Source organism: Cohaesibacter celericrescens (assembly GCF_002866925.1).
GTDB classification, from domain to species: domain Bacteria; phylum Pseudomonadota; class Alphaproteobacteria; order Rhizobiales; family Cohaesibacteraceae; genus Cohaesibacter; species Cohaesibacter celericrescens.
In genome coordinates this window covers 288358-403700 of record NZ_PKUQ01000055.1, presented here as the reverse complement: position 1 = coordinate 403700, position 115343 = coordinate 288358, and the positions used below count along the sequence as shown (strand labels likewise).

Annotated in this window: 103 protein-coding genes and 5 pseudogenes (2 of these 108 only partly in view); 53 read left to right on the top strand and 55 right to left on the bottom strand. The window is 51.1% G+C overall.

Annotation, left to right across the window (positions count from 1 at the left end):
• The 5 genes from aroC to C0081_RS22840 all read right to left on the bottom strand — a co-directional run.
• Window positions 1–303 carry the 5' end (the start) of a chorismate synthase gene (gene aroC / locus C0081_RS22860; RefSeq protein ID WP_101536081.1) on the bottom strand. It extends 792 nt beyond the left edge of the window, so the window shows 303 of its 1095 coding nt (coding positions 1–303); its start codon is at window positions 301–303; the stop codon falls past the left edge of the window.
• Window positions 304–479: 176 nt separating this feature from the next.
• Window positions 480–1010, bottom strand: coding sequence for a hypothetical protein (locus C0081_RS22855; protein ID WP_146006526.1), 531 nt, complete (start codon window positions 1008–1010; stop codon window positions 480–482).
• 264 nt (window positions 1011–1274) lie between these two features.
• Window positions 1275–1871: a histidine phosphatase family protein gene (locus tag C0081_RS22850; protein ID WP_180967028.1), complete on the bottom strand. Its 597-nt coding sequence runs from the start codon at window positions 1869–1871 to the stop codon at window positions 1275–1277.
• A 195-nt stretch (window positions 1872–2066) separates the two neighbouring features.
• Complete coding sequence (gene fabI / locus C0081_RS22845) at window positions 2067–2876, bottom strand: enoyl-ACP reductase FabI (RefSeq protein ID WP_101536022.1); 810 nt, start codon at window positions 2874–2876, stop codon at window positions 2067–2069.
• A 488-nt stretch (window positions 2877–3364) separates the two neighbouring features.
• Window positions 3365–4069, bottom strand: a complete 705-nt coding sequence (locus tag C0081_RS22840; RefSeq protein ID WP_101536021.1) for a TetR/AcrR family transcriptional regulator — start codon at window positions 4067–4069, stop codon at window positions 3365–3367.
• 504 nt (window positions 4070–4573) lie between these two features.
• Here C0081_RS22840 and C0081_RS22835 point away from each other — a divergent pair.
• Both C0081_RS22835 and C0081_RS22830 read left to right on the top strand, forming a co-directional pair.
• Window positions 4574–6058, top strand: coding sequence for an FAD-binding oxidoreductase (locus tag C0081_RS22835; protein WP_245418033.1), 1485 nt, complete (start codon window positions 4574–4576; stop codon window positions 6056–6058).
• Window positions 6055–6513 (top strand): GNAT family acetyltransferase, encoded by a 459-nt coding sequence (locus C0081_RS22830; RefSeq protein WP_101536020.1) that lies wholly within the window; start codon window positions 6055–6057, stop codon window positions 6511–6513. Before C0081_RS22835 ends, C0081_RS22830 begins: the two co-directional genes overlap by 4 nt.
• 23 nt (window positions 6514–6536) lie before the next feature.
• Here C0081_RS22830 and C0081_RS22825 read toward each other — a convergent pair whose 3' ends face one another.
• The 6 genes from C0081_RS22825 to C0081_RS22800 all read right to left on the bottom strand — a co-directional run bounded on the left by C0081_RS22825 (window position 6537) and on the right by C0081_RS22800 (window position 13608).
• Window positions 6537–6794 (bottom strand): hypothetical protein, encoded by a 258-nt coding sequence (locus C0081_RS22825; protein WP_101536019.1) that lies wholly within the window; start codon window positions 6792–6794, stop codon window positions 6537–6539.
• A 163-nt stretch (window positions 6795–6957) separates the two neighbouring features.
• Entirely contained in the window at window positions 6958–9150 is a 2193-nt protein-coding gene (locus C0081_RS22820; RefSeq protein ID WP_101536018.1) for an AsmA family protein, read from the bottom strand.
• A gap of 306 nt (window positions 9151–9456) precedes the next feature.
• Window positions 9457–9771: a hypothetical protein gene (locus C0081_RS22815; RefSeq protein WP_146006525.1), complete on the bottom strand. Its 315-nt coding sequence runs from the start codon at window positions 9769–9771 to the stop codon at window positions 9457–9459.
• Window positions 9772–9938: 167 nt separating this feature from the next.
• Window positions 9939–10580, bottom strand: a complete 642-nt coding sequence (locus tag C0081_RS22810) for a CoA transferase subunit B (RefSeq protein WP_101536016.1) — start codon at window positions 10578–10580, stop codon at window positions 9939–9941.
• A gap of 14 nt (window positions 10581–10594) precedes the next feature.
• The gene (locus C0081_RS22805) at window positions 10595–11290 is read right to left on the bottom strand and encodes a CoA transferase subunit A (protein ID WP_101536015.1); all 696 of its coding nucleotides are present in this window, start codon (window positions 11288–11290) and stop codon (window positions 10595–10597) included.
• A 578-nt stretch (window positions 11291–11868) separates the two neighbouring features.
• Window positions 11869–13608, bottom strand: a complete 1740-nt coding sequence (locus C0081_RS22800; RefSeq protein ID WP_245418032.1) for an ABC transporter permease — start codon at window positions 13606–13608, stop codon at window positions 11869–11871.
• Window positions 13609–13870: 262 nt separating this feature from the next.
• On the opposite strand from C0081_RS22800, the gene C0081_RS22795 reads away from it, so the two are divergent.
• Window positions 13871–15055 carry an MFS transporter gene (locus C0081_RS22795; RefSeq protein ID WP_101536014.1) on the top strand — a complete coding sequence of 395 codons (1185 nt, stop codon included), beginning with the start codon at window positions 13871–13873 and terminating at the stop codon, window positions 15053–15055.
• A 521-nt stretch (window positions 15056–15576) separates the two neighbouring features.
• Here the strand turns inward: C0081_RS22795 and C0081_RS22790 are convergent.
• On the bottom strand, window positions 15577–16611 hold the full coding sequence (locus tag C0081_RS22790) for a Fe(3+) ABC transporter substrate-binding protein (RefSeq protein WP_101536013.1): 1035 nt from the start codon (window positions 16609–16611) through the stop codon (window positions 15577–15579).
• A gap of 309 nt (window positions 16612–16920) precedes the next feature.
• Window positions 16921–17334, bottom strand: a complete 414-nt coding sequence (locus C0081_RS22785) for an Lrp/AsnC family transcriptional regulator (protein WP_101536012.1) — start codon at window positions 17332–17334, stop codon at window positions 16921–16923.
• Window positions 17335–17495: 161 nt separating this feature from the next.
• Here C0081_RS22785 and C0081_RS22780 point away from each other — a divergent pair, with 161 nt between their 5' ends.
• The 5 genes from C0081_RS22780 to C0081_RS22760 all read left to right on the top strand — a co-directional run bounded on the left by C0081_RS22780 (window position 17496) and on the right by C0081_RS22760 (window position 21419).
• Window positions 17496–17822 carry a cupin domain-containing protein gene (locus C0081_RS22780; RefSeq protein WP_101536011.1) on the top strand — a complete coding sequence of 109 codons (327 nt, stop codon included), beginning with the start codon at window positions 17496–17498 and terminating at the stop codon, window positions 17820–17822.
• A gap of 482 nt (window positions 17823–18304) precedes the next feature.
• Complete coding sequence (locus C0081_RS22775) at window positions 18305–18919, top strand: YfbR-like 5'-deoxynucleotidase (protein ID WP_101536010.1); 615 nt, start codon at window positions 18305–18307, stop codon at window positions 18917–18919.
• Window positions 18920–19047: 128 nt separating this feature from the next.
• Window positions 19048–19557: a tyrosine phosphatase family protein gene (locus tag C0081_RS22770; RefSeq protein ID WP_101536078.1), complete on the top strand. Its 510-nt coding sequence runs from the start codon at window positions 19048–19050 to the stop codon at window positions 19555–19557.
• Window positions 19558–19646: 89 nt separating this feature from the next.
• Window positions 19647–20729, top strand: a complete 1083-nt coding sequence (locus C0081_RS22765; protein WP_245418031.1) for an NUDIX hydrolase — start codon at window positions 19647–19649, stop codon at window positions 20727–20729.
• A 21-nt stretch (window positions 20730–20750) separates the two neighbouring features.
• The gene (locus C0081_RS22760; RefSeq protein WP_101536009.1) at window positions 20751–21419 is read left to right on the top strand and encodes a ribonuclease HII; all 669 of its coding nucleotides are present in this window, start codon (window positions 20751–20753) and stop codon (window positions 21417–21419) included.
• Between the two features lie 24 nt (window positions 21420–21443).
• Here C0081_RS22760 and C0081_RS22755 read toward each other — a convergent pair whose 3' ends face one another.
• Both C0081_RS22755 and C0081_RS22750 read right to left on the bottom strand, forming a co-directional pair.
• Window positions 21444–23444: a DUF2207 domain-containing protein gene (locus C0081_RS22755; protein ID WP_101536008.1), complete on the bottom strand. Its 2001-nt coding sequence runs from the start codon at window positions 23442–23444 to the stop codon at window positions 21444–21446.
• A 169-nt stretch (window positions 23445–23613) separates the two neighbouring features.
• Window positions 23614–24174, bottom strand: coding sequence for a LemA family protein (locus C0081_RS22750; protein ID WP_101536007.1), 561 nt, complete (start codon window positions 24172–24174; stop codon window positions 23614–23616).
• A gap of 259 nt (window positions 24175–24433) precedes the next feature.
• Here C0081_RS22750 and C0081_RS22740 point away from each other — a divergent pair, with 259 nt between their 5' ends.
• Window positions 24434–25510, top strand: coding sequence for a ChaN family lipoprotein (locus tag C0081_RS22740; RefSeq protein ID WP_101536005.1), 1077 nt, complete (start codon window positions 24434–24436; stop codon window positions 25508–25510).
• Window positions 25511–25600: 90 nt separating this feature from the next.
• The gene (locus C0081_RS22735; protein WP_210200597.1) at window positions 25601–26701 is read left to right on the top strand and encodes a FecR domain-containing protein; all 1101 of its coding nucleotides are present in this window, start codon (window positions 25601–25603) and stop codon (window positions 26699–26701) included.
• A 105-nt stretch (window positions 26702–26806) separates the two neighbouring features.
• On the opposite strand, the gene C0081_RS22730 is transcribed toward C0081_RS22735, so the two are convergent.
• Entirely contained in the window at window positions 26807–27718 is a 912-nt protein-coding gene (locus tag C0081_RS22730) for a glycine--tRNA ligase subunit alpha (RefSeq protein WP_101536076.1), read from the bottom strand.
• Between the two features lie 699 nt (window positions 27719–28417).
• Between C0081_RS22730 and C0081_RS22725 the strand changes: the two genes are divergently transcribed.
• Both C0081_RS22725 and moaB read left to right on the top strand, forming a co-directional pair.
• The gene (locus C0081_RS22725) at window positions 28418–29041 is read left to right on the top strand and encodes a YitT family protein (protein WP_101536003.1); all 624 of its coding nucleotides are present in this window, start codon (window positions 28418–28420) and stop codon (window positions 29039–29041) included.
• Window positions 29042–29170: 129 nt separating this feature from the next.
• Window positions 29171–29725, top strand: coding sequence for a molybdenum cofactor biosynthesis protein B (moaB, locus tag C0081_RS22720; protein WP_101536002.1), 555 nt, complete (start codon window positions 29171–29173; stop codon window positions 29723–29725).
• Window positions 29726–29742: 17 nt separating this feature from the next.
• Here the strand turns inward: moaB and C0081_RS22715 are convergent, their stop codons facing one another.
• The 5 genes from C0081_RS22715 to C0081_RS22690 form a co-directional block, all read right to left on the bottom strand.
• A complete protein-coding gene (locus tag C0081_RS22715) occupies window positions 29743–30078 on the bottom strand; it encodes a hypothetical protein (RefSeq protein ID WP_101536001.1) in 336 nt (111 codons plus the stop codon).
• A gap of 180 nt (window positions 30079–30258) precedes the next feature.
• Window positions 30259–31083, bottom strand: a complete 825-nt coding sequence (gene ygfZ, locus C0081_RS22710) for a CAF17-like 4Fe-4S cluster assembly/insertion protein YgfZ (RefSeq protein WP_101536000.1) — start codon at window positions 31081–31083, stop codon at window positions 30259–30261.
• A gap of 167 nt (window positions 31084–31250) precedes the next feature.
• Window positions 31251–32108: a TIGR01459 family HAD-type hydrolase gene (locus C0081_RS22705; protein WP_101536075.1), complete on the bottom strand. Its 858-nt coding sequence runs from the start codon at window positions 32106–32108 to the stop codon at window positions 31251–31253.
• A 184-nt stretch (window positions 32109–32292) separates the two neighbouring features.
• Window positions 32293–34209, bottom strand: coding sequence for an EAL domain-containing protein (locus C0081_RS22700; protein ID WP_101535999.1), 1917 nt, complete (start codon window positions 34207–34209; stop codon window positions 32293–32295).
• 606 nt (window positions 34210–34815) lie between these two features.
• A complete protein-coding gene (locus C0081_RS22690) occupies window positions 34816–35985 on the bottom strand; it encodes a PA0069 family radical SAM protein (protein WP_101535997.1) in 1170 nt (389 codons plus the stop codon).
• Window positions 35986–36219: 234 nt separating this feature from the next.
• Between C0081_RS22690 and C0081_RS22685 the strand changes: the two genes are divergently transcribed.
• A complete protein-coding gene (locus C0081_RS22685) occupies window positions 36220–36801 on the top strand; it encodes an ATP-dependent Clp protease proteolytic subunit (RefSeq protein ID WP_101535996.1) in 582 nt (193 codons plus the stop codon).
• Between the two features lie 106 nt (window positions 36802–36907).
• Here C0081_RS22685 and C0081_RS22680 read toward each other — a convergent pair whose 3' ends face one another.
• The 3 genes from C0081_RS22680 to C0081_RS22670 form a co-directional block, all read right to left on the bottom strand.
• Complete coding sequence (locus C0081_RS22680) at window positions 36908–37846, bottom strand: AEC family transporter (protein WP_101535995.1); 939 nt, start codon at window positions 37844–37846, stop codon at window positions 36908–36910.
• 122 nt (window positions 37847–37968) lie between these two features.
• Window positions 37969–38178: a hypothetical protein gene (locus C0081_RS22675; protein ID WP_101535994.1), complete on the bottom strand. Its 210-nt coding sequence runs from the start codon at window positions 38176–38178 to the stop codon at window positions 37969–37971.
• Window positions 38179–38405: 227 nt separating this feature from the next.
• Window positions 38406–39245, bottom strand: coding sequence for a S49 family peptidase (locus C0081_RS22670; protein ID WP_101536074.1), 840 nt, complete (start codon window positions 39243–39245; stop codon window positions 38406–38408).
• Window positions 39246–39623: 378 nt separating this feature from the next.
• On the opposite strand from C0081_RS22670, the gene C0081_RS22665 reads away from it, so the two are divergent.
• A complete protein-coding gene (locus C0081_RS22665; protein WP_101535993.1) occupies window positions 39624–40823 on the top strand; it encodes an amidohydrolase in 1200 nt (399 codons plus the stop codon).
• An 11-nt stretch (window positions 40824–40834) separates the two neighbouring features.
• On the opposite strand, the gene C0081_RS22660 is transcribed toward C0081_RS22665, so the two are convergent.
• The 3 genes from C0081_RS22660 to C0081_RS22650 all read right to left on the bottom strand — a co-directional run bounded on the left by C0081_RS22660 (window position 40835) and on the right by C0081_RS22650 (window position 42415).
• Window positions 40835–41221 carry a lysozyme inhibitor LprI family protein gene (locus C0081_RS22660; RefSeq protein ID WP_101535992.1) on the bottom strand — a complete coding sequence of 129 codons (387 nt, stop codon included), beginning with the start codon at window positions 41219–41221 and terminating at the stop codon, window positions 40835–40837.
• Between the two features lie 101 nt (window positions 41222–41322).
• Window positions 41323–42156, bottom strand: coding sequence for a tRNA1(Val) (adenine(37)-N6)-methyltransferase (locus C0081_RS22655; protein WP_101535991.1), 834 nt, complete (start codon window positions 42154–42156; stop codon window positions 41323–41325).
• Between the two features lie 25 nt (window positions 42157–42181).
• Complete coding sequence (locus tag C0081_RS22650) at window positions 42182–42415, bottom strand: putative signal transducing protein (protein WP_101535990.1); 234 nt, start codon at window positions 42413–42415, stop codon at window positions 42182–42184.
• A 339-nt stretch (window positions 42416–42754) separates the two neighbouring features.
• Here C0081_RS22650 and C0081_RS22645 point away from each other — a divergent pair, with 339 nt between their 5' ends.
• Complete coding sequence (locus tag C0081_RS22645) at window positions 42755–43783, top strand: polyprenyl synthetase family protein (protein WP_180967027.1); 1029 nt, start codon at window positions 42755–42757, stop codon at window positions 43781–43783.
• An 84-nt stretch (window positions 43784–43867) separates the two neighbouring features.
• Here the strand turns inward: C0081_RS22645 and C0081_RS22640 are convergent, their stop codons facing one another.
• On the bottom strand, window positions 43868–44191 hold the full coding sequence (locus C0081_RS22640; protein WP_101535989.1) for an antibiotic biosynthesis monooxygenase family protein: 324 nt from the start codon (window positions 44189–44191) through the stop codon (window positions 43868–43870).
• Window positions 44188–44544 carry an NIPSNAP family protein gene (locus C0081_RS22635; RefSeq protein ID WP_101535988.1) on the bottom strand — a complete coding sequence of 119 codons (357 nt, stop codon included), beginning with the start codon at window positions 44542–44544 and terminating at the stop codon, window positions 44188–44190. The genes C0081_RS22640 and C0081_RS22635 overlap by 4 nt, the downstream gene beginning before the upstream one ends.
• A gap of 81 nt (window positions 44545–44625) precedes the next feature.
• Between C0081_RS22635 and C0081_RS22630 the strand changes: the two genes are divergently transcribed.
• The 3 genes from C0081_RS22630 (at window position 44626) to C0081_RS22620 (ending at window position 48642) form a co-directional block, all read left to right on the top strand.
• On the top strand, window positions 44626–45306 hold the full coding sequence (locus C0081_RS22630; protein ID WP_101535987.1) for an ArsR/SmtB family transcription factor: 681 nt from the start codon (window positions 44626–44628) through the stop codon (window positions 45304–45306).
• A gap of 192 nt (window positions 45307–45498) precedes the next feature.
• Window positions 45499–47535: a tetratricopeptide repeat protein gene (locus tag C0081_RS22625; RefSeq protein ID WP_180967026.1), complete on the top strand. Its 2037-nt coding sequence runs from the start codon at window positions 45499–45501 to the stop codon at window positions 47533–47535.
• 222 nt (window positions 47536–47757) lie between these two features.
• Window positions 47758–48642, top strand: a complete 885-nt coding sequence (locus C0081_RS22620) for a 4-(cytidine 5'-diphospho)-2-C-methyl-D-erythritol kinase (RefSeq protein ID WP_101535985.1) — start codon at window positions 47758–47760, stop codon at window positions 48640–48642.
• Here C0081_RS22620 and C0081_RS22615 read toward each other — a convergent pair.
• Both C0081_RS22615 and C0081_RS22610 read right to left on the bottom strand, forming a co-directional pair.
• Window positions 48624–48809, bottom strand: coding sequence for a hypothetical protein (locus tag C0081_RS22615; RefSeq protein ID WP_146006523.1), 186 nt, complete (start codon window positions 48807–48809; stop codon window positions 48624–48626). The genes C0081_RS22620 and C0081_RS22615 overlap by 19 nt on opposite strands.
• A 45-nt stretch (window positions 48810–48854) precedes the next feature.
• Complete coding sequence (locus C0081_RS22610) at window positions 48855–49199, bottom strand: ArsR/SmtB family transcription factor (protein WP_101535983.1); 345 nt, start codon at window positions 49197–49199, stop codon at window positions 48855–48857.
• A 344-nt stretch (window positions 49200–49543) separates the two neighbouring features.
• Here C0081_RS22610 and ppdK point away from each other — a divergent pair, with 344 nt between their 5' ends.
• The 5 genes and pseudogenes from ppdK (at window position 49544) to C0081_RS22585 (ending at window position 58870) form a co-directional block, all read left to right on the top strand.
• Window positions 49544–52225 (top strand): pyruvate, phosphate dikinase, encoded by a 2682-nt coding sequence (gene ppdK, locus C0081_RS22605; protein ID WP_101535982.1) that lies wholly within the window; start codon window positions 49544–49546, stop codon window positions 52223–52225.
• A gap of 142 nt (window positions 52226–52367) precedes the next feature.
• Window positions 52368–52982: a LysE/ArgO family amino acid transporter gene (locus C0081_RS22600; RefSeq protein ID WP_101535981.1), complete on the top strand. Its 615-nt coding sequence runs from the start codon at window positions 52368–52370 to the stop codon at window positions 52980–52982.
• 137 nt (window positions 52983–53119) lie between these two features.
• Entirely contained in the window at window positions 53120–54091 is a 972-nt protein-coding gene (meaB, locus tag C0081_RS22595; RefSeq protein WP_101535980.1) for a methylmalonyl Co-A mutase-associated GTPase MeaB, read from the top strand.
• Between the two features lie 2079 nt (window positions 54092–56170).
• A pseudogene (locus C0081_RS23950) lies at window positions 56171–56632 on the top strand (cell wall hydrolase); the annotation flags it as partial.
• Between the two features lie 408 nt (window positions 56633–57040).
• Window positions 57041–58870, top strand: a complete 1830-nt coding sequence (locus tag C0081_RS22585) for a methyl-accepting chemotaxis protein (RefSeq protein WP_180967025.1) — start codon at window positions 57041–57043, stop codon at window positions 58868–58870.
• 240 nt (window positions 58871–59110) lie between these two features.
• Here C0081_RS22585 and C0081_RS22580 read toward each other — a convergent pair whose 3' ends face one another.
• The gene (locus C0081_RS22580) at window positions 59111–60055 is read right to left on the bottom strand and encodes a uracil-DNA glycosylase (RefSeq protein ID WP_245418030.1); all 945 of its coding nucleotides are present in this window, start codon (window positions 60053–60055) and stop codon (window positions 59111–59113) included.
• A 149-nt stretch (window positions 60056–60204) separates the two neighbouring features.
• On the opposite strand from C0081_RS22580, the gene C0081_RS22575 reads away from it, so the two are divergent.
• The 5 genes and pseudogenes from C0081_RS22575 to C0081_RS23930 form a co-directional block, all read left to right on the top strand.
• The gene (locus C0081_RS22575) at window positions 60205–61890 is read left to right on the top strand and encodes an electron transfer flavoprotein-ubiquinone oxidoreductase (protein WP_101535978.1); all 1686 of its coding nucleotides are present in this window, start codon (window positions 60205–60207) and stop codon (window positions 61888–61890) included.
• A gap of 49 nt (window positions 61891–61939) precedes the next feature.
• Window positions 61940–62032 (top strand): annotated as a pseudogene (locus tag C0081_RS23945) (4Fe-4S dicluster domain-containing protein); the annotation flags it as partial.
• Window positions 62033–62093: 61 nt separating this feature from the next.
• A pseudogene (locus C0081_RS23940) lies at window positions 62094–62174 on the top strand (4Fe-4S dicluster domain-containing protein); the annotation flags it as partial.
• A gap of 61 nt (window positions 62175–62235) precedes the next feature.
• Window positions 62236–62316 (top strand): annotated as a pseudogene (locus C0081_RS23935) (4Fe-4S dicluster domain-containing protein); the annotation flags it as partial.
• A gap of 61 nt (window positions 62317–62377) precedes the next feature.
• Window positions 62378–62458 (top strand): annotated as a pseudogene (locus C0081_RS23930) (4Fe-4S dicluster domain-containing protein); the annotation flags it as partial.
• A gap of 139 nt (window positions 62459–62597) precedes the next feature.
• Here the strand turns inward: C0081_RS23930 and C0081_RS22550 are convergent.
• On the bottom strand, window positions 62598–63317 hold the full coding sequence (locus C0081_RS22550) for a protein phosphatase CheZ (protein ID WP_101535977.1): 720 nt from the start codon (window positions 63315–63317) through the stop codon (window positions 62598–62600).
• Between the two features lie 371 nt (window positions 63318–63688).
• The gene (locus C0081_RS22545; protein ID WP_101535976.1) at window positions 63689–64072 is read right to left on the bottom strand and encodes a response regulator; all 384 of its coding nucleotides are present in this window, start codon (window positions 64070–64072) and stop codon (window positions 63689–63691) included.
• A gap of 532 nt (window positions 64073–64604) precedes the next feature.
• Between C0081_RS22545 and C0081_RS22540 the strand changes: the two genes are divergently transcribed.
• Entirely contained in the window at window positions 64605–65054 is a 450-nt protein-coding gene (locus C0081_RS22540) for a MaoC family dehydratase (RefSeq protein ID WP_101536069.1), read from the top strand.
• Between the two features lie 125 nt (window positions 65055–65179).
• On the opposite strand, the gene C0081_RS22535 is transcribed toward C0081_RS22540, so the two are convergent.
• Entirely contained in the window at window positions 65180–66628 is a 1449-nt protein-coding gene (locus C0081_RS22535; protein ID WP_245418029.1) for an MATE family efflux transporter, read from the bottom strand.
• Window positions 66629–66918: 290 nt separating this feature from the next.
• Between C0081_RS22535 and C0081_RS22530 the strand changes: the two genes are divergently transcribed.
• Entirely contained in the window at window positions 66919–67365 is a 447-nt protein-coding gene (locus C0081_RS22530; RefSeq protein WP_146006522.1) for a hypothetical protein, read from the top strand.
• Window positions 67366–67608: 243 nt separating this feature from the next.
• Window positions 67609–68616: a bifunctional riboflavin kinase/FAD synthetase gene (locus C0081_RS22525; RefSeq protein WP_101535974.1), complete on the top strand. Its 1008-nt coding sequence runs from the start codon at window positions 67609–67611 to the stop codon at window positions 68614–68616.
• 6 nt (window positions 68617–68622) lie between these two features.
• On the opposite strand, the gene C0081_RS22520 is transcribed toward C0081_RS22525, so the two are convergent.
• Entirely contained in the window at window positions 68623–69477 is an 855-nt protein-coding gene (locus C0081_RS22520; protein ID WP_101535973.1) for an N-acetylmuramoyl-L-alanine amidase, read from the bottom strand.
• Window positions 69478–69968: 491 nt separating this feature from the next.
• Between C0081_RS22520 and ileS the strand changes: the two genes are divergently transcribed.
• From ileS to C0081_RS22500, 4 genes are all read left to right on the top strand, one after another.
• Window positions 69969–72887 (top strand): isoleucine--tRNA ligase, encoded by a 2919-nt coding sequence (ileS, locus tag C0081_RS22515; protein WP_101535972.1) that lies wholly within the window; start codon window positions 69969–69971, stop codon window positions 72885–72887.
• A gap of 81 nt (window positions 72888–72968) precedes the next feature.
• Window positions 72969–73490, top strand: a complete 522-nt coding sequence (gene lspA, locus C0081_RS22510) for a signal peptidase II (RefSeq protein WP_245418028.1) — start codon at window positions 72969–72971, stop codon at window positions 73488–73490.
• Between the two features lie 218 nt (window positions 73491–73708).
• The gene (locus C0081_RS22505) at window positions 73709–74464 is read left to right on the top strand and encodes a hypothetical protein (RefSeq protein ID WP_101535970.1); all 756 of its coding nucleotides are present in this window, start codon (window positions 73709–73711) and stop codon (window positions 74462–74464) included.
• Between the two features lie 552 nt (window positions 74465–75016).
• Entirely contained in the window at window positions 75017–76111 is a 1095-nt protein-coding gene (locus C0081_RS22500) for a porin (RefSeq protein ID WP_180967024.1), read from the top strand.
• A 167-nt stretch (window positions 76112–76278) separates the two neighbouring features.
• Here the strand turns inward: C0081_RS22500 and C0081_RS22495 are convergent, their stop codons facing one another.
• Window positions 76279–77127 carry an SOS response-associated peptidase gene (locus C0081_RS22495; protein ID WP_101535968.1) on the bottom strand — a complete coding sequence of 283 codons (849 nt, stop codon included), beginning with the start codon at window positions 77125–77127 and terminating at the stop codon, window positions 76279–76281.
• A gap of 171 nt (window positions 77128–77298) precedes the next feature.
• On the opposite strand from C0081_RS22495, the gene C0081_RS22490 reads away from it, so the two are divergent.
• Entirely contained in the window at window positions 77299–77808 is a 510-nt protein-coding gene (locus C0081_RS22490) for a hypothetical protein (protein ID WP_101535967.1), read from the top strand.
• A gap of 22 nt (window positions 77809–77830) precedes the next feature.
• Window positions 77831–78298 (top strand): NUDIX hydrolase, encoded by a 468-nt coding sequence (locus C0081_RS22485; RefSeq protein ID WP_180967023.1) that lies wholly within the window; start codon window positions 77831–77833, stop codon window positions 78296–78298.
• Window positions 78299–78326: 28 nt separating this feature from the next.
• Here C0081_RS22485 and C0081_RS22480 read toward each other — a convergent pair whose 3' ends face one another.
• From C0081_RS22480 to C0081_RS22460, 5 genes are all read right to left on the bottom strand, one after another.
• Entirely contained in the window at window positions 78327–79001 is a 675-nt protein-coding gene (locus C0081_RS22480) for a glutathione S-transferase (RefSeq protein ID WP_101535965.1), read from the bottom strand.
• Between the two features lie 167 nt (window positions 79002–79168).
• Window positions 79169–82675: a chromosome segregation protein SMC gene (gene smc, locus C0081_RS22475; protein WP_101535964.1), complete on the bottom strand. Its 3507-nt coding sequence runs from the start codon at window positions 82673–82675 to the stop codon at window positions 79169–79171.
• A gap of 189 nt (window positions 82676–82864) precedes the next feature.
• Entirely contained in the window at window positions 82865–83521 is a 657-nt protein-coding gene (locus tag C0081_RS22470; protein ID WP_101535963.1) for a DsbA family protein, read from the bottom strand.
• A 260-nt stretch (window positions 83522–83781) separates the two neighbouring features.
• Entirely contained in the window at window positions 83782–84204 is a 423-nt protein-coding gene (locus C0081_RS22465) for an organic hydroperoxide resistance protein (protein ID WP_101535962.1), read from the bottom strand.
• A 173-nt stretch (window positions 84205–84377) separates the two neighbouring features.
• Window positions 84378–84815: a MarR family winged helix-turn-helix transcriptional regulator gene (locus C0081_RS22460; RefSeq protein ID WP_101535961.1), complete on the bottom strand. Its 438-nt coding sequence runs from the start codon at window positions 84813–84815 to the stop codon at window positions 84378–84380.
• Window positions 84816–85195: 380 nt separating this feature from the next.
• Between C0081_RS22460 and C0081_RS22455 the strand changes: the two genes are divergently transcribed.
• Both C0081_RS22455 and C0081_RS23925 read left to right on the top strand, forming a co-directional pair.
• Window positions 85196–85777: a hypothetical protein gene (locus C0081_RS22455; protein WP_146006521.1), complete on the top strand. Its 582-nt coding sequence runs from the start codon at window positions 85196–85198 to the stop codon at window positions 85775–85777.
• A gap of 235 nt (window positions 85778–86012) precedes the next feature.
• Complete coding sequence (locus C0081_RS23925) at window positions 86013–86324, top strand: DUF4189 domain-containing protein (RefSeq protein WP_101535959.1); 312 nt, start codon at window positions 86013–86015, stop codon at window positions 86322–86324.
• A 48-nt stretch (window positions 86325–86372) separates the two neighbouring features.
• On the opposite strand, the gene C0081_RS22445 is transcribed toward C0081_RS23925, so the two are convergent.
• Window positions 86373–86921, bottom strand: coding sequence for a DUF721 domain-containing protein (locus C0081_RS22445; protein WP_101535958.1), 549 nt, complete (start codon window positions 86919–86921; stop codon window positions 86373–86375).
• 590 nt (window positions 86922–87511) lie between these two features.
• Here C0081_RS22445 and C0081_RS22440 point away from each other — a divergent pair.
• The 3 genes from C0081_RS22440 to C0081_RS22430 all read left to right on the top strand — a co-directional run bounded on the left by C0081_RS22440 (window position 87512) and on the right by C0081_RS22430 (window position 90368).
• A complete protein-coding gene (locus tag C0081_RS22440; RefSeq protein ID WP_101535957.1) occupies window positions 87512–88636 on the top strand; it encodes a site-specific DNA-methyltransferase in 1125 nt (374 codons plus the stop codon).
• 369 nt (window positions 88637–89005) lie between these two features.
• Complete coding sequence (locus C0081_RS22435) at window positions 89006–89401, top strand: MerR family transcriptional regulator (protein WP_101535956.1); 396 nt, start codon at window positions 89006–89008, stop codon at window positions 89399–89401.
• The gene (locus C0081_RS22430) at window positions 89367–90368 is read left to right on the top strand and encodes an aldo/keto reductase (protein WP_180967022.1); all 1002 of its coding nucleotides are present in this window, start codon (window positions 89367–89369) and stop codon (window positions 90366–90368) included. Before C0081_RS22435 ends, C0081_RS22430 begins: the two co-directional genes overlap by 35 nt.
• Before the next feature lie 72 nt (window positions 90369–90440).
• Here C0081_RS22430 and mutY read toward each other — a convergent pair whose 3' ends face one another.
• Window positions 90441–91502, bottom strand: coding sequence for an A/G-specific adenine glycosylase (gene mutY, locus C0081_RS22425; RefSeq protein WP_101536067.1), 1062 nt, complete (start codon window positions 91500–91502; stop codon window positions 90441–90443).
• Window positions 91503–91638: 136 nt separating this feature from the next.
• Window positions 91639–92109, bottom strand: a complete 471-nt coding sequence (locus tag C0081_RS22420) for an EF-hand domain-containing protein (RefSeq protein ID WP_101535954.1) — start codon at window positions 92107–92109, stop codon at window positions 91639–91641.
• A 274-nt stretch (window positions 92110–92383) separates the two neighbouring features.
• On the opposite strand from C0081_RS22420, the gene tldD reads away from it, so the two are divergent.
• Window positions 92384–93862 carry a metalloprotease TldD gene (gene tldD / locus C0081_RS22415; protein WP_101535953.1) on the top strand — a complete coding sequence of 493 codons (1479 nt, stop codon included), beginning with the start codon at window positions 92384–92386 and terminating at the stop codon, window positions 93860–93862.
• Between the two features lie 53 nt (window positions 93863–93915).
• Here the strand turns inward: tldD and C0081_RS22410 are convergent, their stop codons facing one another.
• The 3 genes from C0081_RS22410 to C0081_RS22400 all read right to left on the bottom strand — a co-directional run bounded on the left by C0081_RS22410 (window position 93916) and on the right by C0081_RS22400 (window position 97709).
• Window positions 93916–95598: a methyl-accepting chemotaxis protein gene (locus C0081_RS22410; RefSeq protein WP_101535952.1), complete on the bottom strand. Its 1683-nt coding sequence runs from the start codon at window positions 95596–95598 to the stop codon at window positions 93916–93918.
• Window positions 95599–95869: 271 nt separating this feature from the next.
• A complete protein-coding gene (locus C0081_RS22405) occupies window positions 95870–96739 on the bottom strand; it encodes a DMT family transporter (RefSeq protein WP_245418026.1) in 870 nt (289 codons plus the stop codon).
• An 88-nt stretch (window positions 96740–96827) separates the two neighbouring features.
• Window positions 96828–97709 carry a MipA/OmpV family protein gene (locus C0081_RS22400; RefSeq protein ID WP_101535951.1) on the bottom strand — a complete coding sequence of 294 codons (882 nt, stop codon included), beginning with the start codon at window positions 97707–97709 and terminating at the stop codon, window positions 96828–96830.
• 380 nt (window positions 97710–98089) lie between these two features.
• Between C0081_RS22400 and C0081_RS22395 the strand changes: the two genes are divergently transcribed.
• The 3 genes from C0081_RS22395 (at window position 98090) to C0081_RS22380 (ending at window position 102337) form a co-directional block, all read left to right on the top strand.
• Window positions 98090–99892: a DEAD/DEAH box helicase gene (locus C0081_RS22395; RefSeq protein WP_101535950.1), complete on the top strand. Its 1803-nt coding sequence runs from the start codon at window positions 98090–98092 to the stop codon at window positions 99890–99892.
• 672 nt (window positions 99893–100564) lie between these two features.
• Entirely contained in the window at window positions 100565–102052 is a 1488-nt protein-coding gene (locus C0081_RS22385) for an MATE family efflux transporter (RefSeq protein ID WP_101535948.1), read from the top strand.
• 72 nt (window positions 102053–102124) lie between these two features.
• Entirely contained in the window at window positions 102125–102337 is a 213-nt protein-coding gene (locus C0081_RS22380) for a DUF2093 domain-containing protein (RefSeq protein WP_101535947.1), read from the top strand.
• Between the two features lie 133 nt (window positions 102338–102470).
• Here the strand turns inward: C0081_RS22380 and lpxK are convergent, their stop codons facing one another.
• The 6 genes from lpxK to C0081_RS22350 all read right to left on the bottom strand — a co-directional run bounded on the left by lpxK (window position 102471) and on the right by C0081_RS22350 (window position 108520).
• Entirely contained in the window at window positions 102471–103526 is a 1056-nt protein-coding gene (gene lpxK / locus C0081_RS22375; protein WP_180967021.1) for a tetraacyldisaccharide 4'-kinase, read from the bottom strand.
• Window positions 103507–104841: a 3-deoxy-D-manno-octulosonic acid transferase gene (locus C0081_RS22370; protein ID WP_101535945.1), complete on the bottom strand. Its 1335-nt coding sequence runs from the start codon at window positions 104839–104841 to the stop codon at window positions 103507–103509. The genes lpxK and C0081_RS22370 overlap by 20 nt, the downstream gene beginning before the upstream one ends.
• 196 nt (window positions 104842–105037) lie before the next feature.
• Window positions 105038–105742 (bottom strand): lysophospholipid acyltransferase family protein, encoded by a 705-nt coding sequence (locus C0081_RS22365; RefSeq protein ID WP_101535944.1) that lies wholly within the window; start codon window positions 105740–105742, stop codon window positions 105038–105040.
• A 195-nt stretch (window positions 105743–105937) separates the two neighbouring features.
• Window positions 105938–106174, bottom strand: a complete 237-nt coding sequence (locus C0081_RS22360; RefSeq protein ID WP_101535943.1) for a DUF4170 domain-containing protein — start codon at window positions 106172–106174, stop codon at window positions 105938–105940.
• A 137-nt stretch (window positions 106175–106311) separates the two neighbouring features.
• The gene (locus tag C0081_RS22355; RefSeq protein ID WP_210200596.1) at window positions 106312–107163 is read right to left on the bottom strand and encodes a 3'(2'),5'-bisphosphate nucleotidase CysQ; all 852 of its coding nucleotides are present in this window, start codon (window positions 107161–107163) and stop codon (window positions 106312–106314) included.
• Entirely contained in the window at window positions 107150–108520 is a 1371-nt protein-coding gene (locus C0081_RS22350) for a TldD/PmbA family protein (protein WP_101535942.1), read from the bottom strand. Before C0081_RS22350 ends, C0081_RS22355 begins: the two co-directional genes overlap by 14 nt.
• Before the next feature lie 293 nt (window positions 108521–108813).
• On the opposite strand from C0081_RS22350, the gene C0081_RS22345 reads away from it, so the two are divergent.
• Window positions 108814–109461: a DUF6101 family protein gene (locus C0081_RS22345; protein WP_101535941.1), complete on the top strand. Its 648-nt coding sequence runs from the start codon at window positions 108814–108816 to the stop codon at window positions 109459–109461.
• Between the two features lie 55 nt (window positions 109462–109516).
• Here C0081_RS22345 and C0081_RS22340 read toward each other — a convergent pair whose 3' ends face one another.
• Window positions 109517–110368: a patatin-like phospholipase family protein gene (locus tag C0081_RS22340; protein ID WP_101535940.1), complete on the bottom strand. Its 852-nt coding sequence runs from the start codon at window positions 110366–110368 to the stop codon at window positions 109517–109519.
• A 103-nt stretch (window positions 110369–110471) separates the two neighbouring features.
• Here C0081_RS22340 and C0081_RS22335 point away from each other — a divergent pair, with 103 nt between their 5' ends.
• The 6 genes from C0081_RS22335 to C0081_RS22310 all read left to right on the top strand — a co-directional run.
• The gene (locus C0081_RS22335) at window positions 110472–111746 is read left to right on the top strand and encodes an AMP-binding protein (RefSeq protein ID WP_101536064.1); all 1275 of its coding nucleotides are present in this window, start codon (window positions 110472–110474) and stop codon (window positions 111744–111746) included.
• Window positions 111743–112864, top strand: coding sequence for a thiolase family protein (locus C0081_RS22330; RefSeq protein ID WP_101535939.1), 1122 nt, complete (start codon window positions 111743–111745; stop codon window positions 112862–112864). Before C0081_RS22335 ends, C0081_RS22330 begins: the two co-directional genes overlap by 4 nt.
• Before the next feature lie 43 nt (window positions 112865–112907).
• The gene (locus tag C0081_RS22325; protein ID WP_101535938.1) at window positions 112908–113105 is read left to right on the top strand and encodes a heavy-metal-associated domain-containing protein; all 198 of its coding nucleotides are present in this window, start codon (window positions 112908–112910) and stop codon (window positions 113103–113105) included.
• A gap of 291 nt (window positions 113106–113396) precedes the next feature.
• On the top strand, window positions 113397–114887 hold the full coding sequence (locus C0081_RS22320; RefSeq protein WP_101535937.1) for a sigma-54-dependent transcriptional regulator: 1491 nt from the start codon (window positions 113397–113399) through the stop codon (window positions 114885–114887).
• Between the two features lie 116 nt (window positions 114888–115003).
• Entirely contained in the window at window positions 115004–115270 is a 267-nt protein-coding gene (locus tag C0081_RS22315; RefSeq protein WP_101535936.1) for a hypothetical protein, read from the top strand.
• Between the two features lie 29 nt (window positions 115271–115299).
• A protein-coding gene (locus tag C0081_RS22310) for a GNAT family N-acetyltransferase (protein ID WP_101535935.1) crosses the window boundary here: on the top strand, window positions 115300–115343 show its beginning. 439 nt of this gene lie beyond the right edge of the window; 44 of the gene's 483 nt are visible here — the first part of the coding sequence; it begins with the start codon at window positions 115300–115302; the stop codon falls past the right edge of the window.

Genomic DNA, 115343 nt, shown 5'->3' with positions numbered 1-115343 from the left:
ATAGTCTTTTGAGCGTTGATCCGTATTTTGAATGAGAAGGCCGATGGAGGTGCCCGTGGTCACCTGCTCTCCGGTTTGCGGATGAGCAAAGACGCCGGAAAGGATTTCCACTTGATCGGCTTCCTGTCGCTGTGTGGTAAACCGAGATTGACCGGGACGGCGACGATCCAGATCTTTCTGGATCTCTTCTTTGGTCAAACCAATCAGCGAAGGGCAACCATCCACGACACAGCCAATGGCAGGTCCGTGGCTTTCGCCCCAAGTGGTGATCCGAAAGAGATGTCCGAAACTATTATGCGACATAGGCGGTTTGTTTCCCGACTCGATAATGCGGCGGGATACGGTTTTATCACCGACGCGCATCTATGTGAAAATGTGCTGTCGGATGTATTAAAGAGCGCAGCCCAAAAGGTCAAACCGTCAAATGTCAATTCATACCCACTAGCATGTATCCGATAGTCAGCTCAGCGACACCTTGATCAATTCATGAAGGTAGTTGACCAAAAACTACGCCCCTTGCCCTGCACCACTTTGGAGCCTTGGAGATCGCCGCATTTGCGTGTGGTTTTTATGCGCCAATCCCGCGCGCCATTTACTCCATCATAGAGAATCATAAATATATGACCGCTTTGCGAGTACATTTCATAAGTGCGATAAATATGCTTGTTTTGAGATGGAGATCGCATCGACACGCGCTCGTATAGATGCATCCGGTTATTTTTTGCATCAGCAAGCGTTTCAAAACTCCAATTATCGTCTAAGGCACCTTTGCTGGCCCGCCCTAGTTGGAACAACACGCCTTTGTCAGGGAAGCGATGGTCAATGCGTTCAATAGACTTATCGCTGGCGCGGAAATAATAAGGTTTGCCCGCCGACTCGTTGCCTCCATTGCAATAGAAAGCACGATTTGCGAAGGGCGCCGCTATTCCTGCCGCCTGAACAGGTCCGATTCCAAGCGCAAATGAACCCAAGAGCAACGCAGCCACTGCTCCAATTTTCATCTTATTCATTGCATATTCCCCAGAGTGTAACCGACCCAATGAACAGATTGAATGCCGGCTTTAAAACTCAGTACTAATCCCGTATTTGCAGCAGGCTAACAAAAAACAGTTTCGTCTTTGACAGAGGAAAATGCGCAATTTAGTGCAGATTTGGTTCAAATTGTAATCATGTCCTATCTCCAAAAGCAGACCAGATCCTGCCCGTTTCAGAAGTAGAACAAATCATTGAAATTTATAACGTCTTAGGTCGACATTCATCTTGTGGCATTCGGGCTAAATCCAGCGTGCCTCATCCCCTGACCAGAAATAAATTTTGTCCTGTGGCGTTTTTAGCAAGGGTGCGTCCTGTTCTGGCACCTTCTCAAGGAAATATCGGACGATACGCAAGACACCGCCATGGGCAACAACCACGGTGGGTTTGTCCAGTTTGTAGAACCAGCTCCCAATGCGCTCGGCCAACATCTGATAGCTTTCGCCGTTGGGCATTTTGGTCGCCCATTTATCCTCTTCGCGCGCCCAATATTGTGTTGGTTCGCGTTCCTTGATTTCCTCAAGCGTCCAGCCTTCCCAGTCGCCAAAAGAAAACTCAATCAACTTGTCTTCAAAGACGACACTATTGGCCCATGGCGTATCGGTCCATCCTGCTTCCTGCATCATTAATGCAAAGGTTTGGCGGGTGCGCGTCATCGGGCTGCAATAGAGATCGGTGCCTTGCGGGTTGGGCAGAATCTCAGCCAGCTTTGCGCCATTGCGGCGCGCTTGCCCCTCCCCTTTGATATTCAGCGGGATATCGCGCTGACCTTGATAGCGCATTTCTGCATTCCAGTCGGTTTCACCGTGGCGAATGAAATATATTGGGGGGATAGGCATCGTCTCTCCTTGCACCATTGCTGGCGGATCATGTGCATTCCAAGAGAAGCGACAGAGCAAGAGGGCAGCCCCGTCTGCTGTTCATTGCCTTTAGGCCAAAAAAAAGATCCGTGGTCAACCGGCAATGCAGTCAGACCACGGATCATTCTTTAGCCATGCACGATAAACGTGCCAATTTCAGGTGATATTGCTGATCTATACAGAAATATCAGGAGCATCAACAGCCTTCATGCCCACCACATTATAGCCAGCATCAACATGATGAACCTCGCCAGTAACGCCGCGAGAATAGTCAGACAACAGGTAAACAGCAGAATCACCGACCTCTTCAATCGTCACAACACGGCGCAGCGGAGAATTATATTCATTCCATTTCAGAATATAGCGGAAGTCACCAATGCCAGAAGCGGCCAGTGTTTTGATTGGGCCTGCGGAGATGGCGTTCACACGGATATTCTGTTTGCCAAGATCTTCTGCCAGATAGCGAACCGACGTTTCCAGCGCCGATTTGGCCACGCCCATCACGTTGTAATGCGGCATGACTTTTTCGGCCCCATAATAGGTCAGGGTCAACATTGAGCCACCCTCAGTCATCAGCTTCTCGGCGCGCTGTGCAACGGCCGTGAAGGAGTAGCAGGAGATGAACATGGATTTGGAGAAATTCTCTGCCGTTGTATCAACATAACGGCCAGTTAACTCGTCTTTATCCGCGTAAGCAATACAGTGGACGACAAAATCCAGCTTGCCCCATTTTTCTTCGATCGCAGCAAAAACCGCATCCAAGGACTCCGCGTCAGTGACATCGCAATGCCCCGCTACAAAGGCATCCAACTGATCGGCCAGTGGCTCAACTCGTTTTTTCAACGCATCGCCCTGGTAGGTAAAGGCCAGTTCCGCGCCAGCATCCTTACAGGCTTTTGCGATGCCCCATGCAATGGACCGGTTGTTGGCAACACCCATAATCAGGCCGCGTTTGCCATTCATCATTTGCGGTTTTTCAGACATAGAAACCCTCATAAAATCCATAGCGATAGGTTCGCGTATTGTTTAGCGCTCCAGTCAATCATGGACTGAACACCCTACGCGGTTTGGTTCTCCAATGAGTATCAACACTCACTGGTTAGGCCCTTAAAAGGTGCAACTTAGCGCCTGTGAAAGAATCTGAAATCGCGGATCGTAGCCGTTTTGAGCTGTTCCGGCTGATTCCCCTGTGAACCATCTCGCTTTTCGTTCGGCCTTTATCCAACAAGTTGAGGCAAAAATGCAACGCTTAATTAGGAAGCAGGGCACGCGTAACGCTCAATCTTTGTTACAGTTTCTTAACCGCTCTGAGAATTCCTCGCAAAAAGCGACCTTTTGAGAGAGAATGAGACATTCAAGAGAATGCATGCGCTAAATATAACAATGCCGGGAGGACTGATGTGTCTCTCCCGGCTGTTGATTTTTCATTCTGTCTTGTTTGAGCCCCCTGCGCGGAGCCCCAATAAAGACAGCTATGCGCTGACAGACATAAGAACGGCGCCTGAAGATGTGTCCTGTTGCCCCTCGGCAAGACACCCTGCGACAATACTATGAACCGAGAATTTCACGCGTTCATGTAGATTGAAGTTGCGCTGGCTGTTCAGCCACAGTTGCCCCATGCCAAACAGAAGCGCAAGGTATGAGTGGCTGATATCGGATGGATTGACGGTGCTGCCCAACTGTTTGTGCTCCATTGCCGCACGGCACAGTCTCTCCAACGCAAAGGTCAATTGCGTAATAGCACATTTGTGCGCCATGACATGATCGACTGTGCCTGATAAGTCTGCTTCAGCAGCGATACTGCGTTGGCAAATCAGCGTCAACCAAATCCCGGGCGATCGCTCGAAACTATCAGCCATATGCGTAACGACCCCTTGGATCAGATCCAGAGGATTGTTCCAAAGTTCCGCATTCCCAATCAGCACCTTCAATTCTTCTATGACATGCTGGTTTGCTTCATCCAATATCGCCTGATGGAGCTGCTGTTTGGAGCGAAAATGCCTGAATATAGCCGGTTGAGAAATCCCCACCTTATAGGCCAATTCGGTTGTTGAAAGTGACAAGTGACCGGTTGATGCGATACAATCGAACGCAGCATTGACGATCTCAAGTTGACGATGGGCGCTGTTCATTCTGCGAACAGGCCTTTTGCGTGTTTGTATACCTAATGTAGGCATCCAGCTGTCCCCCTGCTGTGATGCGGATAATCATGCGGCGCATTCTATAGACAATGCCCATGAGGATACCATCCTTTCTAAACCCCTGCGTCCAAATATAGCGATAAATTGCATGTTTTATGGGCTGTGTTGACTCTCTCTGTGTGTAACTTGAGGTATTTTACTGGCTTTTTGATCATTTAAGCATCTTCTGGACATCGGAGACTGATTCGTTTTGGCTGTTTTGGACATCCGCCTGGTCATTTTGAGATCTCCGCATTTTTTGGAAGGAAATTTATCTAAAAATGCGATCAAATACGAAACCTCATTTTCCAATTAACAATAAGCAACAGCCAAATCGTGTTTTTTCTCGTCAAAACTTCTTATTGACGCGCTTTTACAATTCCACGCGTGTCGCGCAGACCAACGCGGATCTTTGCACCCAGTCAACCTTCTGCTAATCTGCATTACTCGCAAAAATCGTTTTTGCGCTCTAATTTCCCCAAACATCAAGTGTATGCGCTCGTGACATCATTAATTACCGAGACTTCCGGGCAATCCGGTTTAAGCGCCTCTGTCATCAATCAGTTCAAAACCTTGATCGGTGCGCATTTTTGTCTGACGACTCCCAGCGAGGTCGCTTCCTACTGTAAGGAAGCCCGCAATAAATTCTTTGGTAAATGCTCGCTGGTGCTCAAACCAGGCAGCACACGTGAGGTCAGCGATGTCGTTGCGCTGGCCAATGCGTTGAATATTGCGATTGTCCCGCAAGGGGGCAATACCGGGCTTGTTGGTGGACAGATTCCGGATTCTTCCGGTCGTCAAATCATTCTGTCGACCGAGCGTCTTAATCATATCCGCAGTCTTGATGCAGATAGCAATGTGGTGATTGTCGAGGCAGGGGTTATTCTCGAGACGTTACAGAATGCTGCTGATGAGGCAGGTCGGATGTTCCCTCTTGCATTGGGAGCACAGGGCTCTTGCCAGATTGGCGGCAATCTATCGACCAATGCAGGTGGAACTAGCGTTTTAGCCTATGGCAATACGCGCGATATGGTGCTTGGTCTGGAAGTGGTTCTGCCAGATGGGCGTATCTGGAATGGCCTTAGGTCCCTGCGAAAAGACAACACCGGTTATGATCTCAAACACCTGTTTATCGGGGCAGAAGGCACGTTGGGTGTCATTACGGCTGCCTCCCTTAAGCTGTATCCAAAACCGCGCGATCAGCAAGTTTCCTTTGCTGGCCTTGAGACACCTGACCAAGCCTTGGCGTTGTTCAACTTGGCCCGAGCACATGCCGGTTCGATGCTCACGGGGTTCGAGCTAATCCCACGGATCGGAATGGAATTTGCTTTCTCTCATCTTCCAGACACTAGAGATCCCATGGCTGAAACGCACCCTTGGTATTGCCTGATTGAGCTTTCCATCGGGTCTGATGCAGTCGATGGCCGCGCTTTGATAGAGACTATTCTGGAAGAAGCGTTCGAAGCAGGCCTGATCGGTGATGCAGTGTTGGCAGAAAACACCAGACAAGCCCAAGACTTCTGGCGTATCCGGCACGGGCTGAGTGAAGTGCAAAAGCACGAAGGCGGCTCCATCAAGCATGATATTTCAGTACCGGTCAGCGCGATTCCCCGCTTTCTGGAGCGCGCAATGGCAGCGTGTGAGGCTGCTATTCCTGGATGTCGATTGGTTCCCTTTGGTCATATGGGAGACGGAAATTTGCACTTCAATATTTCCCAACCCATCGGCGCAGACCAAACCGCCTATTTGGCGCGCTGGGAAGAAATTAATGCTTTGGTGCATGCTATCGTTGCCGACATGGGAGGCTCCATATCAGCGGAACACGGGATAGGCACCCTCAAACGCGACTTACTGCCCGATGTAAAAGATCTGGTGGAAATGGAGTTGATGGCACAAATCAAAACAACACTGGACCCCAAAGGCCTTATGAATCCAGGCAAAGTCCTGCAGATGGTGAAAGCAAATACGAAAGACACAAAACAATGACCGAGCTGGCAATTTGTAACATTCAGGAAGAGGATGTGGCGACAGTAATCGCTCTGTGGCAGGCATGTGGCCTGACCCGACCGTGGAACGATCCTCATAATGACATTGCATTTGCCCGCGCCAAGCCAACGTCTACTTTGCTTGTTGGCCGCAAAGGCCCCTCTGGCCCCATTGTTGCGAGCATAATGGTTGGGCATGACGGCCACCGTGGGTGGGTCTATTATCTCGCCGTGGCACCAGAGCATCAACGCATAGGCATCGGCCAAAGCATGATGAAAGCTGCCGAAGACTGGCTGTTGCGACAGGGCATCTGGAAAACACAACTCATGGTGCGAACCGGCAATGAAAAGGTTATCCGTTTTTACGAATCTCTAGGCTACAATGTCAGCCAGACGCAAGTGCTCGAACGCTGGATCGATCCCTCAAAACGAGGGGTTTCATCAAGCGAGGCCTAAATGTCAATCGCAAGCAGAATGGATCAGTTTTTAGGGCCAAACAGGACCAAAACCAGCCACACCGGGATGATCACCACCATGCCCACCAAGGTGTTTGGCACTGCCCAAATGACAATCCAGTTGATGGTCAGTTCCAGCGCGTCAGTCATTTGGTCTATGTAACTGGACATGCCTGGAAAAATGTCTTTTGTCGTGATGCCGACGAAAGTCAAGACTGTGCCAGTAATTAGGGACGCGAGCAGGGCCTTACCCAAACTGGACAGCATCGATGCAAAACGCATGGTCCTCTCCCCCTCGTTATATCAATGGAATTTGGTTGCGGTTGTAGGCTTTTCCGGTCGACCGACAAAGTGTCAGTCTCTAGCAAGTTACCATAGAAGCGGTAATCATTTGTTAATGACGAAACCGACAGGGCTATCTTTACCCTGACGCACAGTTGAAGCTTTACTCTCCAGCAGATGCCGGTAACAAAGATTGGCTCAAGTCCTGAGCAGGATCGTCTTTCTGGAACAGCTGTTCGACCGCTTCCCCAAAGGTTTTCAATGGCGTCAGGTCTGGCTCGCCTACAGACAGCGCAGTCATAGGATCGAAAAGCCGCCCCTTCCCAGATGGAGCTTCTTTTGGTATCGAGCCCCTTTGTTGATTGTTCTGGGAAAGACTTTCAACATCGCCGGACACTGGTTCGGTCAGATTGGGCTCGGTCTGATCGGGTTTGAGTTGTTCTGGAGCAGGTGCCTGAACAGGGTTTGGATTGTCGGTCTTTTCAATCGGGCCAAAATCGGTAGGCACGCCGGGGACCAGAATGTCCTTATTCTCAGATACCGGCACATCACCTATCTTATGCAGCGACAACAGCGGACGTTCAATCGGTCCGTTCAGATGAAATGTAAATTGTTCGATCGGCTCTTCGCTGGAATGGGTTGTTGGATCATTGCTTCGGTAAAGCGCCAGAGTACCGGGGAAATCCAACGCCATCTCCGAAAGTTTCAGCTCTGCTTTCCCCAGCAAAGCCCGTTTTCCGGATGTAACCCGAAGTCCGTCGATGAATATTGTTTTCTCTGCCATCCGGCCCCGTATAGACAGAACATCAAAGGCCGAGTCTCCATTGTAAAGCGCGTCTGGCTCCACTGTTCCGTTGGGCTCCAAAGCTTTTTGCATTGTGTCGAGGTTGAAGTTGTTTAATTCGCCGTCGGTCACGACAAGCGACAAATCACCATTTGCTGATTGGGCTATTTGGCCTAGATTCTCGCCCTCGCCCTGCAGGTCGATTTCTGCCAGCGCGGTGCCGGTTAAAAACGCGCGTCCAATCATCTCACGTGCAAGAGTGCCCGCCAGAATGCCGTTGGCCTTGGCGCGAAGATGCCCGCTCAATTCACCCTCTTCAGATTTGGAAGGTCGTATATCGAGGCTCGCTTCCATACGGCCGCCATAGGCATAGGCTTCGCTGATGGAAAATGACATTTGCCTGTCCCGCGTGACGAGCGTCGCGGCTGTTCGGCCAAGCTTTACCGGCCCCAGAGCGAGCTGATTAGCAGACAGTCGAACATCAAGATCAACAAGGCCAAGATCCTTTGCTGCCAAGCTTTGATCGAGCAGCGCTTTTGATCCGCTTTTGGGCATAAGATAAGCGTCGAGATCCAGTTTATCGCTTGCGAGGGTGCCTTGGATCAGCGGGCGATCACGACGAAAGTCAAGCTGCATCACGCCGTCAACACGGTTGTTGTCAATCGTCAGCGCCATGTCGGAAAAAGCGACCGATGCTCCAACCAGGTTGGAGCGCGCTTTCAACGAGGCCGCGCCCAGAGATTCACCGGATCTCACCGTTCCACCCAACCAAGATATCCAGTCACGCAGGGACTTTGTTTCAAAGGAAAAATCGCCTTCCAGCTGCAGGCTGGACATGGTTGCCGCCGTCCCCTCGATCTGGGCATCAAACAGCGGAGAACTGACTTGCAGTGACAGCGGAGACAGCCCCCCGCCAAACAACTCCATTGGCATATCCGAACGCGCAGACAGTTGAATAGGTTGATCGCGCCACTCAAACTCCCCATCGATTGCGGCGGTCTCGCCCGTGTTGGGCCAGTCAAACGCCAAATTGATGTCGGAGAGATATTCGTCTCTGCCGGTGGTCTCATCTACGTAATGAGCACTACCAGAGGAAATCTGGAAATTACCCAGCGATATATCGGACAGTGCCAACCGATTGTTGTGATCGTCCGGAGAGATCAAATCCCCTCCGGTCAAATCCCAAGAGGCTTTGCCATCGGCATTGCGCACAAGGTCGAAGACAGGGTTGTCCAAATGAAAACGCCGGACTTCGAATTTGCCCAAAATCAACGGCAGCCAATACATCTCGGCGCGCAGAACCTGCATGGAAACCAGCGGTGGTTTGTTAGAACCAAGATGGGAGGCGACTTGCACGTCTTTGAGCTTGATGGTCAAATAAGGAAAGACCGTTACAACAGGCTCTCCACGCACCAAGACCGGCAACCCCATCCAATCAGAAATCTGTTTGGAAATCTGTTTTTTAACAACGCGGGTGTTGATTAGAAAGGGTGACGCCGCAGCAAGCCCACCAAGAGCGACCATCAAGGCCACAACGGCCCATAGGACACGGATCCGCATGGTTGGTGTCATTATCCAGCTGTTCCTTTTATCCCGGTTTTGCGCTTACGGATCGCTCATTGAGGCAAGAACCACGTTACAACGGGCTTCAAGCTCATCTCAATTAGGTCATGTGTTGCCATAGCGCCTTTAAAACTAGCGCTAACCCAATTGCACCGATTCCGCAGACTGCCCATTTAGCAGGCATTCTTAAAGACAATGCCATATTAGACAGCTTGCTCCTGCTTGTACAAAGCAAAATGCGAGAGAAACAGGGTTAACAACAACATGGACAGGGTGAAAACATCCTGCCCCCCGCCCGAAGGCGCAATCGCTGCTTTATTTATCAGCGACCACCACAACCAGCGAGGTATTGTTCGGAGTCGGCACTAGAGATCCAATAATTTTCTGATAGCGGGCAATATGTCTCGAAGCCAAGAAAATCGCTAAAGCACGACGCCAGCAGTTCCCAACCCCGGACTGCTCCCAACGGCCGGGCGGATGGGTTTTAATCTCTTTCAAAAGCCTCGCGTGAGCCATTTCCAGTTCTTGGTCCAACAGCTTGCCAGTGCTTTCTCCAAGAATTTCAACCCAATCTCTTCCATATCGCCCCTTCTTCACACTATAGAAGTAGCGATCAAGAAGAGATTTCACGGCATTGGAGGCAGCCTCCACCGTGTCAATGATGTGCCCCTCGGGCGCTAGTTCGAGACTGTCATCCCACTCTGGCGTCGGCCGTCGGGCGACGTAAGCAGGGCATGTGGTTTCCCCAAGGGTCGAGCAATCAATCCTTGGGGAAACAGGTTTCGGCACTCTATCGCTTAGGCGGCCACATCGATCAACAGCGTTGCGTCGGTTTTGGCGACAACTTCATCGACCGTCACATCCGGCGCCAACTCAATGAGAGCCAATCCCTCTTTGCGGACTTCCATCACGCCCAGATCGGTGACGATCAAATCAACCACACCCTTGCCCGTCAGCGGCAGCGTGCAGGTCTTGAGCACTTTGCTCTCACCTTTTTTGTTGGTGTGATCCATGACGATAACGATGCGCTTGACACCAGAGACCAAGTCCATCGCGCCGCCCATGCCCTTGACCAGTTTTCCCGGGATCATCCAGTTGGCGAGATCGCCATTCTGGGCCACTTCCATCGCACCCAGAACCGACAGGTCAATGTGACCGCCGCGGATCATAGCGAAAGACTGTGACGAGGAGAAATAGGATGTACGAGGCAGCTCAGTGATGGTCTGCTTGCCAGCATTGATCAGGTCCGCGTCAACATTGTCATCGGTGGGGAAAGGCCCCATACCCAACATGCCATTCTCGGACTGGAGCGTGACTTCCATATCGGTGGGCACATAGTTGGCCACCAGTGTGGGGATGCCAATGCCCAGATTCACATAGAAGCCATCCTGCAATTCTTTCGAAGCACGTTCGGCCATTTGTTCGCGTGTCCATGCCATTATACTCGTCTCCCTTAGCCAGCACGCGTGGTGCGTTGTTCAATGCGCTTGACGTGCTCACCCTGAACGATGCGCTGGACATAGATTTCGGGCGTATGAATTGCCATTTTGTCCAGAGAACCCAGAGGCGCGATTTCTTCCACCTCGGCAATGGTGATCTTGCCTGCAGCAGCACATTCGGGATTAAAATTCATGGCTGTCATACGATAGGTGAGATTGCCTTTTTCATCGCCTTTGTAAGCTTTGACTATGGCTAGGTCTGTGCGGATACCACGTTCGAGAATATAGGTTTCGCCGTCGAAATCCTTATGTTCTTTGCCTTCGGCAATGATCGTTCCGACACCGGTTTTGGTATAAAAACCGGGAATGCCTGCGCCACCGGCACGCAGACGCTCGGCCAATGTGCCCTGCGGATTGAATTCGAGTTCCAACTCACCGGACAAATATTGGCGCATAAATTCGGCATTTTCCCCGACATAGGAAGACACCATTTTTTTGATTTGGCGGGTTTGCAGCAACAAGCCCATGCCAAAATCGTCAACGCCACAATTGTTGGAGACAACCGTGATGTCTTTCACGCCGGTCTCTCGCAGTGCCAGGATCAGGTTTTCAGGAATGCCGCAAAGGCCGAAGCCACCAACGGCGATGGTCATGCCATCAAACACGACATCTTCCAGCGCCTTGGCAGCGCTGGTGTACACTTTTTTCATATAGCTCTCCCACATTCGATCATGCGACCCACCCTATGGCCTTTACACGAACTAACATTTTGTTTTGGCACCATTTCTTGAAGCCCGAAGTTTATTGCTCATCGGTCAGAAACCCGCTCGGTCCGGATGATAGCCGGGCAATCCTCCATTGAATTGGTCCAAATTTTGGCGCTGCAAACACCAACATAGACCCAAGCCAATCGCAGAATAGAAATATGCCTCACCCTTGCAACTGAGCGCGGCTTTGACAAGCAGGAATGGCGCACATTCATCTAAAGGCCGATAAAGAGCAAATTAACACTACAACCTAGAATATGTTTTCTAATTAGTAATTTATAACATGTTGATGTATTATGCTGTAACTTACGCCATCACCGTCAGCTAGACGCTCGAAATGTCAAAACCTGCCTGTCCCCAAAGCGCCTTTCGCAGCTTGGCCGGTAAGCGTTTTGTCATAGATGCGGTCGAAACAAGACTGCGCTTTCCGCCACCTATACCCGGCTTTGCCGGGTTTTTTTTGTGCCACGCGTCAGTTTGACATGTTCCCTCAATTTGTTATCGGTCGAAGCTGGACCCTTTTAGGTGTCTTCATCCTGATGGGCGTTGCCGGATGTACGCGAAAGAACAATGACTGGCAAAATCCCGACCAACACGATTGTCAGCGCCGCCAATGATGCTTTTTCAAATGCTTCCAACGACGCTTGGCCATAAACCAGCGTCGCCAGAGTTTCGAAATTGAACGGGCGCAACAGAATAGTGGCAGGCAGCTCCTTCATCACATCGACAAACACCAGCAATGCACCAGAGATCAGCGCAGGCCGAATCATCGGCAAATCAATTTCGATGAGCGTGCGGAAAGGCGAGCGCCCCAATGTGCGGGCGGCGGCATCCAGATTGGGTGAAATCCTCTGCAAGCCGGTTTCTCCCGCTCCATAGGACATGGCCATGAAGCGCACACAATAGGCATAGAGCATCGCCGCACCAGAGCTGATGAGAATAAGGCCAGTGGCAATACCAAACCAATCGCGCATGGTGGAGGCGATTAAATTATCCAGGCTTGCAATGGGGATAAGGATTCCCACCGCCAGTACTGTGCCGGGCACGGCATAGCCGACAGACGAGATGCGGGTGATAGCAGCAACGAACATGCTGTTGTGCAAGCGGGCAAAATAAGCTAACGCGGTGCCGATCGCTGCCGTCAGGATGGCTGCACAAACGGCAAGGAGCAAAGAATTGCCCATTGCGACAAAAAAGTCTGTGTTCAGATTGTCTTGCCAATGCAGCATTACAGAACGAGCAAGCACCAGAGCAGGCAGGATAAACCCAAGAATTATGGGTGCCAAACATGCCAAAAACGCCGACAGCGCCCGAATGCCTGTGAGCTGATAGCTGGGCAGCGCTTGATAGCGACGAGATGTGACTGCGAAGCGCTGTTTGCTTCTCCCGCGCCTTTCCAACCACAGCAGCAACAGCACGACCAAAAGCATGACGGTTGAAATCTGAGCCGCCCCAGCCAGACTGGATCGATTGAGCCAGGTGTCATAAACACTGAAAGTGAGTGTTTTAACGCCAAAAAACTCCACGGCTCCAATATCATTGAGACATTCCATCATCGCCAAGGTCACGCCAACGACAATAGCTGGACGGGCCAGTGGCAAAGCAACAGCAAAAAACAGCCTAAGAGGCCCAGCCCCCAGTGTGCGCGAAACATCCAATGCGCAAGCGGACTGCAACAGAAACGTCGCGCGGCTGGTCAAATAGACATAGGGATAGAGAACCAAACTCATAACCAATATCGCACCGGGCAAGGAACGAATTTCGGGAAACCAATAATCCCGCGCATTTTTAAAGCCGAACAGCCAGCGAAGAGCGTTCTGAGCGGGGCCGGAATAGTCGAGCAGATCCACAGCAGCATAGGCGACAATATACGTCGGGATAGCAAGCGGCACCAGCAAAGCCCATTGAAAAATGCCGCGTCCGGGAAACCGGCACATGGTTACCAGCCACGCCGTCGAGACGCCGATCACAATTGTTAGGATCCCTACCCCAAGCATCAGCCACGCGGTTGTTACCACTGCACGAGGTAGCACCGTCGATATCAGGTGGGGCCAGACTTCGCCAGCGTCACCAAAGGCGATTACGATCAATGATATGATCGGAATCGTGATAAAAAACACCACAAGCGATAGCAACGCCCACCCCAAAAGCGCGCGACCGTTGCTCTGGCGAACGGAGCGCACCAAACGTCCCCAAAGAGGTTGGGCTCGCCTATGATCCGCTTTTGTGGGATGAGTAGATACATCGTTGCTATTGGACACGCGGCCTCTCAGATATGGATCGGCGATGGCGGGAAGAATTCTTGACTTTCATATCCATATTTACCCGTAGAATCAAGAATGCCTGACAGTTACAGATCTGCTCGGGCAAAATATCCCACCACCTTGCCCCTTTTGCACAACCGATATAACAATAGACTGTCTTTCCTTTGGTAAGAGCTTGAGTGACTTTTGTCAGCTTTGCCATTTTTACCTTTTCAAAACCATTCGCATTTTGCTTTTGGCTCCAAAGCAGCGTCCTGTCATGCCCAATCGTTATCTCATTCTTACTTTGATGTTTTTCGGAATGTTCAGTACCGCGGCAACCGTGCCCTATATGGGATATTTTATTGTTGAAGGGCTGGGAAAAGAGCCTTGGATGATCAGTATCTATGCGGTTTTGGTGACGTCGATGATTTTGGTTGTCAACCGGTTCTTGGGACGGCGCATAGATGAGGGTGGCGACATCCGAGCCTATATTTTCTGGGCCATCATAGCCTATATTGTTGCCCTGACGGCGCTGCTTGTATTTACCAGCTATTGGACATTGATCTCGATCTACGCGGCTGGCATTTCTGTTGCATCTGGATCGATGTCGGTGATGTTTAGTTTCGCCCGAATTTACGCTGATGCGAGCCACATTGATGCGATCAAGTTCAACGCACAGATCAGGGCAATGGCATCCCTCGCCTGGATGATTGCGCCCGCCGGCAGTTTTACCATGGCGGGGCTTTGGGGCCATATGATTGTCTTTCAAGTGGCGTTGGGACTGGGGTTTTTATGGCTGCTAGTCTGGCATCTGACACTGAAGTCCCCCTTCAGACGCACTTCCTCCCATTCGGGGGCCTCATTAAACCAGACGGCCTCCCTCCGTACAGACTTCAACTCTGCGATTTGGATTGCTGCAGCGGTGTGCTTGTTTCTGTCACTGGGGAACTCTCTGGTCCTCTCCGCCTCGCCACTATATTTGATTAAAGAAATACATCTACCGGCGTCCGCTCCAGGCTTGTCGCTCACGGTTAAATGCTTTTTTGAAGTGATTATCATTCTGGGAACGCCCAATCTGATCAAGAAGATTGGTTTGCGCAACGCCTTGATCGTGTCTTCGATGTTGGCCGTTGCCAGCTCTATCTATCTCGCACAAATCAAGACCATGACCGAGATGTTTATCGCGGCGGCCATTGAAGGAACCTATTTCGGCATATTTGCTGCGGTGGGCGTTTCATTTGTTCAGTCTTTTTCCAAGGGCCGCATTGGCCACGCCACATCCATTTTTTCTAACGGTTTGTTTATGGGCAGCATGATTGGCGGCTCGATGATGGGAATACTTGCCAACTTTACAGATTTTCGCACAGTGATCCTATGCGCGTCCCTTCCCGCAATACTGGCGGCCATAACGCTTGTATTCACACGTGGCTCAGACAGTGAAGCAGAAAAGCTCCCTGCCTAGAGATTCAAGATGTGAAAATGCCACAGCCAAGATGGCTGTGGCATTTTCCATAAAGGATACACCGGTTAGCGCCGAAAGGGACCAGCTCTCGAGGCCAGACACCGGTTGCTTTATGTTCGAATCCCATACAAAGTCTCGCCAAGGCGAGACTTATCTGCAATAATGCGGTTCATTCGGTGACGAAAGACTGCAAAAGGACCAACTTTGACCGTCTGCCTTCCGAATGTGGGATCCATCGTAAGGACGCATTGACCAGATCGACGATGCAAGAGGACCAGAAAAGCATCGTGTGTCAATCATGCGCTTTATTGGATGAAGGGCAGCTTTCCATCGATATAGCCGTAGGACCAGTACGGTGATATCATGTCGATACCTGACACAAGCGAAGAGCGAACCTTCATCCAATTCCTGCGATACCTTTTACCGGTATCTTATTGGTTTCTCCATCCACCACCATTTCATTGGGTAATGCGGGTTGAAATGAAACCGCGGGAATGGAGAAGCTGTGATCGAAACTGTGCCTATTCAGCACCAGCATCGAAATCGACGATATCAACCAGTTCGGACGCGGTTTGGCGCGCTTCAGCAATACGGTTTAACTGAAGGTCATCTGCTTTAAAACGCCCCCAGCTCTTGACCAATTCGGACGGTTCAACATCACTAAGAACCGGATATTCAAAATTGCCTTCAGCGTAAATCTGCTGTGCATTGGCAGATGACAGAAATTCCATCAACTTGATAGCATTGCCTTTGTTGGGAGCATATTTTGTCAGCAGCATGCCAGAAATATTGACGTGTGTGCCGCGATCATTGGTATTAGGGAACAGAATGCGGACAGAGTTTGCCCATTCTTTTTGTTCGACCTCTTTGTCGTTGGTTTGCATTTTGCCCATGTAATAGGTGTTACCAAGAGCAATGTCGCATTCTCCAGCGAAGATCGCCTTGACCTGCGCCCGATCATTGCCGGTTGGGCGTCGTGCCAGATTGGCTTTGACCCCTTCAAGCCAAACCTTTGCTTCCTCTTTGCCTTTATGGGCAACGATAGAAGAAAACAGACCGATTGAATAATCATGCTGGCCGGATCTGGTGCAAAGGCGACCTTTCCACTTGGGATCGGCCAACTCTTCATAGGTAATACTATCCTGAGCAACACGCTCTTTAGAGGCATAGATGACGCGGGCACGGGTGGTGAGGCCAAACCATTCATTGCCTTCATCGCGGAAATGGGCCGGGATGTTTTTACTAAGAGTGTCTGAGACCACTGGTTGCGTAATGCCCTGTTGCTTGGCCGATTCCAAGCGGCCGACATTGGTACTGAGCAGCAAGTCGGCCGGAGTATTCTCCCCTTCCGCTTTGATGCGCGCCTCTAGGCCTTTTGAGGCAAAGATAACATTTGCCTTGATACCGGTTTCTTTGGTGAAGGCCTCAAGGAGCGGCTCAATCAAAAACGGCTGACGATAGGAGTAGATATTGACTTCGTCAGCGGCCAAGCTCGGGGTTGCTAGAGTCGACGCCATGGCAACAGCGGCAAAAGTGGCAAGCACGGAATTCTTCATGTTTCACTCCAATGGTTGGGTTCAAGGCCCAAGATCGGTGACCTGAGTGGCATTCAATGTGAGCGCCACGGCTCAGAGCCGGATGATTTTGTTGTCGTCAAACTGCTGCGAACCATTCTCAAAGTCAACATTGAAGACCTAACAAAACAGTAAGTTAATCAACAGAAGCCGCCGCCCTTCTTAGAATATTTCCAAACATGAGCGGTAAGCCCTTTTATTTCTTGCATTTCACTCTCAAGTTTACTGGAGGCGCCGTCTTGAATTTAATTGTTGAAAATGTAACTCACCTTTTAGGAAGAGCCGTTAATCCTAACGCTGCCAGTGCAGTTTCAACATGGGCGCTGTCACAATGGTACAGATTTCGGGCCAATCAGCTAATTCTTCCCGGATCATATTGAGACGCTCTGGACGATCAGTTTCAATCTCAAGCATGATATCGATCTCACCGGCTAGCGATCGCATGGACCGGATCTCTCTGATCGCATGAATCCGCGCCGACAACTGTTCACAAGACGGCACATGAGTGGACACAAAAAGCCAGGTTCGGGATTCCTTTACCGGACGCTGAATGGTGTACGAAACAATATCCCCTCGATCCTCCAAGCGGCGAATGCGCTGGCTGGTGGCTGTTCGCGACAAGTCAACCGAGGCAGCAAGCTGTTTAAGACTAGCTCGGCTATTGCTTTCCAAAAGCAGTAAAAGCTTTTCGTCAATTGCATCCATGGTTTTCTTCCACCAAAGGCCTTACCCGCCCCCTTTGCCTGCCCTGTCATAATGCCTGTTCAAACGGACATATTGCCAATCGCGCCAACTCTTCAATTCTGATCTGTTTATCACATCAGCAGAAACCCGCCTACAAGAGCAAATGATCAGGATATTAGACAATGAACTTTTTCAAATCAGCAGACTTCACTGGACAGCGCCCTTGGGATGCCTTGCCGATCGCCACGATTGAGGGCGCTAGTGTTAAATTACACTGGAGTGATCAACCCTATATATGGCATGAGAATGACGGCGCCGAGGTCTTTGTCGTGATGGCAGGAGAGGTTGTTATGAAGTCTCGTGTTGCCAAAGCTTCAGGCGATTGGGATGTCCGCGAACAACTTATGAAAGCTGGTGATATATGCCATGCCGCCTCTGGAGATCATCACGTTGCCCATCCTCTCGGGCCGGCTCGTATGCTGGTGATTGAAAAAGTAGGCAGCGTCTGAACACCAGAATATTTGGGTTCCTAACTATTTGGGTGCTTAACAGGTATTGAGATTGGTGTGAATGCCAACCATTCCAAATAGCGAAAGAATCAGCGAAATAAAAAAGGAGCGCGAAATTTTCGCGCTCCTTTTCTTGGAATTTAGGTCCCCACACAAATTCCCGAACCGGGCTGCTGATATTTAGCGCACTACGGTTCCATGGCCAACAATTAGCCAATGAATGTGAATTTAGCCTGAATCATTAATTTCAACAAGCAAATTCAGCAAAATCAGTATAATTCGATGATATTAACATGAATCCTTCCCTTCAAGACCGCAAGATTTGCACAGTCACGTCCATAATCAACCTATTTCAACGCAGTCATTGGGTTGTTGCAAATTTTTCTATGATTTTTTCCGAATTTTAGCTCGCAACGTACAATCTTGATTTCATTGGGGCGCCTGTTGCGCTAAAGGATCAAGCATAAATAATGGAGATGGTTATGCCCCCAAGCCTAGAGACGCCACGTGCCTGGCAACGAATGCTGTCTGGACGGCGACTGGATTTGCTGGACCCTTCACCGTTCGATATTGAAATTGAAGATATTGCACATGGGTTGGCAAGAGTCGCGCGGTGGAATGGCCAGACCAGCGGAGACCATTCTTTTTCGGTCGCCCAGCACAGCCTGATTGTCGAGTTTGCCTTGCGGCACAAGATCCCTCAATTGTCCCCAGCATCTGCTTTGGTGGCATTGCTGCATGATGCTCCTGAATATGTGATTGGCGATATGATCTCACCGTTCAAAACGGCAATCGGATCCGGTTACAAAAGCATTGAAGAGGGATTGGAGGCGGCGATCCATCTGCGCTTCGGGTTGCCTGCCCATCCCAGTGCAGAATTGAAGCGCAGAATCAAAACGGCTGACCGGATCTCAGCCTATTTCGAAGCGGTGCATTTGGCCGGTTTTGAACCGGCAGAGGCCGCGCAGCTGTTTGGTCGCCCTAACGGTTTGACCGTGGAGCAATTGCCGATCACACCATGGAACACACAGCAAGCCCAAGACGCTTTCTTGGAACGCTTTCACACATTGCACGATCAGTTGCATAAAAGTGACTGATTGACTGGAAACGTCAACGAATGGTTTGCGACCAAAAGGGTAAGATCAAAACCGCGCCACAGGCGATAAAGACTGATAGAGTTTACGAAGCCACCCGCCGACCAATCAGGATGATTAGGGATCATTGCATGCTATATGTCTGTTCACTTTCCAAATTGGGTCATGTTGTTGATGCGGTTAAAGCGTCGCATATGATCAGCGTGGTCAATCCTGAAATGGCGGTAACAAGACCAGAGCGCATCTTGCCCGAGAATCATTTGTTTCTCGGAATGAATGATATTTCGGTGGCAATGCCCGGTTTTGAAATGGGCTCTCGTGCGCAGGTTGAAAAGATGATCGCCTTTTTGCGCGCTTGGGACAGATCCACGCCGATGGTGATTCATTGCTGGGCCGGGGTCAGCCGGTCCACCGCATCGGCTTTTATTGCGGCCTGCGCGCTACGCCCTGATGTATCTGAATTGGAGCTGGCGCGCGCTCTGCGTGAAGCGTCACCTTCTGCCACACCAAACAAAAAACTGGTGGAGTTAGCTGATCAACTGCTTGGCCGCAAAGGGCGCATGTCACAAGCCGTGCATTCTATCGGGCGCGGTGCAGATTGTTATGAGGGCAATGTATTTGCAATGCCGCATATTGAATAGCACTTACACCGGCCAGCAACGCTCGGCATCAGACACAACAGAATGCTATAATCAGCTATGCAGAATCAATTCTGCATCAGAACCAGATTATGATCCGCCTAAAGCAAGAGCGTCCTGTGAGCCATACCGCACCATCTCCCCAGCCTCGTCCTATCTCTGTGGGACTGAATGCCGCTATCATCGGCATCCGCGCTTTGACGCCTGTAACGCTGGAAGTGGACCTGTCTGGCTCTCGCCTTGCTTCCCCCCATTCCGAACAGCCTGACTTTACAACGGACACACAACCAAGCCTTGGCGGTCTGCCTTTTGGGCCCTTTGATCCGGCACGGCACCGCACGCTAGAGGCCGGTCTTCGTGGTTGGGTGGAGCAACAGACCGGATTGAGATTGGGATATGTTGAACAGCTCTACACCTTTGGCGACAGAGGACGCCGAATGGAAGCCGGCGCATCAAACAGCCATGAAGTCTCTATCGGGTATCTGGCCTTGACACATCTGCGACAGGGAACAAAAGGGGGATCTGCACAGCAGGATGGTACCTTTGCGGGACGCTGGTGCAGCTGGTATCGATATTTCCCGTGGGAAGACTGGCGAGAAGACCGCCCCTCCATGCTCGATGCACAGATGTTGCCCGCCCTTAGATATTGGGCGGAGCGAGAAGCTGACGACGGGCAACGCGCCATGAGTGCCATGCAGCGCCTGCGCCTTTCATTCGGCCTTGATGGCGCGGTGTGGGATGAAGAGAGAGTATTGGAGCGGTATGAGCTACTGTATGAAGCAGGATTGGTGATGGAACATTTCCGTGATAGGGGGCTCCTGCCCGCCCCTCAAAGCGCTCCATTGTTTGGCCAGCCCATGCATATGGATCATCGCCGTATTTTGGCGACCGCCATTTCGCGCCTGCGCAGTAAATTAAAATATCGCCCAGTGGTGTTCGAATTGATGCCCGATCATTTTACCTTGACTGAATTGCAATCAACTGTCGAAGCCATATCCGGAAGGCATTTGCATAAACAGAATTTTCGGCGTTTGGTGGAACAGGGGCAATTGGTCGAACCGACTGGCGCCGCCTCAACGACAACGGGTGGACGCCCAGCCAAATTGTTCCGCTTCCGGCGTTCAGTGTTGGCCGAGCGGCCTGCACCGGGTTTGCGTCTAGGCAGCACGAATTAAACCTAGGATGAGGCTGCGATAATGAAACGCCAAAAATTCAGTCAACAAAGCAGCCTTTTAGCCTGCTTGCCGCAAGGTCCGGATTTTACGTTGGAGACAGAAGCCACCAAACGATTTGGCGGACCGGTTGCCGGGGTTGATGAAGTGGGTCGAGGACCATTGGCCGGGCCGGTTGTCACCGCAGCTGTGATACTTGACGCAAAGGCCATTCCGGAAGGATTGAACGATTCAAAAAAGCTGAGCAGAGCCCGCCGAGAAGCCCTGTTCGATGCAATTTGCGAAACCTCTCATGTTTCGGTCACCTCAGCTTCACCGGAACAAATCAATCGTCTCAATATTCGCGGTGCGACGCTTTGGGCTATGGCAAGAGCGCTCAGCGGCCTCTCTCTTCAACCCGCCTATGCTTTGTTTGACGGGCGGGATGTCGCGCCATTGTCACCTTGCGATGGGCAGCATGTGATCAAGGGCGATGGACGGTCCTTGTCCATTGCTGCTGCGTCCATTGTTGCTAAGGTCACCCGAGACCGGCTAATGGTGCGCATTGGACGCGCCTTTCCTGGCTATGGCTTTGAACAGCATATGGGCTATGGCACCAAGGCCCACATGGAGGCCTTGGACCGTTTGGGTGTTTGCATCCATCATCGCCGCAGTTTCAGACCCATTTACGAGCGGATGACTGTTGATGATTGACAGCTGAAGGGGGAGCGCAGACTCTTACCAGCCACCACCGCCACCACCGCCGCCACCGCCGCCTGAAGATCCTCCCCCCGATGAACCAGAGGAAGACGAAGCAGGAGGCGTCATGGCACTCGAGAGATCAGTTCCCATCGATTGCGTTAGCCCAGCCAGCGACTGTACTGGGCTCATTGAATTGCGATCACCCCGATACCAAGAGGGATGATAGCTCTGATCTGCCGGCAATTGAGAGAAGACTTTGTCTTCAAAAGTCGCTGACCAAGCTTCTTCAATTCCCAAGGCTATCGCATAAGGAAGCAGGTCTTCATATAGCTTGGGTGTTAATTCCGGCATACCGGAAGCTTCCGCCTCATAGGCTCGTTTTGCCACAGTAACCGTCATAAACAGCTTGAGCCCCTCAATTTCGTCGAGCACCTCACGCCCCAATTTTGTGGGTGCTTTCATCCAGCCAGAAAAGAACCACAGACCGAGTAGCATAAGGACAATAAGGCCAATAGCAGGTAAATTGATGGTGTCTCCTAGTCCTATAAGATCGCCATCGAACTCACCGAAAAAAACCGGCAAAACGAACATGATGACAAAAAACGGCACAATCGTTACTTTACCAAAACCGATTTTTCCCTTGCCTAAGACTGCGCGCCAAATCATACGAAACACAACAAACAATGCGATTAACCCAGCTGCGCAAATCAATTCCAAGACAGGAGGAAAATAGGGCGGGCTGAACATCACGGATGCAACAATGAAACCGATAATCCCAACAATTGCCAACAAAAATCCGGGTACCATATAGCCATTGTTTCGATGGAAATAAACCTGATTGGTCTCATCATCGAGTGCACTGGAAAAAGCAGACATAATACGAGACATGACGGCGTAGGTCATATCCGCAAATCGTGCCGTTTCGCGGCTCCCCATTAAGCTGTTGAACAGGGCTTTTTCGCCAGCAGGCAAATCGTTGATTTTTGCATCAGCAGGGTCTGTCAGGCGTTGTATGAGAACTTTTTTGGCTGAATTGTCGATCGTCACAAATTTTTTGATGGCAAGATTGATCAAAGCCGCCATGAAACTTGCATTCTGGCTTTTCTGAAAACTGCCTAGACCGGATACGTAACTAGACACAGCCGGCGACAGATCTTTCGGGGCACGGTAGCGGGGGATTATCGCGCCTCCAACGGGGTCTTTACCAACCCGAAGCCAAGCCCAATAAAGCCACCCCATTTGTAAGAACGCCCCGAGGCCAAGAAGAATCATGGGGCTGTTTTTGAGCATTTCGGCCTGTTGCAGCTCTGCCTCGGATGGCGCTGATACGATTCCCTTTTGCCACCCGACAGAAACAGTCATGCCCTCGCTTGGGGCAAAGCTTCTTGTGGAACGAAATGAAATTCTGTCGGACACATTTTCGCTGATCTCATAGCTATCTCCACGCGCGCCTTCATTGCCGGTATAGACCGAATATTGCTGAATATCGGCCCCTTGCGGTAACTGCACAGTCACTTGCGCATTGTCGATCCAGAAAGGCCATTCCGTGCCAATGGCATTCCAGTAAATTTCGTCGACCTGTTCAAAGAAACCGATTGAATCTTGAACCGTGTAACTGATTTCGTAGGTGTGCTGACCAGACGGTAAAAACACCTCTGCACTTCCAATGCGCAACCGCACATAACGGCCCTCATAGCTCACGTCATAAGGCTCGGATTGTCCATCACGACGGACAGATGTCACAGTGAGGTCGATATTAAGCGAAGACCCATCATCATCTCGATATAGCACCGGAATGTCGCGCAAAATTCCGCGTTTAATGGCTTGCCCCAAAGCCGTAACTTCAATGGTCTCTGTAATGCTTACAGACCGGTCTTTGTTGACCGAAATATCGACATTGTAATTTGTAATACGTTCGCCAGACTGGGCATCTGCCCTATCAGGCACACACACCATTGCCAGACAAACAAAGAGGAGCGCTCGCAACGCGCCCGGTAGATTACCGCACAATTTTGTACGAATATGCCAAAGCGTCATAACCGCTCCTCCAATTTAGTCATACATCCCTTGTATCGACGGACACCTGTCAGCCGATCCATAACAAGCACAGCGCATTCAAAATGACCGGATGTGCGCCCAATGCCCTCAACTCCCACGGGTATCCTGCAAAGAAAGTTTGAAACACGTTTCAAGGATACCCAATGGATCAGAATGAGACCTTTGGTGTCGCACGATCGTCTTCATTTTCCAGCTCGAAATAGTCTTTTTTGTCATACTGAAAGAAACCGGCAACCAGATTGGATGGAAAAGACTCAATCAAGATATTCAGGTTACGCGCGGTGCCGTTGTAATACCGACGTGACAACTGGATTTCGTCTTCGACGCTGGCCAGTTCTTTCTGTAGATTTTGAAAGCCATCATTGGCTTTGAGGTCCGGATAATTTTCAGCCACGGCCATAAGATTAACCAGTGCTTTGGAAAGATTGCCTTCTGCCTGAGCACGTTCTGCGGCCCCACCCGATGTAGCACCGGCAGCGCGGGCCCGCATTTCGGTCACTTTTTCCAGCGTTTCGCGCTCGTGGCCCATATATCCCTTTACCGTTTCAACGAGGTTGGGGATGAGGTTTGCGCGTCGCTTTAGCTGTACATCAATGCCAGACCAGCCTTCTTCGACCATTTGCCGGGTTTTGACCAGCTTGTTGTAGATGGAAATCCCATAGAGCCCCACCAAGATGATGAGGCCGAGCACGACCCAACTAATTCCCATAATGTTTTCTCCCCATAGAAGCGCTATATTTTTTGCTGAAATGTCAATCGAGATTACCGAACGAGAAGCAAAGTGCAAGTGCGAGTTCGACGTCAAACAGAAAAGATTTATTCGCGTCTTTCAAATTGATTGCCTTGAACCAACAAGGGGATACAGATTTTGGCTCTTTTTCATGCTCAATAGCAGTTTGCTGCGGAGCAAGACTTGGTAAACTATCATTGAGACAAACCTTCACAGCTGCCTTTCAGGACCCCGTTAGATGCGCAAAAACCGCCCCCTCACCGCCCAATCAACGCCAATTCGACAGGCCACACCCCCAATTTGCACATGCCTCATCATCATGATGGCCTTTGTCGCGCTGACGCGCCCAACTTTGGCACAGGATAAAAGTATGATGCTGGCAGATCATCCTCTTGTAGACACTTTATGGCACCTGCCCTCAGGCAAACAGATCGAGGACAAGCACATATTGGCTGATGCCGTATCAGAAGCCGATTATCTGCTCTTGGGTGAGAAACATGACAATCCCCGTCATCATCGTTTGCAAGAAACGGTGCTGGCCATGGTGGGGCATGCTGGCAAACAGGCACATGTGGTTTTTGAAATGCTGGAACCACGCCATCAAGACATACTGGATGAAACCTATCGCACATTTGAAATGAAACCGAGTGAATGTGTCAGTCCTGCTCAAATTGAAAAGGTCAAACGCGAGAGTTTGGACGCTCTCGCTACAAAACTTGCATGGGAACAGCGAGGCTGGCCGGAATGGAGCATTTACAAGGGCGTTTTCAAAGAGGCCCTCGACAATGGCATGAGCCTGCATGGTGGCAATCCGGATCGAGAGGTTCTGATGTCAGTTGGGCGAGGTGGCGCGCTGAGTGATGAGCAGCTCAAAGACCTAAAATGGGATCAGGACTATAGCAACACAAACCGAGAAAGCCTACTGGATGAATTGGTTGCAGCACATTGCGGCATGATGGGAAGAGAGGCGATGACGCCTCTGATGACTTTGCAAAGACTGAAAGATGCCCATATGGCGCGCGCGATGCGGCAAGCAAAGACGAAGGGAGAGATCGCAATATTGATCGCAGGAAATGGCCACACCCGCAAGGATCGCGGTGTACCCCTGTTCATAGACCAAGAAGACAAGGTGGTTTCTATAGCATTTGTTGAAGTGGTTCGAGACGAGACAAATATGGATGCCTATCCATCCTTCGACGCCGCCTTATATGACTATGTCTGGTTCACTCCTCGTATTGATGAAATTGACCCGTGCGACCGTTTTCGAGAACAGTTACAACAAATGAAATCTAAAATGGACAAGAATAGAGAATAAAACCAATGCTATATAAGTAATAACACAATAAAATCATCAAACTCCAGAAAATTCAAAATAAAGCAACATAAATATAATCGGTTTATATATTTGTACATTTCTCATTGTTATTTTTACCAAAACGGGTCGAAACAGGTGAGGAAACCGATGTTTTTTCTGCGTATTACAGTATTTGTTGTATTGGCATCCCTTTCGCTTCAGGTCAGGGCTCAAGCCGACCATAGTTGGATTGTTGCGAAACTCCAAGGCACCGCCTTTATTGCGGCAAAAGGGGTAAAAGCAATTAAAGTACGTCGTGGAATGGCCTTACACCCTGGTCAAACACTTTCGACCCGAGCACGGACACGTTTGTTATTGACCCGCGGAAAAGAAAGCATTCAAGTGGGTTCTGGCGCGATTATGGCGCTGCCTCCAGCCAAATATAGTAGACCCGGCAAGACGCTGATCCTGCACCAAAGTGGTCGTTTGGATTTGACCGTCAACAAGCGCGATGTGAAACATTTCAGCGTCAGAACGCCCTATCTGATCGCCGTCGTAAAGGGAACAACCTTCAAAGTTGACGTACACGAGGGCCGCACAGAAGTTTCGGTGAGTTCTGGGACAGTGGAAGTTTCAGACAGTTCAACAGGTGCGACAACCGATATTACACGCGGTCAGTCTGCTTCTGTTGTCAGATCAGCTAGCGGCGCAAGTCAGATGCAGGTGCAAGCACCAGGCAAGAAAGTCAAAGTTAGAAAGATCAAAGGTAAAATAGCCAAACCGAACTTCTACGCCACAGTGAAAGTTAAAGGCAAGATCCTTGCATTGAAACCGGGAACTGGGAAAAAGACAATATCCGTTTCCGAAGCCAAGGCACTGACTATTTCGAAACGGAAGTTGAGCTGGCTTGAGCGGAAAGCTGCCGCTAAGGCCGCTGCGATTGCTGCGGATCCCGATGCAACTGACGCGGAAGTCGAGGCAGCTCAAGCCGAACAAGCGCAGGCGTCAGCCGAGAGTTCAAGCCCCGGTAATAGCGATGGCGCGGGGAATTCCGAGAACAGCAGTGCCAGTAGCAGCGCATCCAGCAACAGCTCGAGTTCCAGTTCCTCCAGCTCTAGTTCCTCCAGCTCATCTAGCTCTAGTCCCGGCAACAGCAATGGGGCCGGGAACTCCGAGAATAGCAACGCAAGCAGCAATGCGACGAAAAACTAAATTCGGGTGGGAACGGAAAGAATAAGTGACGATTGCCCATCCATAAAACAAAAAAACCGGCGTCAGATAAATAATCTGACGCCGGTTTTTTAAATTCCGTTTTGATTACTTGCCGTAGCCAAGACCACCTGCGTTGGTTTGCAAATAAGCTTCTCCGCATGCCTTGGACAATTCACGCACGCGCAAAATATAACTTTGGCGCTCGGTCACCGAGATTACACCGCGCGCGTCCAACAGGTTGAACACGTGGGAGGCCTTGATGCACTGGTCATAGGCGGGCATCACACACAAATGCATTTCGCCGCCTGCCCCTTGAGCCAGCAACGCCTTGCATTCTTCTTCGGCATCCTTGAAATGGCGAAAGAGCATTTCGGTGTTGGCATATTCGAAATTGTGACGGGAGTATTCTTGCTCGGCTTGCAAGAACACGTCACCATAAGAAATTTTCTCGTCGCCATCGCGGCCATTGTAGTTCAGGTCATAGACATTATCGACGCCCTGAACATACATGGCGATGCGTTCCAGACCATATGTCAATTCACCCGCCACGGGCGCACATTCGATGCCACAAACTTGCTGAAAATAAGTGAACTGGGAGACTTCCATACCATCGCACCAGCATTCCCACCCGAGGCCCCAAGCACCAAGAGTCGGACTTTCCCAGTCGTCTTCCACAAAGCGGATATCGTGGATAGAACTGTCAATACCAATCGCCTTGAGGGACCCAAGATACAAATCCTGCAAGTCTTTTGGGCTCGGTTTTAGCAACACTTGAAATTGATAATAATGCTGCAACCGGTTTGGGTTTTCCCCATAACGGCCATCAGTTGGGCGGCGTGACGGCTGCACATAGGCAGCGCGCCAAGGTCTTGGCCCCAATGCACGCAACGTCGTTGCAGGATGGAAGGTACCCGCTCCCACTTCCATGTCATAAGGCTGAAGAACTGCGCAGCCGTAATCGGCCCAATATTGTTGCAACGCCAGAATCATACCCTGAAAAGAGCGGGCGGGCTGCATGTGGGGGGCAAGAATGTCGGTCATCTTCCTGTCTGTCTCGTCTCTCATACTTGGAATGCTTTTACCTAGAATGCTTTGAGCGGACCCTAGTCCAAACCGTGCTATAAGGAAAGCGTGTTTTTCTTGATACATATGCAGGTCCAATGGCGCTGCATATGCGCAATTACGCAGTGCCGAATATTGGTTTACCATTCAGCTAGGTGCCCGTTACGCTTCAAGGCTCTTAAAGTCTGCTCTTTATTAATCGCGTTAACCTCCGATGAACAGCGACATCAGTTAGCGTTCAGGCTGCACAGTGTAGATTAGCCTTACCGTTGGATCAGGAGATGCGGCACAGATGCTGGTCTAACGGAAAAGAAAAAAGTGAAGAACAACTTGTCCGACCTTGTGGTTCCCAAGCCATGAGGCCGGCGATCCGTCTTTGGGCGCACCCAAACTTTGTCATTGGCGTCTGTCCCCACAGGCCTAGTTGATAGGGGTTTGAAGATCGAAAAGATGTCTCCCCAAGGCGTCTTTCCATTCTCAAAGACGGATCTTTTCTTGACCCTCCCTGCCCTAGTAATTCGCATCACGTTGATTTGCCTATAATCTAAGCAAAGTGATAAATTTTGCGCTGGTAAGTCTTGGCTTAGTTGGATACATCGTAATTGTAAGATATTTCGATTATTTTTCCCTCATATCCAACCATTCTGAGATCAAATGTCCATTTCAACCGACACCAAAACAACAATTGAAAAACACAGCCTGTTTGACGACTTACAAGGTTTGGCTTATGGCATTTTTTCTTGTGCGATCGGCCTTGTTTTCCTGACACATCTGGGGTTTCTCACAGGACAAACGGCTGGACTTGCCCTGCTTATTGCCTATACAACGGGGTACAAGTTTGGCGTGGTCTTTTTCCTTGTCAACATACCGTTCTATTGGTTCACCTATAAACGGCTGGGGCTACGGTTTACGGTCAAGTCTGCCATCTGCGTTGCGGCCATGTCGGTTTTGGTGGAGATTATACCCGCGACCATCGTCTTTGAATCCCTTAATCCGTTGGTTGGAACTCTGGCGTTTGGGGCGCTGACCGGCTCTGGCCTTTTGGCCATTATACGACATGAGGGTAGTCTTGGCGGTGCAGGTGCTATGGCACTGACCATACAGGAATCAACCGGATTCCGAGCTGGCTATGTACAACAGATTTTTGATCTGGTGTTGTTCGCGACGGCGCTTTTTTTCTTCCCTCTCGAGGTGGTGACCTGGTCAATATTCGGTTCATTGATCCTGAACGGCATCATTGCCCTCAACCATCGGCGCGATCGCTATATTGCCCGATAGATTTGATTGCTTTTATCATTTGATTGCATCCCTCTCTTGACTTCAAACGCCGCACAAGGCTTTGCTTTACTAGCCAAACGCCACTCAAGTAGATCACAGTCAATCAATTGAAAAGACGGGAACCCAAACATGGCACACGCGATCGGCACACGCGACTTCATTCCCATGAAGATCGCCATATTAACGGTATCCGACACCCGAACGCTTGCCGATGACAAGTCCGGACAGGTGCTGGTGGATCGTTTACAAAAAGCCGGTCATATTCTGGCAGACAGGGCCATTGTCAAAGACGATATCGAAGCCATTCAGACCCAAGTCAAGCAATGGATTGCTGACATATCGGTTGATGTGGTTATCTCCACTGGAGGCACCGGGTTTACGGGCCGCGATGTAACGCCGGAAGCGATGATGCCGTTGTTCGAGAAGCAAATGGATGGCTTCTCTTGGTTGTTTCACAAAATTTCATTTGAAAAAATTGGAACCTCCACCATTCAATCGCGCGCCACAGGTGGTGTGGCTGGCGCGACCTATATTTTCTGTATTCCCGGTTCCAGTGGAGCGTGCAAAGATGCTTGGGACGGGATTTTTGCAAGCCAGTTGGACTATCGGCATATGCCCTGCAATTTTGTTGAAATCATGCCGCGGCTCGACGAACATCTCAAGCGACAGAAGTTGCAAAGATAAAGAATAAACACAAGAGCTTAAGCCACGTGCCGTAACTGGGCTGACATGCGCCGGATTGCATCGAAATCGCCGGGGACATTCTCAATATTGGGGAAACATCCCATCGAAGAGGCGGTCATTGCCACATAGAATGTGTCAATCTCGCTGTTATCGTCAAGGTCTCGCAACAGTTGCAAAGCATCAATGATGTTCTGACAATCGGAATGACACGGATCCCCCGCCTGTCCAAACCAAGCCAGTTTGACATATGCACCAAATCGAGGCCCCGAAAGATTTGCGGTGTCTATTTGCTTCTTGGCAAAAACAGCGATATCAGCCACAAGCGCTTCAAGCGCCAAAAATTCACTAGACATGTTGCGCGTCCCCAAACGTTCCCCAATTGAGCCAGTGTAGGGTGAAGATGCTTAACAAAAACAAAATTTATACGTATTTCAATGAATGGCTAACCATGAAATCGGTGAAATTAAGTATAAATAAACAAATCTGACGCATTTTGACCGGAATTAATACTTGGATATAAACTTATTACATTCTCAGTCGATAGTAAAATTAGCATAATCAGGAACTTCGACTGTTGGTTGAATTTCCTCGACTTGCAAGGGTGTGCCGGCACCGTTGGCTTCTGAAACACGATCAATACGCACCTGTGCCAATGCCTTGTTCCCCGCAACCGTCCCCAATGCGCCGACGACTTTGCCATCCGCTGTAATTGGAGTGCCGGTTGCAGGCAAAGCGTGCTCGCTTGTTATGCGGACCAAGCGGCGTCGTGCGGTGCCACGATGCTGCATGCGAGAAACCACTTCCTGCCCGACATAGCAGCCTTTTTCAAAATCCAGGCCACCCAGGAAATCGAAATTGATATCGTGCGGAAAAACATCTCCGGGTGTAAAATCCACCCCCGATTGCGGCACCACGGCTTCAATATAGCGTTCAAGGTAGTCGTTCTTTAATGCATCACTGGATTGCCAGCCTTTCCTATCTCCATATATGCGCCAACCAAGTTGTGTGGCGCGCGGATCGCGGATGGCTCCCTTAATGGCTTTGAGAGAAACACCGACAGAATCGGGCATCGGCTCGATGGTGACATCAGACCGCATGCGATAGAGGATCATTTTTTTAACAAAGGCCTCAAGCTGATCTTGATCCAGATCGAATAAGAATCCATCCGATTGCCGCGTAACAAGGAAATCCATCAAGATTTTGCCTTGAGGTGTCAGCAATGCCCCATACCCTGCGTCCCCGACAGAAACATCATCCAGGTCAGTGGTTATCAGTCTCTGCAGCAGGCTTTCGGCCTCTGACCCTGACAGCCGAACCAACGCACGATGAGCAAGATGGAGAATAGGCGTAGTAGACATAAAAGGATCTCCTGATCAATGACGAAATGATTTAGGCCAACACACGCAAGTCCGCTTTGGTGTGATCAGGCCAAGCCAATTGACCTGTTCCCTGACACACTCACAAAATAGGCGTTCTGCCCCATCAAACAAGACAAGATTATCATTGAGATCGCACCAATGAGCGATCACCAAGCCAATCGTGTCATAAACCCGATGGAATCGACATCTTCATGTCCGAGCCGGAGGGTGACGCGAGAATCGTCAGGCGTGTCGGCTGGGCCAAAATCTTCGGCATGTATACCGGCGGTTATGAAGAGAGAGTCAATCTTCTGATAGTGACCGCCGCGCATATCTGTAGGTAAAGAGTCTCCGATAATCAAAATGCCTGATTTATCTATCGGATTGCCGTTGGCACGGTTGAGAGCAGCAATGGATGCGTCATAGATAGGAGATTGCGGTTTGCCAACCAAAAATGTTTCACCGCCATAAGCTTCGAACCGATCAGCCAGTGCGCCAGCGCAATAGAGCATTTTTCCGCCCTTATCGACCACTCGATCAGGGTTGGCGCAAATGAAAGGCAATTGACGCTTGGCCAATGATTGCAACATTTCATCATAATCATCAGGGGTCTCAGAATTATCATCGAACAATCCGGTGCAGCAGATGATTTCGGCCTCTTCTTCACCAACCAACGATAGGCCCAACCCCTCATAAAGAGGAAAATCGCGCTCTGGTCCTATATGTAATAATTTTGACTTGCCCGTCGCGGCCAGCGCATCGCGCGTGACATCACCCGAAGTGACGATATCGTCATAACACGCATGCGGCACATTCAACCCGTCCAGTTGTTCACGAATGGGACCTGAAGGACGCGGCGCATTGGTAATAAGCACCACAGGCCCGACTTCCTTGCGAAACTGTGTCAGCGCCTGAACAGCATCTTCGTTATAATGGACGCCATTATGCAAGACACCCCAAATGTCAGACAACACCCCTTTGTAGCGCGGTGCGATGGCAGACAAACCGGGAATTCGGGAAGACATAGCAAGACCCTTTGTTCGGGAAGTAAGTGGATTGAGCCAATTTGGCGCTTTCCGACCAATATCGTTTCTTTTGTCCCCTGTCATAATCATCAGGTCAAGGGGGTGAGCCTTTCAAAGCACAGGCATATTGTCGACCTTCATTGGCCCCACACTCGGTAATCCGCTGCTTAGAAACGTGCCAAAATTACCGAATCAAACGTTCAAAACGATCCGGCCCAGAAGCATCCGTGGGACCGGATGAGGCGCTGGTCCTTCTATTCTCTTGCTTGCGGACAGGAGAGGTCGGTTCAGAAAGATCGACAAACTGGCCGCGATCGATGCCCGTTTTAAAGCCATAATCATCGCTGGCAGGTGAATGATTTGTCAAACCAGATGCACCTTGCGCCGCGGCAGCTGTGGGCGACGGCCGGCCTTCACTGGCATCAACCAGTCCCGCAGCTTCAGCCAACACATTGCGGAAATGATCCCGTGTTGACATATCGCCACTATCCTGTGCGGCCATAGCCCGCAGGGCTTGGGCTATTTTCGGATTTTCACCCAACCGCCTGTTGCTAGATACCGGGGTGTCTCCCCCATCCGATTTTCGGTCACCCAATCCATGCACACGAGGGGCTGGGGCACTCTGTGGCTGTAGCGAAGCTCGGCTCCCATCTGAAGACGGACTAGGCGGAGATGCCGATACTCTGCTTTGAGCCGCCGCACGCTGTTCATCGGCGCCACTTTTAAGCGGCTTGGCAGGAGCGAAATGGTTGCCTTGCGCCAAATGCACACTGTAATCAATCAACCCGACCAAACTGCTTTCGGTCTCGACGTGAGTAACGACCAGTTCAATGCCTTTGCGCGACAAAAGCCGTGAGAAATCGGCGGGGTGAATGTCCAAGTTCTTCCGTGCATCTTGATGTGTCAAAATTGGCGCAGCTATTTTGGCGAAGCGCACGCCCTTGCGTGCAAAAGCATCAAAATCAACAGAGATATCCGTGATTTGGTCAACAGAAATGCGGAAGCCCATTGAGCGCAGCAACTGCAGAGTTTCGTCTTCCATAATACCAAATTTGCGAAAATCTGCCTGTGAAATCTCCAAAATCACATGTTCTGCCAGATCCTTATTTTGCTCGAACAGATCTCGCATAAGCGTGAAGAAATCTGTATCGGCAATGCTTTGAAGCGAGAGATTACAGAACGTGTCGACAGGGTGGCCTCTATCTGACAAGCGGCGTTGAAGACGAAAAGCTTCATTGATTGCCAACCTGTCCAGCATTGGCAGAAATCCATTCTGGCGGCAAACCGGCAAGAAGATGTCGGGTGTTATGAATGCGCCGTCGTCTTTTTTCAGGCGCGTTAACGCCTCGTAATATTGTGGTTTGCGCATAGGGAGCGAGACCACCGGTTGCATGAACAATTCCATCTTGCCGAGAGCCAAAGCCCGACGCACGGCCAATTCATCTTCCTCGCGGATTGGAGGTTCCGGTTCTGCGGGGCTTTGGGCAACTGGCATTTTCTCCGGCACAGGTGCTGTCTCAGGAGCAGACTGAGCCGCGGCGCTCAGTGCGTCTGCTACCGTATTTTTATTTTCCTGTCTCTCACTTGGCTCATTGCGATTGTTGGACAGAGAGCGCGCATTGGCGCGCAGCAGTTCCTCCAGCTCTTTGACAGACTGGGTGGCCGACTTCAGCTTGGAACTGACCGCTTCAACCTGCTTGTCGCCGGCGAGCACACGCTCATCCAGCTCGGCGCAGCTTTCTGCCAACTGCTTAACCAAAGACCCAATGATATCAAGCTCGGCAAGCACCGGTTCAATCTCGCGTTCAATCCGCTCGGATACAGTGCCGTCCAAGCGCTGTGTCAATTCGCGGACATCTTGCAATTCTTTTGTCAAACCCAACTTCAAACGCGTTAGGTCATCCATTTGCTCATCAATCACCATGCGGTCGCGCACACGACTGATTTGATAGTGAATGAGCAGCAGAGTCAGCAGCACTCCAAAGGAGATCGGAGCGGCTTCGGGAATGGACAGTTTGAACTTGAAGTAGAGCACAGCACCGGCAGAAACGGAAATTGCGACCATACAAATGGCAATAAATATAGCCCCGAGCCTTTGCATGTTTTGAACTCCAATGTGGCATGCAATGGCATACCTGTTTGTTTTGTCGCACGCTCCAGCGGCCAATTAAGACATTTGGCTGCAGCGGTCTGAGCTAATCTGCGGTATTATCCGCCACAGTTGGCTTTGTCCGTTTGGTTCACAATCATCAAGCTGATCGACGAATCAAGACGTTAACCTTGTGTTAATGTAGTATGCCGTGGGGATGGTGGGAAGAGCCTGCGCAAGTGGATGTGGGCTATTTACGCCAAGGCTTTGGAAAGTTGCCAAAAAACGAACTGCCCTGCCCGTCCAGTCTATAAAGACCGACGGTACAGGGCAGTATAGGCATGACGAATATAAGGCTATCTTCGTCATGCAGCAGGACCGATGCGGCAAGGTCCTGTTTGTTACACTCAACGCTCGGCGGTGAGCGGAATGTGGCTGCCATTCTGTCTTGCATTTACAGCTAGATAGAATGGCATTAGTTGTCGCTGTGCGATGCGACAGAGTTTTATATGATCTTGACCAATTGATTCTGCAACAGTCATTCAGACTTTTTCCCAAAGAGACCGAATGACTGGGCCTTTCATCTAGATATATTTGGCATCAAACACGCCAAACCCACTAAAACAGTGTCAGTTGCGCATCATTTCTTGCTGGCGGATTGAAATACTTCAGGGAAAGACGCGTGCGTCGGGTAGCAAATCCAAGTTTGCGGCATGCGACATCCATGCGTTTACTCAGAATGTCGGCATGAGGACCAGACCCGCGCATGCGATGCCCCGTGCGGCTGTCATAATCTTTGCCGCCACGCATCGAACGCAGAATGCTCATCACATGGCGATATCGATCCGGATAATGCTGCAGCAGCCAATCCTGAAACAATGGGCTAACTTCATTAGGAAGACGCAGCAAAATTGTTCCCGCCTCCCGCGCACCAGCATCATAAGCGGCGCTCAGGATCGCTTCCAATTCATCATCATTGAGGGCAGGAATGATCGGTGCCACCAAAACCGACGTTGGAATGCCCGCCTCTGCCAGTTTTTCAATCGTTTCCAACCGTCTTTTGGGGCTTGCTGCGCGTGGTTCAAGAGCACGAGACAGTTTGTTATCTAGAGAGGTAACCGACAGGGCGACTTTGACCAGATTGCGCTCGTTGAGCACCTTGAGACGGTCAATATCCCGCAGTATCAGACTTGATTTGGTAACGATGGCCACAGGATGGCCGGTTTCAATCAATACATCCAGAATATCAGGCATCAACCGGTAGCGGCGCTCAATGGGTTGATAAGGATCGGTGTTGGTGCCAATGGCAATAGGCCTTGGTTTATAGCCGCGCGCCGCTAATTCCTGAGACAATTGCGTTGCGGCGTCGGGCTTCGCAAATAATTTTGTTTCAAAATCAAGCCCAGCGGAAAGCCCCATATAAGCATGACTTGGCCGCGCAAAACAATAAACACAGCCATGCTCACAGCCTCGATAGGGATTGATCGACCGATCAAAAGGAATATCGGGTGAATCGTTGCGCGTGATGATAGTGCGTGACTTTTCCTCCTGCACCTCTGTGCGAAAAGGTGGTAGATCGTCGTCGTCCCACGCACCGCCCCACCCGTCATCGACGGGTTCTTTTTGGTAAGGCTCAAAACGGCCAGTTTGATTGCTTCGGGTTCCACGCCCTTTGATCCGCTTGCCGTCGACCACAGGTCTATGCCGGTCAGGATCGACCTGCCCCCCCACAAAAGGATCGGCATCTCGTTCTGTCTTTTCTAATCCTATTGTCCGTTTGCCCGCCATGCCTGTCTCCAATATCCAGAACCATACCGGTTGCAGCGCTTGTGCGCTTCTGTTACCTGTTTGTTCTATTAACCAATGCATGAGTATTTAGAACATATCAAGAACAATAAAGCCTTGTTGAGATTTTTTGGCCGCGGATAGCGCTTGTTTAACAATTGTTAGCCCCGCACCCTGTCATATGGACAACGAATACCTATGTGAGAGTCGGACGAATTACTATTTTGGAGTTCACGCATGAGCGATGACGAAAAAAAGAAGAATGAAGACGGTATGGGCAAGGATGCCGCTGAGGCCCTTTTCAAATCCAGATCGATTTTCATCTATGGCGAAATAACACAAGAGTTGGCGCAAAAAGTGTGTGCTCAACTTATCGCTCTTGCCGCGACCAATGACGAAGATATTCGCGTCTTTATCAATTCCCCCGGTGGGCATGTCGAATCTGGCGATTCCATGCATGACATGATCAAATTCATCAAACCAAAAGTTTGGGTTATTGGCACAGGGTGGGTGGCATCTGCCGGTGCTCTTATTTATGTCTCTGTGCCGAAAGAACGGCGTTTGTGCCTGCCAAATACACGCTTTTTGTTGCACCAACCATCCGGTGGAGCACGTGGCATGGCCTCAGATATCGAGATTCAGGCGCGTGAAATCGTCAAAATGAATGAGCGCCTTAATAAGTTGTTCTCCGAAGCAACCGGCCAATCGATCGACCGCATTGCTGAAGATACGGATCGTGATTATTGGCTGTCAGCGCAAGAAGCCAAGGATTATGGTTTGGTTGAGCGGATTATTACCTCGCACAACCAAATTGACTAAGGCTGCACGCAAAGCCTGTTTTATCGCTAATGGGCCATGCGAGTTTTTTGACATTCGACTTTACTGGCGGGGCTTTGGGTTCCGCCAGTTTGCGTTTTAGCCGCGCCTATAGGCTGGGGTAGAATGACAAATAAATCGAAAAAATGATTAGACTGATGACTGTCGAGACCGCAAGAGCGTTGGTGACATAGGCCCTTTCATTCTCGGATGCGTTTTGCATGAACAGAGGAATGATGAAGGGCGGTGGCAGAATCAACAGTGTGAAGAAAGCCATCTGGATTGGCCGATCCAAATGGAATATACCATCGAGCACATAACGATTGAGCAACAAGGCCAAGGGCACAACCAAGCCATAGCGCAACGCGATCAAGAGACCAACATCGGCTAGCCCTTGCCGTCTGATGCGAATACCAAACCCCACAACCAACAGAATCAGCGGCACAGCCATAGCAGTAAAAAACGTCAATGTTGCATAAACACTGGAAAGCACAGGAGCCGTTTTGATGACAACGCTCAAGCCAAGTGCGTTGCAGGCGAGCCCGCCAACCAGCCCTAAAACCACGGGTGATGTGGCAAACATCTTTAGAATGGCTGTGGGCTCGCTTTTGCCATCCCGCCGGATCATCAAAAGCGGGGCAAAGATGAACCAAATAAACAATTCATGAGCCAGATCAACAACTGCGATATATCCCACTGCTTCCAGGCCATAGGCGCCACCAAACAAGCTTACACCGAGCATGCCATATTCAAAGCCGGTGAATAGAAAGGGAAAAAAGGGATGGTTTGGCGCGACGATGGGCCCCAAGACGCGTCCAAGCCCGTAGAGTCCGCCACAGATTGCCGCGACCAAAAGGAACGGCGCCACATATTCCAGCTTCATATCCATATCGAGGAAGACTGTGAAAAGCACACTTGGCAAAACAACAGTAACAATTAGGCGCGTCAGCCCTTCGATGATCGAGGCAGACAAGATGTTGAACAGCCTTAGGGCCACACCAGCCAAAATGATAAACAATATGGGTAAGATCTGATCAAGCAATGTCATGCAAAGGCACCTTTCGCCGCATCGCTATTGGCAAGCGTCGGCATACAGGAAGGAACCTCTGAGATAGTATAGGCAGGGGCTGGTGCAATCAATTGGTCAAAATAGACCAGACAGAAGGTTGCTTATTTTTCCTTGAAATCGCCGGTTTCGGGGTCTTGCTCCAGATCGATAATATCGGCCTCACGCTCCGCATGCTTTTGCGCTTTAATCTGGGCTTCTTTTTGCCTGCGCATTTGGATTTCTTTATTTTGCTGGCCAATTTTGCCAAGCATCTTGACCAGCAACCAAATACCACCCAATGCGGCAACCAAAACAAACAATTTTGCAATCACGACTTTTCTCCCAGCGCAAGGTCCCTGACTTTAGTGCGCAGGGTGATCAAATCCTATTAGCACAGCTTTTGCAGGTCTTCAAAACCCGATGGGTTTTATCCCGTTACAATGAGAAGGTAGCCGTCGCATCACGGCTCCCCGACCCACTAAAACAGGCCAGAGAGCTTAGACCGGCACAAGCATTAGAAGCAGCTACGTCAGAAACACCACTTGCTTGAAGCATTTTGTTAAAGCCCCAGACGCGCCCAAAGAGCCCGTTCTTCGAGGCTGGTCAGGATAGCATCTGCAGAAAGACCCGCAGCGATGCGATCAATCGGATCGCTTCCGCCAAGGGTCATTCCTGCCCCCCTAAAGCGAGAAAAGAAACCGGACGGTGCTGAAATCAGCTTCATTTTGGCAGTGTCGCCAAAGCGTTTTTTGACATAGGTACCCATATCGCCCAACTCGTCTACCAGACCATATTCGAGCGCCTTTTTGCCGGTCCAAAATGCGCCGGTGAAGAGCTTGTCTTCATCCTCGGTCAGTTTGTCACCACGACGATTGCGGATCAAATCCTTGAACGTCTCAAATAGATCCTGCAGCAGCACATCGAGATGAGCGATGTGTTCTTCATTCTCTGGCTTGAAAGGGTCTAGCATCGCTTTCTGCGTGCCTGCGGTATAGACACGGCGCTCAATGCCAAGCTTTTCAATCGCCTCGACAAAGCCGAAACCACCAGAAACCACGCCAACTGACCCCACGATAGAGCTTGGATCTGCTATGATCACATCCCCAGCAACGGCAATCATATAGCCGCCTGAGGCTGCCGCGTCTTCACAGAAGACAAGGACTTCTTTTTCCTTTTCTTCAGCCAACTGACGGATGCGCTGATAGATCAACCGGCTTTGCACAGGCGAGCCACCGGGACTGTTCACGGAAATAGCGACCGCTGGTGCGTCTTTCATCGAGAATGCTTTATGCAATTGGGTGGCCACCGACGCAAGATTGAGCGTTGGACGCATACCGCCACCGGCCACAATCGGCCCAGACATGCGAATAACCGGGATCACAACCGCTTCGTCCAGCATGACCTGAGGCAGAAACTTTTCGGGCACGATCTTCTTAATGGTCTTTTTGATGCTCACGATTGGTATCCTTGATGTTGCGGTGACATTCGCTCGGCTCTTACTCAAGCAATTCAGTGTTGTATCTAGGGTGAAAGCATGATGATTTCCAGACTAGGGATGCGTATTATTATGAACAAGCCACCTGATCCGGGTTTCGCGCCCGTTTGCTTGTGCTTTGGTAGGCGCATTCTCACCCCGTAACCAATTGCCGCTCTTTCACTCTTAGTCTTTGGCTTGGAGAGAACCAAACGATGATGTAGGACTGACTATATTAAATTTTGCCCCCACCGCGACCAGCCCATCAGCAATGCAAGAAAATCAGCGAGAGAATTTGAAACGATGACCACAGATTTCACCAATGCCCAAATGTCTGATCTGATTGATTTTCGTCATGCCTTGCACCGCAAACCTGAATTGTCAGGCGAAGAACACAACACAGCGCATGTCGTGGCTGAACGGCTGAAGGCCCTTCAGCCAGATGCACTGGTCACAGGGTTGGGCAAGTGGACCGAAGAAAATGGTGACATCTTGGGCGGCACAGGCATTGCGGCAGTGTTTGAGTCTGGCAAAGACGGCCCGACGCTTTTGTTTCGCTGTGAGCTGGACGGATTGCCGATCGAGGAGCTTTCGACTCTTGCTTACCGGTCAGTGGTCAAAACCAAAGCGCATTTGTGTGGCCATGACGGTCATATGGCAATCTTGTTGGGCTTGGCGATGCGCCTGTCTTTACAAAGGCCTGCCATGGGACGCGTGATTATACTGTTCCAACCAGCAGAAGAGACAGGCAAGGGAGCAAGGGCTGTGTTGGCCGACCCTGCCTTCGCGCCTTTGATGCCAAATTATGCTTTTGCGCTCCACAATCTGCCCGGCGTTCCGCTCGGGACTGTTCAACTGAAAGCCGATGCAATGTGCTGCGCATCTCGCGGGGTGCGCATTAAAATGGAAGGTAAAACCTCTCACGCCTCGATGCCTCAGGATGGCAAGTCACCCGTTGAGGCGTTGATGAAGATGGTGGATGGATTGAACGCCCTGTCCAATGGACTAGATGCCGAGCAAGAACTAGATGAGGCCTACAAGCTGGTAACCATCACACATATACGCGTTGGGGAGCCCTGTTTTGGAGTATCTCCCGGAACAGGAGAGCTGTGGGCAACTTTACGCACTGTTACTGACGCGGCGATGAATGAGTTACTGGGCGCAGTGCAGGATCTGGCAAAGGCCGAGGCCGCGCAGCAGGGATTGGCTATGCGCATGGATGAAGATGATGTGTTTGACGCCTGCACCAACCACACAATGACAACAGAGATGGTGGCCAAAGCCTTGGAGGCCGAGGGTATAGCTTGGGCTCCTCAGCCTGATCCGATGCGTTTTTCAGAAGATTTCGGCCAGTTTGGACAACATTGTCCGGCGACATTGTTTTTGCTTGGGTCCGGTTTGGACCAACCACAACTTCACAATCCGGATTTTGATTTTCCCGATTCTCTGATCGGTATTGGAGCCGGAATTTTTGAACGCATTATTCGTGAACAGCTGGGATAACCCGTCTGGCCCTAGTTGCTCTCACCTGTCATTGGATTGATGCCCAATTCAGCTGCACGCTTGGCGGTAAGATCAGCGAGGCAGGACATCTGAATCAATGGGGCCATCGTGCCACCACGGACGGCATCTGCCTGACGATCGCATTCGGCATCGCGGAACTTGATCCACGCCCGCTGCGCATCGCGCAATTTCAGCTTGCCCGTTTTGTCGGCTCCAGCTCTCAGGTCTTGATAGGCGTAGTTGAGGTCGCCATCGGCAATATTATAGTCCATCTGGGCACACTCAACCATGTCACGGGTGGTCATCGCATTGTTGCAATCGAGCGCATGCGCCGACAGGCTCGCCATTGTTAACGCACCAAACGTCGATACAGACAGGAATATCCGAGACAGTTTCATGGTGTAGAGCCCTCCAAATGAAGCGAAAGAAGATTTTGATACCACACCCGTTGCACTTCGAACATGGTCGATAGGTAAAAACCATTACAACGGATCTTGTTTTATAATCCCAAATCCACGGCAGCTCCGTGGCGATGGATGGCCTCACTGCGTGCACTCGGTTTGCCGCTGAGGCGATCGTGCAGCACGATTGTTGGCAGCAAGCGAAACGGTGCACGTGATTGCTTCTTGCCTTGGATCACCACCCGATGGGCAGCCTCCCCTTCCTTTGCAGCAAATGGCTGCACCGTAATGCCACCAAAGCGTCCCTGCATCAGGCGCAGTAATTCTGGCAATTCATCGGCACGCTGGACCAACGAGAATGTGCCTCCGGTTTTAAGAACCGAAACCGCGGTGCGAAACCATGGATCCATGCCCTCATGGGTCAGCATATGGGCGGTCGCTCGGGCTTCATTGGGAGATGTTTGAAATTTCTCAGGGCGATAATAGGGTGGATTGGCAATGACGTGATCGGCCATATTCTCTGTCAGCCCTGCTTGTTTGCGCGGTTCTCCGCGCAAAGCCACATCACAGTTGAGCACAGTTGCTGAAGCTAGATGGTGCGCGCATCGCTTCATATTTGCCGCGGCAATAGCGGCGATGTCTTTATCGATTTCTACCGCGACCAAATTCAAGCCACCGACACGCGCAGCAACACATAATCCCGCGGCACCAACCCCCGAACCAAGATCCACCACCAGATGCCCAGCTTTGGCCGGAGAGCAAGCAGCCAGCAAAACAGCATCGGTGCCAGAACGGTGATGGCCCTTTTGAGGCTGGTAGAGGCAAATTTTGCCTCCCAGAAACTCATCCTCACTCAAAGAAAGCGCGGGCGGCAGGTGTGTTTGGGTCAATGTCTCGGCATTTGTTGCCAAAGGATGCGGCGAAAGGGGCATATCGGTCAGTCCAAATAGGAAGGGATCACTTGTCTTTTGGTTCTTCCGCCTCGCCTTCAAGGCCAGCGTCAACCAACAAGCGCCGTGCCCTGATTTCAAAATCCTCAGCCACGAGAATACGCCGGGGCAAAACACCTAGGGACCCATCCATAATGCTCATGTGATGATCCAGCGACTGAAACGGTATTTCCGCGTCGCGCAACAATGCCTCCACAAAAGAAAGGGTCACCATATTGTTGGTCTTGAGGAGCTCTTTCACGGCCTATTCCCTTGTATGCGATAGAAACGCTTCGCCCTACGGGGCAACAAATCTTATTTTTGCAACATAGTGACAATTCAGACACAATAAAAGCCATACTGGGCATCTGTTTGAACGATTCACGCACATTCCTAATAATAGGGCCTGTGTTCTGGCCGTCATCCAAATTGCCGATATGTTGATCATGATCAACATCTCTGCGCCCAACTTCGGTAATAATTGGTATTGCGACCATTTATTCTTTGATTAGCGCATAAAGTGACCGCCTACCCCTTGTCGAGATCAGGTCATCCCCCTATTCTCGCCCAGAATTTGCAAAATCAGCCTTTGGAGCCGCCGGTGAGCGTTGTCCCATCCTTGGACGAAACCAATCAGTCCCAAGCCAGCATTCAGCCCTTGATCGATCTGGTTAAAACAGACATGGGGCGGGTCAATGACCTGATCCTGGAAAAAGCCGGATCGGACGTCGATATGATACCCGAGGTGGCCAAGCATCTGATCGATTCAGGTGGCAAGAGATTGCGCCCGATGCTGACCCTTGCTGCAGCCAATATGAGTGGCTACGGAAAAGCAGAGGTGAACGGCCATGTCAAAATGGCAATGGCTGTAGAATTCATGCATACGGCCACTTTGTTGCATGATGATGTAGTTGATGAAAGCGATATGCGTCGGGGAAAATTGGCCGCACGCATGCTGTGGGGCAATCAGGCCAGTGTTCTGGTTGGCGACTATCTGCTAGGTCAGGCCTTCCGTGTCATGGTTGATGTGGGCAATTTGCGGGCGCTGGACGTTCTGTCTACAGCGGCTTGTGTGATAGCCGAGGGAGAGGTTCTGCAACTGTCCGTCGCGCAGAATATGAAAACCACCACCGACGACTATATGAAAGTGATCCGCGCTAAAACCGCAGCCCTTTTCGCGGCAGCCTGTGAGATGGGCCCCATTTTGGCAAATAGTGATGAAGCTAAAATCCTAGCCCTGCGCACCTATGGGCTGGAGCTGGGCAATGCCTTTCAGCTCATTGATGATGCATTGGATTACGGCGGATCAGCTGCCTCGTTGGGCAAAAACGTTGGTGATGATTTCCGCGAAGGCAAAATCACGCTACCGGTGATTCTGGCCTACGAGCGCGGCGATAACGACGATAAGGCCTTTTGGCGTCGCGTTATGGAAGAGCGCAAGGATGTCACCGATGGCGCTCTGGAACATGCGATGGGGCTTTTAAGAACGAGCAATGCGTTGGACGATACGCTGGCACAGGCCCGAGCTCATGGCGAGGCGGCCATCAAAGCACTCGATATGTTCGAAGACAGTGCCTATAAATCCGCACTTATTGATGCGGTGGCCTTCTGTATTTCGCGCGCTCACTGACCCTTACCGGTCCAGACGATCACAAAGGCCGTTTCCTGCGGGTGCGGCCTTTGTTGTTTGTTCTGTTTTCAACTTTGGCCCCATTTATGCGGGCACCTCGTCGCGTTCGTTAAGGCCATAGTCGCGCAGAACATGCGCGATTCGGATGCGATAATCGGCAAACAGGGCTTGACGACCAGCGTCTTGCGCCGAGCGATGCTGACTATGCTGCCGCCAGCGTTTGACTGCGGCTTCGTCCTCAAAGAAAGACAAAGATAACAATTTCTCCGGATGCGTCAGGCTCTGGAAGCGTTCGACCGATATAAACCCTTCGATTTTCAGCAACTCCGGTCGCAGGATTGCGGCACGGTCCAGATAGGCGTTCCTGCCGTCCTCTTTGGGTTCCACTTCAAAAATCACGGCAATCATTTCACTTCTCCATCATGAGACCGGATGGGCTTTATCAAACCGCCGTGTGGGGAAGAGACCAATGTCAGGAACGTGCGATCTTCGCGCAGTAAAAATTTTTCGCGCATTGCAAATTCATAATTCTCGCGACCCAACGGGTCGTCCTGAAGACGCAGTCGATAAGCCTCATAAGCGGCCAGACTTTCCACATGATAAACACCATATGCAAGGGTCGCAGAACCTTCGTGGGGGGCGAAGTAGCCCACCAAATCAGCCCCATTTCGCGGAATGGCCTCGCCCCAGTTGCGAGCATATTGCTCAAACTGGGCGCGTTTGCACGGGTCAATATGATAACGGATAAAGCAGGTTAGCATGGGTTTTCCTTCATAATTCAGGTTATTGTTTTGAAATCCTAGCCACTTGCCACACACAAATGCTTCGACTAGGATCGAACTATGAAAGAAGGACCAGACATAGCTCTATTGGGCGCCATGATCGGAGATCCGGCGCGCGCCAATATTCTTACCGCTTTGATGAGTGGCAAAGCCCTTACGGCAACCGAGCTCTCAACCGAAGCAGGTATCACTTTGCAAACGGCCAGTTCACACTTTAAAAAGCTAGAAGAAGCGGGATTGATCAGCCAGAGAAAACAGGGGCGACATCGCTATTTTACCCTAGCGGATGAAGATGTCGGGCAACTGTTGGAGGCCATGATGGGGCTGGCAGCCAAGCGGGGTCTGATGCGCACCCGCACAGGGCCGAAAGACCCAGCCTTGCGCAAGGCACGTATTTGTTATGACCATCTTGCCGGTGACTACAGCATCGTGATGTTCGATTTTCTGGTTAAAAACAGGCTGATCCTAAAAGACGGAGATGACCTGCTTTTGACCAGCGCAGGGGAAATTTTTGCCAAGCAATTTGGCATTGATGTCGATGCCTTGCGTGCGGTCCGCCGACCAATGTGCAAGTCCTGTCTGGACTGGAGCAACCGCCGGTCGCATTTAGCGGGGGCTTTGGGGCAGGCTTTACTGATCCGTTTTAACGACCTTGGCTGGACCAAACGCATTGACGGTACACGCATTATTCAGTTTTCGGCCAAGGGGGATCAAGCCTTTCGCCAAACCTTTGGGGATTGAGTTGAAATCACGCTATGAGGATTTGTCAAAAAACGGCTTGTTTCACTGTCGCTTTACAATAGATCTTTAATGTGTACATGGCAGGTTCTCAGGGCTTGCTCGATGGCCCTAAAAAAGCCATGCTGCATTTTTAACAGGAAGAGGTTGATCTTTCTGGATCACAATTTTCACTTACATGTCCGGATGTCGGATGTGGCAGGCCAGACGGTTGCATCACTTGCACGCCCCTGCTTCGACGCTCCTGAAGTTAAAGACAACAAGGCCGTATATATGCACGCTCAGCGCTCCACCAAGACGTTCCGCCAGATTTTGCTCTCCGGTATTGTAGGTTCGGCCCTGTTGATCGGACCAACAAGTTTGAGTGTTGCGCAGCCAGAAACCTCGGATCAGGTGACCGAAGCATTATCCGGCGTAACGACCACACTGACCGGCACGTATCTTTCGGCGAAACTGGCCCAAGATGATCAGGATCTGGCGCTTGCTGCTCACTTCTATGCACAAGCCTTGGAAAAAGAGCCTGAGAACTCCTTATTGCTGGAGCGTAATTTTGCTTTGACCCTTGCTGTCGGGAAGCATGACGTTGCCTTTAAGCTGGCCGACCGTATGGCCGAAATGAATGCACTTAAGGAAGCCGCTAGACAAAAAGCAGCCAAGTTGAAGACCGAGGATGCTGATGAGGATACGGTCAGCGTCGAAAAGCAGCAGGATGATGATGTCGACCACCGCATCACGCCAATGGTTCACCTTGCGTTGGGCGTTAAGGCTCTGAAGGGAAAGAGCTATACCAGCGCCGCCAAAAACTTCAAAGCAGGCATGGATGAGCTTACCAATCATCCGGTTGATCTGTTGGGACCTGCGCCATTGCGCCGTAACCTAAACAATCCACGTTTGTTGAGTGCCTCCGCGCAATACGGACCGTTTGCGCTGATTTCACAAACCGTGTTGCATGCTTGGGCTGTGATTGGTCAGGATCGTAAAAATCTGGGTGCAGCGCTGAAAACCCTCGAAGGGTTTGACGGTAGCGATGTGAACCAGTTCTTTTTCTCGTTGCATTCCGGCCTGATAGCGGCCTATGCGAAGGACTATCCAAAAGCGATCAAATATTTACAGGAAAGCCTAGAAGCAGACCCCAATTCCATTTCAACTGCCGATGCCCTGATCAACGCTTTGCTAAAAGCAGGCAATGAGAAGCGCGCCAATGAAGTTCTGACCGACTTTTTGCGAAGCGCTGCCGACCGTGAAGACAAAATGTGGCTCAAAACTACCTATGGTGCCCTAAAGCCAGTCGCCAGTTCCATTCGCTCACCTCAAGATGGTGCAGCTGAATTGTTCACGACCCTTGGCGATGCTCTCTCTCAGGAAAATGCCATTGAAGGAGGCGCACTTTATTTGCAGTTTGCCGACTATTTGCGCACCAATCATGATCAGACGAATTTTGCATTGGCACGGTTGTTTGAACGCATGAAACAAGACGAAATGGCGCTAACTCATTTTGACAAAATTAGCAAAGACAGCGCTATTTATGGTCGCGCCCAACGCCAATCCGGTTTCACGCTGACACGGTTGAAACGCCCTGACGAGGCAATTACGCGCCTTGAAGGCCTGTTGGGAGACAATGCCAGTGATCTGGAAACCGTTTCAATTTTGTCTCGTATCTTTCAATCCGAACAACGGTATAGAGATTCAATTGGCTTGCTGACCCGTGGATTGGACAGCCTAAAAACAAAGCGCGACATTCATTGGTCACTCTATTTCTTGCGCGGTTCGGCCTACGATCAGGTGAAAGATTGGCCAAACACAGAAAAAGACATGTTGGCGGCGCTGAAGCTATTCCCAAATCAACCCACAGTTCTAAACTATTTGGGTTATAGCTGGGTGGATCGCGGCCTTAAACTCGACAAAGCGATAGAAATGATCCGGCAAGCTGTTGCGCTGCGCCCCTATGATGGTTTCTTTGTGGATTCCCTTGGCTGGGCTCACTACCGGATGGCAGAGTATGAAGACGCCGTGAATTTTCTGGAACGTGCCGTTGAATTGCGCCCTGAAGACCCCACCATCACCGATCATCTGGGCGATGCCTATTGGAAAGCTGGCCGAAAAAATGAAGCCTATTTCCAGTGGAACCGCGTAAAAACCATGCAACCCAAAGATGATTTGCTCAAACAGGTTGATGAAAAAATACAAAACGGCCTTATAGACACGCAGGACCCAAGCAAGAAAGAAAAATAGGTTTCAGTTCTTGGGTCTATAGGAGTCTGGCCCAGCATGTCGGAAAGTTTGAAGGACACGCCGCGTAGAATCACTCTATGCTTTTGTCAGTTGATGTGGATGTCCGCGACCTAGGTTGCTTTTGCACTTGGCTTTGAAGTGGATTTCCACACTGGCACGATTGGTCGGAAAGCAGTTCGCTTCCGGTTTTTGTCGCAAGCGAGTGGAGCCCGAACGAGCCGAATGAGCATTCAACCACCCCAAGACACGGCCCTTATATTAGAGGCCCCTGCCAAGGTAAATCTGGCGCTGCACATCACAGGTCAGCGCGAAGACGGCTATCATTTTCTTGATTCTCTGGTGGTGTTTGGTGGCGCATCTGATCGATTGATTTTCAAACCTTCAGATCATTTGCATCTGTCCGTAACAGGGCCCTTCGCAGAGGGCCTGCGGCAAGAACCGGACAATCTGATGGTGCGTGCTGCGCGCAGTTTGGCGAAGGAATTGCATTTACCTGCCGAAGCCGAATTGACGTTGGAAAAATATCTACCTATTTCAGCGGGTATTGGTGGTGGATCTTCGGATGCCGCGACCACGCTTTTGGGGCTACTTCGCCTTTGGGAACGCACCATTAAGGATGAAAAGCTACGCACCATCGCCCTGCAACTGGGTGCCGATGTACCGATGTGTCTGGAGGGTGAGTGCTTGCGAGCCTCCGGCATTGGCGGCACGCTGGAGACTGGCCCGCGCATGCCCAAAAACCTGGGGTTGGTGTTGATCAATCCGCATGTTCCAATTTCTACACCAGATCTGTTCTCCAAACTCAAACACAAAAACAATGCCCCCATGGGCCCAATGCCTTCCGCCTTCCTATCGGCTGCTGCGCTTGCCGAATGGCTAAGTGATCAGCGCAATGATCTGGAGATGGCAGCGATAGAACAAGCCCCCGTCATCGAGACGGTTCTTCAGGCCTTGATGGATGACGGCGACTGCCTGTTTACCCGTATGTCTGGGTCGGGAGCTACCTGTTTTGGTTTGTTTAATACGGTCAAGCACGCTGAATATGCCGCGCGACGTCTCACCTTTTCCCACCCCAACTGGTGGGTTAGTCATGGTGCCGTGCGATAGGTCGTCCCCTTTTGTTGCGGTTCGTCATTTGTGTCCGACGATCCGACGATCTGATCAGCCGCTCCTGTAAACGATGCATAAGGAGCCAGACCATTGTAAAGACAGGCAAAACCAAGATTGTGGCCCAAAAGGGGCTTGCTGACCAGCTCGACTGTCCATTTTGCCAACAATCTCCGATTTTTGCTCAGCGGTGATCCCCGAGACGCGCGGTCCTAAAAGTTGGTGGGCCGCGATTGATCCAGCAAAGACTTTTGCGGCACGGCAGCGGAGCCGTTGTGTATGAAAAAAGAAATCATGGTACCAAGGCTGTCGGGCACAACAAAATACGTCACGCTGCGCCCTTTCTTGATTGAAGATATGAGCCCAGCTCGCTGCAATATAGCCAAGTGTGTAGACAGAGTATTATGCGGCGTACCAAGCTGTTTGGCGATTTCCCCTGCGCCGATACCGGCGTCTCCCGACGCTGATAAAATGCAGAAAGCCTGAAGTCGGGTCGTTTGGGAAAGAGCCGTCAGAGCAGCCAGCACTTCTGATTGGAGATTCAAACTTGTACGCATTGCAGGTCCCGTTCCAACAATAAACGAATGCCGACAGCTCACGTGTCGCCCGCTAAAAAATGAATATCAAAAAATATCGCCATTTGATGACAGCCACATGACGTTTGAGGCCTGAGGATCAAGCAAATGATTCTCGTTGAAACGCTCTCAAATGTTGCATTGCAACATTTTATTCGATATGTTTGGTTCGCGATCCCAAAGGCGAGCCCTAATGTGTTTATCATTGATAATGCGTCCGGTCAGTAAAACGACAAAATTGACAAAATTTGGAATATCCAAGACTTTCGCCTTGATCTGACCGCGCAGGCAGGTACACAAGTCTCGAAAGCAGAGAGGAATGTGGAATGGGTCAGGCGACCAAATGGGTCTATTGTTTTGGTGAAGGCCAAGCAGACGGCAATGCAGATATGCGTGGCCTTCTGGGCGGCAAAGGTGCGAACCTTGCTGAAATGAGCAATCTTGGACTGCCTGTTCCTCCTGGATTTACAATTTCCACTGAGCTTTGCCACAGCTATCTTGCCGGTGACCATTCGTATCCCAAGGGTTTTGCGGACCAGATCAATGCTGCCATTGAACATATTGGCAGGCTAACCGGGCGGGAACTTGGCAGCCGCAAGCAACCCTTGCTGTTGTCTGTAAGAGCGGGGCCTCGCGTCACCATGCCGGGCATGATGGAGGCCATCCTCAATCTGGGTCTCAACGATGACACCGTCGAAACGCTTGCGCGCGAATCCGGAAGTGCTCGCTTTGCTTATGACAGCTATCGTCGTTTCATCCAGATGTATGGTGATGTTGTTCTGGGTATTGATCAGAATGAATTTGAAGACATTGTCGAGCAAATCAAGGACGAGCGCGGATTTCTGCTGGACACGGACATGGCCGCCAGCGACTGGAAAGGCGTAATCGAGCAGTTTAAAACTCTTATTGAAGAAGAGCTGGACGAGCCATTCCCGCAGGATGTGCATGCGCAATTATGGGGTGCCATTGGCGCGGTTTTTTCTTCATGGATGAGTGCTCGCGCCATCACCCATCGTCTGCTGCATGAAGTGCCAGAAGAGTGGGGTACTGCGGTTAACATTCAAGCGATGGTGTTTGGTAATCTGAGTGAAACTTCTGCGACCGCCGTTGCACACACACGCAATCCGACGACGGGTGAGAAAAAAATCCAAGGCGATTTTCTGCTCAACGCGCAAGGCGAAGATGTGCTATCAGGCCACCGTATGCCGCTCGATCTGACCAAACAGGCTCGGATTGAAAATGGTACAAGCGAGCCGAGCATGGAAGAAAGCATGCCCGAACTGTTTGCCCAGTTTATTGAAATTTGTGGGCAGCTTGAGCGCCATTATCGCGACATGCTGGAGCTGGAATTTACCATTGAAGGCGGCCGGTTGTGGATGCTGCAAACCCGTTCGGGTAAACGCTCCATCAAGGCAACCTTACGCATCGCAGTGGATCTGGCCAAGGAAGGGCTGATTTCCAAAGAAGAAGCCGTCATGCGGGTGGACCCGCGTTCCTTGGATCAACTGTTGCACCCGACTATTTCTGAGACAGCAAAACGCAATATCGTCGCCAAAGGGTTGGCGGCATCTCCTGGCGCGGCTGCAGGCCATTTGGTGTTTCACCCTGAAGACGCCGAAATATTTGCCAATCAGGGCAAACATGTCATTTTGGCGCGGATAGAAACCAGCCCCGAAGACATTCATGGCATGCATGTTGCCCAAGGCATTCTGACAACGCGCGGAGGCATGACCAGTCACGCGGCGGTTGTCGCCCGTGGCATGGGCATTCCTTGTGTGTCCGGAGCAGGCATGATGCGCATTGATTATGAAAATGAATGCCTGACCATTGGTACTGACATTCTCAACAAAGGTGACTTGCTCACCATTGATGGGGGAACTGGTGAAGTTCTGATTGGTGAAGTGCCGATGCAGAAGCCGGAATTGACCGGTGAATATACAACATTGATGGAATGGGTCGACGGCATTCGGCGCATGAAAGTCCGCTGCAATGCCGACACACCGCAAGACGCCAGATCTGCGCGTGATTTTGGTGCCGAGGGCATTGGCCTGTGTCGGACCGAGCATATGTTCTTTCGGGAGGAGCGCATCTCTGCCATTCGTGAAATGATCATTGCGACCGATGCAAAGGTCCGGCGCAACGCACTAGACAAATTGCTCCCGATGCAACGTTCCGATTTTGCAGCAATATTTGAAACTATGGCAGGTCTGCCAGTAACAATCCGGCTGCTGGATCCGCCATTGCATGAGTTCTTGCCCAAAGAGAAAGCCGATATTGCCGCTGTAGCGCGTACTCTCAATGTTCCAGAGGCGCAGCTTGCCAATCGTATCCATGCGATGCACGAATTCAATCCAATGCTCGGCCATCGTGGCTGTCGGCTGGCCATTTCCAACCCTGAAGTGGTGGAAATGCAAACCCGCGCGCTGTTCGAAGCCGCGATTGAAGTGGCAATAAAAACCGGCAAACCCGTGCACCCGGAAATTATGGTGCCGCTGGTTTCCATTCGCGAAGAGTTGGAGTTTGTCAAAGCCCGGATTGACGCAACGGCCGCTTTGGTGATGAAAGAAACGGGCCGACATGTTGATTATAAAGTCGGTACCATGATCGAGCTCCCCCGCGCGGCTCTTCAAGCCCGCAAAATCGCAGAGTCTGCCGAATTTTTCTCCTTTGGTACCAATGACCTCACCCAGACAGCCTATGGCATCAGTCGCGATGATGCGTCCCGTTTCTTGTCCGATTATATGCGCGCAGGTGTCGTTGAACAGGATCCATTTATTTCGATTGACGTAGATGGTGTTGGTGAGTTGGTTGAAATAGCGGTCGAGCGTGGGCGTTTTGCGCGCCCAGATATTGAACTTGGCATTTGTGGCGAACATGGCGGCGATCCTGCGTCGATCGATTTCTGCGAACAGGTGGGACTGGACTATGTTTCTTGTTCGCCCTATCGCGTGCCCATTGCACGCCTTGCGGCTGCCCAGGCTACACTAAAGCGCCACGATCGCAGCTAGCCCGAATACCCGTAAATATTGCAGAAAAATTCATCAGATCCAGTCAAATTTGCGACATTATCTTATTTTACCGCAATATTGATTGAATTTTCCAAAATTTCATTCTATTTTTCTGAGCAACTCAGGTTTCAGGCGAAATAAAATGGCTGGTATCTTTTTGCAAGGCGCTTTGGTGGGGTTGGCAATAGCCGCTCCCGTTGGCCCTATCGGATTGTTATGCATCCGCCGCACATTGCGTGATGGCCGCTTGGTTGGTTTATCAACCGGAATGGGCGCTGCGACGGCTGATGGCATATATGGGCTTTTGGCGGCTACTGGTCTGGCTTTATCCGGTCTTTTGCTCAGTCATGGCGACTGGATGCGGTTTGGTGGTGGATTGCTGATTGTCTTTCTGGGTGTGAGCACCTTCATGCGCGGGCTCAGAGAGTTGCCTCACGCTCCAGCCAAAGCCCCGTCCAGCCACGCACCTTTGAAGGCTTATGCCACAACCTTTTTGCTCACCCTTGCAAACCCAGCAACGATCCTGTCGTTTGTCGGAATGATATCCGGCTTGTCACAAGGGGCAGAAGCAGGACCGAATGCTTCCTATTGGCTCGTCCTTGGTGTCTTTTGCGGCTCCGCCCTGTGGTGGATGTTTCTAGTGACAATCACGGCATTGATGCGCGGGTTGATTTCGGATCGCTTCATGCGGCTCATTGATTTCGGGTCGGGTGGCATGCTCACAGTGTGGGGCATTTGGATGATTGTACAAGCTTGACCCCAATAGCTGTCTCTCACAACTCGCCGCTCGTGTCCGGGATCCACAAGCCTTTCTAAGCCTATGGTCGCTTTGGCGCGAGGCGCGGTGTGTGTTAATCGATAGATCCAACACATTCTAATAATGCGCATAGACCCATGGCAATTTCAGCCCAATCAGTAAACAAATCGATCCTCTCTCTGGATGCTGTCAGACAAGGCGGCAAGCGCGCGTTGGCGCGGGCACTCAGCGAGATTGAAGCGCGCGATGGCAGCGCCGACATTGCCAAGCTGCTCGATGAAGCCGCGCGCGCAACACAAGCGCATGTGGTTGGGTTGACCGGTCCCCCCGGTGTGGGGAAATCAACATTGACCAATGCGCTCATCCGTCATTGGCGGCAACAAGGTGAGAGCGTTGGAGTTGTGGCGGTGGACCCCTCTTCTCGCTTTTCCCATGGAGCTCTTCTGGGTGATAGGACACGTTTGGACACAGATCCGACCGATCAGCAGGTCTTTGTGCGCTCCATGGCAGCCCGAGACCGGTTGGGCGGCCTTTCGCATGAAGCGCTTTCCGCGATCATTTTGATGCGCTCCCTCTTTGATAGGGTTTTGGTTGAAAGCGTAGGAATCGGTCAGTCTGAAGCCGATATAGCCTTTGCTGCCGATTCAATCATCCTTTGCATTCAGCCCGGATCGGGTGACAGTTTGCAATTTATGAAGGCTGGCGTGATGGAACTGCCCGATATTGTTGTCGTAACAAAAGCTGATATGGGATCAGTGGCGCGTCGTGCCAAAGCAGATGTTGAAGGCGCGTTATCACTGGCAATGCGAAAACACGAGAGCTGGGCAGTCCCGGTGATGATGGTTTCAGCGCTAAACTCAGAAGGTTTGGATGCGCTGGTGCAAGCAGTCGATCGTCACCATGCCTATCTTGTTAGCTCGGACTTATTGGTGCAACAAAGAAAAGATCAGGCACTTCTTTGGCTTACGGATCGTGTACGCCGCAAATTTGGCACTGTTGGCTTGTCGCATGTTCACCTAGAAGAAATGATCAAATCAGCGGCAGGCCCCTTTGAAGCAGATCGACACATTACTTCAGATCTTTCAGGCCGCTTAACTCGCAAAATCTAGTGCCACCGTCGCAGATTGCGCGAATTAAAACTCCGGTTTATCCTATTTGATCATCTTTTTAACAAAGCGAACGCACTGACGTGTTTGAAGAAATACCTTTTGGATCAATAATTAAGTTCTTTCCCGTAGAAAAACATCATATTCTCTCTGGTGCAAAAAAGATATCTACAAGCCGCCTACCACAAATGAGGTATGGCAAGGGATTGCTTTCAGAAAAAACTACTTTTTTGGATGCATTCAATATTGTTTCACGTTACTCTTGAGCTGCTTACAATTAAGGTCAGGGAACGGTGCCAAATTTGGTTCTATGGACCGAATGGACATTCTGCGGGGACTGTTCTTGATTTCGTTTCCTACGTCATGCGTTCTTTGCTGGTTTGAACTGCGACGGAAGAACTTACTTGTAATGCAATGACTTGCCCGAGCCTATATTGATAGGTTCGGGCTTTTTCTTGCCGACTTACCGCTGCGATTTGCATGACGCCGTTGCTCTTGCCTCGCAATTTGCATTGAGCGACCTTCCCTCCTCTTGCCCATTTCCCTTTAGAAGCATCCTCAAAGCCTTCTATTTCACCATCCTGCAATCAGGGTGGCTATCAGATTCGGGCTAAGACCTGCCACGGGATTGCCTTATTGACGAATTAGGAGAGATAACAAAAGAAAGTGGCCCGTTAACGCTCTTTCAAGGTTAATGACGCATTATAGTTGCTATCCACCGCAGTAAGATCGGTGTAAGTGCGTGCGCATCTTAGTATTTGGATGCGATAGAGTAGTAATTGCGTTGTTCAAATTGGTGACAGAATGTCGAAAACCAAGCTAGGCCAGAAAAGCCTCGGTCTGACCGCTCGTCTGTTTTTAGGAACAGGGCTGGTCCTCTCCCTGACACATTCTTTGGACGAAGAAGGCATTGCCGGCAAATCGCTCGCCGAACTTCGTCAAGAAGCATGGACACAGGAAGTCTTTTCAGGAAACCTTTTGGAATTGCGTGGCTCAGACTTCGACTTTCCAGGCTCAGGAGCCACGACTGACGACGACAGAGCTAGATTTGTTGCTGCTGATTTTGAGGTTTCTCCCAAAGCTGCCAACACGCAGGCCTTTGTACAAATCGCCGAAGTGAACAAACCAGAGCAGCAAGGCAGTATGCCGATTGCAAGCCAAAATCAAATTATTGCAGAGGCTGAAAATAGCCTTAGTGTGAACAGCTCGGCTAAAAAAGACCGTCGTTTGGGCTGGGGTTGGGAGCCATATGCGGTTTCCCATGGACGCAGGAAGATTGCACTCAATTGGTCTGGCTCGATTTGGTCGATGGACGGCCCGTTTTCTGACCAGTCGAACCTCGCTCTGCCCAAAATTGCATTCGCACCATCGGATGATCTGGAGCTTGTGATGGCCGATGCCTCTCAGTTCCTTCAGCCAGACCCAATTTCTCAAGTACCGGACAGCATGTTGGCGCAGAACAGCCCTGCGACACAGTCTCCTTCAAGCACGCAAGATCAAGATACGCTGATTACCGGCTCTACAGCGCTCGCTTATGCGCAGACTTCGGTTGAAGCACTTGAAGAACCATTCAAGGCCATCTTGACCGAACAAAATAGTGGTCAGATCAGCGAAGGCAATCAGGTTACTATTCTGGGAGCCGTTGAAGATCTCAACAGAACGCTTTCTGGTGTAACGTCTGAAAACAAAGAAACTTCTGCATCGGAAACAAAAGTACAAAAGATAGCCGCCCTCACGCCTATCACGGAACTTCCGCGCCCACGCGCAGCCTTTACCGCCCAACAAACAACACAACAACAAGCGGCGAAAGTGAGCCAGCCGCTTGATGTATCCCCCGTTGTTGCCAATTTGCAAGCCGCCGAGGCAAAAAAAGAGCTTGAACAAAGCGCTGCAATCGCAGAGGAAAATGACGCGTCGGCCAAACACGAAGGGCTGACACTCGCAAAAAGCAAAGAACGCAGAGCAAAATTGCAGTTGGCTTCCTTGTCAGGAGAGCGCGAGGAAACGAGCAAGAAAAAATCACGGTTTGCAAGTTGGTTTAGCTTCGGCAGCAGCGACAAGGCTCAAAAGGCCAAAATTGATGCCAAGGGTGAGCATGCTTGGGTTACCAACAAACTGCCAAAATCATCCTACACCAAGAAACAAAGAACATGTCTGGCCAATGCCATTTATTTCGAGGCACGCTCCGAGCCAGAATCAGGTCAAATCGCCGTTGCTCAAGTTGTGGCCAACCGAGTTAAAAACCCGACCTACCCCAACAGTTTGTGTGGCGTGGTCTATCAGAACCAGCATAAGCGCAATGCGTGCCAGTTCTCCTTTGCTTGTGATCGTATTCCTGACCGCATTCGCTCGAAAAAAGCATGGGATCTGGCTTGGAAATACGCCAATCAGGTTATTGATGGTGAAGTCTGGCTAAAATCTGTTGGGTCATCCACCCATTATCACGCCACCTATGTCCGTCCCAAATGGGCACGCACGATGAAGAAACGCAAGAAAATCGGCTTGCATATCTTCTATAAAACCTATGGCGGCGGCTGGAGCTGACCCCTCATTGATTGATGAAAAATCTGACTAGCTAAGAAGCGGGCTCATTGGTAGCCCGCTTTGGCATTTCTGACATGGTCATAATTGCGTGCGACATAATATCCAAAGCCAATTTGTCGCGACATAAGATTTAATTCAGACTTTCGTCCTACCTATTGGGGTAGATTGTGTGTCGCACACCTACTCCCGATAGATTGTGCGCCACATCTATCGAGAATTTTCCTCGGATCCCTTGCCTGAAATGGTGGATTTATGATGTCGCTACCTAGATTTTCCTTTGATTTTATCAAAAATTTGAAAATTTCGCACCGGATTGCGGCCCTGACCGCAATTTCCGTCATCTCGGTCATCGCACTTGGAGGGGCATATTATTTGGGAAACCAGATGAAATCTGCCGCAGGAGTTAAGATGAGTGAGAATAATCACATGCTAAGCCTTGCCGAACAGATCGAAACAGATGTTTTGAACATGCGGCAGAATGAAAAAGACTTCCTGCTCAGTGGAAAGTCGAAATATCCCAACCGGTTTGACCTTGCCTATACCAAAGTGCGCGAGAATATTGCCGACATGCGCAAGCTTTCGGTTGCAAAAGACGTCTCCGACGATCTCGACATGATCGAAGAAAACATCGTGGATTACAATGATGGCTTCGCCAAAGTAGTGGCACTAAAAAGCAAGCTCGGCATTACCGAAGACCTTGGCCTGAATGGCGAATTGCGCACTTTAGCTCAAAAGGTCGAGGCCGATATCATGAAGGCCGGCCAGAACAAACTGGTCATTTCCGTGCTGCAAATGCGTCAGCATGAGAAAGACTATATGTTGCACCAAGACTCCAAATATCTTGCAATGGTTGGAGACCGCCGCACCGAATTCGAAGGACTGCTAAAATATGCAATACTTTCACCGAAGGCACGCAAAGATTTGCTTGCGATGGTCGAACAGTATGAAGCCAAGCTGACAGAATGGTCCGAGGTCCAGCAATCCATCAGAGGTGAATCTGTCAATCTTGATGGCCGGTATGCCATGATGGAAATTGATTTTCAGGTGGTGGTCGAGGCTGCTATTGAAGGAGCAGAAGAAGCAACCAATGCCTCGAAAAAGGCCGGAGATTTGGTCAATTTGATCTTTCTGGTGGTCGGCGTCAGCACTTTACTGATTGCTGTCCTATTGGGATATTTCATAAGCATTGGCATTATTCGCCCAATCCGATCCATCATTGATGCCATGACTCATCTTGCGTCCGGCGACATGCAAACCAGCATTCCCTCGACCGAGCAACGCAATGAAATTGGCGACATCGCCAAGGCGGTCATGGTGTTTAAGCAAAATGCCATCGAGCGTGCGCGCCTCAAGGACGCAACAGAACGAGAGCAAGAGGCTCGCATAACGCGCCAAAACAATATCGATGCAATGATCGATTCTTTCCGCGAAACATCACAGGCCATGCTTGGTACTGTGGTATCAACCACCAATGGTATGGAAGAAACGGCCAGCGCCCTGTCCGCCAATTCAACTCAGACATCCTCTCAGGCTGAAGAAGTGGCGCGCGCCTCCAATTTGGCGAGTGAAAATATACAGGCCGTTGCCGCGGCAGCTGAAGAGCTTTCAGCCTCGATACTGGAAATTGGTCGGCAGACAACCAATACGTCCGATGTGGTTCAGGGAGCTATGTCCGCAGCTGCCGAGGCCGATAGCAAAGTGGCCAGCCTTGCCCATGCTGCGCAACAAGTGGGCGATGTGGTGAACATGATCCAGACTATTGCCGAACAGACCAATCTATTGGCCCTGAACGCAACCATCGAAGCGGCTCGAGCCGGAGATGCCGGTCGCGGCTTTGCGATTGTGGCAGCCGAGGTGAAAGATCTGGCCAACCAGACCTCCAAAGCGACGGAAGCCATATCTGGTCAAATCGCGGCTATCCAATCGGAAACAGACGCAGCAGTGTCGGCGATCCAAGGCATTGCGAACACCATGCAGGAAGTTGGCTCGGCAACCAACATGATCGCCACCGCAGTTGAAGAACAAGGCAGCGCGACCGAAGAAATCAGTCGCAATGTCCAACTGGCAGCGGCAGGCGCAGGCGAAGTCAACCAGAATATTGGCGGCGTAACGCAAGCAGCCAGTGACAACCTGATGTCCTCTGAGCAGGTTCTTATTGCAGCGAAGCAGGTTTCCGCCAAAGCCGACGACATGCAGGAAGTGGTCAATCACTTCCTTAAAAATGTGGCCGCGGCTTGATAAAGCCAAAATCTTGACACTGAAAAACCGCTCCCTTGAGGAGCGGTTTTTCTTTCCCTTCTCAATATGCCGACAGTGATCTTGAAAATTGCAAACCTACGGTGAAGCGAGTACGCCATCTGTGCCAAGAATGGCCGGATGCGCTGAAAACCTCGATCCAGACCGTAAGACCCGAACCATATTAAAATCAGATTGCAGACACCGGGAAGGTTATCGAGCTTAAATCACTTGACCTTGCGTCTATGCCAGTGCGTCAAGTTTGGCGGCGACTTCGAGTAGATCCTGCCAGGCAGACCGTTTTTGTGCAGGGGTGCGCAACAGGAACGCAGGGTGGAGTGTAGGCATCACCGGAATATTGCGTGTGCTGTTTTCGGAGCCAATGGCATAGTTGTTCCATTTGCCACGCAGACGCATGATGCCTTCTTTTGAACCCAACAATTGCTGTGCAGCGGTGCCACCCAAAAAGACAAGAATTTTAGGATTCACAAGTTCGATATGGCGATGAATGAAGGGGCGCAACATGGCCTGTTCATCAAGACTGGGCTGCCGGTTTCCCGGTGGACGCCAAGGCAAAATATTGGTGATATAAGAATTGCTGCGATCACGACCAATGGCCGCCATCATCTTGTCAAGCAATTGCCCTGCCCGCCCGACAAAAGGCACACCTTGCAAGTCCTCGTCTCGGCCGGGGGCTTCACCAATGAACATTACGTCTGCATCAGGGTTACCATCTCCAAACACCAGACTCTTGGCAGAAAATTTCAAGCTGCAACCATCAAACTCCGCCAGTGCCTTGCGCAGTTCTATCAACGTGGGCGCGTGCATCGCCCGCGCTGCTGCGTCTTCCAACTGACCTGCATTTCCAGAAGTAGCGAACGCTGCCCCACCACCAGGCATACTGGAGGCCGTTGCTTTTTGTTGAGACCGGCTGGGTGAATTGGGCAAAGGAGTGGACGGTTTAGAGCGCGACGGTGACACAATCGCAGGACCGGCAGGATTTGAAGGCGCCACTTGACCTTGAGGTCGTTGTGCATGGATGCGCGCTTGTTGCCGTGCTTGCAATTGCCGCTGGGTTTCTTCAAAGCGGTTCTGAGGGGCTTCATCCAAGGCACAATCAGCCCCGAGGGCGGCATACCAATCAAGGAGTGCTGCCAAATCATCGGAAGAAGTTACCATGTTAAGCATATTGACCACTTGGAATCCGCCTTCTCTTTCCGCTAAAGATATCTTATAGGGCAACATGAGATCCAGGGCCAACTTGAAAATGTAACGAAGGGCCGCAAGAGGCCCAAGATAACACTTTGAATGACCTGATAATATAAAGGACCAACAAAATGGCAGAGATGAACGAACTCCCTGAACGCGAAAGCATGGATTTCGATGTGGTGATCGTCGGTGCAGGCCCTGCGGGCCTCTCTGCTGCTATTCGAATCAAACAGTTGGCAGCGGAAAAAGGAGAAGAGGTTTCTGTCGTCGTGCTGGAAAAAGGTTCTGAAGTCGGTGCGCATATATTGTCCGGTGCCGTCATAGATCCAATTGCGTTGACGCGTCTTATTCCTGATTGGAAAGAAGATGAGAGTTGCCCTCTGAAGATACAGGTAAAAAAAGACCGCTTCAGACTATTGGGCCCCGCTGGCGCGATACCGCTGCCCAATTTGATGATGCCGCCATTGATGAACAATCACGGCAATTATATCATTTCTCTTGGCAATCTCTGCCGCTGGCTGGCAGAAAAAGCCGAAGCCCTTGGCGTTGAAATTTATCCCGGCTTTGCCGCAGCTGAAGTGCTTTATGATGACAATGGCGCGGTACGGGGCGTGGCCACGGGCGACATGGGCGTGGGTAAAGATGGCCAACCCAAAGACACCTACATGCGCGGCATGGAGCTGCTGGGCAAATATACCCTGATTGGTGAAGGGGTGCGCGGTTCGCTGGCCAAACAGCTGATTGCTAAATACGAGCTCGACAAAGACAGCGACATTCCAAAATTTGGCATCGGCATCAAAGAGCTGTGGGAAATTAAACCGGAAAACCATCGTGAAGGTCTGGTGGAACACACCTTTGGTTGGCCACTTGATGGAAAAACCGGCGGCGGCTCTTTCTTGTATCACTTGGAAAATAATCAGGTGGCCGTCGGTATGGTGGTGTATCTCAATTATAAAAACCCCTATCTCTCGCCGTTTGATGAATTCCAGCGTTTCAAGACACACCCTGCCATCAAGGATGTGTTTGAAGGCGGAAAGCGGATTTCCTACGGTGCACGCTGTATCGCAGAAGGGGGCTATCAATCCGTGCCCAAGCTGACCTTCCCCGGTGGAGCGTTAATTGGGTGTTCGGCAGGTTTGGTCAATGTTCCGCGCATCAAAGGCATCCACAATGCGATGGATTCGGGCATTGAAGCGGCTGATGTGCTGATTGATGCTTTGTCCGAAGGGCGATCGGCAGATGAGCTTTCCGCCTTTGAGGAAAACTGGCGCTCAGGATCGATCGGCAAAGACCTGTTCAAGGTGCGTAACGTCAAACCTTTGTGGGCCAAGTTTGGCCTGACTGTCGGTGTCGCACTGGGCGGCCTTGATATGTGGATGAATACTCTATTTGGCTTCTCACCGTTTGGCACTTTGAAGCACGGTAAGAGTGATGCGCTGAGCACTCTGCCTGCCTCCCAATGCAAGCCGATTGACTATCCAAAACCAGACGGCAAAATCACCTTTGATCGCCTGTCATCTGTTTTCTTGTCTGGAGCAAACCATGAAGAGGATCAGCCATCCCATTTGGTACTGGCAGATGAAGCTTTGCAGAAATCATCGGAATATGACGTATATGCAGGCCTCTCCACTCGCTTCTGCCCTGCCGGGGTGTATGAATGGGTGGAGGATGACAGCAATCCAGGCGCAATGAAATATGTGATCAATGCCCAGAACTGCGTTCACTGCAAGACCTGTGACATCAAAGACCCCAACGGGAATATTACATGGACTGTGCCGGAAGGTGCGGGCGGACCGACATATCCGAACATGTAACGCTGCCACAGGTTTGTCACACCGATAGGCTGGTCATGCGGCACAACCGCATGGCCTATCTCGAGACATCAAAGACCCCAACGGGAATATTACATGGACTGTGCCGGAAGGTGCGGGCGGACCGACATATCCGAACATGTAACGCTGCCACAGGTTTGTCACACCGATAGGCTGGTCATGCGGCACAACCGCATGGCCTATCTCGAGACATCAAAGACCCCAACGGGAATATTACATGGACTGTGCCGGAAGGTGCGGGCGGACCGACATATCCGAACATGTAACGCTGCCACAGGTTTGTCACACCGATAGGCTGGTCATGCGGCACAACCGCATGGCCTATCTCGAGACATCAAAGACCCCAACGGGAATATTACATGGACTGTGCCGGAAGGTGCGGGCGGACCGACATATCCGAACATGTAACGCTGCCACAGGTTTGTCACACCGATAGGCTGGTCATGCGGCACAACCGCATGGCCTATCTCGAGACATCAAAGACCCCAACGGGAATATTACATGGACTGTGCCGGAAGGTGCGGGCGGACCGACATATCCGAACATGTAACGCTGCCACAGGTTTGTCACACCGATAGGCTGGTCATGCGGCACAACCGCATGGCCTATCTCGAGACATCAAAGACCCTAATAATGCAAAAGCCGAGCAACGCCCGGCTTCTCTGGAAGAATATAAAGGTCAAAAGCAGTTAGCCGAACAACGCGTCAATATCGTCTTGGCTGCTTCCCTTGGGATCGTCTTCGGTAATTTTGTCGAAAGAAAAATCGGCCATCATCGCGTCAACTTCCGATTGGTTAACACCTTCACCAACGAGCTGAGGGCCATGCAGGATCTGTTCCCGCTTACGGCGGTCCTGATCGGATTCTTCGCGGACATAATCTGAATGATCATCAACTTTCAAACGGTCAATAAAGGCCGCTACGCGCTCATCGATCACTTTTAGAGCATGCACAACTTTGGAGATGCGTTGGCCCGTAATGTCTTGGAACGAGCAAGCTTCGAAAATTTCAATCACCTTATCATTCACGATCTCCTGATAAGCCTTCGTGTCGCTGGGATCAGCGGCCATAATTTCCTCAGCCGAGGACATAATGATATTGGTGGCGGTTTCAGTGGCCTCAACCACAGCATCAAGCTCTCGTCCCGCCTCCGGAATATGATTATCGCGCATTTCGCCAGGGCTTAACGAGGCAATTTCCTTCTTCATCGAAGAAATCTCGGACGCAATGGACTCAAACTCTTGATACAGAGACTTGTCCATAGCCTGAACACATGATTCAAGACTTCCGGCCATCACTTCTGCCATCGACATGATATCAGTCAGCGTTAGATTTTCACCTTTGTTGGTTTCCAGAAAAGTGACAAGCTGTGCCACTTTGTCTACTTTAAGCTGCTTTGCTTGACCCATTTGGCGATCCTCACTGTCTTTTTATGGCGCATTCATGATCATTAAAATCGGTTCAAAGCGAATAGCTCTGCAGATAGGCGTTTGCGGGTAAAACGCCGGAGCTCATGCTTTCCCGGTTTTTGAGAATATGCGTCCTTGTTGCCAGATGGTTTCCCATCGGGATGTTCTTGCAAGATTGAAAATCAATCGAGCGACATAGGTCACATCCGCGAGAATGGTACCTACAAAGCATTCATAGGCCGATTAATGGTTGTTGTTCAGGGAGTAGGGCCGGGTCATATTCCCGGCGCCTCGACCCTAACGAACTCTCATCAGTCTAACAAAATCGCCCCAGACCACGCCCCTCACAGACCGTGCCGAGGTGAACCATCTTAGTTGTCGAAGACAGCGTCAATTTTGGTTTTCAATGTGGCTGCATTAAACGGCTTCACAATGTAGTTGTTCACACCGGCCTTTTTGGCTGCAATCACATTTTCCGTTTTCGATTCAGCAGTTACCATAATGAATGGTGTTTTTGACAAACTGTCACTGGAACGAACTTGTTTGAGCAGTTCGTAACCTGTCATAGGCTCCATGTTCCAGTCAGAAATCACAAGTCCGTAACGACGGCCCTGCATTTTCGCCAATGCTTCGGTGCCATCAGCGGCATCATCCACATCTTCGAAACCAAGTTGCTTGAGCAGGTTTTTGATAATCCTGATCATGGTTTTGTAATCGTCGACAACCAATACTGGCATAGAAAGATCGAGGGCCATTTCTTTACTCCAAACTCACACTGCTTTGCCGCCTTGCATGGCGGGCTTACCGACTTTTCAGACTGTTTTTTTTATCGTTATCAAGGAATCCTCGTTCCCTGATCCTGATTGCAGACTAGCTCAAGGGTTTAAAAAAGCAGTTAACTGGCAGAAACTTACAAAAGAGCGATTGTACGAAAAGGACCCCATTTTGCAGTAAACAGGCAAAAATGACCCAAAAATTTACTTAACTGTAGTAATTTGTTTAGACTTTCCTAACCTTTATTTCGATTAACCATGTAAAGATCCTAATATTCACTGCTTTTGCTATTCCAACACCATGTTAGGCACCCCTAAGGCAAACGCCTCTAAATGCATTTTTACCTACGTCTTTGGCTGCATAGGCGCTATGTCACGTTGCCCTTCAAAATCATGTTGCGTATGCTCACAAATGCTGCAGCGCGACAATTCAATTTTTGATTGGCTCCAAAGAGACCATAAAGCGGGATTGAATGTAGAGATCGCTTGCTCAGAAAATGTAGGGGACCATACGATGACAGCACCTCTTGAAGGCGTCCAAGCCCGGACTGTCTATTACCAAGATATGAGCATTGGGCAGAGCGAGAGCTTTAGCCATATTGTGCGCGAAGAAGATATAGCAGCCTTTGCCGCCGTTTCTGGCGATCATAATCCAATCCATACTGATAAAGACTATGGGCAAGCCAGCCAATTCGGTAGCAACATTGCCCATGGGCTTTATACGGCCAGCCTTTTTTCCGCCCTTCTGGGAATGCGCTTGCCCGGCCCGGGCGCTATTTACCTTTCACAGACACTGAAATTTTCTGCGCCCGTTCGCGTCGGAGACAAAATAGATGTGGCAGTTACGATCAATGAAATGATCGATCGAGGACGGCGGGTGGTGCTGGAATGCGAAGCCAGAGTCGGTAACACTCTGGTCCTTTCTGGCGAGGCCACCGTGGTGGCACCTAAAAAGCCGGCCTGAACGGGATCAAACGAAGCTGCAAATATGGCACGATTAATAAAAAGCGCTCCCCTTTTGTACAAAGGGAGCGCTTTTTTGTCAGGCGATACGTTCCGCTCACGCCCCTCCCCTAAGGCGGGACGCCCTTAATGCTTAAATTTAAGCAAGCCGAATCGTTCTCTACTGTTGAACCGAATGAGCAGCGCCACACCGGTCACAGCAAGCCCCATCGCCAAACCCAACCAAATGCCCTCGCCTTGCCAATCAAGGATAAAACCAAAGTAATAGGACGTAGGCAGGCCGCAAGCCCAATAGCCTAGAATGGCAATGATCATGGGACCACTCGTATCACCCAGCCCTCTCAATGTCCCTGCGGTCATCGCTTGCAGGCCATCGAACAACTGAAACAGACCGGCATAGGCCAAATAGCTTACCGCCAAGAGGTGAGGAGTTGCGTTTTGAGGGTTGGCGGGATCAAGGAACAGGCGAATAAGGCTATTGGGAATTGTCAGGAACAGCAAACAGGTCAGAGCCATAAAGCTGGTCCCCATCACAATGGAAACCCAACCCGCGACTCGAATACCTTCCAGTGATTTACGACCATAAGCAAGTCCTGTGCGTATGGTCGTTGCCTGACTAAGCCCCAGCGGCACCATGAAAGCAATTGCAGCGCATTGCAGCGCAACCGTGTGCGCGGCAAGCTCATCATTGCCCAACCAGCCCATTAAAACGGTGGCTGCAGAGAATAACCCCACCTCGACCATGATCATCAGTCCAATGGGTACGCCTATGCGCAGCATTTCAAGAAAACGAGGCCAGTCAGGTTTCCAGAAGCGGGCAAACACCTGATAGGCTCGATAGGTCTTGCCACGGCCCACAAAGATCAACAGAGCGACGAAAACGAAGGTATTGACAACACTGGTGGATATGCCAGCACCGGCCAGCTCTAGGCGAGGAAAGCCGAAGTTGCCGAACATCAGGGTATAATTGCCCAGTGCGTTTACGAAAAAACTGCCAATGGTGACGATCAACACGACCTTGGTTTCACTGTGCGCAGTTACCAATCCCCGCAAGGCAATGAACCCCATGGCGGGAAACAGGCCCAGCGCGGCAAAATTGAGATAAGACTGAGCCATGGCTGACGTCTGCTCAATTTGTCCAAGACTGATAAAAATGGTCTCGGCCTGATACAAAATGGTCATCACGATAATCGCGAGCAACGCAGAGACCCATATGCCTTGCCTTGCTGTACGACGGACTGAAGTATAGTCTCTGGCCCCGATGGCTTGGGCCACCATTGGTGCAACCGCTGTCAGAGACCCAATGCCGAGCAGCAACAATGGGTGCAACAAGGCAGAGGCCAACGAACCCGCCGCCAAATAGTCGCGCCCCAGCCAACCCATCATAATGACGTCTGTTGTCTGGAGCGAGAATTGCGCCAGTTGTGTGAGCACAAGTGGCCATGCCAATGCCACAGTGGCGCGCAATTCACCTCCCCATGACATATATGTGCCTTTTTCGTCATCGGAATAAGCAGAGACTGATGCAGTGGCATCATTGCTCTGCTCTTCCAGCTCTTTTTGCTGGTCGTGCATAGGATCACCAAGATCTGAAGGAATGGCCGGCAATTTTGTTCTCTGGTCTGGGGGCCATTGATCCCGCTTATAAGAAGCAAAACAGGGGCGCCATAACCGGAAAACACCGGAACCGTATGTTGATCTGAGACATTATCGGTGTTTTTTTGGCGTGTATAGCCCCCAAATTCACCTTTCAAGCAAAGCGGCAACTGGACAGGAACCGAAATTTGTCTCAACGTCACAGCCGTGGGCCGAACCGCTTGGCGGCTTTCACCCAAATTATTGTTTGTTCTGATTGTGAGATTGCCATGAGACATTTGTGGATCCGTTCTTTATTCGCCTTTCTTGCCTGTGCGGTTTTTTCTGGCTGCCAGAGTATCTCGTCAGGCTTGGGGACGGTGATTCCCACCGGCAAAAGCATCCAAGGAGAAGTGCAGTGGGCTTTTGCTGCCCTTGATGGCGACATCATAACTTTGAACTTTAGCGATGCATCCGGCGTTATCGTCGCACAGGAATTGTTGCCAGCACCTGGGGCCAAGCATCTGCCTTTTAATCTGGTCGCTGCAAAAAATGATCTGACACGTTGCCAGTCAGGCGGATCTTGCCGCTATTCTGCAACGCTCATGCGTGGAGAAGTGTTAAAGGCGCGAGGCCACATCTACTACACCCCCACATCGACGCCTGTTGTTGTGTTAAGTGAAACGGGTCGATCGCCAGACGCCTCGGCTGCCATGCCGAAGCCGGTGTATCAATAAAGGGTCTTCCGATCTTGGGTGTTGGGTCTGAAACCGCTCCGTTACGTCACAGATGGGCCCTATTTTGCAAGATGTGGATATAAGAGGGGCTAATTCCATCTCTCCTCTTGACCTGTACCCTTGACCTTTGCGATGGATTTGGGCAACGTCCGGCCTGATAGCAACCTTTGCCCTAAGGCTGTATTGAGATCCCATTCGAGATGTTTTGAAGTCAGCGCCTCTGCGCCTTGGAGCCTCCTGCCGATGATGGCCATTGCCCCTGCTTTTATTGATATGCACCACCCTTTGCTGCCGCTGCCAGAGGCGTTGCGCGGCGGTGTCGTGGCGATTGGTAATTTTGATGGTATGCATCGTGGTCATCAAGCCGTGTTGGAAGATGCTCTGCAGGAAGCACATGCGGCGGGTTTAAAAGCAATTATGCTGACCTTCGAACCGCACCCGCGTTCCGTATTCCGGCCCGACCAACCCGTTTTCCGGCTGACACCCCATGTTGAGAAAGCCAAGCTCGCGCGCGTATTGGGGTTGGATGGCATGATTTCTCTGGGCTTTAATTCAGAATTTGCAGCCCAATCACCAGATCGCTTTATCTCAGAGATGCTTGTGTCCGGGCTAGCGGCTCAAAAAGTGATCTCTGGTTATGATTTCCATTTTGGTAAAGACCGCGCAGGAACGCCCGATTATTTGAAGGCGCAAGGGGCTGCGCATGGTTTTGGCGTGACGATTGTGGACATGAAAGCAGACCGGACTGGTGATGCAGTTTCCTCCACCCGCATCCGCCAAGCGCTGGAAGACGGGGCCATTGGGCCGGCCAACAAATTGCTGGGCTATCGGCATTTCTTTTCGGGCACTGTTGTGCATGGCCAGAAAAATGGCCGTAAACTGGGCTATCCCACAGCCAATATGACCCTGCCGGACAACAGCCGTCTGCGCGAAGGGGTTTATGCGGTCAAGATGGTGCGAGCGGACGGCTCTGTGCATGACAGCGTTGCCAGTTTTGGCCGCCGGCCCATGTTTGACAATGGACCGCGGGTGTTTGAAGTCCATGTGTTTGACTTTGATGGCGATCTGTATGGCGAGCAAATCCGTGTTGTATTGCATGAGTATTTACGCGGCGAGCAGAAATTTGACGGTCTGGACGCTCTGATCGCACAAATGGATAAAGACAGCGACCAAGCCCGCTCCATATTAGCCAAAGCCGAGCCGCTGTCCGAGCTTGAAACCCGGCTTTGGAAACGCGAAGCGATTATTTGACCGCTCTCATTCCAAATCGATCAGGCTGTGATGCAGCCAGCCTTGCTGGTCATTGGTTTCAACCAAATACCAGACTTCGGGGGTCCCCAACGGGTTGTAGGTTCCAGAGCGGATGATTTGAATGGGCGCGCCCTTGGGCACGATCTGGATGATATTATCGTGGTAGGACGGCCAGCGCCGCAGATTACCATCGACCAACAGAAGCGGGCCTTTGGTTGCGAACCGCTCACCAAACAGTTTTGTACGCAGACTATCCAAGGGGAAAAGAGGGCTCGGATCGATTTTGCGCCCCGGTGACACCTCCCAATGGCCTTTAATAAAGGACAGGCCATATTTCTCGGTCAGAGTCTGACACAGCGCGGTTACTGTTTCGATCTGCTGTTGGGTATAATCAAGCCACCAGCCCTTGCCATGGGCCTTGGTATTGGCAAAGGCAAAGTCATGACCGTCTACTCCGTCTCTATATAAAGCCTTAAACCACGGCTGCAGGTGGCCATCGCGCCGTTTGGCGCATTTTCCTAAATTGACCATTTCAATGCCAAAAGCAAAAGCATTGACGTCTTTTTCACCACGATAACAACTCTTGCCCGCATGCCATGCGCGGCGTTCAAAACCGACCTGCTGGGTTACGCGTCCATCCCGCTCTACTGTTAAATGCGCAGATGCCCGCGCTTCGGCCTGCAGAAACCAGTTTACAGCTTGTCCCGCTTCCAGCCGACCTGCGGTGTCGTGCAAGACGATGCCGCGTGGGGCAAAACCGGCTGACTGGTTGGGTGATCGGATAAAGGCGATGGGCTGTCCATCCTTGAATAAGCGATGACTGCGGATGGTGTAGGGATTGGTTCGGATAAACTGTGGCATTTGTCGGCCTCATACACTTGGATTTGATGCGGGAGCATTTGACAAACAGCGTCACACAGATATCAGCGGTGGGGATTAGGGGAACAGGTGAAACAGCATCGGTAAGAGGGCTTGTGCTTGGCATTGGCTTCAATTAATGTCGCGCGCAAGACAAAAGGCCGATGAAATGCTGAACGGAAGTGCCTTGCGCACGTTAGACCAGATGATACACGCCATATTGCGGCCCGTGCTGCCGCCCTCCCCGATAGGCACAGGCCCCATAGCCAGCCGAATTACTGGCCCGGCCTTCGTGTGACCGGCGCAAATTATGCGCCCGCGAGGGACCGGGATTGATAGAGTGTCTGGACAAACATCCATTGTGCCAGCCTGCCCTATCCCATAAACCGAAATTTGAACCGCACTGGGCAACCGCTCTGTTTAGCCAAACATTCTCGAATTGGCTTTCCCTTGGAGCTCTTGCCAGTGACCAGACTTCACGAAAGTGAATATTGATGACCGAAGAACGCGATTACTCCAAAACACTATATTTGCCCAAGACCGACTTCCCTATGCGGGCAGGTCTGCCCAAAAATGAGCCAAAATTTCAGGCGCGCTGGGATGAGATGGATCTGTATCGCCAATTACGCGATCGCTCCAAAGGGCGTGAGAAATATGTTCTGCATGATGGCCCTCCCTATGCCAACGGCCATCTGCATATTGGCCATGCGCTGAACAAAACCATCAAGGATATCATCACCCGCTCTTTCCAGATGCGTGGCTTTGATGCCAACTATGTGCCCGGCTGGGATTGTCACGGTCTTCCTATCGAATGGAAGATTGAGGAGAAATATCGCAAAAAGGGCAAGAATAAAGACGCGGTCCCTATCAATGAATTCCGCAATGAATGTCGAGAATTTGCTGCCGAGTGGATCGCTATTCAGGCAGAAGAATTCAAACGTTTGGCTGTGCTGGGTGACTTTGTAAACCCATATAAAACCATGACCTATGATGCCGAAGCACGAATCGCCGGCGAATTGATGAAATTTGCGACCTCTGGCCAGCTGTTCCAGGGCTCCAAGCCGGTAATGTGGTCCATCGTCGAAAAAACGGCTCTGGCAGAAGCTGAAGTGGAATATCAGGATCATACGTCCCACACGATCTGGGTGCGTTTCCCGGTTACTGGCATCCACGGCACCGTTGCGGCCGACCAGATGGACGCACTCCTGAATGCTGACGTCGTGATCTGGACCACCACGCCTTGGACAATCCCCGCCAACCGTGCGATCTGCTATTCCGAGACCATTTCTTATGGTCTTTATGAAGTGACCGAAGCCGCCGACGACAATTGGGCCAAAGTTGGCGACAAGCTGATTGTTGCAGACGCTCTGGCGGCAGACATCTTCAAATCTGCCCGTGTAGAAAGCTATGAACGTAAGTTCGATGTTGACCCGAGCCAGATTGCAGAGTGCGCCCATCCTTTTGCTGATATTGAAGAAGCGGGCGACTATTGGGGATTTGACGTTCCTATGATCGCGGGCGAGCATGTGACTGATGATGCTGGTACCGGCTTTGTGCATACAGCACCGGGTCATGGTGCCGATGACTTTGAGGTTTTTGTCGCCAACCGCGAACGCTTTGCTGAATGTGGCACCACCGAGGTGCCGCACACTGTCGCCGAAGACGGAGCCTATTATCCGCATGTGCCATTGTTCCAAGGGCACTATATCCTCAATCGCAAGGGCGGCGAAGGCACCACCAACACCGCGGTCATCGACAAACTTGTTGAAGTGGGCGCCCTGTTGGCCCGCGGCAAGATCAAGCATAGCTATCCGCACAGCTGGCGGTCCAAGGCTCCTCTGATTTTCCGCAACACGCCGCAATGGTTCATCGCCATGGATCGCGACATTGACGGAGCCGGTGACACATTGCGCAAACGCGCGTTGGATGCCATCGACGCAACCCGCTTTGTACCGGCCTCTGGCCAGACCCGCTTGCGCACCATGATCGAGACCCGCCCTGACTGGGTGATTTCTCGTCAGCGCGCATGGGGTGTACCGATCACGATTTTCATCAAGAAAAATGACCCCACAGTTGTCTTGCAGGACGCATCTGTCAACGAGCGCATTTTTGATACCTTCCTGGAAGAAGGCGCTGATGCATGGTTTGCAGAAGGGGCTAAAGAACGCTTCCTCGGTGCCGATTATGACGCAGCTGAATGGGAAAAAGTCGACGACATTCTTGATGTCTGGTTTGATTCCGGATCGACCCATGCTTTCTGGCTTGAACAGCGTGACGACCTAAAATGGCCTGCCGATCTTTATATGGAAGGATCAGACCAACATCGGGGCTGGTTCCATTCTTCGTTGTTGGAATCCTGCGGTACCCGTGGTCGTGCGCCATATAATGCAGTTCTGACCCATGGCTTCACCATGGCCGAAGACGGTCGCAAGATGTCCAAATCCTTGGGCAACACCATCGCGCCACAAGATATCATCAAACAATATGGTGCTGATATCCTGCGATTGTGGGTAGCAACCAGCGACTATACAGACGATCAGCGCATCGGACCGGAAATCCTGAAAACCAGTGCAGATGCCTATCGCAAGATGCGCAACAGCATTCGTTGGATGCTTGGGTCATTGGCTCATTATGATGACGAAGCAGTGTCAGGCTCTGAGATGCCCGAGCTAGAGCGCCTGATGCTGCATCGTATCTATGAGCTGGATATCATGGTGCGTGAAGCCTATGATGCATTCGATTTCAAACGCGTGATGCATGAGCTCAACTATTTCCTAGGCATTGAATTATCGGCTTTCTATTTTGATGTGCGCAAAGACACCCTCTATTGTGATGCCCCAAGCTCGGAGCGCCGCAAGGCATCGCTTTATGTGATCCATGAGCTGTTTATGCATTTGACAGCATGGTTGGCACCGATCCTGCCATTCACAATGGAAGAAACATGGCTCACACGCTTCCCATCTGACAGCGACTCGGTTCATTTCCGCCAATTCCCGGATGTTTCCTCCGATTGGCAAGACGATGAGCTGGCTGCAAAATGGAAAAAGATCAAGCAGGTTCGCCGTGTTGTCACGGGCGCACTGGAAATCGAACGTCGCGAGAAACGCATAGGCTCCTCATTGGAAGCCGCTCCTAAGGTATATGTGTCTGACAAGTCGATTCTGGAAGCCATGAAAGACGTTGATCTTGCAGAAATCTCCATTACTTCTCAGGCTGAATTGATCGCAGGGGACGCTCCTGCCGGTGCGTTTGTCTTGGAAGATGTGGCAGGTATTGGTGTTGTCCCTGCTTTGGCTGAAGGCAACAAATGTCAACGCAGCTGGAAAATTCTTCCTGAAGTCGGCACTGACCCTGATTATCCGGACCTGTCGCTTCGCGATGCTGCGGCGATCCGCGAAATCGACGCCGCCTAAGGCTTTTATAAAGACAAAAAAACCGGACCTCTTTTAACAATGAGGCCCGGTTTTTCATTTCATCAAAACACGGAGCGTTCCTTGTCTGCACGCACATTGGGATATCTGATAGCCCTTATCAGCTTTGCTGTTGATCAGGCCTCAAAGCTCGGCATGCTTTACGGCTTCGAAATCGAAGCGGTGATGCGGCGCGAAGGACCGGTTAGCGTTGCACCTTTTCTTGATCTGGTGCTGGTTTGGAATCGGGGAATTTCCTATGGCCTGTTGCAACAAGACAGTGAGCTAGGCCGGTATCTGCTGATCGGATTGGCCGTTGTCGCGTCTATTTTGCTTTCGGTCTGGCTCTGGCGGTTAACTGATCGGCTTACCGCCCTTGGGCTAGGGCTGATTCTGGGTGGTGCCCTTGGCAACGGCCTAGACCGTATCCTGCACGGTGCAGTGGTTGACCTGTTTCATTTTCATTGGGGCACATTCAGCTGGTATGTCTTCAATCTGGCAGATGTGTGGATTGTTGTCGGCGCAGCTTTTCTGGTCTATGAAAGCTTTTTTGGCTCAAAAGACACAGCAGACAAGTCTGGCCGCAATGATGCCGCAAATCAGTGATTTATCTTCCAATGAAACCACGTGCTCTAGGTGCTATACAGGCTGGCTTTAAGCAGGAGATCTCAGACATACTCTTGATCTTCACCCTCTTTAGGCAGTATGTCTAAGCTTGTTCGCACCTGTGGGTGTTTAATTTGTTTCATTTGCGTATCGGGCAACCTGCGTTTTTCGCGCAAATATCGTCCGAGTAATGCCCGACTAGTGTAAGGCAAACTGACATGATCGATGCAAAGCCTGCTGGCCAAGCTGCCTCTTCAATCGCACAAGCCGATAAAAGCCAGACCAGAATCACATCTGGCCTTTTTGCTTTTGCCCTTGCTGCGCCTTTGACCCTTGGGCTCTCGGCCTGTTCAGGCATTGGCGGCACGACGTACGGCACTGGCGAAAGCCAGGAAGCCGCGTTGCTCGACGATGTCACCAGCGGTTTAGGCATTATACCTAAAACGCAGAAAGACCCGATTGATTATTCGGCCCGCGCGGGTTTGGTGCTTCCTCCGGAAGGCACAGCATTGCCAGCGCCGGAAGACGGGTCTCGCGTCGCATCAAGCGCAGCGGCTAATTGGCCACAAGATCCAGACAGATTACGAAAGCTTTATCATGAGCGCATGGAGACAATGACGGAAGCCGAGCGCCAGCAGCTACTTGCCGCCATCCGTCGCTTGCCGCCAGAACAACGCGATGAGATTATCAAGAATGATCCTCGCGCCACAAGCTTTGCCAACCAGATCAAAGAACCAGATCCAATGACAGCTTCGGCGGCGGAACTGGCTGCATATGAAAAACAAGTCCAAGAGCGCAAAGCGCTCATCCGGTTGAAAAATGGCGAAGGCGTAAAAGGCCGTCAATATTTGACGCAGCCTCCAGAACGCTTCACAGAGACCACGCCGGAAATCGAACGAGAAATGGCCAAGATTGATCCTGAAAAGCAGAATAAAGAGAAAAAAGGCCTGTTCAGTAAAATTTGGCCTTTCTAGTCCCAAGCCGATCTTAGCAGACTTCGTCACACACTGATTAATCGGCCTGCAGGCGCACTCAAACCAAGCATCAGCTTCGTACATTATAATAGCCCGCCCAAAGGACATCACTCCAGGGCGGGTTTTTTCGTTATTGGAAAGCAGAATCGCACCCCCAGGATTGTAGGAGCGCCTCAATCCACCCGATTCCCCACTGAGTATGCTGGTGCTGTAGGCGATTCCGGCTGTAAAAGAGGCTTGATGGACCGATTTCAGACCACTTGCCCTGCTGACACCGGCTTCGCTGCGGCCAGTTCGACCCGTCTACGGACTCTCAATATAGGGGTTTTCCATTAACCCCTCAGTAACGAATTGGCGGAAATGTGCCTTTTGAGGCCTGTTTTGTGTTTTTTGTGCAACAGTCCGCGCAAAGTGGTTGGGGCAACAAACACAGGAGATTGATCCTCCGTGAGAAACGCGTATTGTCTCCCTTGTCGCAAGCAGTGAAGGAATGGTCTGACTAGACTAATCACTGCGAACAAACGTTTTATTTGATTAATGAAGGTCAGAAACATGAACATCAAGAGCCTTATCCTTGGTTCCGCAGCTGCTCTCGTAGCATGTGGTTCAGCACAAGCCGCCGATCTGCCAGTAGCAGAGCCTGTAGACTACGTAAAAGTATGTGATGCATACGGCGCTGGTTACTTCTTCATCCCTGGTACAGACACTTGCCTGAAAATCGGCGGTAAAGTACTGTTTGGTGTTTCAAGCGAAGGCTTCGGTAACGATGCTGGTCTTGATCGTGCTGATGATCTGGTTAACTTCTACACAGAAACCACTTTCTCTTTTACAGCTCGTGAAGAAACCGAACTGGGCACATTGACTGCTCACATGGAATTTGACGACGCTTCCGATACAACAACTGCTGGTGGTACTGTCGGTAACGGCGCAGCAATCGACAAAGCATACATCATGCTTGGCGGTTTCTATGCTGGTCTGACCGATTCTTTGCTCGATTTCAACGCTGGTCTTGGTTACGATGACTACGGCTTCGGCTTTGGTGATCTGAACACAATCGGTTATAAAGCTGACATGGGCAACGGCGTAACTGCTGCTATCGCTCTTGAAGAGTTCAACAACAATGAAGCTGGTGCTGGTACTTCCATGCCTGCAGTTACTGCTAGCTTGTCTGTTGCACAGGGCTGGGGTTCTTTGGTTGTAGGTGCTGGAGTACATCAGGTTCGTTACACCAACTCTGCTACTTCCACTGACTTTGGTTTTGCTGTCGGCGGTGAAGGCACTTTCAATATTGCTGAAGGCCTGACATTCGGTCTTGCTGGTGGTTACGGTACTCGTATCAGCAATCTTGCAGCTGGTATTGCAGCTGGTTCACTTGCTAAAGAATGGCTTGCTTCTGCTGGTCTTGCTTATGCATTTGCTGACAACATGACATTGTCTCTTGATGCTGGCTACAAATCTGTAAACGATTTCGGTACAACAGGTGATTTCAAAGGCTGGGGCACAAGCCTTATGCTTGAGTATGTTCCTGTGAAAAACCTTAGCGTTACTGGTAAAGTCGGCTACCAGAAAATGGACTATCATGCTTCTTCTGCTACCGCAGACTGGGATGATGTTGCTGCTAAAATCGAAATCGAACGTACTTTCTAATTTAAGCCTCGCTTAATTAGAGAAACGTAAGTTTCTGAGGCCCCGAGGGTTCATTCTCTCGGGGTCTTTTTGTATGGAAATTTGCCACCATTTTACCGGACAGCACTCAACGCTGTTTCAGGCCATCGATTGAAACGTCTCTTGGGCTTTGCGAAAACGAAAAATGGTTATAACAACGTCAATTGGGTGGATGTCTCTGATATATCGGCATTCTGATCGGCATTAAGATCCAGGTCTTGAGTGGACGGCCGGACTTGATCGACACGCGTTTCAACCAAATCATTCTCCGTTGCCCTTGCATCTTGTTCAGAACGCCCTGCCGCCAAAGGTTCAATCAGAGAGGCATCGTCATTGCCAACACTATTGACCTTGCTGGAAACAGGATGAATTTTGAGCGGCCTCAAATAAGGTCTTCGCAACAATGGCCGCGCGTCTTTCATCAGATCCGAGCTGGTATCCAGCCAAAGATCAAGATCCTGTGGTTCAATCAAAACAGGCATACGACCGCTAATATCCGCCATGGCACCCTGTGCTTTATTAGTCAGGATCGCAGTGGTGTCGACCTCTTCCCCATACGGCCCCATCCAGGTTTCCCAAATGCCAGCCAACGCCATGATCTTTCCTTCCGCACTGGCAATATAATAGGGTTGCTTGTATGCACGATTGGAACCACCATTTGGACAGCTCCCACTCCATTCATAGAATCCGGACACAGGGATAACGCAGCGGCGGCGGCGGATCGCATTACGAAAAGACGGTTTTTCCTCAACGGTTTCGCTACGAGCACTATTGACCAGCGCATAGTCCTTGGGATCCTTGACCCATTCCGGCAGGAACCCCCATCTCATCAAACGGACAAGATTTACCCCACGCTCCTTTACAATGGTCAACACCGGTTGTGTTGGCGCGATATTGTAACGAGGCGGCATAGGATGCAGACTAGACAATTGTCCATCGCTGCCAAACGCGCGCAGAAGGTCGTCATTTTCAGCGGCTAGTACAATGCGGCCACTCATAACTAAACCCAACTTTCTATTGCTATGATGGTTTCAACTTGCAGAACATCGTGCTGATAGCCCTACTTATGCGTGTTAACAACAAGCTTTTAGAAACCTTAATCCTTTAAAGTCACATTAGGATCCATGAGCTATTCTTACAAGCCATCACAATGCGTTACGAGTTCAAGCATGTCAGAAACGTCATCTCTACCCGATGCATCGGTATTGCTAGCGGCAAATATCAATCCATCCACATTATTGGCAACAGATTATCTTAATCATTTCAATGAAGTACTGATGCTCATTGAAATACTCCCTGCTATGCCCGAATGTGCAGATGACGTCTTTTCGTGGCGCCCCATGACCTATGCCGACTATTTTAAACAATCGACTTTCAAAGAAAAAAATCTTGCCATCTCGCTATACGAATCGATTCCTGATGCTTTGAAATCTCGCTTTGAGAGCTTGATTCATGATGCAGATGAAAAAATATTTGGTCTGATAGAACGGATTTCTTCACTTGACGGAGACTTGTCCGGTGGCTCTTTCGAAAATCTTGCCTTTATGGCATCTACTGAGATCCGGCCTCTTATTGACCGCGCCAGTGCTCTAATCAATGATACCGCATCAGATACAGACTGGATGCTTGCTATTGACCATCCAACGGCACAGGATGAAGTCGACAGACTCTTTGACTAGAATATCAAAGGTAGGATCCATCTTGTCCTCTTCGCGTTCCTATCCTGATCACCCTTTTCTGGGTGTCAGCGCTCTCATCCGGCATCAGGCTCATATTGTTTTAATTGAACGCGGTAAAGAGCCGCATCTTGGTGTCTGGAGCCTGCCGGGCGGAGTTGTCGAGACCGGCGAACACCTTGAGGAGGCCATCGTTCGCGAGGTCCGAGAAGAGGTAGGGCTGGATTTTATTCCCGACAGTTTGTCAGAGCTCGTAGAAATCCTGCACTACGATTCTGATAATCAATGCGAGCTGCATTTTGTAATCGGCGTTTTCATCTGTGATTTATCAAGCCAGACCGAGAGCCCGCCGCAATTATCGGCAGGCGATGATGCAAAAGATGCCCGCTGGGTGGCGATTGACACACTCGATCAATACACCCTTACAGATGGTACCAAAGACGTAATTCAACGGCTTCTATCCAATGCGCAAAGCCCCATCAGGATTGGCTGAGAGCTGTTGACTGGAAGCTTGAAAGCCCTCAGGCCTCGTCTTCTTCCACAATCCAAGGCTCCTGAAGCGCCGCTTCTTCCCATTCTTGCCAAGCAGGCAATGCTTTAACGGCATCGCGATAAGCACGAAATGTGCCGCTGTTTGTAAGGGCGTATTTTTCCAATCTATTCACGACCGGCGCATACATGGCATCCACCGCGCCAAATGCACCAAACAAAAACGGCCCGCCAGATTTTTCCAAACAATCAAACCAGATTTGTTCGATTCGCTCGACATTCTTAACGACAGCTGCAGCGCTGTAGGGGTCAAGATCAAGCGGGCGAATGTCGCGGCGCATATTCATAGGGCAAGAACCGCGCAAGCCAAAAAAACCACCATGCATTTCCGCGGCATAAGAGCGCGCCAAAGCACGGTCCGTGCGATCTGCAGGCCATAGATTTGCATCTGGATACAGGTCAGCTACGGCCTCAAGAATAGCAAGGCTTTCGCAGATGGTGACGGTGTCTTTGCCGGCTTCTTCGATTTTCAATACCGGCACCTTTTTGGTGGGGGAAAAATCTATAAAATGTGCATGCCCAGTGGCTTCATCAAACGGAGAGAAATGTTCGGTAAAGGGAATGTTCTTGGCTTTCAATGCAAGCCATGGCCGAAATGACCAGGAAGAGTAATTTTTGTTGGCAATATACAGCGTCAACGCAACCATGGGAATTCCTCAAGTCAAAAGGACAGAAAAAGCCAAGATGAGAGTGTCAGAAGCGTAAAATCAAATTCACCAGAAGAAAAGGCCCGCAGATGCCTTTTCGTAAATATTGGCCCATCTTCTACCGTGACAATAGCTAGAATGTTCACTGTTACAATGAAAGCGCAAGGCTAAACCAATGGATGGCCAGGGGGAACTGACGCAATTGAGGATTTTTCGACATCGTCAGCAATCAGCTCTTCGGCAATCTCTAGGCTGACTGACACCAATTGCGAAATGCCGCGCTCGGCCATCGTCACACCGAACAAACGATCCATTCGAGCCATGGTAATCGGATTGTGCGTGATGGTGACAAAGCGTGTTTCGGTCAGGGCACGCATCTCTTCCAGCAACGTACAGAAGCGCTCAACATTGGCGTCGTCCAGTGGAGCATCTACTTCGTCGAGCACGCAAATCGGTGCTGGGTTGGTGAGAAAAACGGCAAAAATCAAAGCCATAGCGGTGAGAGCCTGCTCGCCACCAGACAATAAGGTCATGGTTTGCGGTTTTTTACCCGGTGGGCGCGCAATAATATCCAGGCCCGCATGCAATGGATCATCTGCATCGGTCAATTGAAGCTCCGCTTGTCCACCACCAAATAATTTGGCAAACAATGCCTTGAAATGTCCGTTTACCACTTCAAAGGAAGAGAGCAAACGGGCACGGGCTTCCTTGTTGAGGTTGAAAATGCCGGTACGCAGTTTTTTGATGGCCTCGATCAGGTCATCACGCTCGGTTTCCATTGTGGTGAGCTGATCGGAGATTTCAGTTGCTTCTTCGTCGGCCCGCAGATTCACACCACCAAGCCGCTCTCGTTCATTGCGCAATCTGTCTAACTTGCCCTCCACCGAAGCCATAGCAGGCAGAGGTGCGCCTTGTTTGAGGCCGGATAAGCCAAAGGTCGCGGCCGGGTCACAATCCATTGCCTCATCGATTTGTCGCTCCAACTCCTCCTTGCGCCCCTTGATGCCATTTATGCGCTCTTCCGCGCGAATGCGGGCTTCCCGCATGGTGCTCAAGCGCTCCAAGGCTACCTTCGCTGCCACACCCGCCTCTAGAGCGGCATGTTCGGCAACGGCCAGTCGGTCGCTGGCTTCCTTCTGGGCTTCTTCAGATTTTGAAATCTGCGATAACAGACCACGCCGTTTGTTGGTGATCTCGTCGGGCATGTCTTGAAGGGAAAGTCTTTCTTCATCTGTCTGGGCCAACCGCTCGTTCAGGGTGGCGATTTGCTCATCGGCATTCTGGACACGATTGACCCAACTGGCCCTCTCCCGTTCAATGGATTGCAAGCGCTTAAGTCGCATTTCTGCTTCGCGACTCATGCCCTGCGCATGCGCCCGCGCTTCGGCAACCAAGCTGCGTTTTTCGCTTTGAACCATACGAGCGCTGTCACGATCCCGCTGCAAATGCTCGAAATCAGGCAAATCGCTCTGTTGTGCCTCGGCATCAGCCAGCACCTCTTTGGCCTCTCGCTCCTCTTCCGAAAGTCTTGCCAAGGTTGCTTCCAACGTCGCTTTGCGCGCCAACAGTTGATTGGCGTCTCGCTCGGCCCGCGCCAAACTGTCACGCAAGGCAGAGAGCTGCTTTTGGCCATCGCGCAGGCCTGCACGTGCACTTTGCTCTTGCCGTGCGGCATCGGATGCTGCATCTCGCTTTTCCTGAAAAATCTGGCGCGCAGCATTGAGGCTTTTCTGGGCCTCTCCCAAACGCCCTTGCAGCAGTTCCAGCCGGTTACGCTGTTCCAGTCTTTGGGCCGCTGGCGTTGGTGCCCCTGCACGCATCACCAATCCATCCCAGCGCCACAAGTCGCCTTCCCTGCTGATCAAGCGCTGACCTGTCTTTAGCTGTTTTTGCAATCCGAACCCTAGGCTTGGAGAGACAATGCCAATTTGATTTAACCGACGCTGGAGTCTTTCTGGTGCCTTCACATAATCACCCAGACTAGGCAAATCATGGGGTAAGCTAGGGTCATCTTCATGCTGCCTCATCTCCCCCCAATGGCGCGCGGCGGCAGAATCCAGCGGCGCATCAAGATCATCGCCCAAGGCGGCGGCCAACGCAATCTCAAAGCCTGTGTCCACTTTTAGATGAGTAAGCATGGGCGGATAGCGTTCGTCCTGACTTGCATGGACAATTTTCGCCAATGTTTTGGCTTCTGTATCGAGGCGATTGAAACTGCCTTCCGCATCGGCTCGCGCACGGCGTGCCTCCGCTTCCGCCTCGCGCGTATCAGCTACTGTGGTGCTGGCATTTTCTGACGCAGTTTCCAAAGCGCCGAGGGCTTCTTTCGCCGTTTCGACCGCGGCACGGCGGTCGTCCAATCCAGAATCGCGGGTCAATTGTTCGTCGACTTTTTCCAACTCACGCTGCGTTTGTCCAGTTTGGCTGGTGACACGTGCCACACGCCCCCGTGCCGTATCTGTCGCTTGCTTTAACTGACGCGCAGTGCCTTCCGCCTCGGCCAATTGGGCCATCAGATTGTTGGCAAGACTCTCGGCTTCATTTAACTCGGCTTCAGCGGTGGACAATGCTGCATTGGCGATGGCTTGCGTCGCTTCTGTCGCCTCGTGTTCGGTGGTCAACTGTATCTTTTCATCGTCGAGCGCTTTGAGCAGTTGCGCATTCTCCGACACCAACTGCCGCTCGCGCGCCTGATCTGCCTTTAATTGCTCAATGCGTCGGGACAGATCTGCGAGCTTTTCTTTGACCCGCGTTTCTTCGCTGTCCAGCTCACGTGCCGCTAAACTCAGGCGTTGCAGCGCGGCCGCCTTAGCCGCTTGATTGTCGCGAAGTTCCGGCAATGCGTGATTGGCCACGGCTTCCTCACGCGCGGCGGCAGCCTGGGCGGCGGTTGCCTCGGCAACGTTTAACCCTGCATTGTGTAGATCTTCCTTTGCACTCGCTTCTTCATCCAGCATCTCTTTCCAGCGCAAATGATAAAGCGTCGCCTCGGTTGAACGAATATCAGAAGAAAGATTGCGATAGCGGCTTGCTTGACGTGCTTGACGTTTGAGGCCTTCGAGCTGGGTCGCAATCTGCGCCATGATATCTTCAAGGCGCTCTAGATTGGTTTCTGTCGCCCGCAAGCGCAGCTCGGCCTCGTGACGACGGCTGTGCAAACCGGAAATGCCAGCCGCTTCTTCCAAAAGGCCGCGACGTTGTGTGGGTTTTTGACTGATGATTTCACCAATCCGTCCCTGCCCGACCAAGGATGGAGAACGGGACCCCGTCGACGCGTCGGCGAACAGCAGCTGGACATCACGCGCTCGCGCATCCTTGCCGTTGATACGATAACTGGAACCGCTTTCGCGTTCTATCCGGCGGGTGATCTCCAGAGCGTCGGCATCATTGAAGCCTGCCGGTGCCGTGCGCGTGCTGTTATCGAGGTAAACGGTGACTTCGGCAGTGTTGCGCGCAGGCCTCTGGTTCGAACCTGCAAAGATGACGTCGTCCATGCCAGACGCACGCATATTTTTGTAGCTGTTTTCGCCCATCACCCATCGCAAGGCTTCAACAAGATTGGACTTGCCACAGCCGTTGGGACCGACGACGCCCGTCAGGCCGGGCTCGATGAAGAACTCCATCGGTTCAACGAAGGACTTGAACCCCAACAGCCGCAATTTGGTAAATTTCATAACCCGGCCTCCCGGATCAAATCGGCAGCAAACAGGTTCAACCCAAGGTGCTCCGAAAGCAATTTTGATAGTTTACCAAGATCGACTGGGAAAACAGAAGCTGTCTGAAAAGAAAAAAAGCGTGCCGCACGGATCGATGTCATCTGTGGGCACGCCTTTAAATTACCGGCAAAACTGAATTCACCAGTCTTATTTGAGAAGAGGTTCCAGAATTTTGTCGAATTCCTCACTCGACAGAGCTCCGACATGCTTTTCGCCATTCACAAAGAAAGAGGGCGTTGAATTGATTCCAAATTCGTTGGAACCACGTTCACGCACTGCCGTAATATCGTCCAGCAGTTTCTGGTCAGTAAGGGCTTCCTTGAAGCTTGCCTGTGTAAAACCTGCCTGTTTGGCGAGTGTCTGCAAGGCATCGACCGGATTTTCTGCATAGGCCCATGTGCGCTGCGTCGACAAGAGCAGGTCAATAACCTCTTCCGCTTTGCCACCAGGAGCCCGACGAGCCAGCATTGCACCGGCCGCAGCCAACGGATCAAGCGGGAATTCACGCAGCACAAAACGTACTTTGTCCTTGGCAATGTAATTTTCTTCCAAATGCTTGAAAGTCGTGGCGTGGAAGTTGGCGCAGTGGCCACATGTCATAGAAAAATACTCAACGATCGTCACGGGAGCATCTTCGCTACCGACGGCGATGTCTTCCAATGCGCCTTTTTCCATCAATTTCTCAGTATCGACGCTTTCAGCAAAAGCAGGCGCTGCGCTTAGAAGTGGCAGGGAAGCAAATGCAGCGATGCCTGCGGTCAGCTTCATGCCGGTCGACAATAGTTCTCTACGGGTCAGGACCATGTTGTTTTCCTTGATAGTTTGCATAGGGTTCACGAAGGACCCGTGCGCGCATCATAACGAAGACGCCCTCTGTAGTCCTGTCAATTCATATATATTTCGATCACATTTTGGCGAAGAGAGGGCAAGACTATTTCTATTGCTACATCTTAACATTTTGTAATTTGCAACAATGCGCAAATAGAGTGATGCGATGGAATGGAATTTGATACAAAAAAGGCGGTAATTGCTTACCGCCCTTTTTGTGTTTTGTTGAACGTTGCCTATTTAACAGCAATGTCTACACGGATATTACCACGTGTCGCATTAGAATAGGGGCAAACCAGATGGGCTTTGTCTACCAGCGCTTCTGCAGCACTGCGTTCCATGTCGCCCAGATCCACATCAAGATCGACATCAATGGCAAAGCCTACACCTGCCGGATTTGGACCAATGCCAACTTTCGCCGTCACGGTTGGTTCGGTTGGCAATGCGATTTTTTCCTGTGCGGCAACATATTTCATCGCGCCGAGAAAACACGCAGAATACCCTGAAGCAAACAGCTGTTCAGGATTGGTACCATCACCACCGGCCCCACCCATTTCTTTGGGTGTGCTGAGTTTGACACTGAGTTTACCATCGTCGGATTTGGCTGACCCTTCACGGCCGCCGGTTGCTGTAGCAGTGGCTGCATATACGATCTGCATATTTCATATTCCTTGGTTCTAGGTTGGTCTGACTGGTCGCTGAAAGTCTGTTCGTACATCACTGGATAGATGTAAAATATGGCATTAAAACTTGAACATTTGCATTTGAAAGACACACTGATCTCTGCTCTTTGCGTGAGGCATAGATATCGCGATAATTGTTATCGCGCAAGTTATTTTTCAGATTGCATCAAATTTTCTCGCAATTTTTCAAGACTGTTTCTTAATGCGGTCATTTCACTGGGCTGGAGACCACTGGCATCGGCGATGGCAGGGCCAATACTGGAGGCCTTTTGCCGAAGGGCTTCTCCCTTATCCGTCAACTTGATATTGAGCGCACGTTCATCACTGGCATCGCGCACACGCTCAACAAAACCGTCTTGTTCCAACCGCTTAAGAACCGGCGTTAAAGACCCAGATTTCTGTCCTAGTTGACCGCCAATGGTCTTGAGGCTAACGCTATCCTCTTCCCACAAAATGAGCATTACCAAATATTGTGGGTATGTCAGCCCGATGGGTTCTAACAAAGACTTATAAAGCTGGGTCATCGCGAGAGATGTGCAATAGAGCGCGAAACAAAGTTGCTTATCGATCGGGGCTGGGTGCATCATGGTACAACAGGATCCTGTTTATTTAGTTATCGCACAAAGTAATGCCCAAACTTCCCATTTTCAAGCAACAGGAATGACAAAATTCACTCCCGAGCGACAATCTGGCCTATTCACGAAGGGATTAAGGACCTTTCTAATACACATGCGACGCATAAATCCTGATACAGTAGGTCGGTCCTCCACGGAGTTTTCATTTTTTGATGTTGTATAAAATCTCTTTATTCACGGTGTGCTGTGCGCTTGCCATGATAGGCATCGCACCTGTTGCTGTGGCTTCGTCTGTGTCCGGCCCAGATTTTTCTCCCCGGACATTATTGCGTGATTATATGGTAGTTTCACAAATGATGGACCAGTGCCCAGAGATTGCCTCGGACCGGCGCATGTCCGACAAGAAAAAACAATTTTTGACCGCCGGCGAATATCTTGTTGATAGCCTATCCAGACGAGCCAGTACGATAAAACCGGGCCTAACCAACGCTGCAGCCAGAGGCCTTTTGCAACAGTGGATGAGCAGACAAGCGGGCAATTTCGGCAACGACCAGCTGTGCAATATGGCTTCCACTCTGCAATTAGGGCAATATATTGACACACTGAGTGCGCCCTCGACCCTCGCCCAATTACAACACTATGCGATGCGCACAGATGTCGAAATCAAACCTTTGCCTTTGACGTCAAAAGAAAACTTAAAAACCTATGCATCACCGCATTTTCAAGCCATCGCTTTGTTAACAATCGCGCAGTCCCACAGCAAAGGCATCTGCAGAACACCGAATGTAACGTCGGTGCGTTTGATCAAAAAAACGCCGAAGGAAATACGCAATAGGCCTGTTTTCATCGCGTCATCCCTGCATATTGTCGAACGCTGGGATTATGATTGCGGCGGTCGAAAGGGACGGGTAGAGCTGACATTTTCGCGCGACAATGACGGCATCATCGGGCCTTATCAGATATCCGACAAATAACAAAAGCATCATGGCCTCTGTTGCATGATGAAGGCTATCACAGACACCACACATAAAAGCTGGCTGCCGGTCCCGGGGACGTAAGGGGCATTTTGGGGGGACGGCACATGTGCTTGCTTGGGCATCAAACACTCACTCGTTTATGCAAAGATGAAACCAGATCTTTACACTACACGACCTAAGCCCTAAACAATGACAGATACCCTCTTAAATTGCATAGACGCAAAGGTGCAGTATGATCTACAAAATTATGATTGTCCTATTTGCTTCCTTATTCTCGCTGGTTTCTCTCGCTGATGTTGCTTCCGCATCTGAAAAATCAAAGAGGATATGTGCCAAAAGATTGAATGACAAAGATGTCCAGAAAGGGTTTTACGCATTCGCCTTAAGCGCAGATCGTGCACATTGTGGATGGAGCTGGAACAAAGATTCAATCAAGCACGCAGAATACAGCTCATTGAAGAGCTGTAGAAAATTCAAAGGTGCTGATTGCAAGATCATCCACAGTGGCTGCAATCCAACCAGAACAAACAAATGCAACCGATGATGACAAACACGATCGCAAATACAGTTTTCTAAAATATCGGCGTGTGGGTCACCCTTTGGCCATCACCGCGTGGCCGAGACGACGCAAGGCGGCTGCCATTTTATCATCTTCCACACCTTCAATCTGATGCTCGAGTTGGCTGACTTCATTGCGTGTTAATGCACGCAATGGCTCAGGCCTGTTGGATGGTCTGGCGCGCACTGGCCGCTGAAGGATCTGAATACGATCAATCGCGGGATATCCGAAATAGGCATTGACCCTTTGAATGATGGAGGCCTGCTCGTGTTGTAAAAACACAGACTGTGCGCCTTCACAATGAAGCACCAGTGTGCCGGGGTTAAAACCATCCCCCTCACCGCGGCGTGGCCAACGAATGCGGTCGGGTTCGGTGCATTCGGCAAATTGCGGCCCAACGATCTCATTCCAATGGCGCAAAATATCTGACGAGGCAAAGCCTTGCTTACGGCACAGAGGCGTGAGGGAAGAGCCAATCAGTTCACCCAAACGCTGGGCACCTTTTTTGGCGCGGACCTTCGGATAGGCCAACTTGGTGGTCTTTGTTTTATGCGCTGTGTTGTTATCCGGCTTTTTTTCCATTGCCCAGTCTATCCCCTCATTTCAACAGATCAATCACAGTCGAAATGGCTTTGAAACAGTCTTCGCTCAGCCCCTTATCTAATTAGTAAGCTGATTTGCCAAAATCGACCAGTGCCAAGATTGACATTCTTAAACTAGGGTAAAAATTGCGGCTTATTTGGGGATCTTGGTTCAGCCACTGCGCTTTATGCAAGTTTTTCACACACGGCGCGCCCTTTCTCTTCGACGCTCAACGTTCACCATACCGCGCCCTGTCTTTAACTGGCACAGTAACAAAATCTTAAGATAATCCTTTGGTAACCACTTTTAACCTTTTGTTATCTATAAACTTTTGGATTTCGCGAATCTTTTGCGCAATTGGCTTCAAAAACGCAAATTGCGCTAATTTATTTAACGGCTGATTTACCATGATGGCGCAGGATGACCTCAAGCGGGGGCAAATTGTCCAAATCCGCACTGAGCAATTCCAGCGGACTTTTGATCGCGGGAAAGGCTCAAAGTCATTGTTTCGGGCGTATCCTGAATTGAAAAGCCGAACAACTTTTCAGGGATATACTCTATAGAGTTCACAATCTGGTTTGAGTAGGCGTATGCGTTCATTAGTATCTTCCCCGTCGCAATTCGACATTTCTTCAGCCGAGCAACCTGATTGGCTGGACACTATCCTCAAGGGAGACTGTATCTCCCAGTTGGAAAAACTTCCCAAACATTCGGTCGACGCAATCTTTGCCGACCCACCCTATAATCTTCAGCTTGGCGGCGGATTGACCCGTCCAGACCAGTCTGAAGTGGACGGAGTGACCAATGATTGGGATCAGTTTGAAAGCTTTCAGGCCTATGACGCCTTTACACGTGCGTGGCTATTGGCTTGCAAACGCGTATTGAAACCCACTGGCACTGTCTGGGTGATTGGCTCCTACCATAATATTTTCCGCGTTGGTGCGATCATGCAGGATCTGGGATTCTGGATGCTCAATGATGTTGTTTGGTTGAAAACCAACCCGATGCCTAATTTTCGTGGCAAGCGCTTTACCAATGCGCATGAGACCATGATCTGGGCCAGCCGCGACAAGGATGCCAAGGGTTACACCTTCAACTATGAAGCCCTGAAGGTGATGAATGACGACACCCAGATGCGTTCTGACTGGACCCTTCCAATCTGCACCGGTCATGAACGCCTGAAAGGCGACGACGGTAAGAAGGTTCATCCGACCCAAAAACCGGAAAGCCTGTTGTATCGTGTTCTGTTGTCGTCGACGAACCCCGGTGACGTGGTGCTTGATCCATTCTTTGGGACCGGCACAACAGGGGCTGTGGCCAAAAAACTCGGTCGCCACTTTGTCGGTGTCGAACGCGACAGTGACTATATAAAAGCTGCCAATGCCCGCATCGATGCTGTTGTGCCGATTGACCTGTCTTCTCTTCAAACCACCCAAAGCAAGCGCGCCGCACCCCGCATTCCGTTTGGTCGTTTGCTGGAAAATGGCATGCTGCAACCCGGTGCCGTATTGACCGATAAAAAGGGCAAACTGTTCGCCATGGTTCGAGCGGATGGTTCATTGGTATCCGGCGCGCACACGGGTTCAATTCACAAAGTCGGCGCGGGCGTTCAGGGCCTAGAAGCCTGTAACGGTTGGACCTATTGGCATTTCGACAATAACGGCACACGTGAACCGATTGACGCCCTGCGCCAAATCATTCGCGACGCGGCCTAATTCTTTCTCTTACCACGAACAACGCGTTGTTCGCCTTAAAAAGATTAACCCAAGGATATGTTCTGAGTTCCACACTTTTGGTGAAGTCCTGAACAGGACCCGCGTTCGTCTGGCAAGGGTATTGCGTACCAGACAAATGGGACTTGTTCAGAAAAGACGCGACATCTGACCTTCACCTACCTACAGGCGGCCTTCGGGCCGCCTTTATTTTTCTAACGATCAATTGGCCTTTGCTGATAAAACATCCGCACGGTTTGATCTGATCGGCCTTCGGGCCGCCTTTATTTTTCCTACGACCATATGCAGTCAGCAAAATGTCCTTGACTTGGAGTTACTCCAACCCTGTAGCTAAAAGGAACGGAGGAAAGCATGAGGATCAAGGAAGCATCCAAATCAAGCGGGCTGAGCACCGATACGATCCGGTATTATGAGAAGGAAGGTCTTTTGCCTCCAATCAATCGGGACCGAAGCGGCCATCGCGCCTTTAGCTTGGACAATGTGCAATGGATGACGGTTCTTTATTGGCTGCGCAAAACGGGCATGCCGATGAGGGTCATGTCTCGCTATGCCCATCTGGTTCATTCAGGTGACCATACGATCCCCCAACGGGTCGCGATACTCACTGAGCATCGTGCACTATTGGCGGCGCGTCGGGCCGAACTGGATCGGTGTGAAGAGATACTGACCTACAAGCTTTCTGCCTATGAAGACGCTGAGAAAGGACCTCACCATGGCGACAACACAAATCAAGATTTGGAACGGTAAGATCGTGCCGCGCATCGGCATCGGCACTTGGGTTATGGGTGGCGAGCAATATGCCGATGGCAAGCCGACTGGCTGGTCAGGCGTCGATGATGCGGAATCGCTTCGCACCTTACACACAGCCTTTGATATGGGGGTGCGCATCATTGATACTGCGGACCAGTATGGCGCAGGGCACTCAGAGGAAATGATTGCGAGAGCCTTGTCCGAGACACATCTGGATCGCGACGATTTTGTACTATGCACCAAGGTTGGTATCCTATGCGATGCGGACACGGGCAATATCATCGGGGTGACTGATAAAGAGAGTGATATCAGCGCTGCAATCGATGCTTCCCTGAAGCGGCTCGGCGTGGATCAGATTGATTTGGTCAAATTCCATCTCAATCATCATGCCATTGATCAGTCCGAGGGTGTTTTCCGCGCCTTTTCCAATGCCTTTCACGCCGGAAAAATTGCCGGTTTTGGCTGGAGCAATGATGATGTTGAGGGAGCGATGGTCTATGCGGATATGGAAGGCTACGTCGCCGTTCAACACGATTTGAACCTTTTCTCACCGGCAGATGACATGCTGCGTGCGTGTGAGGCCCATGGATTGTGGGCTTTCAACCGCCAGCCTCTGGCGATGGGGCTTTTGACGGGGAAATATTCCAAAACCAGCTTGGGTGCCGGAAAAAACGATGTCAAAGGTAGCGGGTTTGACTGGCTTAAGTATTTCGAAGATGACGGCACGCCGTCCCTTCAGCTGTTGTCTTTGTTTGATACGGTTCGAGATCTGTTAACCAGTGATGGCAGAAGCCTTGCGCAGGGCGCACTTGGGTGGTGTTTGGCAAAGTCAGATCGCGCTATCCCGCTTCCCGGCTGCCGAACCGTCGCACAAGCCAAAGACAATTTTGGCGTGCTTGAGCATGGCCCTCTGTCGAGCGAGATCGTCACCCAGATTGATGCCCTGCTGACGCAGGACAGCTAATGCATGTTGGTGGCGGCGGCTTTTGGGTCGCCCTCACCCGTTTTTTTTGGTCCACGGCGCGATTTCCACATGTCATGCTGCAAACTCCACCACCTTACGAAACACCGTCGGTAGCGCTTCTCCATTGATATCCAGAGGCGTGGACCACCAACCGTCTGCCATAGGTGCTTTGTGCGATGTTGTCGCCTCATAGACATCCAGCAGCAAATGGAAATGCGTGAATGTATGGGTCACTTGGCCAGTCTTTTTATGAAACTTCAGACCATCCGGAGCATGTGACAATGCAGTGGCGAGATCAAACTGCTCACCGGTGTTTTTATCTGACCAATCTGTGGTTGGCACTTGCGCCATAGATGCCAGCAACCCCTTGGCAGGGCGTTTTTGTAGCCAGATGGCTCCGTCCGCGCGCCGGATTAGGAAGGCAACGCCACGTCGGGTTGGTTTTTGTTTTTTGGGGGCTTTGACAGGAAAACGCTCCATGTCTCCCGCCATCTCCGCCTCACAATTTGAGGTAAAAGGACAAAGCACGCAGGCCGGCTTTTTAGGGCTGCATAAGCTGGAACCCAGGTCCATCATGGCTTGGGCAAAATCACCGGGTCGCTCGCTCGGTGTCAATATGGCCATCTTCTGTTTGATGGGCTTTTTAGCGGCTGGCAAGGCATCTGCGATACGATACAGCCGCGAAACAATGCGCTCGATGTTGCCATCCACAACAGCAACCGGCATATCAAAGGCAATAGCGGCAATGGCAGCGGCGGTGTAATCGCCAATCCCCGGCAGCGCCTTCAGTCCTTCAATGGTTTGCGGGAAACGCCCACCATGGTCTGCGACGATGCTACGGGCGCATTTGTGTAGATTGCGAGCGCGGGAATAATAACCAAGTCCAGCCCACGCCCTAAGAATGTCATCTTCGTCAGCAGCAGCCAAAGCCTCAATCGTTGGCCAAGTATGCAGGAAGGCGACAAAATAGCTTTTCACAGCCCCAACCGTGGTCTGCTGCAGCATAATCTCGGATAGCCAGACATGATAGGGGTCTGGCAGTACACCGAGCGCTGCGTCAGCAGGAGAGACACGCCACGGCAGATCGCGGTGATGGCGGTCATACCAGTCAAGAAGAGCGGTTGATTGGGGTATTGGGGTCAATGGATCCTTGGGTCCTTCGCACGCGTAGAATCGCAAACCGGCAGTCTGCTGACCGCAGCAAAGGAAATCAAGACCACTCGAAACAGGAAGTAAGGATACGGCGCTCTTCCGGCTCAGTTATACAGGGCTAGACCAACGTGCTGAGAGATTCGGAAAGCGAGGATTTTTCAGTTTCCACTTCTTCACCATTTGCCGCAGCCCTTTGGGCCGTCTCATATTTTTCGGTCAAATGCTGAATGTAATTGATAAAGGTCTCTTTGCCAGACTGATTATTCACCTCTGCATCGATTTCTGCAAACGTGTCAATCGTGATTTCAGCGCCAGACATGAAAGAAACAAAGGGGTTGGCTGTAAGTCCCCCCGCAACATCCTGTTTCATTTGGTCTATGTAGCTGACAAACTCTTCTCGCGAGACTTGATCATCCCCATAGGTGTCGACCACTTCAAAATTGGCTTTGCTCATAATGGGGATAGCAGCCGCTTCATCAACATTCAAAGAGCCATTTTTATCGATATCATAAGTATCCATCATCATGTCGACGGCGTCAGTGGTTTGAAGCCGGAATATGGGTGAAAAACCTGATGCGACACCGTACATGGAATACTCTCCTAGAGCGTCAATAAATGGGTAACCCTATTAGTGTCTGAACAAGGTTAATTATTTATTTGCGTAAAGAGATCATTCACCATAAACCACCGCATTTCTGTTGGGCGCATCCCACCCGCTCCCGCTCCTGTTTTTATGCTAGGCCGCTTACCTGCATAAGGTTTAACTGGAAATTCGTCGCCAACCGCCTTATGTCTATAAGAACTTGTTTTCATTCACCTCAACTCATTGACCGGACCCGCCCATGCAATCCTTTTCTTCTTCGATGCCAGCCTCTTTTCAATCCGTCGCTCCCGCCAGTAGTCTTGTGGTTGGTGAGGGTGAGGACTTGCTGGAAAGCAACGGAATCGACAAAGAAGAAGTGCAACGCCTTTTGGAGCAAACATTGTCTGGGGCAGACGATGGGGAACTGTTTTTTGAACAGACCCAATCCGAGAGTCTGGTCTTTGACAATGGTCGTCTGAAAAGCTCGGCCTTTGATACAGGACAGGGCTTTGGTATGCGTGCGATTGCCGGCGAGATGGCCGGTTATGCGCATTCTGGCGAGATGGACATGGCTGCAATCAGGAGAGCCGCTGAGGCCGTGCGCAGTGTGGCAGACGGCTACGGTGGTGTTATGTCCGGGCCCCCTCCCCTTGCTAATCACAAGCTATATGAAGGATTCAATCCAGTTGATGACATGGGCTTGGGTGCCAAGATCGCGCTGCTCGAGGAGATCAATGCTTACGCCCGCGACAAGGATCCCCGCGTGCGGCAAGTAACGGCTTCGCTGTCTGGTAACTGGCGTCGGGTGGGTATATTGCGCGCCGACGGGAATTGGGTTGAAGATATTCGCCCTCAGGTGCGCATCAATGTATCTGTTGTCGTTGGAGAAGGTTCCAGGCAAGAAGCCGGCAGCCACGGCTTTGGTGGTCGCCAGCATTATGAGTTTTATCTAAAGGCCAATGGCCTTGAAGGCGGATGGCAAAATGCCGCGGATGAAGCGATCCGGCAGGCCCTGATCAATCTCAATGCGATTGATGCGCCAGCAGGCGAGCTGGATATTGTACTTGGGCCCGGTTGGCCTGGTGTATTGTTGCATGAGGCTGTGGGGCACGGTCTGGAAGGTGATTTCAATCGCCGGAAAAGCTCGGCTTTTTCCGAGTTGATGGGCCAGCAAGTCGCAGCCAAAGGTGTCACCGTTGTTGATGATGGCACCATAGGCAGCAAGCGCGGATCACTCAATATCGACGATGAAGGCACACCAACCCAGCGCACGACACTGATTGAAGACGGCATTCTGGTTGGCTATATGCAGGACCGCCAAAATGGACGTTTGATGGGCGGAGGCTCCACCGGCAATGGCCGTCGACAGTCCTATGCCCATTTACCGATGCCACGCATGACCAATACGATAATGGAGTCGGGCGACCATGACCCCGAAGAAATTCTAAAGTCGGTCAAGAATGGCCTTTATGCAGTGAATTTCGGCGGCGGTCAGGTGGATATCACGTCGGGTAAGTTCGTCTTTTCCTGCACTGAGGCCTATCTGATTGAAGACGGCAAGGTCGGTGCTCCGGTCAAAGGTGCCACACTGATCGGCAATGGCCCGGCTGCGATGAAACGTATTTCGATGATCGGGAATGACATGAAGCTGGACACCGGTGTTGGTACTTGCGGCAAACAGGGCCAAGGTGTTCCCGTGGGTGTCGGTCAGCCAACATTGCGGCTGGACGGGATAACAGTTGGCGGCACAAAAACCTAAGGCAATCGTGCCGCCTGATTATTCGGGAGAGGCCCCCGTTTTGGGTCGCTTACTTAAGCTGCAGCAACCTCGTTCAAGAATGTCTCGATCTGGTCTCGCAGGACATCCGTGCTATCTTTGAGCTGCTCAACTGAAGCGCCGACACTTTCAGCAGATGACGAGGTCACTTGAGCCTTGTCCGTTACATTCTGCATGTTGCTAGATGCGGACTGGGTACTCTGGGCCGCTTGCTGAACATTGTTGGCGATTTCACCTGTAGCAGCCCCTTGCTGATCAACAGCGGAGGCAATTGCAGAGGTGTAGCCATCAACTTCTTCCATGACTTGCGCAATTTTTGCAATGGACCCGACCGTTTCACGGCTGGATGATTGAATGGCATTAATCAACGAACTAATGTCTTCGGTCGCTTTAGACGTTTGGTTCGCCAGCTCCTTGACCTCGGATGCAACCACCGCAAAGCCCTTGCCGGCATCACCAGCGCGAGCAGCCTCGATGGTAGCATTGAGTGCCAACAAATTGGTTTGCTCGGCAATAGCCTGAATAAGACTGACAACTTCACCGATTTTACGGGACGCCTCGTCCAATTCAGCAACTTTGGCATTCGACGTTTTTGCGTCGTCGGATGCAATGGCAACCACTTCTTTACTGCGCACAGCCTGCTGCATGATTTCGTTGATTGAAGCAGTCAACTCTTCCGCTGCGGATGCGACGGTTTCGACATTGTTGGATGCGCTCTGGGAGGATCTCGCCGCCTCTATTGAACTTTCTTCCGTCTGTGCTGCAATTTCTTTTAGCTGACTGGCCGATTTTTCCATTTGTTCGGTCTGAGCGGATACAGATCCTAGGTTTTTGGACACGGCTTCGCGGAACTGGGTGATCAACCGGGTGGTGTTTTCAACCGCCATCAATCGTTCTGATGTTAGCTCTTTTTCTTGAACATTGAGACGATTGCGCTCAACCCCATTGAGGCGCAGGGTTTCAACTGCGCGGCTCATATCACCAATCTCATCATTTCGATCCGTACCAGAGATCTCAATATCGAGTTTGTCGTCTGCAATTGCCAGAATGTCTTGGTTCAATGCGGCGACCGGCTTGGCGATGGAACGCGCCAAATAGAAGCCGAAACCGGCAGTGAACACAATAAGAAGAGCGGCAATCCCAGAGCTTACCAGCGCAGCATTCAAATAAACTTCTTGAACATGCTGCATCAACACACCAGAACCAAGTACCCAGCCCCAAGGCTGGAACGCCTTGACATAGCTTAACTTATCACGATGGACACCCTTTGGATCCTTCCAAACATAGTCGACATAGGCGTCGCCCTGCTGCTTGGCCATGTCGACAAACTCTTTCACATGAAATTTACCATTGCCATCCTTGGACTGCAGCATGCTGGTGCCTTCGCTCGCTGGCTTGGCAGGGTGAACTTGGTTGATCCCTTCATAGTCAAAAACAAAGACATAGTCTTCGCCCTGATATCGCATGCCACGCAAAGCATCCTTGGCTCTTTTTTGAGCTTCTTCTTCGGATAGCTGACCATTCTTGGCCATCTGATAATGCTGATTTGTGACGTTGTAGGCCGCTTCAACAACGCTTTTGATTTCGTTGCGTTTGAAGGCGTCTAGATTCCCATCCAAGGTTTGCAGCTGGTAGACCTGCATTGCTATGAAGGATAGGGTGAAAAAAGCAACGAGCGCATAAAGCTTGCTCGATACAGAACGAAACAGGTTTGACATGGCGGGGTCCTCCTAATGAGGGGTGCGACTATTTAGGGCGTGTATGTGTTAAACTCAAATAGCCGAGTTGGTCTAAAAGTCACAGTAAACCTAGCTTCTACTTGTTAATTTTTGATTATTCACAAGCATTGAAATTGCAGAATCCTGCCATAAATCCAATCACACCAATGCTAGATTGCATCACGCCATCAGCTCGCGGACATGAGCCGATATTGAACAGCTTAAGGTGTCGAAAGTGACACATCTCGATCGGGAAAGAGGCTGTTTAAATTCAGGTTCGTTTGCATATGAGGGTATAGAGCCCGCTAACCGCGATAATGACGCTGCCAACGATGGTCAACATATCGGGTCTTTCAGCAAAGACTGTCACCCCTAACAGCACACCAAAAATCAGGCGGGTATAGCGGAAAGGCGCGACAATAGACACGTCACCGGACCGCATAGCACCCGTTAGGGCATTATAGGCCGTCACGCCAATTACGATTGCCGCAGCCAACTGCATGCTTACGGTCACATCAGGCCATGTGGCACCGCCTGTATAGGCGAGCGCAATGATGCCGGCTATCACCAGCATCAAAAATCCATACACACCCAACTGGTTGTTGGACATGTGAGGCGGTGCGGCGCGAGTGGCAAGATCTCGCCCTGCAAACCCCAACGTACCCAGAACCGCAAAAATTGACGCAGGCTCAAAGCCTTCAATGCCCGGTCTTAAAATGAGAAGAACGCCCAAGAACCCGATACTGATGGCAAACCAGCGTTTTGGTCCTACCCGTTCTCCGAAGAAAACGACGGCGCCAAGGGCAACAACGAGAGGCGTTGCCTGCAAGATAGCGGAGGCGCTGGATAGCGGCGTCAAAGCGATTGCTATGGTATAGAACAAACGACCGGCCACTTCACTCACCGAGCGCAACGCAAGGGTTTTACTGAACATGCGGGTGTCTAGGATTTGCTCGGAGCGGGCCATAGCCAACCCCATAAAAACCAATAGACCACCGCTACCAAACAGAATCAGCACTTCGCCCACGGGCAGTTGTTGCATGACCGATTTCAATAATGCGTCTTCGATGGCAAAAAAGGCCATAGCAAGAACCATCAACACACTGCCGCGCAAATGCGCGCTCATACTATTCAGCATCATAAGCTTTCATGAGCTTGCAATTGCCAACAGGCACCCGTCTTTATGGGGCCCGCATTCAAACCATCTATATGTTTTGAATGCACGGTTTCTAGAATTTATAGGTCGTGAAAATCATACCGGAGACTTGGTTATCCCGTTTGGACAACGGGCTCTCGGCGGCGTCACCAACAAGACGGCGATAGGTAACTGTCGACCCGATGATCACATGCTCGGTAACTGGCACATACAGACCGGCTTGCGCTGAAACGGATTTAAAACCGGCACTTGCCTTATGAGTGGCATAGCCTGATGTGGCCGATTGAGCCGCTGTGACACCAAAATAATCCTGCATATAATCCTTGTCGGCCCATTGAGCGGAGACGCCCAAACTGAGAGCCGGTTCCGTGAAACCATGTCCAGGAACGCTCTTGTCAGGACCACCTTGCGGCATTTCGCCGCCCATTAGCACAGACAGAGGCACGAATGTTTTAAGGCCAAAGTCAGCGGTGACACCTTTGGAGCCTGCAAAATATTTTGTAAGAGAGGAACTCGCTTTGACGAAGCCCAAGTCATAATCAAGAAATCCAGTGGCGGTCACACCACCCTTGATTTTCCCCATGCCGGCCAGCTCTGTTCTGCTGTCTTTTTCCTTGCGTCCAAAATCATAAGAAGCAGCCGCGCCAAATTTGAATCCGTTGCTGGAAAAAATATTGGCGCCCAATCCCTTCATCGGATTTAAAAACAGAGTGTCTTTCCAAACCACATCGACATAGGGCAACGGCGTGGCAGAAAACTTCTTGGAGCCTTGATATTTAGGGGCGATCATAACCCCACCGCCCAGCGTGACATCCCAATAGCTGGCATCCGTTAAGCCGCCCGCCATCAAAGTGCTAAATACATCTTCAGCCTGAACAGGTTTAAGGGAAAGCATCAACGCCACGGCCCCGACACCAAGAAACCTAGACGGCACAACAGATTTTTTTTCAAACATATCTATACTCCAACAAACCACACTCTTACGCAAAAGACCATCATCCGTAAAGCTTTACTATCCAGCGAAAAGTCTAAAAATTTATGCACGCGCTTTTCATGAACCACCTCGAAAAGACCTTGTTGATTTAAACAAGTGGCAAACTCAAAAGGCAACAGCATGCGCATCTTTGCATTAACCGATAGCCTTCTTTTCCTACGAAGCATTTGACCTTTCGGTTTACCTCAATTACAAGAGCCTCTCACCCCGTGACACAGGTGGCCTATTTGACGATGCTCAGCTTGCTGACGCGTTTGACAGGGGTATTGGCTTCAAGGCGCGGGAAACAACATTAGGATAGCCGGTCAGAAACCGGCAGGGATTTCCCGGAAAGCCTATCTATGACTGAATTTGCTGGCGTGCACCCTTCCCTCGGGAGTGCACTGACTAAACGCGGCTACGAGACACTTACATCTGTACAATTGGCTGTCATCGAAGAAGAAGCCAAGGGGCGCGACCTTTTGGTTTCGGCTCAGACTGGCTCAGGCAAAACCGTTGCCTTTGGTTTGGCCATGTCCGAAACCTTATTGAATGAACAAGGACGCCTGCCACAAGCAGCCGAACCTTTGGCGCTGGTGATTGCACCAACCCGTGAATTGGCGATGCAAGTCAAAGCCGAGTTGACATGGTTGTTTGCGCCTTGTCGCGCCGAGATTGCTTCCTGTGTGGGCGGAATGGACATTCGCGCAGAGCGCCGGACATTGGCACGTGGTTGTCACATTTTGGTTGGTACACCGGGTCGTTTGCGTGACCATTTGGAACGTGGATCTCTGGATCTCTCCACATTAAAAATTGCGGTTCTCGACGAAGCGGACGAGATGCTGGATCTGGGCTTCAAGGAAGATCTGGAGTTTATTCTCGCCACCGCGCCTTCAGAGCGTCGTACCTTTATGTTTTCCGCGACGGTGCCAAAACAAATTGCGCATCTCGCCAAGACCTATCAGCGCGATGCGTTGCGCATCAGCACAGCCGAAGAACGCAAACAGCACACCGATATCGATTATCATGCCCATCTTGTCGGCGCGAAAGACAAAGAAAAAGCCGTCATAAACGTGCTGCGCTATTATGAAGCGCCAAGCACCATGGTTTTCTGTGGTACCCGTGAGATGGTTCGTCATCTTTCGTCACGGCTTTCCAACAGAGGCTTTGCCGTTGTTGCCCTGTCTGGGGAATTGAGCCAAGCCGAACGCACCCACGCACTGCAAGCCATGCGCGACGGCCGCGCTCGTGTGTGTGTCGCGACAGACGTGGCGGCTCGCGGTATCGATTTGCCTCATCTGGACCTTGTGATCCATGCGGATCTGCCTAACAATTCCGAGACATTGTTGCACCGTTCAGGCCGCACAGGCCGCGCGGGGCGCAAAGGCAACTGCGTTGTCATTACACCACACAACAAACGCCATGTGGTCAATCGCCTGTTGAAATTCGCGAATGTCCGCGTCAACTGGGGCCCTGTACCGGGACTTGACGACATTCTGTCACGGGATCAAGAACGCATTTTCGCCCTGCCTGCCTTGCAAGTTGCCCCTGAAGGCGACGCATTGGAAGCGGCTCAGAATCTGCTTTCCAAATATCCTCCTGAACAAATTGCTGCGGCCTTCTTGGCCAGCCAGCAAAGCAAAAATCCGTCCCCTGAAGAAATTGTCGATGTAGGCGGAAACTTTGAAGAACGGTCTGCTCCACGCGAACGGTCTGATTTCGAAGGTGGTATCTGGTTCCGTGTCAATGCAGGTCGCAAACAGAAGGCTGAGCCAAGATGGCTGTTGCCGATGATTTGTCGTGTTGGCGGTTTCACCAAGAAAAAAGTCGGCTTCATTCGTATTCTCGACACTGAAACGGTCTTTGAGCTTTCTCCTGATGTTGCTGACCTGTTCAAAGATGTGACAGAAGCTGAAGGTACTGGCGAAAAAAGCCTGCGGATCGATAAAATCGGCGCCCGCCCAGACAGCATCTCCGGCCCGAGCGGCACCAGACCTGGTCCACGCGGCAATCGTCGCGGTGCTGGGGATGACAAACCACGGCGTGGTGGTGGCAAACCCTATGAAGGGCGCGGCAATAAGGGCGGCAAGCCATTCCGCGGCAAGCCCAGCGGCAAACCTGCTGGTAAAAAAGGTGGTAAAAGCTACGATCCGATGAAGAGTTAATCGGGTTAATATCTGACCGCCAATGCCCAAACTTAGGTGTTTGATTGCTTCACGAGTGTCGAATCATTGATACTCGTGAAGCGCTCAATACCCGCTCTTGCCGGTGCATTGAAAAACATCACTGTTTGTTGAAGTCCCAATATGGCAAAGCCGCCGCTGCGCAAGAATAGTTTCATTCTAAATTTCACCGCCAACAGCTATCATTAGGGTACTTCGGAACTTCGGAACTTCGGAACTTCGGAACTTCGGAACTTCGGAACTTCGCTTGAATTGTATGAAGCCCTGCTGGAGCGAGGCTATTAAACAACCTATCTGCCTGTTGAAGTTACCCACCGGCAAATGGCCAATCTACCCACTCGTGTTGCCGATTTCGCCTAATGAAGGAGGCTGGAGAGACCGATTATCAGAGGCAGCACAACGTGCTCAAGCCGACCAGGCAGCGGTCATAACCGATGCCGTTTGGGCAAAGCTATTGGCGCCCGGTGAGCTCAATTATACAAACCTCTAGGACACGGTTCTTTTTCCATTGCTGTCGACGGCAGGAAATGTCAACGCGCGCCCTTACATATGCGTATCAAGATGCCTATCTGTACCACCTCTCCTTGACAAAGACCTATTGATATCGTGCGTTTTGACGACTGGTATATCGGTTTGACAATCGACAGGAACCTTATGACAGACCAACCATCGCAACCAACAAGCTCTCCAGACCCTTCTTCTCCCTCGGCAGCAAAAGGCCATGATAAAGAGCAAGGCAAATTTGTATCTGGTTCGATCTTTCGCCATGTCGTGACTATGACCGGTGCCGGTTCTGTTGGACTGATGGCTGTTTTTGCTGTCGATTTTGCCAATCTGTTCTATATTTCGTTGCTGGGTGAAACCCAGCTGGCAGCGGCTATTGGTTACTCTGCCACCATTATGTTCTTCAACAATTCGGTCAGCATCGGCCTCACCATCGCAGGGTCCGCGATTGTAGCGCGGGCGTTGGGGGCTGGTGACAAAGAATTGGCTCGTCGACGCTCGGGCAGCGCCTTATTGGCGACCGTTTTGATTATGACCTTGATAGTCGCGGCTGTGTTTCGCTTTATTCCTCAACTGCTCACTCTTGTCGGCGCAAAGGGTGAAGCGCATCTTGTTGCGGTTGATTTTCTGTCTATTGTTATTCCATCCCTTCCTTTGCTTGGCATTGTCATGATGCTGAGTGGCATATTGCGCGCCAGTGGCGATGCCAAAGGGGCGATGATGGTCACGCTTTCGGGAGGCATTGCTTCGGCAGTTTTAGACCCGATTTTCATTTTCGGATTGGGCATGGGGGTGAATGGTGCAGCCATTGCCTCTGTGCTGTCTCGCTGCGTCATGGTTGCCATCGGCATTCGGAGCGTTGTGATGGTCCACAAGCTTGTGGGCCGCCCCACTGATCTCAGAGACCTCCTTAACCATTGGAAGGTTCTGTTCCCGATTGCAATTCCTGCCATTTTGACCAATGTAGCAACTCCGGTTGGCAATGCTTATGTGACCATGTCGATTGCGCCCTACGGTGACGCAGCCGTCGCCGGCTGGGCTATTGTGGGCCGCATTATACCGCTTTCCTATACCGCTTTGTTCGCGCTGTCCGGCTCTGTTGGACCGATCTTTGGGCAAAATTTAGGTGCAGGAAAATTGGACCGCGTGCGTCAGACCTTGCGTGAGAGCATGATCTTTGTCCTTGCTTATACAGTAGGGGTTTGGATCTTGTTGTTTGCCGCACAAGACTGGATCGTACAGATATTCAGCGCAGAAGGAGATACCGCTTCTTTTGTACGTTATTTTTGTACCTTCATTGCACCCAGCGGTATTTTTCTTGGATTTCTGTTTGTCTCCAATGCCGCCTTTAACAATCTCGGTCACGCGACCTATTCCACGGGTTTCAACTGGGGTAAAGCCACCCTTGGCACCATCCCTCCAGTCATGCTAGGCACCGCCTTAGCGGGGGCAGAAGGAGCAATGATGGGACAGGCAGTCGGCGCACTGGTGTTTGGTCTGGCGTCTATATCGACCTGCTATTACGTCATCAACCGCTACCATAAAGACAAGACAGTCCCTGCGGTCGACGTTGAGGATGAAATTGCCCTCACGAAGCGCGCTCTGTCGCCTTTTTCCTCTGGCAAAGCAAATATGTAGTCCAGCTCTAGCCAAGGTGATAAGCGAGCGCTAAAAGAAACCATCAACAAAATTGTTCAGGAATACGATCTCATGATCAATCTGCCAAATGCAGGCAAAGAAGCCAAAATCCGATATCTGGACGGTGACTATCAAATTGTTACGAGCGGGTCATATGTCACCTGTGCGGTGACAGGGCGGGTCATTGCGCTGGAAGATCTGAAATATTGGTCGGTTGCGCGTCAGGAACCATACGCTGATGCTGCGGCGTCTTACCAAGCTGAACTGAAAGCGACCAACGCTTAATTCAGAAACGCGCGCTTGCAGTTCTGTCGATAGGCTTTGCTAAAGGCATAAACGCCTTCAGCCCTAGCTCTGCCGCCAAGAGCCCTATTGTGGGTGCCGTGGCGTTATCAAGGCCAAACACAGGCAACCAACGTTAGCGACGCGAAAATTTGCGTTGGGCTTGCTCGATAGCTCTACGCGGAAAAGACGAATCGTCAAACGCAATTTCGACTTCAATGACAAGTGCCTTTTTCGCCAACGTGTCCCCTGCCTCGCCCACTCCCTTTAGCCGGACATGGTCTTTGGCCGTGGTAACAACGGTCAGATTTTGTTGTTCGGCGATGTCAAGAAGCTCACGGGCTTCGCTATTGGTGTAGGGGTGGTGATCCGCAAAATCCCGTTTTTCGATAATTTCCAGTTCCAGCTCCTTGAGTGTTCTGTGAAATTTCCCGGGATGACCGATACCGCAAAAAGCAAGAATACGTGTCCCACCCAGAAGATTGCATTTGGCTGGTTTGAGATAGGCGTGGTTGGATGCTTTGCCGAGTTTGGCGGCCAGTTGGCGCAACCGTGGTGCCCGCTCTCCTTCTCCGATTACAACAAATAAATCGGCGCGGCGAACCTGCGGCAAAAGCGGAGCTCGTAAAGGCCCCGCAGGCATGACAAAATCATTGCCCAAGCTTTGTTGAGCATCAACAACCACCAGATTAAGGTCTTTATAGAGATAAGGATTTTGAAAGCCGTCATCCATGATGACGATGCCGCCTTCTTGTTTCTCGCATAGCTTTTCAGCCAGCTTGGCACCCTGCACCCGGTCCTTGGCAACAACGGTCGGAGCTATGCGTGCAAGCAAAAGAGCCTCATCCCCGACATCAGCGGCGCTGTGGTGATCAAGGGACACTTCAATTGGTCCTTCCTGTGTGCCACCAAAGCCGCGAGTAAGGAATATGGGCGACAACCCCAGAGACACAGCTGCTTTGCCCAAGGACATAGCCATCGGCGTTTTGCCTGCACCGCCGGCAACCAGATTGCCGACACAAATCACGGGCAAATGCGCCTTATAACGCGCCGGTTTGTTAAACCGGGATAGGGAAATGCGACCATAGATCAGACTTATGGGATAAAGCAGCCAAGCGAGCATGCCTCGCTCTTTCCAGAATTCAGGCGCCTTCATTTGCCAAAGCCTCCCGTCACGGTGTTTCAGTGCCATTATCACCGCCATGGGCGCGGTTTAATTCGGCATTGATTTTCAGAGGATTGAGAAACGGGTTAAGAGCCATCATTGTCCGGTCAAGCGCCCCGGAAAAAGGCCTCAAGGCCAAGCGGGCCAGCTCTGATCGACGATGCACTTCTGACGGAGAGGAAATCATTCGTGCCAAAGTCTGAATGAGTTCACGCTCTGTATTCAGGCACTCACCGCCGCCAGACGCATCGAGTGCTTCATAAATATCTTTGAAATTGTGGGTGTGCGGACCATGCAGAATCGCGCAACCCAATCTGGCTGGTTCAATGGGATTCTGCCCACCATGGCTAACCAGTGAGCCGCCCACAAAGGCGATGCGCGACAGGCGATAGAACAGACCCAACTCCCCCAACGTATCGCCAAGAAGAATATTGGTATCGGCGTCCAGTCCGGGCCCAGCCGAGCGGCGCTGAACCTGCCGAACAAAGCCGTTCAGTTCTTTGGCAATTTCCTCACCGCGCTCGGGATGGCGCGGCACAATGATAGTGAGCAGATTTGGTAGCCGAGCAGCCATACGCCTGTGCGCTTGTGCCAACAGGCGCTCTTCACCGGGATGAGTGCTGGCTGCGATCCAAACAGGCCTGTCGCCTATAGCGGTACGCATCACTTGCAATTCTTGCTCATCGGCCGTGGGAGGCGGAACGTCAAATTTCAGATTGCCCGTAACCTCAACCTGCTCAACACCCAATTGGGCATAACGCGCTCGATCTTCTTCTGCCTGAGCCAAACACAAAGGTACATTGCCAAACATCTGACGCACCGCAAACGGAAATTTGGACCAGCGCTCAAAAGAACGCTCCGACATGCGCCCGTTGACCACAATCAACGGAATGTCCCGCCGGTTCAGCTCTGTCATTATGTTCGGCCACAATTCCGATTCGACAAACAAAGCCAGATCGGGACGCCAATAATCAATGAAGCGATTGACAAACGGAGGGGTGTCGAGCGGAACAAATTGGTGAAAAGCACCTTTGGGGAGACGGCTATTTGCCACTTGCGAAGAGGTCACCGTGGTCGTCGTCAATAACACGTTGGATCCGGTTTCAACGATTTGTTCAATCAGGGGAAGTACAGCGTTGGTCTCGCCTACAGACGAAGCATGAACCCACACCAGAGGCCCGGACGGCCGCACTTGTGCAGTTTTGCCATACCGTTCACTCCGACGCGCAGCTATCTCTTTGCCACGCGTGCTGCGCAACGCCAGAAAGAGCGGCGCGATTGGGCTGAATGCATATCCCGCTGTCCGGTATGCTGAAAGCGCGATGCGGCCTGACCAGTCCATAAATTATCCGTTCTACCTACAATTCAATCCGATAGTCTTATAATCCAATAATGGCAGATATTTGCCCGCGCATTTTTGGTGAAATATTATAGCCACTTTTGCACAAAAATAAGCTGTTATTTATACCAGTGCCCTCAGACAGGCATCTGCCCAGTTCAACATCCTAGTGCTAGGAACAAGATGAGTTCAAGCGGTTTCAGCGCGTCTTAGCCGACAATGTTGCATATGCTTCATCCGTTACCCTGTTCAATGCGGCCTCTACTTGTTGGCGCTTGGCTTCCAGTTCATCATTGTCAGCATTTCTATCCACGTAAATAGGATCGCCAATGATGAAGCTGGCGCGACCGAACGGCATGTTGATCGACGCTTTGTCCCACGTGTCCATATCGATGCGATGGGAAGAGGCGTAGGCGGCAGGAATAATCGGTCGGCCAGATAATTTGGCCAGTGTCACCACCCCCAAACCGCATTCGCGGGCTCCTGTTTTGGGGACATTGACAGTCATCACCACACTCAAGCCTTCGGCCAGAGTAGAGATCAGGTTTTTGAGCGCTGCAATGCCGCCCTTTGTCAGGGTTTTGGAGCGGTTTCGCCCCCCTGAACCGCGGACGACTTCCACTCCAAGGCTTTCAGCAGCAACACTATTTAGATGTCCATCACCCGAACGCGAAACCAAAGCACGAACTTTATGGTCCTTGCGGCGAACCAAAGGCACCATAAAATGCTGTCCGTGCCAGAGTGCAACAATAGCGGGAAAATCCCCTTCGACCCGTTTATAGGCAGTATCAGGGTCATTGATGATGCGGGTTGTGGCGTGCACCAGACGAAGCCAATAGGCAATCAGCCGTCCCCCAATGGTCAAAACGAGTTTGGAGCGGGCAATTTTCTTCAACTTTGACACGTTCTGCTATGACTCCGGTCTGACAAGACAATCGCATGCCACCTTGCGAGATCGCCTCGATGCGCTCGTCTTTCACGCACCATATAAAACCATTCGGCCTCAAATGGAAGAGCAGCAGCAACCGTCGCACAAGAACAGAGGTTTACTGACCGATCGTCTGCTTCAAAAAGGGAGCCACTCTGCCGGATATATAAGCTATTTGGGTGGTTCAGGATCCATCAGGCGATGCAAGTGAACGACAAAGTATCGCATATGCGCATTGTCGACAGTGCCTTGAGCCTTGGATTTCCAGACATCATAAGCGGCAGCATAGTTGGGATAAACGCCGACGATATCTAGATTTTCAAGATCCTTGAACTCGACCCCCTCCAAATCCGTCAGTTCACCACCGATCACCAGATGCAAAAGCTGTTTGTCTTGTTCTGTTGTCATTTTTCTTTCTCCCTAGGTGTGTCTCGAAACAAACCCTACCGGTTCGGCTCTTTTTGTATTCTGCAATCTGTTTGGTCGTTCTCACTCTGGAAACTGCTGCTATCGCCTTCACCCAATGCGGTCCTCAACTAAGGTGGTTATCGCCGTGAGGGAAATTTGAGTACTGGCATCAGAGGGGCAATCTGTGCACCAAGTGGCTTGCAAGATGCATACAGGCAGTCATGCTGGGTATTCACGCGATTGTAGCTTAAAACCGCGTTCTGCTTGTCACGCAACAGACCACCAGCCTCTTCGACGATCAAGTCTGCTGCTGCAAGATCCCAGTCATTGGCATCTTGGCGGGCCAGTGCAATATCAATTGAACCAGTGGTGATCATGACCAGCCGATAGGCCAGGGATCGCACAAAGCCATATCCAATGACGCCTGCACGAGCCAATGGGCCTTTGTCTATTGCCTGCCGAGGGCCTGCAACGCGGGCTTCCTCCAGACTAGCCAGATTTGGGCATAACAAGGGCGCGCCATTGAGCATGCTGCCACCCGACTTGGAAGCCACATACATTTCGCCGCGCACCGGAGCATAAAGGGCAGCTGCTACAGGCCGATTGTCTTTAACCACGGCGATTGAGATGGTCCATTCTGTACCACCATCGATAAAGGCTTTGGTTCCGTCGATAGGATCAACCACAAAGACCCGCTGCTTGTTCAATCGCACGTCATTGTCTTCGCTTTCTTCCGACAGCCAACCATAATCCGGTCGCGCCTTCAAAAGACGTTCATGCAGCATACGGTCAACAGCAATGTCGGCCTCAGTGACGGGGCTATGATTGCCTTTGGTCCAGACCTTGGGATCACGATTGAAAAACTGTAGCGCCAGATTTCCCGCTTCACGGGCGGCCTGCTCCAATAATTTCTGATCTTCCAGATAGGCATGGCCGGATCTGCATTGGCCTTCCAAGCCGACTGATTGTTCAGGCTTATCGTCCGGCAACGGTCATACCCTCGATCAAGATACTGGGTGCATTCACAGAGTGTTCGAAACGCAGATCATTGGCAGGAATCACCCTGGCAAACATATCAATCAGATTGCCGGCAATGGTGATCTCGGAAATGGCTTCGGCCAATTTTCCGTCTTTGATGCGGAATCCGGAGGCACCACGCGAATAATCGCCGGTAACGCCATTAACGCCGTGGCCGATCAAATCGGTCACATATACGCCATCCTTAACACCGGAGATCAAATCTTGCTGGCTGTGGGTACCCGCCTGCAATGTCAGATTAGTGGTCGCCGGAAAGGGATTGGCTCCGGCACGCGCTGCACGCCCGTTGCTTTTCAAGCCAAGCTCGGCTGCGGTGGCACTGTCCAGCACCCATTGGTTCAGATAGCCATTCTCGACCAGAGAAAGCGGCTGGCAATCAACGCCCTCCCCGTCAAAGGGACGAGAGCCCAAACCACGCAGCAAAGTGGGGTCGTCACTGATATAAATGCCTGCGGGGAAAATTTGCCGCCCAAGTTTATCCATTAAAAACGAGGTATGACGCGCAATCGCGCTCCCATTGATGGCGGATGCAAAGTGCCCCAGCAGGGAGCTGGAAACCCGCGGTTCAAAGATCACGTCATAAGTGCCGGTCTCTACCTTGATAGGATTGAGACGCGCAACCGCGCGCTCTCCAGCGCGTAGCCCCACATGGGACGGAGGCTTCAGATCAGCACGATGGACCGCTGCGGAGAAAGAATAATCGCGCTCCATGCCGGAGCCTTCACCAGCGATAGCCGAGGTGGAAAAAGAAATGCGTGAGGACATGTAGGAGCCAACAAAGCCGTGCGACGTGGCCAAAACCATGCCGCCCAGATAGTGCCCGGCTGACGCCCCTGCAGATTTGGTTACACCTTGAACCGCCAGCGCGGCTTCTTCCGAACTTAAAGCGAGCTCGGACAGCTCTTGCGTGGTGGGGATGACCATATCAACCGGATCAAGCGCGACCAATCTGTCTTCAATCACGGCACGATCCATCAAATCTTCTCGGGCAGCCAGCCTTGCAAAAGGATCATTGGGCGACATACGTGCCATAGCAACCGCGCGTTCGGCGAGCTTGCTCAGAATGTCTTTGTCAGAGGTGGTGTTGGTCGAGACCGACGCCTTGCAGCCATCAATAAACACCCGCAACGCCATGGAATCATTTTCCGAGTGTTCATTTTCTTCCAGCGCTCCTTGCCGAAAGCCGACAGAGCTGGAAACAGCGAGCGCAGCAATGGCATCAGCTGAATCGGCGCCTGCTCGGATGGCGGCATCCACCAAATGTTGGGCACGGTCGAGAATAATGGACTGATCAAGGAGGTCTGACATTGAGATTCTGATCTTTTGTTCTTGATGAAGAAGCGGATAGCGGAATTCTATTCCTCTATGTCTTAGGGGCTCTGGCCATTTGGGGCAAGCAAAAAGGCGTCATTCTAAGGGCGAGCATGCACGCCCACTTGGTTAGGAAAGGATGAAGACGCACAGCCGGTAACCTTTCTCTAACCCTATAAAATATCACGCTTTTTTAACCTTGTACCTTAAGCAAATACACAATCCTGCCTGTTAATCTGGGGCAACTCAGAAAGAAGCACCCAAAATAAGGGGCTCACAGGAGAAGTCACGTGCAGCATCAAGAAACCCATAAATACACAGATGCTATTTCCTATCAGGTTGAGGGTTCAACACGAATTGCCCCCTATAATGTGGCGAAATACTTCCAATCTGCCGACATCAGATCCACAGCGGCTGAGTTGGCGGGTATTGATGAAGCCAGTCTGTTTGGCAGCCAAGTGCCAGGCATGGTTCAAATCAAAGCCAACCATGCCATGGTAGAATGTGTGCTGCCTTGCGGTTTACCACTCGTCGTGCGGGTTCCCTTGCGGTATTTCGAAGGGGTTGGAGCGCGGTTCGTGGTCGGCAAGCGTGAAGGCAGCCCACTGATTTGCCTGTTGGAACTTGTTCACAAAGACCCACAACTGACAATACCTTTGATGGCGAGCACCGATCTGGAAGATGCTGCTGTTGATTGGGCCTGCTGGTCAAGGCTTTGCCATCTCTCTATGCTGCACCAACCACTTGGCAGTGGAGGCTACGTTCCCGTTGATCCCGCAGGCAGGTCTCTTTCAGGTTTGGCCATTGCCCCAGAAAAACAGCGCCGTCATCATGCGCAGTTTGCAGCCCGCCGCCCGCGCTTTTTGACGCGCCGCAAAGTAGGATCAAGCGGCCAAGCAAACAAAGTGGCAGGTCGCGAGATTATCGCGCGCACATAAACGCGCCAATCGGGAAGACATAAAAGGGCCGTCTGGCCCTTTTTGCATTCCGAATTTACGGGGTGGTTCCGCCCGCCTCCATCAATGCGGTCAGGCGCCGTTTGACGTCTTCTTTGGTGTCCTCGCTGGCGGCTAAAATTTCCTCGGTCTTGAGAAAATCCAGCGGCCGAAAATTGCCTATATGGGGATGCACCAGCAATTCCACTTCATCGTGACGCATTTTCTCGCGCTGGATAGTCTGCATAAGGAGCTGGCTTGCGCCAAACCCCATTTCAAAAACACGCAGTTTGCCATCCTCTGTTTTTTGTGGAACACCAATCACATCAACTGCGATGATAATATCGGCGTGGGGTCGGACGTGGTCCACGGGCATCGGATTGACGCAGCCGCCATCGACGAGCAGCCTGCCATCATATTCCACCGGCCGAAACAAAGCGGGGATCGCCATCGACGCAGCAACCGCTTTATAGGTATCTCCCTCATTCATGATCACTTCGTTGCCGGTGTAATATTCTGTTGCCGAAAAGCTGGTGCGAATGGCGAGCTGGGAGAAATCCCGATGCACAGCCGGTGGCAAAAAGGTCTCGGCAATCCACTCCGGGTCCAACTGTGCCCAAGAACCCAATGGATTATGGAATGCTGAAAGCTCAGAAAATTTCTTCGGGCGGGACCGCCAGAAGCGTGAGAGGACTTCGTTCCGATTGCCAAAGACTTCCAGCATATAGGCCCGCAATTCTGCTCCCGTTATACCCGATGCATAACAAACCGCCGCGAGCGCACCAATTGAGGTGCCGGACAATGCGACCGGCTTGAGCCCCAATTCATCCAAAGCTTCCATTACCCAGATGTGAGACAGGCCGCGTGCGCCGCCGCCGCCAAAGGCAATTCCAATGGTGTTATCAGTCATAAAATCCGCTTCTCATTGCTTGGTGCCGCCCTTCTGAGGATCCCGTTGAATAGCTTGAAGGGCAGCTTGCGCTCTATCCTATCAATTCGGTATGATCGACTCAATGCGGAGCCACACGATCGGGTTGCCGTGCCAGACTTTTCCCGCAGGTATCCCCTTGGTTTTCGAAACTTTCCGTCGCGCCCCCGGCAGCACAATCACGATAATCAGCAAAACACAGGCGTCCAGAGACGCCATAAGGGCGCTGGAGACATGCCTCCAAGACGGCCTATCCATTCACTCCAGCCACAATGAATCCATTCCCATCAAGGGTATTTCGGCCGTTGCTGATGACTGTGTTGGTGGGCCTTTCCTTTATTGCCAAAGCTCGGGTTCGAGCAACAATGCCAAAACCATCCGCCGCAGGCCTGCTTCGTGGATTCGCAGCTTTGAGGTTAACCGCAGCCGCCTTGGTCTGACCTCGAAGGATGGTTATGCGATTTTGGGTGCCCTCAGTCATTCTCTTACTCTGTATGCCATGCTTGAAGCTTTGCATATGGGGGCCGATGTGACCATTCTTAAGGGCCTTCAACCCAAAACCCAATTATCAGCATTAACGGACCAAGCCTTGTCAGTGATCTATGCCACCCCGTCTCAACTCCGTTTGCTGCTGTCAGGGGACAAAATCCGGTCCCGATCCTTGCCGAATCTGCGCTTCATTCTCTGCGGCGGTGGTAAGTTGGATGAAGCCTGTCGTGCTGGTTTGTCTTCGCTTTGCCCGAACGCCCGTATTTTTGAATTTTATGGTGCGTCAGAGACCAGCTTCATTACCATGGCCGATGCGGATACCCCGCAAGGCTCGGTCGGGCCGGCCTATCCCGGTGTCGACATGTCCATTCGGGATACGGCAGGGTGCGCAACCGATGGTGTTGGCGAAATCTGGGTGAAAAGTGATTATTTATTTGATGGTTATGAGATTGGCGACAGCGCCGACACCCGCTGGCAAGACGGATATTTGACAGTGGGTGAAATGGGGCACCTTGACGGGCGTGGCAATTTGTTCCTCAAGGGCCGCAAAAGCCGAATGGTCACGGTGGCCGATCAAAATATATTTTTGGAAGATGTTGAAGCGGCTTTGCATCAAACCCCTGCTGTGCGTAGTTGCGCCGCTTTTGCTCGGGCAGACCGGCAAAGAGGGCATGTGATTGTTGCTGTAGTGGAAGCCGATGAAGCCACAGACCTCACGGATTTTACAGAATGTCTGAAATCCTCTTGTCGCGCTCAACTTGGCGTATTGGCCAGCCCGAGGGAAATTTATTACATCAATCACATACCAATGCTTCCGGCAGGCAAACCTGATCTGATTGCCCTGACGCGATGGCTGGAGGTGCAGATATGACCCGTTCTTACATCGTGGCAGCCAGACGCAGTGCCGTTGCACCGCGCAACGGGGCGCTGGCCGCTCTGGAGCTGCACGATTTAGCGGCTCCTGTCGTCAAAGCAGTTCTTTCAGATGCCGGTGTGGATCAGAATCAAGTCAGCGAGCTGATTGTCTCCAATGGTTTGGGCGCGGGAGGCAATCCTGCACGTCTGGTGGGATTGGCGGCCGGATTGCCGCACTCTGTTGCGGGGTTGTCCGTCGACCGGCAATGTTGTGGCGGGCTGGATGCCGTCTTGTTGGCCGATGCCATGATCCGGTCCGGACTGCATGAGATCGTGGTTGCTGGCGGCGTTGAAAGCTACTCGCGCCGACCGTTGCGCAGTAAAACATTCGCCGATGGATCGGCCCCGCAAGCCTATGATCAAGCCCCCTTTACACCGTGGCCGGACCGCGACCCAGACATGGCCCAAGCCGCCGACCGTTTGGCAAACCTGCTCAATATCACGCAGGCCGAACAGGATAACTGGGCGGTTGCCAGTCATCAAAAGGCGCAAGCAGCCGAGGCCATCACCGCCAAAGAAATTGTGCCCATTTCTGGCGCGGCACATGATTCGTTCACCCGCAGGATGAACCAGCGCCTCTGCGCACGTGCACCTGTGGTTTATGGCAGTGTGACAGCGGCCAATATGTCTGTGGCCGCCGATGCCGCAGCCTTTTGCGTGATTGTATCAGAGCGGGTGGCCCGATTTTTACCGTCTCCTTCAATCGAAATCGTCGGCGGGGCTACCTTGGGGGGCGATCCGGCCCTGCCCGGCCTTGCGCCAGTGGCTGCGATCAGGGCTTCGCTGGATGCGGCAGGTCTTACGCCACAGGACTTGGACCTCGCAGAAATCATGGAAGCATTTGCGGTACAGGCTATTGCCTGCCAACGAGGCGCGCATATCAATGAGGCAATCGTGAACATGACCGGCGGTTCGTTGGCACGTGGTCACCCGATTGGTGCGTCAGGGGCAATATTAGCGGTGCGGCTGTATCATGCCTTGGCAACCACCGACGGGACAGGCCTGGCTGCCATTGCGGCTGCGGGTGGCATCGGGACGTCCCTTATTGTAAAATCCCCATGTGTTGGCCTATGACGTCAGTTATGATTGGCACGACCAGTAACGAAGGAAGAAAGCAATGATCAAACTCAATGTTCAAGACATGGCATGCGGCGGATGTATCAAATCCATCAAAGAAGCCATCATGGCCAAAGACACTACTGCAGACGTCAATGCGGATTTGGAAACAGGGGCTGTTGAAGTCACGTCCAGCCTCAGCCCGGACGCCATTCGCGACACCATTATCGAGGCCGGTTTCCCCGCGCAGTTGGCTTGAAGCATCTCCGCACAGTGCAGAGGCTGCAAATGACCGTTAATAAGCAGGTCTAAAAAAGGGGACTAATCCACAGATGTAACCCGATGATAGCGGTTGGGCGGGGCGTGTCGTTGGGGGCAACCCGCTGTTTTATCTTCCGCTCTTGGGCCTTAGGAAGGACATACTGGGGATTTTTTGCATTTTGAGGCAATTTTTGCCACCTTTTTGCCACAGTGTCTCAAATGCAAAGACTTTGTTTACCCTGTTTGCGCAACATAGCGAGGTGAGTAATTGTAGAAAGGCGCAGAAATCATGTCCTCAGAACACGCGGATACAAATTCCGTCCGCATAGCCGTTGTCAGTTCTGACCCCGCCTTCCGCAGAATGATCAATGACCAGCTGTCAGCAGCTCTTGAAGAGCGCATGCACCAGTCTTGTGATTTCCAGATTTTTGACGGCAAGGCGCCTGCTAGTTTTCTTATGGAACCCACATGTGCCCTCATGACCTTTGAGGAGGACAGCGAGTTGAAAATGCTGTCCCGCCTTGCAAGTCGGCATCCCAACATGCTGCTGCTGGCACTGAGTGGAAATGGCTCGGTGTCGCGCGCGGTGGCGGCCATGCAGGCGGGTGCTCATGATTTTATCGCCCGCCCCGTATCCGCCGAATCCTTGTCAGATCGATTGACTGATCTTATTGCTCATCATCGCCCTGCACCTCATGCCGAGCAACATATCGTAACCAAAGCAAATGCCAGGCATGAGGTTTACCCAGCAAACGCGACGGCACCCGATACCAACACCAACAATGAACTGTTGCGTGATTTTGAAGGTTTCATCGGCAAATCCCCCGCCATGCAAGGGGTATATGATCAGATCAATCGCATTGCCTCTTCCAAAGCTCCAGTGTTTATAACGGGAGAATCGGGCACCGGTAAAGAAGTCTGCGCCCAAGCTCTCCACGCCCGCTCCAATCGCTCCAATGGACCGTTCATTGCTATCAACTGCAGTGCCATTCCTGCCGAACTAATGGAATCGGAGCTGTTCGGGCATATGCGCGGCGCTTTCACTGGCGCTACAGAGGACCGCAAAGGCGCAGCTGAACTAGCCGATGGTGGCACTATGTTTCTTGATGAAATTGGTGAAATGCCGGTTGATCTGCAAGCCAAATTGTTGCGCCTCATTCAGACAGGGTCTTCTCGTCGTGTGGGCGGTACAAAAGAAGTGTCCCTCGACATTCGCTTTGTCGCAGCAACAAACCGCGACCCGCAGGAGGAAGTCCGCGCCGGACGTTTTCGCGAAGATCTTTTCTACCGCATGCATGTTCTGCCTATTCATTTGCCTCCCTTACGGGAACGCACAGGGGACATTATGCCGCTAGCGCAGTCGTTCCTCATTCAATATGCCCGCGAAGAAAATAAAAACTTCTCGCTCTTCAGTGTTGAAGCCGAAAGCATGCTCCAAGCTTATCGTTGGCCGGGGAATATCAGGCAATTGCAGAATACCATCCGCCGCCTGACCGTGATGTATGATGGCAGCGTCGCAGAAGCCGAGCATTTGCCAGATCTTTTGCATAGTGATGAAGGATATGAGAGCGAACTCAATCAAGCCATCTCCAATCTCCGCGAAATTGGAACTGTCATGGCAGGGAACATCGCTCCCTTCTGGCAACAGGAAAGAGACATCATCGAAGGGGCTCTTGGTCATTTCGATGGCAACATTTCCCGCGCGGCCGCTGCGCTGGAAATCAGTCCCTCTACTATCTATCGCAAACGCATGAGCTGGGCGCACAAAGAGGCGGTTTAAAAGACGCAGCCTCCTCTTTCCTTATCGATCGGTTACACAAAGGCTAAATTGAGTCTCGACAGACGGCGTTTGCCCCCTTATGAGTGGACGACCGCAATTCTAAAAGAGACAAGCGTATGATTTTCTGTGTTATGGGACGGGCAAGCGAAGCGCCAACACCCCCTCAAACCCAACCCCAACGCCGCAACTTTATGTTGGCGGTTGATTGCGAGCAGGCTGACCAAGCGCGCGAAGCAACCAATCGGGCTCTGACGTCAGCGGGATATAGCTTCATCACCATCAGCCGTGTTTTGCGGGCGACGGGTGATATCAAAGACCCTGCTCTTAATAGAATTGTCGATGAAGCCCGCCGCAATGGCATTGGTTATGCGATTTATCGCTAAGCCTAAGCTGATATAAGAAGGCGCGAGTCATGAGCTATACTTTCATTCGCTCTGCGACCGACGAAGATGGCGC

What these genes read in the sequence shown, in the direction of transcription:
- C0081_RS22855 (WP_146006526.1), bottom strand. Translation starts at nt 1,010, where the DNA reads ATGAATAAGATGAAAATTGGAGCAGTGGCTGCGTTGCTCTTGGGTTCA.
- C0081_RS22850 (WP_180967028.1), bottom strand. Translation starts at nt 1,871, where the DNA reads ATGCCTATCCCCCCAATATATTTCATTCGCCACGGTGAAACCGACTGG.
- fabI (WP_101536022.1), bottom strand. Translation starts at nt 2,876, where the DNA reads ATGTCTGAAAAACCGCAAATGATGAATGGCAAACGCGGCCTGATTATG.
- C0081_RS22840 (WP_101536021.1), bottom strand. Translation starts at nt 4,069, where the DNA reads ATGCCTACATTAGGTATACAAACACGCAAAAGGCCTGTTCGCAGAATG.
- C0081_RS22830 (WP_101536020.1), top strand. Translation starts at nt 6,055, where the DNA reads ATGACCGAGCTGGCAATTTGTAACATTCAGGAAGAGGATGTGGCGACA.
- C0081_RS22825 (WP_101536019.1), bottom strand. Translation starts at nt 6,794, where the DNA reads ATGCGTTTTGCATCGATGCTGTCCAGTTTGGGTAAGGCCCTGCTCGCG.
- C0081_RS22820 (WP_101536018.1), bottom strand. Translation starts at nt 9,150, where the DNA reads ATGACACCAACCATGCGGATCCGTGTCCTATGGGCCGTTGTGGCCTTG.
- C0081_RS22810 (WP_101536016.1), bottom strand. Translation starts at nt 10,580, where the DNA reads ATGGCATGGACACGCGAACAAATGGCCGAACGTGCTTCGAAAGAATTG.
- C0081_RS22805 (WP_101536015.1), bottom strand. Translation starts at nt 11,290, where the DNA reads ATGAAAAAAGTGTACACCAGCGCTGCCAAGGCGCTGGAAGATGTCGTG.
- C0081_RS22795 (WP_101536014.1), top strand. Translation starts at nt 13,871, where the DNA reads ATGCCCAATCGTTATCTCATTCTTACTTTGATGTTTTTCGGAATGTTC.
- C0081_RS22790 (WP_101536013.1), bottom strand. Translation starts at nt 16,611, where the DNA reads ATGAAGAATTCCGTGCTTGCCACTTTTGCCGCTGTTGCCATGGCGTCG.
- C0081_RS22785 (WP_101536012.1), bottom strand. Translation starts at nt 17,334, where the DNA reads ATGGATGCAATTGACGAAAAGCTTTTACTGCTTTTGGAAAGCAATAGC.
- C0081_RS22780 (WP_101536011.1), top strand. Translation starts at nt 17,496, where the DNA reads ATGAACTTTTTCAAATCAGCAGACTTCACTGGACAGCGCCCTTGGGAT.
- C0081_RS22775 (WP_101536010.1), top strand. Translation starts at nt 18,305, where the DNA reads ATGCCCCCAAGCCTAGAGACGCCACGTGCCTGGCAACGAATGCTGTCT.
- C0081_RS22770 (WP_101536078.1), top strand. Translation starts at nt 19,048, where the DNA reads ATGCTATATGTCTGTTCACTTTCCAAATTGGGTCATGTTGTTGATGCG.
- C0081_RS22765 (WP_245418031.1), top strand. Translation starts at nt 19,647, where the DNA reads ATGATCCGCCTAAAGCAAGAGCGTCCTGTGAGCCATACCGCACCATCT.
- C0081_RS22760 (WP_101536009.1), top strand. Translation starts at nt 20,751, where the DNA reads ATGAAACGCCAAAAATTCAGTCAACAAAGCAGCCTTTTAGCCTGCTTG.
- C0081_RS22755 (WP_101536008.1), bottom strand. Translation starts at nt 23,444, where the DNA reads ATGACGCTTTGGCATATTCGTACAAAATTGTGCGGTAATCTACCGGGC.
- C0081_RS22750 (WP_101536007.1), bottom strand. Translation starts at nt 24,174, where the DNA reads ATGGGAATTAGTTGGGTCGTGCTCGGCCTCATCATCTTGGTGGGGCTC.
- C0081_RS22740 (WP_101536005.1), top strand. Translation starts at nt 24,434, where the DNA reads ATGCGCAAAAACCGCCCCCTCACCGCCCAATCAACGCCAATTCGACAG.
- C0081_RS22730 (WP_101536076.1), bottom strand. Translation starts at nt 27,718, where the DNA reads ATGCAGCCCGCCCGCTCTTTTCAGGGTATGATTCTGGCGTTGCAACAA.
- C0081_RS22725 (WP_101536003.1), top strand. Translation starts at nt 28,418, where the DNA reads ATGTCCATTTCAACCGACACCAAAACAACAATTGAAAAACACAGCCTG.
- moaB (WP_101536002.1), top strand. Translation starts at nt 29,171, where the DNA reads ATGGCACACGCGATCGGCACACGCGACTTCATTCCCATGAAGATCGCC.
- C0081_RS22715 (WP_101536001.1), bottom strand. Translation starts at nt 30,078, where the DNA reads ATGTCTAGTGAATTTTTGGCGCTTGAAGCGCTTGTGGCTGATATCGCT.
- ygfZ (WP_101536000.1), bottom strand. Translation starts at nt 31,083, where the DNA reads ATGTCTACTACGCCTATTCTCCATCTTGCTCATCGTGCGTTGGTTCGG.
- C0081_RS22705 (WP_101536075.1), bottom strand. Translation starts at nt 32,108, where the DNA reads ATGTCTTCCCGAATTCCCGGTTTGTCTGCCATCGCACCGCGCTACAAA.
- C0081_RS22700 (WP_101535999.1), bottom strand. Translation starts at nt 34,209, where the DNA reads ATGCAAAGGCTCGGGGCTATATTTATTGCCATTTGTATGGTCGCAATT.
- C0081_RS22690 (WP_101535997.1), bottom strand. Translation starts at nt 35,985, where the DNA reads ATGGCGGGCAAACGGACAATAGGATTAGAAAAGACAGAACGAGATGCC.
- C0081_RS22685 (WP_101535996.1), top strand. Translation starts at nt 36,220, where the DNA reads ATGAGCGATGACGAAAAAAAGAAGAATGAAGACGGTATGGGCAAGGAT.
- C0081_RS22680 (WP_101535995.1), bottom strand. Translation starts at nt 37,846, where the DNA reads ATGACATTGCTTGATCAGATCTTACCCATATTGTTTATCATTTTGGCT.
- C0081_RS22670 (WP_101536074.1), bottom strand. Translation starts at nt 39,245, where the DNA reads ATGCTGGACGAAGCGGTTGTGATCCCGGTTATTCGCATGTCTGGGCCG.
- C0081_RS22665 (WP_101535993.1), top strand. Translation starts at nt 39,624, where the DNA reads ATGACCACAGATTTCACCAATGCCCAAATGTCTGATCTGATTGATTTT.
- C0081_RS22660 (WP_101535992.1), bottom strand. Translation starts at nt 41,221, where the DNA reads ATGAAACTGTCTCGGATATTCCTGTCTGTATCGACGTTTGGTGCGTTA.
- C0081_RS22655 (WP_101535991.1), bottom strand. Translation starts at nt 42,156, where the DNA reads ATGCCCCTTTCGCCGCATCCTTTGGCAACAAATGCCGAGACATTGACC.
- C0081_RS22640 (WP_101535989.1), bottom strand. Translation starts at nt 44,191, where the DNA reads ATGATTGCCGTGATTTTTGAAGTGGAACCCAAAGAGGACGGCAGGAAC.
- C0081_RS22635 (WP_101535988.1), bottom strand. Translation starts at nt 44,544, where the DNA reads ATGCTAACCTGCTTTATCCGTTATCATATTGACCCGTGCAAACGCGCC.
- C0081_RS22630 (WP_101535987.1), top strand. Translation starts at nt 44,626, where the DNA reads ATGAAAGAAGGACCAGACATAGCTCTATTGGGCGCCATGATCGGAGAT.
- C0081_RS22620 (WP_101535985.1), top strand. Translation starts at nt 47,758, where the DNA reads ATGAGCATTCAACCACCCCAAGACACGGCCCTTATATTAGAGGCCCCT.
- C0081_RS22610 (WP_101535983.1), bottom strand. Translation starts at nt 49,199, where the DNA reads ATGCGTACAAGTTTGAATCTCCAATCAGAAGTGCTGGCTGCTCTGACG.
- ppdK (WP_101535982.1), top strand. Translation starts at nt 49,544, where the DNA reads ATGGGTCAGGCGACCAAATGGGTCTATTGTTTTGGTGAAGGCCAAGCA.
- C0081_RS22600 (WP_101535981.1), top strand. Translation starts at nt 52,368, where the DNA reads ATGGCTGGTATCTTTTTGCAAGGCGCTTTGGTGGGGTTGGCAATAGCC.
- meaB (WP_101535980.1), top strand. Translation starts at nt 53,120, where the DNA reads ATGGCAATTTCAGCCCAATCAGTAAACAAATCGATCCTCTCTCTGGAT.
- C0081_RS22585 (WP_180967025.1), top strand. Translation starts at nt 57,041, where the DNA reads ATGAGTGAGAATAATCACATGCTAAGCCTTGCCGAACAGATCGAAACA.
- C0081_RS22580 (WP_245418030.1), bottom strand. Translation starts at nt 60,055, where the DNA reads ATGCTTAACATGGTAACTTCTTCCGATGATTTGGCAGCACTCCTTGAT.
- C0081_RS22575 (WP_101535978.1), top strand. Translation starts at nt 60,205, where the DNA reads ATGGCAGAGATGAACGAACTCCCTGAACGCGAAAGCATGGATTTCGAT.
- C0081_RS22550 (WP_101535977.1), bottom strand. Translation starts at nt 63,317, where the DNA reads ATGGGTCAAGCAAAGCAGCTTAAAGTAGACAAAGTGGCACAGCTTGTC.
- C0081_RS22545 (WP_101535976.1), bottom strand. Translation starts at nt 64,072, where the DNA reads ATGGCCCTCGATCTTTCTATGCCAGTATTGGTTGTCGACGATTACAAA.
- C0081_RS22540 (WP_101536069.1), top strand. Translation starts at nt 64,605, where the DNA reads ATGACAGCACCTCTTGAAGGCGTCCAAGCCCGGACTGTCTATTACCAA.
- C0081_RS22535 (WP_245418029.1), bottom strand. Translation starts at nt 66,628, where the DNA reads ATGCACGACCAGCAAAAAGAGCTGGAAGAGCAGAGCAATGATGCCACT.
- C0081_RS22530 (WP_146006522.1), top strand. Translation starts at nt 66,919, where the DNA reads ATGAGACATTTGTGGATCCGTTCTTTATTCGCCTTTCTTGCCTGTGCG.
- C0081_RS22525 (WP_101535974.1), top strand. Translation starts at nt 67,609, where the DNA reads ATGATGGCCATTGCCCCTGCTTTTATTGATATGCACCACCCTTTGCTG.
- C0081_RS22520 (WP_101535973.1), bottom strand. Translation starts at nt 69,477, where the DNA reads ATGCCACAGTTTATCCGAACCAATCCCTACACCATCCGCAGTCATCGC.
- ileS (WP_101535972.1), top strand. Translation starts at nt 69,969, where the DNA reads ATGACCGAAGAACGCGATTACTCCAAAACACTATATTTGCCCAAGACC.
- C0081_RS22505 (WP_101535970.1), top strand. Translation starts at nt 73,709, where the DNA reads ATGATCGATGCAAAGCCTGCTGGCCAAGCTGCCTCTTCAATCGCACAA.
- C0081_RS22500 (WP_180967024.1), top strand. Translation starts at nt 75,017, where the DNA reads ATGAACATCAAGAGCCTTATCCTTGGTTCCGCAGCTGCTCTCGTAGCA.
- C0081_RS22495 (WP_101535968.1), bottom strand. Translation starts at nt 77,127, where the DNA reads ATGAGTGGCCGCATTGTACTAGCCGCTGAAAATGACGACCTTCTGCGC.
- C0081_RS22490 (WP_101535967.1), top strand. Translation starts at nt 77,299, where the DNA reads ATGTCAGAAACGTCATCTCTACCCGATGCATCGGTATTGCTAGCGGCA.
- C0081_RS22480 (WP_101535965.1), bottom strand. Translation starts at nt 79,001, where the DNA reads ATGGTTGCGTTGACGCTGTATATTGCCAACAAAAATTACTCTTCCTGG.
- smc (WP_101535964.1), bottom strand. Translation starts at nt 82,675, where the DNA reads ATGAAATTTACCAAATTGCGGCTGTTGGGGTTCAAGTCCTTCGTTGAA.
- C0081_RS22470 (WP_101535963.1), bottom strand. Translation starts at nt 83,521, where the DNA reads ATGGTCCTGACCCGTAGAGAACTATTGTCGACCGGCATGAAGCTGACC.
- C0081_RS22465 (WP_101535962.1), bottom strand. Translation starts at nt 84,204, where the DNA reads ATGCAGATCGTATATGCAGCCACTGCTACAGCAACCGGCGGCCGTGAA.
- C0081_RS22460 (WP_101535961.1), bottom strand. Translation starts at nt 84,815, where the DNA reads ATGATGCACCCAGCCCCGATCGATAAGCAACTTTGTTTCGCGCTCTAT.
- C0081_RS22455 (WP_146006521.1), top strand. Translation starts at nt 85,196, where the DNA reads ATGTCCGACAAGAAAAAACAATTTTTGACCGCCGGCGAATATCTTGTT.
- C0081_RS23925 (WP_101535959.1), top strand. Translation starts at nt 86,013, where the DNA reads ATGATCTACAAAATTATGATTGTCCTATTTGCTTCCTTATTCTCGCTG.
- C0081_RS22445 (WP_101535958.1), bottom strand. Translation starts at nt 86,921, where the DNA reads ATGGAAAAAAAGCCGGATAACAACACAGCGCATAAAACAAAGACCACC.
- C0081_RS22440 (WP_101535957.1), top strand. Translation starts at nt 87,512, where the DNA reads ATGCGTTCATTAGTATCTTCCCCGTCGCAATTCGACATTTCTTCAGCC.
- C0081_RS22435 (WP_101535956.1), top strand. Translation starts at nt 89,006, where the DNA reads ATGAGGATCAAGGAAGCATCCAAATCAAGCGGGCTGAGCACCGATACG.
- C0081_RS22430 (WP_180967022.1), top strand. Translation starts at nt 89,367, where the DNA reads ATGGCGACAACACAAATCAAGATTTGGAACGGTAAGATCGTGCCGCGC.
- C0081_RS22420 (WP_101535954.1), bottom strand. Translation starts at nt 92,109, where the DNA reads ATGTACGGTGTCGCATCAGGTTTTTCACCCATATTCCGGCTTCAAACC.
- tldD (WP_101535953.1), top strand. Translation starts at nt 92,384, where the DNA reads ATGCCAGCCTCTTTTCAATCCGTCGCTCCCGCCAGTAGTCTTGTGGTT.
- C0081_RS22410 (WP_101535952.1), bottom strand. Translation starts at nt 95,598, where the DNA reads ATGTCAAACCTGTTTCGTTCTGTATCGAGCAAGCTTTATGCGCTCGTT.
- C0081_RS22405 (WP_245418026.1), bottom strand. Translation starts at nt 96,739, where the DNA reads ATGATGCTGAATAGTATGAGCGCGCATTTGCGCGGCAGTGTGTTGATG.
- C0081_RS22400 (WP_101535951.1), bottom strand. Translation starts at nt 97,709, where the DNA reads ATGTTTGAAAAAAAATCTGTTGTGCCGTCTAGGTTTCTTGGTGTCGGG.
- C0081_RS22395 (WP_101535950.1), top strand. Translation starts at nt 98,090, where the DNA reads ATGACTGAATTTGCTGGCGTGCACCCTTCCCTCGGGAGTGCACTGACT.
- C0081_RS22385 (WP_101535948.1), top strand. Translation starts at nt 100,565, where the DNA reads ATGACAGACCAACCATCGCAACCAACAAGCTCTCCAGACCCTTCTTCT.
- C0081_RS22380 (WP_101535947.1), top strand. Translation starts at nt 102,125, where the DNA reads ATGATCAATCTGCCAAATGCAGGCAAAGAAGCCAAAATCCGATATCTG.
- lpxK (WP_180967021.1), bottom strand. Translation starts at nt 103,526, where the DNA reads ATGGCACTGAAACACCGTGACGGGAGGCTTTGGCAAATGAAGGCGCCT.
- C0081_RS22370 (WP_101535945.1), bottom strand. Translation starts at nt 104,841, where the DNA reads ATGGACTGGTCAGGCCGCATCGCGCTTTCAGCATACCGGACAGCGGGA.
- C0081_RS22360 (WP_101535943.1), bottom strand. Translation starts at nt 106,174, where the DNA reads ATGACAACAGAACAAGACAAACAGCTTTTGCATCTGGTGATCGGTGGT.
- C0081_RS22350 (WP_101535942.1), bottom strand. Translation starts at nt 108,520, where the DNA reads ATGTCAGACCTCCTTGATCAGTCCATTATTCTCGACCGTGCCCAACAT.
- C0081_RS22340 (WP_101535940.1), bottom strand. Translation starts at nt 110,368, where the DNA reads ATGACTGATAACACCATTGGAATTGCCTTTGGCGGCGGCGGCGCACGC.
- C0081_RS22335 (WP_101536064.1), top strand. Translation starts at nt 110,472, where the DNA reads ATGCGGAGCCACACGATCGGGTTGCCGTGCCAGACTTTTCCCGCAGGT.
- C0081_RS22330 (WP_101535939.1), top strand. Translation starts at nt 111,743, where the DNA reads ATGACCCGTTCTTACATCGTGGCAGCCAGACGCAGTGCCGTTGCACCG.
- C0081_RS22325 (WP_101535938.1), top strand. Translation starts at nt 112,908, where the DNA reads ATGATCAAACTCAATGTTCAAGACATGGCATGCGGCGGATGTATCAAA.
- C0081_RS22320 (WP_101535937.1), top strand. Translation starts at nt 113,397, where the DNA reads ATGTCCTCAGAACACGCGGATACAAATTCCGTCCGCATAGCCGTTGTC.
- C0081_RS22315 (WP_101535936.1), top strand. Translation starts at nt 115,004, where the DNA reads ATGATTTTCTGTGTTATGGGACGGGCAAGCGAAGCGCCAACACCCCCT.